A 113356-nucleotide genomic window follows, 5' to 3' on the forward strand; every position below is an offset into this window, starting at 1 on the left:
CGTGGTTCGTGGTTCGTGGTTCGACAAGCTCACCATGAGGGAGAGGGATGATGCAACGCTAATCGCAAAGATTGCAGCGCGAAGCGTGTAGAACTTGACTCCCTTTCATCCACACTCTCCCTCATGGTGAGCTTGTCGAACCACGAACCACGTATATGCAGATCACCAATCACAGCCTAGGGCGAATACCATTCAAAATAATACTCAAAACCGCCTGCGCCGTCTGTTCGCGGAAACCAGGACGGCCAACCTGATTGCCCATAATGGCACGGACCTGCACGTCGAAATCCGCATAGTGCTGGGTGGTGGCCCAGATCATGAAAATAAGGTGATAGGGATCAACCGGTGCAAGCTTGCCCTCGCCCACCCAGCGGCGGATAACTGCCGCCTTGTCATCCACCAGCGGCTTCAGATGCTTGGTCAGGAATTCGCTGATAGCCGGTGCGCCATGCAGCACTTCATTGGCAAAAAGCCGTGATGCCTCCGGATGGCTTTCCGACATGCGGATTTTCACCGTGATGTATTTGCGCAATTGCTCGATTGGATCGCCCTCGGGATCAATCTCTGCAAGCGGTGCGAGCCATTCCTCCAGCGTCTCCTCCAGCAGCGTCACATAGATATTCTGCTTGCGCGGAAAATAGTAGAGCAGGTTCGGCTTGGACATGCCTGCCTTGTCGGCGATCTGATCGATGGTGGTGCCGCGAAAACCATAGGTGGAAAAAACATCAAGGGCAGCGTCAAGGATGAGACGGCGGTTGATTTCCTGAATCCGCGTTGTCTTTTCCGGCACTTCGCTGGTCTTTTTCTTCGTTGCCCTTGCCATGCTCCTCACCCCTTCTTGGTACTGGACACGACGGCTTTTTCGTCGCATCCCGGAACCACCCTTATTTCCCATAAAGCGCTTGACCGGCTTCCTATGCTCTTCTAGCCTGCATTTTGACCAACTAGTCAAGTTTTTGATTGCACCACAGGTTCAATCATTCGGGAACACAAAACAAGCGGCAATGTCCGCAAATCAGGAGGCGTACGTCACATGTCGAAATCGGCATTGGGATTGGGCACCAACAATCTCGAGGCGTTCTGGATGCCGTTTTCGGCAAACAGGCAATTCAAGCAAAATCCGCGTCTTCTGGTCAGTGCCAAGGACATGCATTTCAAGTCCGCCGATGGCCGCGAAATCCTTGATGGAACCGCCGGCCTGTGGTGCTGCAATGCCGGTCACTCGCGCCCGAAGATCGTCGAAGCTGTGCAGAAGCAGGTTGCCGAACTCGACTATGCGCCCGCCTTCCAGATGGGCCATCCCAAAGTCTTCGAACTGGCGGCACGTCTCGCCGCCATGCTGCCCTCGCCAATTGATCATGTATTCTTCACCAATTCGGGTTCGGAATCGGTCGATACAGCGCTCAAGATCGCGCTTGCCTATCACCGGGCCAAAGGCAATGGCACCAAGACCAAACTGATCGGCCGCGAGCGTGGCTATCATGGCGTCGGTTTCGGCGGCATTTCCGTTGGCGGCATTTCCGGCAACCGCAAGGCGTTTGGCAATGCACTTGGCGGGGTCGATCACATCCGTCACACGCATGATCTGGCGCGCAATGCCTTTACCCGCGGCGAACCTGAATATGGCGCGGAATTTGCCGATGATCTGGAAAAGGTCATCGCTCTGCATGACGCCTCGAACATTGCCGCCGTTATTGTTGAGCCGGTCGCAGGATCGACAGGCGTTCTCATCCCGCCAAAAGGCTATCTGAAACGCCTGCGCGATATCTGCACCAAGAATGATATCCTGCTGATCTTTGATGAAGTCATTACGGGTTTTGGCCGTCTTGGTACGCCTTTTGCCGTTGACTATTTCGGCGTGGTTCCTGATCTCATCACCACAGCCAAAGGCATCACCAGCGGCGTGATTCCAATGGGCGCAGTTTTTGCTTCCAAGCAAATCTACGATGCCTTCATGACTGCCCCTGAGAACACCATCGAGCTGTTCCATGGCTATACCTATTCCGGCCACCCGGTCGCCTGTGCGGCGGCACTGGCAACACTCGACACCTATGAGGAAGAGGGTCTGCTCACCCGCGCAGCCGAGCTTTCGGATTACTGGGCTGACGCACTGCATGCCCTCAAAGGCCTGCCGCACGTCATCGATATCCGCAATCTTGGTCTGATCGGCGCGATTGAACTGGAACCTATCCCCGGTGCGCCGACGAAACGCGCCTTCCAGGCGTTCCTCGACGCCTATGAGAAGGGCGTTCTTATCCGCACAACAGGCGATATCATTGCGCTGTCGCCACCGCTGATCATCACCAAAGGCCAGATCGAACATCTCTTCGATACATTGGCCGATGTCCTCAAGAACCTCGCATAATCGAAAGGCTCTCACATGGCGCTCACTGGAAATCTGAGGATCAACGGCGACCGTCTCTGGGACAGCCTGATGGAAATGGCAAAGATCGGACCGGGTCTGCGCGGCGGTAACAACCGCCAGACTCTGACCGATGAGGATGCCGAGGGCCGACGTCTGTTCCAGAGCTGGTGCGAAAAGGCTGGCCTGACCATGGGCGTCGACACCATGGGCAATATGTTCTTCCATCGCGAGGGTACGGACCCGGATGCCCTGCCCGTTTATGTCGGCAGCCATCTTGATACTCAACCGACCGGCGGCAAATATGACGGCGTTCTCGGTGTGCTTGGGGGGCTGGAACTGATCCGCACCCTCAATGATCTCAATATCAAAACCAAACATCCCATCGTCGTGGTCAACTGGACCAATGAGGAAGGCACGCGCTTTGCTCCGGCCATGCTGGCATCTGGTGTCTTTGCCGGTATCCACACTCAGGACTGGGCCTATGCGCGCGAAGATGCCAAGGGCAAGACATTCGGCGACGAGCTGGAGCGTATTGGCTGGAAGGGCGATGAAGATGTCGGCACGCGCAAGATGCACGCATTGTTCGAATTGCATATCGAGCAGGGCCCTATTCTCGAAATCGAAGGCAAGGATATTGGCGTTGTCACCCATGGACAGGGATTGTGGTGGCTACAGATTACGTTGACCGGCAAAGACAGCCATACGGGCTCAACACCCATGCCCATGCGCAGGAATGCCGGGCTCGGCATGGCGCGCATCACCGAACTCGTCCACACCATCGCCATGGCCCATCAGCCAAGCGCTGTCGGTGCCATTGGCCATTGCGATGTCTATCCCAATTCGCGCAATGTCATTCCCGGCAAGGTGGTTTTCACCGTCGATTTTCGCTCGCCGGATATCGGGACATTAAACGCGATGAAGGCCGAGCTTGAGGAAAAGGCGCCGAAGATCGCCAGGGAGCTGGGGCTGGAAATTGAAATCGAAGAAGCTGGGCATTTTGATCCCGTTACCTTCGACGAGGGCTGTGTGACCGCTGTGCGCAATGCAGCCGAGCGTCTTGGTTATAGCCATCGCAACATCATTTCCGGTGCCGGGCATGATGCCTGCTGGGTCAACCGGGTTGCGCCGACGGCGATGGTCATGTGCCCCTGCGTTGGCGGACTTAGCCATAATGAAGATGAAGAAATTTCCAAGGAATGGGCGGCCGCCGGTGCGGATGTCCTTCTGCATGCTGTTCTGGAAACGGCGGTGATTGAAACCTGACCGGATAACCGTTCATACAGAGCAACATGTTCGACAAAAGACCAATAAGGGGAACGAACACATGGCTACGAAAGTGATCAAAGGCGGGACAATCATTGCCGCCGACCGCACCTACAGGGCGGATGTGCTGATTGATGGCGATATCATCGCCCAGATCGGCTCTGATCTTTCCGGCGATGAGATTATTGATGCGACGGGCTGCTATCTGATGCCGGGTGGTATTGATCCGCATACCCATCTCGAAATGCCTTTCATGGGCACGCATTCCTCCGACGATTTCGATACCGGTACCGCAGCGGCGCTGGCGGGCGGAACGACAATGGTCGTCGATTTCGTTCTCCCCGGTTCGGACGGCTTGCTTGCAGCCTTGCAGGACTGGTTCCAGAAAGCGGGCAAGGCGCGCACCGACTATTCCTTCCACATGGCCATCACCGGCTGGAACAAACAGATTTTTGACGAGATGCCAAAGGTGGTTGAGCGCGGCATCAATACGTTCAAGCACTTCATGGCCTATAAGGGCGCGCTGATGGTGGATGATGACGAAATGTTCGCCTCGTTCACGCGCTGTGCCGAAATCGGTGCCATGCCACTGGTTCATGCGGAAAATGGCGATGTGGTCGCCCATCTCCAGCAGAAGCTTCTGTCCGAAGGCAATAATGGGCCGGAGGCTCATGGCTATTCCCGCCCGCCGGAGATCGAGGGCGAAGCCGCCAACCGCGCCATCATGATTGCCGATCAGGCGGGTGTACCGCTCTATATCGTGCATGTGTCCTGCGAGCAGGCACATGAAGCGATCCGCCGCGCACGCCAGAAAGGCATGCGCGTATATGGCGAACCGCTGGTGCAGCATCTGACGCTTGACGAAGGCGAGTACAAGAATAAGGACTGGGACTATGCGGCGCGGCGCGTGATGTCGCCGCCGTTTCGCGATAAAAGCCATCAGGACGGATTGTGGGCCGGTCTCGCCTCCGGCAGCCTGCAAGTGGTGGCAACGGATCACTGTGCCTTCACAACAGAACAGAAACGCTTTGGTGTCGGCGATTTTACCAAGATTCCGAACGGTACAGGCGGCCTTGAAGACCGCATGCCTGTTCTTTGGACAAAAGGCGTTCGCACCGGCCGCCTGACGCCCAACGAATTCGTGGCTGTCACGTCCACAAACATTGCCCGCATTCTCAACATTTACCCGCGCAAGGGTGCAATCCTGCAGGGCTCGGACGCTGATATCGTCATCTGGGACCCCGAGGCATCGAAGGTCATTTCTGCCAAGACGCAGAAATCCGCCATCGACTACAATGTATTTGAAGGCATCGAGGTAACAGGCCTGCCACGCATCACCCTGTCACGCGGTCAGATTGCCTATAAAGATGGCGAAGTACTCGCTCCCACGGGCAGCGGACGTTTTGTCGAACGCGAGGCCAATGCGCCCGCCAATCGCGCACTTTCCACCTGGAAGGAACTCACGGCACCGCGTAAGGTTGAGCGTGATCCGAAGAACATACCGGCGGGTGTCTGATGGGGTTGATATGAATGCAATGCCTCAAGTAGCCCTCAAAAATGTGATTGATGTCAAAGACCTGTCGTTGGTCTTCCAGACCAATGACGGGCCTGTTAACGCCCTGTCGAACATCAATCTTGCAGTGAATGGCGGCGAATTCGTTTCCTTCATCGGACCATCCGGTTGCGGCAAGACAACCCTTTTGCGCGTTATTGCCGATCTGGAGCAGCCAACCTCGGGTGCGATCTCCGTCAATGGCATGACGCCTTCCGAGGCACGTCAGAAACGCGCTTATGGTTATGTATTTCAGGCTGCAGCGCTTTATCCATGGCGCACTATTGGCGGCAATATTTCGCTGCCACTGGAGGTCATGGGTGTTCCCAAGGCCGAGCGGGCAGCCCGCATCGCCAAAAACCTTGAACTGGTCAATCTCTCCGGTTTTGAAAAGAAGTTTCCGTGGCAACTATCAGGCGGCATGCAGCAGCGTGCCTCCATCGCAAGGGCGCTTTCCTTCGATCCTGATATGCTGCTGATGGATGAACCATTTGGCGCACTTGATGAGATTGTCCGCGATCACCTCAATGAGCAGTTGTTAAAGCTCTGGGCCAAGACACAGAAGACCGTAATTTTCGTCACTCATTCCATTCCTGAAGCGGTGTTTCTCTCAACGAAGATTGTTGTGATGAGCCCGCGTCCGGGCCGAATTCACGAGATTATCGACTGCAATCTCGGCACTGAACGCACGCTCGATATTCGCGAGACACCGGCGTTTCTTGAGATTGCACACCGGGTTCGTGAAGGCCTGCGCCATGGCCATTCCTATGATGGAGAATGACATGGGCAGTTGGCATTATCGTGGTGCGTGGTTGGATAAGCTCACGATGAGGGAGATGGGTGATGAAAGGGAGTCAAGGTCTGCAACGTTGGCGACTATCATTGCAGCCAACACGCGCCCTTATGGTGAGCTTGTCGAACCACGCACTGTGGTAATGCCATGGTCTGGTACATCATGAGTAACCGGGGCAGATGATGACCACGATCCGCGCCGCCAAATTGCGTGACATGTCCGACTGTGCGGCAATCGTCAATGCATGGATTGATACAACCGAATGGATGCCGCGGGTGCATCCCGAAGAGGACGTCGCCGAATATTATCAGGATATTGTTTTTGCAAAGTACGAAATATTTGTCGCCGACGATGATGGTGCAATTGCCGGAATGGTAGCCCTCTCACCAGACAATATCGTCAACGCGCTTTACGTTCACCGGGACCATCGCAGCAAAGGAATCGGCAAGGCGCTGCTTGACCACGCCAAACAGGAAGCAACCGGACCGATAGAACTCTGGACCTTTGTGGAAAATCGCGGCGCACAAGCCTTCTATCTCAGGGAAGGATTTAGCGAGATCCGGCGTACCGATGGCGACAATGAGGAGCATTTGCCGGATATTCTCTATCGATGGCAGCGCCCGGTTGGAGGGCTGCATCCATGAACTTTATCCGCAACAGCGTGATACCTGTCGGAACGGTGCTCATCGCCATTCTCGTGCTCTGGTATGTCTTCGCGGTCATTCTCAATGCGCCGTTCGAGCGCGATCAGGCAGCCCGCGCCAATACCGAGATTTCGACCCGCCAGCTGATTGCCAATACGATGGCGCAGGAGCGCCCGGTCCTGCCTGCTCCACATCAGGTCGCCGAGGAAATCCGCAAGACTGTGTTCGATATCAGTCCGACATCGAAACGCAGCCTCGTCTACCACGTCGGCGTAACTCTCTCGTCGACCCTGCTGGGTTTTGGGCTTGGAACGCTGCTCGGTATCCTGCTTGCCATTGCGATTGTCCATTCGCGCACGCTGGACAAGAGTCTGATGCCATGGATCATCACATCGCAGACAGTACCGATCCTTGCCATAGCGCCGATGATTATTGTGGTGCTGAATGCCGTGAATATCACCGGGCTTCTGCCCAAGGCGATGATCTCCACATACCTGTCGTTCTTTCCCGTAGCAGTGGGCATGGTCAAAGGCTTACGCTCGCCCGAGATCATGCATCTCGACCTGATGCGCACCTATAATGCTTCAAAAGCGCAGGTGTTCTGGAAACTGCGCTGGCCCGCATCCATGCCCTATCTCTTTACCTCGATGAAGATTGCCGTGGCCATCAGCCTTGTTGGTGCCATCGTCGGCGAACTGCCGACTGGAGCAGTCGCAGGGATCGGTGCTCGGCTGCTGGCTGGTTCCTATTACGGCCAGACGGTGCAGATCTGGGCCGCACTGATTGCGGCAGCGCTGATGGCTGCCATTCTCGTCAGCCTGATTGGGCTGGTAGCCACGCTCGTCAACCGGCGCATGGGAGTACGTCCATGAGGATTTCCCGTTCACCGCTGGCCATTTCCGCTTTCCTGCTTGCCGTTGGCGGATTGCTGATATCGTCGGGTGGCGATGTTCAGGATACGCTTGCCTATTCGACACCGGTTATCCTGTTTGTCGCGGCGGCGGTAGCGCTTTTCACAAGCGTGTCGGCTTCATCGCTGATTGCGCTGCTTGTGCTCGTCCATATCGTTCCCTTCTGTCTTATCGAACTGCTCCACTCGATGGGACCGGAAGGTCCCTCGATTGGCTATTGGTGCATGGTGGCGTCGGCCTGGCTGTTGGCATGGTTCAGCGTGCAGAATCTCGCTGGCCTGAAACTGGCCCGGCCAGACGCACAGCGCGTTGTCAATCTTGCCTTGCCCGTTCTCTTCGGCGCGTGGCTGCTGATCCTCTGGGAGATCATTGTCAGGGGTTTCGGCGTACCAAGCATCCTGTTGCCGCCGCCATCCATGATCGCCGCGCGCATCTCGAACTCTGTACCCACACTCTGGGCGGATTTCCAGCAGACTTATCTGAAAGCTGCCATCGCCGGTTATGCTATCGGATGCGGCAGCGGGTTCCTTGCGGCTATCCTCGTTGACCGGGTGCCATTCCTGCGCAAGGGCCTGCTGCCCATCGGCAATCTTGTCGCTGCTCTTCCTGTTGTTGGCATAGCGCCAATCATGGTGATGTGGTTCGGGTCCTATTGGGAATCCAAGGCCGCCGTCGTCGTCATCATGACCTTCTTCCCGATGCTGGTGAACACGGTGGCCGGACTTGCAGCATCCGGCGCGATGGAACGTGACCTGATGCAGACCTATGGTTCAAGCTATGCGCAGAGGCTGCTCAAACTCCGCCTGCCCGCCGCCATGCCCTTCATTTTCAACGCCCTGAAGATCAATTCAACACTGGCATTGATCGGCGCCATCGTTGCGGAATTCTTTGGCTCTCCCATTGTCGGCATGGGCTTTCGCATCTCGGCAGAAGTCGGACGCATGAATGTCGATATGGTCTGGGCGGAAATTTTTGTGGCAGCGCTTGCGGGTTCCCTGTCTTACGGGCTTATTACCCTTATCGAGCGGGCCGTTACTTTCTGGCATCCTTCCTACAGAACTTAAAAACAAGAAAAGAGGAGAACTGAAACATGAAGAAGATGATTGCACTGTCGATGGGTCTGGCAACGCTGCTGATGGCGGGCTCTGCGCTTGCAGCCGACAAGCTGACCTTACAGCTGAAATGGGTCACGCAAGGCCAGTTTGCCGGCTATTACGTCGCCAAGGACAAGGGCTTCTACAAGGAAGCTGATCTTGATGTCGAGATCAAGCCGGGTGGTCCTGATGTTGCCCCGCCGCAGGTGATCGCCGGTGGCGGCGCCGATGTGGTTGTTGACTGGATGCCTTCGGCACTGGCAACCCGCGAGAAGGGCCTGCCCCTTGTTAATATCGCCCAGCCGTTCAAGCGGTCCGGCATGATGCTGACCTGTCGCAAGGAAACCGGCATTACCAAGCCTGAGGACTTCAAGGGCAAGACCCTTGGCGTCTGGTTCGGTGGCAATGAATATCCGTTCCTGTCGTGGATGAACCATCTTGGTCTCAAGACCGATGGCGGGCCAAATGGCGTGACGGTTCTCAAACAGGGCTTCAACGTCGATCCGCTGATCCAGAAACAGGCCGACTGCATTTCCACCATGACCTACAATGAATATTGGCAGGTGATTGATGCGGGCATTCCGGCTGATCAGCTCGTCACCTTCAAATATGAGGACGAGAAGGTCGCAACGCTGGAAGACGGGCTCTACGTCTTGCAGAAGAGCCTTGATGATCCGAAGATGGTCGAGAAGCTTGCCCGCTTCGTCAAAGCTTCGATGAAGGGCTGGGACTATGCCCGCCAGCATCCGGATGAAGCCGCCAATATCGTGCTTGAGAATGATGCGAGTGGCGCGCAGACCGAAAAGCACCAGAAGCGCATGGTGGCCGAGATCAACAAGCTGACGGAAGGCTCCACCGGCGTTCTCGATGTGGCAGCAGCCGAGCGCACCGTCGAGACGCTGCTCGGTGGTGGTTCCGACCCTGTTATCACCAAGAAGCCGGAAGGCGCATGGACAACAAAGGTCACCGACGCCGCAAAGTAAGGCGAAGGGGAGAAACGAAAAAGGCGGGGAGCAATCCCCGCCTTTTTCCTATCTGGACAAACCGTTCTATTCGGCTGGCAAGGGCGGCTGCGACACCACTTCCAGCAATTCGCGCTCGAGCCTTGCTTCCTCTTCCGCCTTGGGTTTGGAGAAACCGGCAAGCAGCAGATAGGCAACCGGCGTCAGGAACAGCGTTGAGGCCGTGGCAAGACCCAGACCACCGACAATAACCCAGCCAAGGGCAATACGCGCCTCAGCCCCGGCGCCGCTGGCAAGAACCAGTGGAACACCGCCAAGAATGGCGCAGAGCATGGTCATGACAACGGGGCGCAGACGGATATTGGCTGCTTCCTCAATGGCCTGGCGCACATTCCGCCCCTGATCACGCAGATGATTGGCGAATTCCACAATCAGAATACCGTTTTTGGCCATAATACCGACAAGCAGCACCAGCCCGATCTGGCTATAAACGTTCATGCTGGTGCCGGTGAGGATCATGGCAAAGACTGCACAGGCGAGACCGAGAGGAACCGTGGCCATGACGATAACGGCACTGATGAAACTTTCGAACTGGGCGGCCAGCACGAGCAGGATGATCAGGATAGCAAAACCGAAGGTGACGAACATGCTGGCGGAGTTTTCACCCAATGTCGCAGCCTCGGCGAGAGGAATAATGCGATAACCCGGCGGCAGCATGGGCGCGGCCACTTCCTGAACGACCTTATAGGCATCCCCCAAAGCGAACTCCGGGCTGAGGGCTGCCGTGATGGCAACGGAGCGCATCTGCTGCTCACGCGTCAGCGCGGGCGGCACAGCGACTTCCGTCAGCTTGGCGATGGTCGACATCGGCACGAAACGCCCATCGCTGGTACGCATGAATACATTTTCGAGGTCGGTCGGATCATTGATCGGGTTGGTGGTGGAAACCAGCTTCACGTCGAAACTGCGATCCTCGATATAGACAGAGCCGATCTTGTAGCCATCCAGCACCGATTGCAGGGCCTCGGCGAGCCCGGTGATATCAATCCCAAGATCGGAAGCCCGTTCGCGATCAATGGAAACGGAAAGCTGCGGCTGCGTTGGTTCATTGGTCAGGCGCGGCCGGTCGAAACGCCGGTCCTTTTCCAGTGCCGAGACAATCTTGGCTGCGGTCGAACCGAGGTCAGCATAGTTTGTACCGACGATGGCAAACTGCAAGCCGTTGCCCGCACCGCGAATACCGAGCGAATTGGGTTGAGCGGCAAAGACCTGAATACCCGGAATATTGCGCACGCGCTTGGACACATCGGTCAGAATTTCCTGCTGGCTGCGGTGACGCTCCTTCCATGTGGCAAGACTGAGCACCATGAAGCCGCGATTGGTATTGCCGTTCTGTCCGGCGATGGAAAAGGTGTTCTGGATTTCGCCGGAATCGCGCATCGGCTGGATCAAGGTCTCGATCTGGCGCATCTGATCGTTCAGATATTCGAGGCTGACACCCTGCGGTGCAGTGATACGCAGGAAGGCGGAGGCGCGGTCTTCGGTCGGCGTCAGTTCCTGTTTGAGCAGCGAAAACGCACCAAAAGCCGCTCCGGCAAACAAAAGCGATGCCAGAACGACAAGCCATGGAGCGGCCAGACAGCCATGCAGAATGCGCCTGTAGGCTTCGAGGAAAAACCCGCCAACACGCCTGACAAGGCCCGGAGAATGATTGATATCCTCATGTTTCGCTTCACTTGCCGAGAGCAGGCGCGATGCCAGCATCGGGCAGAGCGTGAGGGCGACAACGGCAGAGAGCAGCACGCAGATCGCCAGCACGAAACCAAACTCACGGAAGAGGCCGCCGGTTTGGCCCGGCAGAAAGGAGAGCGGCACAAACACTGCGGCAAGCGTCACGGTCGTTGCGATAACGGCGAAAAACACTTCCTGTGTTCCAAGCACTGCCGCCGCCCGCGGCCCCATGCCCTGATTGCGGCGCCGGACAATATTTTCAAGCACGACAATAGCGTCATCGACCACGAGACCGGTCGCCAATACCAATGCGAGCAATGTCAGAATGTTGATGGAGAAGCCCGCCAGATACACGGCCGAGATGGTTCCGATCAGCGCCACCGGCATAGAGACGGCGGGGATCAGCGTTGCGCGGATGTCCCACAGGAACAGGTAAATGATCAGGATGATGATGAAGACAGAAGCGCCAAGCGCGATTTCCACTTCATGCACGGCGCCGTTGATGAACTCCGCATCATCACTGGTCACGCGGATATCGACGCCCTGTGGCAGAGTTTTATGCAACTGGGCAACGGCTTCGCGAATGCCCTTGGATATATCGAGTGTATTGGACTGTGCCTGCCGGATAATGCCAAGACCAATGCCCGTCTTGCCATTAGCGCGCAATGTCGATGTGCCAATGTCAGGGCCAAGCGTCACCGTCGCGATATCCCTGATCTTGGTGCGGTCCTTGATGATGATGTTTTCGAAATCCTCAGGCGTGACGATCGGGGCCGTGGCGCGGACAACAATGCTCTGCGCATTGCTGTTGATCTGGCCGGCTGGTGTATCGAAAGCCATGGTGTCGAGCGCAGTGCGCACATTGGCGACGGTCAGACCGAGACTTGCGAGCTTGCCCTGATCAATATCAATCCGGAAAATCTTGCTGCGATTGCCATTGACCTGCACATCGGCAACGCCGGGAACCGATGCAAGCACATCTTCGATCTGGTCTTCGACCAGCACCGTCATGTCCTCGACCGCCATAGTGTCCGATGTTACCGCAAGCCGCATCACCGCATCCGCATTGGCATCGGCCTTGACGATCTGCGGCGGGTCCGCCTGCTCAGGCAACGTGTTGGTGATGCGGCTGATGGCATCGCGCATATCAGCTGCGGCCACGTTGAGATCAACACCATCATTGAACTCTACCGTTACACGGCTGGTGCCGAAGGATGAGCTTGAGGAAATGGATTTAACGCCTGATACACGCGACACGGCGCTCTCAATGGCCGCTGTCAGTTCACGGTCAACGGTTTCGGCAGCCGCTGCCTCAAAGGTCGTCGTTACCGTTACAACAGGGCGATCCACATCCGGCAGTTCGCGTATATCAACACCGTAGAAGGCGGCAAGCCCGGCCACCACGATCAATACGTTCAGGACCAGCGCCAGTACCGGACGACGGATAAAAAGAGCAGTGAAATTGGAGTCGGATTGTCCGTGCGAATTGCTCACGCCACACCTCAGCCCTGTTCGCCGACAGAAGCAAGAGGCCGAGCGTCTGTCTGATTGGCAGGCTGCCCCTTGATCTGGACAGTCCCGCCCTGACGAACGGATTGCACGCCTTCAGCGACGATAAGGTCGCCAGGCTTGATCTCGGCGTTCACAAGAACATAGGCTGTATTGCGCTGCATGATGCGCACGGAAACGCGCTGCGCCTTGTTATCGACGATCTTCCAGACATAGGCACCATCCGTGCCCCACTGGATCGCCAGCGGATCGACCGTCGGATAGGTTTCACCGGCAAAGCCCATAGTCACCTGAAAGGCCATGCCTTCGCGCAGCGCATCATTCGGATTGGTGATCTTGGCCTGTACCTGCAGGGTACGGCTGTCAGGATCAACGCGATTGTCGATGGAACTGATGGTTCCGTTGAAAGTCTCACCCGGACGGGCAACGGAGGTAGCCGTAACGGCAGCCCCAACCTTGACCGCAGGGGCGAAACGTTCAGGCACCCAGAAATCAACAAGCACATCGCTGCGATCGGCAATCGTGGCGATCTGCGTTGTTGTCGTGATGTAGTTGCCGGCGCTCACAGGCAGAATACCGACAATACCGCTGATTGGTGCCTTGATGGCACGCCGGTCCAGCGCAAGTTCCGCCTCACGCACATCAAGACCGGCATTATCGACGGCCAGACCAGCATCGGACACCTGCACAGCGGAGACCGTGTTGGTGGTGCTGAGATTTTCAGCGCGCTTCAGCTTTGTCTGCGCGTCCTTCAACATGGTGCGTGCCTTGTCGGCGGCAATGGCCTCGGCCTCTGCATCGAGGCGGGCAATCACATCACCTGCCTCGACCTTGGTCCCGGACGTGACAAGAATTTCGTTCATGCGGCCAGCGGCAAATGGTGTGACGGAAACCGAACTTTTTGCCTTGCCGGTGCCAATGGCAGACAGCTTGTCATTGATCTTGGCTTCTTCAGCAGCACGCACAACCACAATCGGCGCCGCCTGTCCGCTCCGGCCTTGTCCAGCTGACGTGGCGGGCTTGTCTGTGGTCAGAACCTTGTCAACGCCCGCTTTTTTGAAGAGATTGGATGCACCTGGAAAAAAGTATAGCCACCCACCGCCAGCAATGGCGAGGACCACAACAACCAGTACAAGCTGTTTCCAGACTTTCATACATCACTCCAAAAAGACCGGTTCCGCATGAGGCAGAGCCAGCACCACCATGTTTATGATTATATCCCAAAGCGCATCCCGGCGCGAAAGGCTGATTACAACGGAGAATAAAGCGCTTTGATGTCGCCGTTAATGACAAAAGTGTGAGGTTACAAAGATTTAATGCAAGGACCGCATATCATCTGGCTGCGGAATTTAGCCGGATATGACCGGTTCTGCTTGATGACCGGTTTCTGCCGTGCAACATGGCGGGCGGAAATTCCGGAAGGAGAGCATTCAATGGCGACCAAGACCGACATTGCACGGCGCGTGTTCAACCACACATGGAAACTCGATCCCATTGTCCGCAGCCTGCTGGATACGGATTTCTACAAACTGCTGATGTTACAGATGATCTGGGGCGTTTATCCGAAAGTGGATGCGACGTTTACCCTGATCAACCGGACCACCCGTGTCCGGCTGGGAGATGAGATTGACGAGGAAGAGCTGCGCGAGCAGCTGGACCATGCGCGCACGATCCGTTTCTCCAAAAAGGAGATGATCTGGCTTGGCGGTAATACGTTCTACGGCAAGAAACAGATCTTTGAGCCTGATTTCCTTGAATGGCTGACAAATTTCCAACTGCCGGAATATGAGCTGACCAAGCGCGACGGTCAGTATGAACTGAATTTCCACGGTCCTTGGATGTACACGACCATGTGGGAAATTCCGGCGCTGACCATCATCAATGAGCTGCGCTCACGGGCGGCGATGAAGAAAATGGGGCGTTTCGAGCTTGATGTGCTCTATGCCCGTGCCAAGGCCAAGATGTGGACCAAGGTGGAGCGCCTGCGCTCCCTGCCCGACATCCGGATTTCCGATTTCGGCACGCGGCGGCGCCATTCTTTCCTGTGGCAGCGCTGGTGCGTCGAAGCGCTGAAAGAGGGTATCGGCGATGCTTTTACCGGCACCAGCAACGTGCTTTTGGCCATGGACAACGATCTGGAAGCACTTGGCACCAATGCGCATGAACTGCCGATGGTTCTGGCTGCCCTCAGCCGCACGGAAGAGGAATTGCTGAAATCGCCCTATAAGGTGCTGCAGGACTGGAACCGCTATTATGGCGGCAATCTGCTGATCGTGCTGCCTGACGCGTTTGGAACAGCAGCCTTTTTGCGCGATGCACCCGACTGGGTCGCAGATTGGACAGGGTTTCGCCCCGACAGCGCTCCACCCATTGAGGGCGGCGAGAAAATACTCTCGTGGTGGCGCTCAAGGGGTAAAGACCCACGCGGCAAGCTTCTGGTGTTTTCCGATGGGCTCGATGTGGAGACGATCGAAGAAACCTATCACCACTTCAAGGGCAAAGTGCGCATGAGTTTTGGTTGGGGCACCAATTTGACCAATGATTTTGAGGATTGCGCCCCGCGTTTCAACGATCAGCTCAACGCGATCTCATTGGTCTGCAAGGTCAGCGAGGCCAATGGCCGCCCGGCGGTCAAGCTTTCCGACAATCCGAAAAAAGCAACCGGCGACAAGGCCGAGATCAAGCGCTATCTGGAATTGTTCGGGGCGGTGGACCGGGTGGAACAGGCGGTGAAGGTTTAAGCAGTGACGCTTGTATTACGGTGGTTCGTGGTTCGTGGTTCGTGGTTCGACAAGCTCACCATGAGGGAGAGTGAGGATGCAACGATAATCTCCAACGTTGCTGAATTGCGTTCCCCTCATCCTGAGCCTGTCGAAGGGCCTCATGGTGAGCTTGTCGAACCACGAACCATGCCAATGCAATCCTATTCAGCCATTAAAAGGAAAACCCGCTGGCAAGCCAGCGGGGTTCCAAAATTCAGTCAATCACCCGGTTGTCTACTGCAACATAACCGTCCGCAGCTCGTGCTCCTGTGCGCCAACAAGAATATTGTCACGTTCATCGGAAAGCACAATCGGATCGCCATTGGCAGCAAAGAGCGCCCAGAGTTCAACACCCGGTGTCATCGGCGGCAAAGCGGGGAAACTGGTGGCGAGATCGTCGGTCTTCACTTTGCGCATATAGGCGACCTGTCCGGCGCCAAGACGCGAAAATTCCAGTTCACTCAGGAAATTCTTCGAAACAGTGTTTTGCATATCAGCCTCCATATTCGGACAGTCCTTCCAAAGGCCCTGTCCCGCTAGAGCTACACCGCTGCGCCATGCGTCCACTTGGACGCATAAAGGACGCAGCGGCCCCTTAGTGGCGCATAATCCTTTCCAAAAATCGAAGTGATTTTTGGCGTTATGCGCTAGTCCTGTACCGCAATGTTGATGCGTTTGACCAATCGTTCGGGTTCTGGACGGTCGAGATCGATCGACAGAAGCCCATTCTTCAAAGTGGCCGCGCTGACGCGCATTCCATCGGCAAGAACGAATATGCGCTGGAACTGGCGCGCTGCGATGCCACGATGCAAATATTCCCGTTCGCTTTCATCGGCCTGCCTGCCGCGAATGACCAACTGGTTATCTTCAGTGGTCACTTCAAGATCGTCATTGGAAAAGCCAGCGACCGCAAGCGTGATCCGAAGCTGTTCCCGGCCATTATCGGCCTGGATGCGTTCGATATTGTAAGGCGGGTAGCCGTCACCGGATTTGGCGATACGCTCCAGCGTCTTTTCCATCGTGTCGAAACCAAGCAGCAAAGGGCTTGAAAACGGTGTCATTCGTGTCATCTGTGCAGTCCTCAGAAAAGCGACCTAAAAGAGAAACCCGGAGATGGCATTTCCCTTCTGTCCTTTGATATGGTTGATCCGGATGCAGACTTCAAGAGAATGAAAGCAAGAGATGACGCGGAAAATAATAATCGATACCGATCCGGGCCAGGATGATGCGCTGGCAATCCTTCTGGCGCTGGCAAGCCCGGAACTTGATGTTCTTGGAATTACGGCAGTTGCGGGTAATGTGCCGCTGAAACTCACGCAAACCAATGCCCGTAAAATCTGCGAACTGGCCGGACGCCCCGATGTAAAGGTTTTTGCCGGAGCAGACAGACCGTTGATGCGGGCACTGGTTACTGCCGAGAACGTGCATGGAAAGACTGGCCTTGACGGCCCTGACCTGCCCGAACCGACCATGCCTCTGCAACAGCAGCATGCGGTTGATTTCATCATCGAAACTTTGCTCAAGGAAGAAAGCGGCAGCGTGACCCTGTGCCCGCTCGGTCCTCTCACCAATATAGCGCAGGCGCTGATCCGTGCGCCCGAGATTGCCCCGCGGATTCGCGAGATCGTGCTGATGGGCGGCGGCTTCTTCGAGGGCGGCAACATCACTCCGACGGCCGAATTCAACATCTATGTGGACCCGCAGGCCGCGCAGGTGGTGCTTGCGTCAGGTGTACCAGTTGTCATGTTGCCGCTTGACGTGACGCACAAGGCATTGACCACGGCCAAGCGTATTGACCGGTTTCGGGCCATGGGCACCCAATCAGGCACGGCCTGCGTTGCGCTGCTGGAGTTCTTTGAACGTTTCGATGAAGAAAAATATGGCAGCGATGGCGGCCCACTACACGACCCGAACGTGATTGCCTATCTCCTGAAGCCAGAGCTTTACAAGGGAAGGCATTGCAACGTCAGCGTTGAAATCGCTTCGGAACTCACGCTCGGCATGACCGTCGCCGATTGGTGGGGCGTGACCGACAGACCGAAAAACGCCTTTTACATACGAGATGTGAATGATGACGGTTTCTTCGATCTGCTGGTTGAACGCATCGCCCGTCTCCCCTGAGCCCAATAGGTCCGGCGGCGCGTGTAGCCGGACCTATCCTCTTGTTTCATCACAAAAAGTTGAGTCGGCGTAAACCTTCGTTCAGCAATTCAGGCGCATAATCACCCCATGACAGAAGGCCCGAGATGATGGGCTCAAGCGTATGGGATCGACATGCTGACACGGCGAACGTTCTTTTACGGATTTGCGGCGGCCCTTACCGCGCCACAGCTTGCATTGGCGCAATCCGGGAAGCGGCCCTTTGTTCTCAATCCTGAATATATGCCGCAGATCGTCGACTACCCGGGATATGAAGAGATCGGGACAGTCGTGATCGACCCGCGCAACCGCTTTCTCTATCTGATTGAAGACGAATATTCAGCATTACGTTACGGCATCGGCGTTGGCCGCGCCGGGCGCGCGTTTTCAGGAACGGCGGAAGTCGGACGAAAAGCCAAATGGCCGCGCTGGCAGCCGACTGACAATATGATCAAACGCCAGCCAGAAAAATATGCCCGTTATGCTGATGGCGTGGCTGGTGGTGGAAGCAATCCGCTTGGGGCTCGTGCGCTCTATCTTTATCGCAACGGCCGCGACACCTATTACCGTATCCATGGCACAACGGAGCCTTCGTCAATTGGTAAAGCCGTTTCGAACGGCTGTATCCGCATGATCAACGAGCATGTAATGGATCTTTACGAACGGGTTCCCTTGGGGACACCCGTCGTCGTGCTCTGATCAATCGGACAGCGCATGCGCCTCACTATTGCGTGTCGGGCACCCGGCGCCAGCTATAGGTGCCTGCCTTGGTGTGTGAGCCACGGCCAGGCTGATAATAAACCGGCGTATCGTGCAGATTGTGATCCGCAAGCCGTGTCAGCGTGACCGCATGGGTGACTTTCAACGTATCAAACCCGGTGCGCAGCATATAGGCAACCTGATCGATCAGCACATCGCCAACTGCACGCAACTCACCCTGAAACTGATGACGGTCCTTCAGCACTTCGGCCTTCGAATAGGAACGGCCGTCGTTGAAGGCGGGAAATTGCAGCGCAATGACCGGGATAGAGCCGAGCAGTGGCAAAAGTGGGTCGATGCTCTCCCCCGGTGCAACGGAAACTCCGATACGCCGATTGGTTGCGTTGCGCACGCCTTCGTCAAGGCCAAGCCAGACGGCCAATGGAAGGATCACCGCCGGTGCGTCTCCAGCCTCTTCCAATGTTTCTGCCGTGATGTAGGGGTCTTCGCGAAATCCTTCGCGGCCCCATAGCTGGCTCTCGGGCTTTTCGGAAATGTCGGTCATAGATTCGAATCCGTCAGGGAAATATTGCTCAACTGGTCGGTCAGGCCAGTCAGATGGATACCGCACTCGGTTTTATCAGAGCCTGCCCAGCGGCCAGCACGATCATCCTCGCCTTCTTTTACCGGGGAGGTGCAGGGCATGCAGCCAATAGACCGGTAGCCTTCTGCGATAAGCGGATGCGGCGGCAAGTGGTTAACAGCCATATAGGCCTTCAGATCAGCCGAAGTCCAGCGCGCCAGCGGATTGATACGCACACGCGCACCAACAGATTCGAATACCGGCAAAGCGGTGCGCGTCGAGGCCTGAAACTGCTTGCGGCCGGTCATCCAGGCGCGATAAGGCGCGACGGCACGAGCCATCGGTTCGACCTTGCGGATATAGCAGCAGCGATCCTTGTTGGTCATGGACAGCGCACCGAAGGGGTCTTCATCCTTCAGGCTCTGCTTCAACGGGTGAATGTCCTGCACGTCGGTCAGACCAAGATCATGCACCAATTGATCCCGGTAGCGTAGGGTGGCCGGAAAATGCTTGCCGGTTTCGAGGAAAAGTACGGGCAAGGCAGGGTTCACCTGCGCAATCATATGCAACAGCACCGAGGATTCGGCACCAAATGAAGAAACCACCGCAATCTCGTCATTGAAGAGCTGCTTGATAGAAAGTTCGATAACAGCTGAGGGTTCGAGATTGCCATAGCGGCCTTCAAGCGCAAGCGCTTCGTCCGCTACGGTGATCTCATTGGCTTCATGCAGCATTTGCAGCCTCACTATAAAGCGCTTCCTTGAAGGGAGCAGCGCCCAGACGCCGGTAGGCAGCAAGGAAAGTTTCCTCCTTGTCCGTCCGCACTTCGAGATAGCGATCAACGATTGTCTCGATCGCATCGACGATCTCTTCGGAGGAAAAACCGCGACCGGTAATATCACCGATGGTGCAGACTTCATCGCCCGAGCCGCCGAGCGAAATCTGGTAGAGTTCCTCGCCCTTCTTCTCGACGCCGAGAATGCCGATATGGCCGACGTGATGATGTCCGCAAGCATTGATGCAGCCGGAAATTTTCAGCTTGAGTTCACCAATATCCGCCTGACGTGACGGATCGGCAAAACGTTCAGATATGCGCTGGGCAACAGGGATCGACCGGGCTGTCGCCAGAGCGCAGTAATCCAGACCGGGGCAAGAGATAATATCGGTGATCAGCCCTGCATTGGCGGTGGCAAGCCCATCGGTCAAAAGCAGATCATAGACAATACGCAGATCGGCAATTGCCACATGCGGCAGGATAAGGTTCTGCTCATGGCTGACCCGGATTTCATCCTGCGAGAACTGTTCGGCAATATCGGCCACCAGATCCATCTGGGCATCGGTGGCATCGCCCGGAATGCCACCAATCGGCTTCAGGGAAATGGTTACGACACCATAGTCAGGGTTCTTGTGCGGCGTTACGTTCTGGTCAACCCACGCCGCGAAAGCATGATCTGCCTTGCGGGCGGCAGCCAGTGCGGACCAGCCTTCCGGACGCTGCGGCAGATGCGGCGGACGGAAATAGCTGTCGATGGCATCGACATCCGTCTGCGGCAGCTTCAGGTCACTGTTTTTGAGCGCCAGCCATTCGGTCTCAACCTGACGGGTCAGCTCTTCCGTGCCGGTTTCATGCACGAGGATCTTGATGCGCGCCTTGTACTTGTTGTCGCGGCGGCCATTGAGATTGTACACGCGCATGATTGCGGTGGTGTAGGTCAGCAGGTCTTCGACGGGCAGGAAGTCGCGAATCTTCTTGGCAACCATCGGTGTGCGGCCCTGACCGCCGCCGACATAGACAGCAAAGCCAATCTCGCCCGCTTCGTTGCGCTTCAGATGCAGACCAATATCATGCACCTGAATGGCCGCGCGGTCGCGCTCGGCCCCGGTAACGGCGATCTTGAACTTGCGCGGCAGATACGAAAACTCCGGATGCATTGATGACCACTGGCGCAGAATTTCCGCATAGGGGCGCGGGTCGGCTACCTCGTCGGCAGCGGCGCCAGCAAAATGATCGGCCGTGACGTTGCGAATGCAATTACCTGAGGTCTGCAAGGCGTGCATTTCAACTTCCGCAAGCTCATCCAGCACCTTGGGCATGTCTTTGAGCGCAGGCCAATTATACTGGAGGTTCTGGCGCGTGGTAAAATGGCCATAGCCGCGATCATAGGTGCGGGCGATATGGGCAAGCTTGCGCATCTGGCGCGCCGACAATGTGCCATAGGGAATAGCAACGCGCAGCATATAGGCATGCAATTGCAGATAGACGCCGTTCATCAGCCGCAGCGGACGGAACTGGTCCTCGGTCAGTTCGCCAGCAAGACGGCGCTCTACCTGATCCTTGAACTGTTCAACGCGGGCTGAAACAAACGCGTGATCAAACTCATCGTAACGATACATTCTGCGGGCCTTCGATTACAGGTTAAGCGGCGTTAGCCGCAGGCTTATCAGCCTGTTTGCCAAGATCAAGACGGACGGTGGGACCGAGCTGACGAATGCGCTCGCGCAGCCGCACCGGATAAAGATGTTCGCCGCGCTCTTCCACATCGATAACATTGACGTCGATGACAAGGTTGGACTTGATCGCCGCCTTTCCAGCTTCTTCAAGTGCTGCCGCCGCTTCCGCGTGACGTGCCACGAGGGCACCATCGATATGATCGAGCCATTCGCCATTGGCGCCAAGCCAAACGGCTTCGCCATCGGTCAGACGGTTTGCAGTGAGAACTTTTACACTCATGATCATCATCCTTCGCGGTTAAGCCGCATTGGTTTGAAGGTGGCGTTTGGCCACCGAAGAGGCTGGTATCTGAACAACAAGCGGTTCAGCCTTGTCGATTGCGGCACCGGCGACCGCATCACCGATGACCACCATGACAGGGCCATCAAGATCAGGGCGCTGTTCCAGCGCCGGCAAATCATGCAGCGTACCGTGGAACATGCGGCGATCCGCACGACCGGCATTTTCAATAACAGCCACACCGGTGTCGGCATGCAGGCCAGCGCTCATCAGCCGTTCAGCAACCGATGCAGCAACACTACGGCCCATATAGACGGCAATGGTCGCACCCGAAATGGCAAGGCGCGCCCAATCGGGCAACACTTCACCAGCCATGTCATGACCCGTGGTGAACACAAGGGAGGATGCGACACCACGCAGGGTCAGAGGCAATTGCATATCGGCAGCGGCGGCAAAGGCCGATGTGATGCCGGGAACGATTTCGAACGGAATACCAGCGGAACGCAGCGCTGCCATTTCCTCACCCGCACGGCCATAAACCAGTGGATCACCGGATTTCAGCCGGACAACACGCTTGCCATCGCGGCCAAGCGAAACGAGGAGTTCATTGATCTCACTCTGGCTCTTTGTATGGCAACCCTTGCGCTTGCCAACCGAAAGCCTCACAGCATCGCGGCGACCCATGGAGACAACAGCCTCGGGCACCAGCGCGTCATAGACGATGACATCGGCTTCCATGAGAACACGGTGGGCGCGCAGTGTAAGCAAATCCTCAGCGCCGGGCCCTGCACCGACCAGCCAGACATAACCTTTCGGCTCGTCCTGATTGTCGAGAAGCAATCCGGCCGCCTGACGGGCGCCATCAAGATCATTGTTGTAGACTTTTCCAGCAACATCCCCGGAGAAGAATGAGCGCCAGAACACGCGGCGCGACAAGCCCTTCTTCACCAGCTTCTCGACGGCAGGACGATAGGCATTGGCAAGACGGGCAAGATCACCCAGACGGGGCGAAAAAGCTGCATCAATCCGGGCACGAATAAGCTGGGTGAGGACGGGGCCTGTGCCTTCCGAACCAATGGCAATGGCAATGGGTGCGCGATTGACGATGGCCGGGGTGAAGAAATCGCAAAGCTCAGGACGATCCACCACATTAACGGGAACACGCTGACGGCGCGCCTCAGCAGCAATGGCGCTGTCCTGCGCTTCATCGCCAGTGGCAACAAAGACCAGTTTTGCTCCAGTAAGATGTTCGGGAGCAAAATTTTCCACGACGTGATCATAACGCCCGGAACGGATGAAATCGGCAAGTTCGCGTTCAGGATTGGCAGCAATGATGCGGATCGCGGCATTGGTCTGCACCAGAAGCCGGGCCTTGTTCAACGCTTCCTCGCCATCGCCAACAACCACAACCACTTCATTCCGCACGCGGAAGAAGGCAGGAAAGACAGAAAGCTGGTTGGCATGAGCAGACATGAGCAGATAATCCCAATGATTACCGGGATTATCGTTGATCCGACCACTCTTTATAAGGAACGAAAGTGCGCCGAATCGAACAGCGGAGCATGGAATTTCTGAAAATCCGGGAACAAGCGGATTTCCGTTCTACATCACACGGAAAAATGCACGCCCGGCTTTTGCAAAAGTTGCAAAACGGGGCATGCTGCGATAGGCGATCTCGGATCAAAACGCGCCGATCCAATACACGACTACTTTTATCGTGTTAGTGGGGAAATGCAAGCGCTTTTTCTACTCGCCGCTTCGGAGATTACCAAATGACCGGGATTGAGCGCGGCCACGAACCAATACATTAGACCATGAAAACAGCAGGAACATGCACCGGCCAGCGCCAAGGCAGGATGGCAACAAGATCAAACCGCAGCGAGAGTTTGGCATAATCGGGCTGGCGGGCAAGCCAAAGATCGGCTGTGGATTCGATGCGCCGCATGGCCGTAACGGACACGGCTTCCATTGCCTGTTCGAGTGTCGTCCGTGCCTTCACTTCGACAATGAGAATGAGATTTCCACGACGGGCAATAAGGTCGATTTCGCCGAGCTTTGTCCGGTAGCGGCGCTCGACGATACGAAAGCCTTTCAGCATCAAAGCAAGGGCGGCGAAATATTCGGCTGAGTGGCCACGCCTATACGCTTTGTGCCGCCTGCCCGCTCTGTTCATTTCATTGCGAGCAGTCGTTGATAGAGTTCACCCTTGGGACGGCCCGTCATGCGCGAGGCCTCGCCAGCTGCCTTTGACGGCGACATTTCCAAGACGAGCGCACGCAGCAGTGCGTCGATATCATCATCAGAACGGGCAATGTTCTGATCGCCTTCCGGAGGCCCGACTACAAGGACCACCTCGCCGCGAATTCGATCCTCGCCATCAAATTCCGCTGCAAGCTCGGCCAGCGGCAAGGTAACGATGGTTTCATAGGTCTTGGTAAGTTCGCGGCAGAGCGATGCCTGCCGTTTTGGCCCGAACACTTCAACCATATCAGCCAGTGTCGTGGCCACACGGTTTGGTGATTCAAAGAACACCAGCGCTGCATCCAGAGTCTTCAAAGTTTCAAGTTTTGACCGGCGTTGCCCCTGTTTCGATGACAGAAAACCAGCGAAATAGAAACTGTCCGTAAAAAGCCCCGAAGCCGTCAGCGCCGCCAAAACCGACGAGGCGCCCGGAATGGGAACAACGCGAATACCGGCGGCCTTGGCCTCAGGCACAAGTCGCCCGCCGGGATCGGAAACAAGCGGCGTTCCCGCGTCCGAAACGAGAGCAACACTTTTCCCCGCGAGCAAGGCCTCGATCAGTTTCGGCCCAGCTTCAGCAGCATTGTGCTCGTGATAGGCATAGGGGCGGCGGGAAATGCCGTAGCGCTCCAGCAGCACACGGCTGACGCGCGTATCCTCGCAGGCGATCACATCCGCTGCTGCAAGGGTTTCAATGCCGCGCAGGGTCATGTCACCAAGATTACCAATGGGTGTCGCGACGATGTAGAGCGCGGGTTCGAGCGGGCGGGCGCGGAACGAACTGTTGCCGATCTGATAGTTTCGTTCGCTGGCTTCCCCGTCAGACACTTTACACCCTCACGCAGCCAGATCGGCGATAACCGCATTCAGCACAATCGCCCCCTCGGGCGTTGTGCGGATACGGCTATTGCCGATATATTCAATAAGGCCCTGTTCAGCCAAGGAAATCACACGCTTTTCCTTGACGCTATGGCCTGTCAATCGCTCGTAGCGGGCAAGATCAATGCCCTCTACCAGCCGCAGGCCCATCAACAGGAATTCATCACCTTCCTGCTCGCCGGTTAGCAGTTCTTCTTCCACGACACCATGGCCGTCATTCTCAACCTTGCTCATCCATGTTTCCGGATGACGCTCGGTGATCGTCACGGCGCGCTTGCCATTCTCGATAAAGCGGCCATGGGCGCCCGGGCCGACGCCAACATATTCGCCGTAACGCCAATAGACGAGATTGTGCTGGGATTCGGCACCGGGTGCCGCGTGGTTGGATATCTCATAGGCGGGCAGACCGCGCTGTGCCGTCACATCCTGCGTTTCCGCATAAAGCGCCGCCGCATGATCACCATCCGGCGTAATCAGTTTGCCGGCTTTCCATAGCTGGTAGAAAGCTGTGCCCTCCTCAATCGTCAGCTGATAGAGCGACAGATGATCGGCGGCATAGGAAATGGCGCGGTTGAGTTCTTCGCGCCAGGCCTCGATGGTCTGATCAGGCCGGGCATAGATCAGATCGAAGGACAGACGCGGGAAAATATCACGTGCAAGGCCTATCGCCACCAAAGCCTCATCAACATTGTGCATGCGTCCAAGTCGGCGCAGATCGGGGTCATTCAACGCCTGCACGCCCAGCGAGACGCGGTTGACACCTGCTGCACGATAACCGCGAAAGCGATTGGCCTCGACGCTGGTTGGATTGGCTTCCAGCGTGATCTCGATATTATCTGGAACAGTCCAGTTCTTGGCGATTTCGTTGAGAACCGATCCAACAGTTTCCGGCTCCATCAAAGACGGCGTGCCGCCACCAAGGAAAATGCTGGAAATTGTGCGCGGACCGGTACGCTGGCGCATTGTCGCCATTTCACGGGCGAAGGCCGCGGTGAATCGCTGCTGATCCACCGGCTGGTGGCGTACATGCGAATTGAAGTCGCAATAGGGGCACTTGGCCATGCAGAAGGGCCAATGGACATAGACGCCAAAGCCCCCTTCATTTTCCTGGCCACGCACCGGATTTGCCATTACGCACCCAGACAATCGCGGGCAAAATGCTGGAAGGCGCGGGCGCGGTGCGATAGCGCATCGGCTTCGCCGGGCTTCCAGCCGTGTTTCTGCTCGGCAGTCATTTCGCCAAAGGTGGCGTCATAGCCTTGCGGCTTGAACACCGGATCGAAACCGAAACCGGCTGTACCACGCGGCGGCCAGACAATCTCGCCTTCCACTTCACCGCGATAGTAATTGGCTTCGCCGTCAGGCCATGCAAGGCAGATAACCGAAACAAAGCGCCCGCCGCGGTCCTGAGGGTCGGTGACACCCTTTTCCTGCAGGGCGGATTCAACCTTCTGCATCCCATGGGCGAAATCGCGCTTACCATCTGGCAGTTCGGCCCAATTGGCGGTGTAGACGCCGGGGTCGCCGTCCAGCGCATCAACACAAAGGCCTGAGTCATCGGAAAGAGCAACAAGCCCCGTCGCCTTGGCCGCCGCAAACGCCTTGATATAGGCATTTTCTTCAAAGGTCGTACCGGTTTCATCCGGCTCCGGCAGGCCAAGATCACCGGCAGATACCACTTCGAAACCGAAGGGGCCGAGCAGGTCTATCATTTCCTGAATCTTGCCCTTGTTATGACTGGCAACGAGCAGCTTGCCTTTTTCGAGTGTTCTCATTTCAGGTTCCATAAAGCCGGTTCGGCAAATTCAATCGAGTTTCCGCAAGGATCGCGGAAATAAAGGGAACGGGCACCATTCGGCCAGTCAAATTCACTTTCGATGGCAACGCCATTGGCCTCAAGATGGGACTTCCATTGGGAAATTTCATCCCGCGTTGCGCGAAAACAGACATGACCCGGACCCTTGGCGCCATGGGCGGGGATAGGCAGTCCGCCTTTGGGTCTTTCCAGCAGTTTTTGCGCATCAAACAGGATCAGCACACCTGCACCGCAACGAAAGAATATCGATTCATTGCCCGCGCGCAGAATGACATCCAATCCAAGCACGTCCGTATAAAACCGTGCAGCCACCTCGATATTGGTCACATAAAGTGCAGTTTCCAGAATACCCGATGGCTGCATGGTGTTTTCCGCTTAAGCGACCGCCATTTTCTGCAGGGAAACCAGACGGGTAATGCCGTTGCGGGCAAGATCCATCAAGGCCAGCAGTTCTTCCTGCGAGAATGGCTCGCCTTCCGCCGTTCCCTGCACTTCCACAATACCACCCTTGCCGGTCATGACGAAGTTGGCATCGGTCTGTGCTGTCGAATCCTCGGCATAATCGAGATCGATCACAGGTGTTCCGTCGGAAATACCGCAGGAAATGGCTGCAACATGATCCTTCAGCACTTTTTCGACCTTGAGCATCTGGCGGGTTTCCATCCAGCGCAGGCATTCATGCAAGGCTACCCAACCGCCGGTGATTGCGGCGGTGCGCGTACCGCCATCGGCCTGAATGACATCGCAATCGACGGTAATCTGCACTTCACCCAATGCCTGCAGGTCCACCACAGCACGCAGCGAACGGGCGATAAGCCGCTGAATTTCCAAAGTACGGCCACCCTGCTTGCCTGATGAGGCTTCGCGGCGCATACGGTCGCCGGTGGAGCGTGGCAACATGCCATATTCAGCTGTTACCCAGCCTTTGCCGGTGTTACGCATCCAACCCGGAACCTTTTCCTCAAGGCTGGCGGTACACAGAACGTGGGTATCACCAAACTTGACCAGGCACGAGCCTTCAGCATGTTTGGAAACGCCGCGCTCGAAAGAAATGGCGCGCATTTCGTCTGGGGCTCGTTTGGAAGGACGCATGGAATGACCTCTTGAAAATATGTTTGTCCGGCCTTTTAGAGCAACGGAGACTTAAATGGAACCATGCAGCAAAAGCTTTGATGATTGGGCCGACAATGCCTATATTCTCTGACAGGAAACAAGGGCCTCACACAGAATGAACAAGGCAGTCACTCCCGAACCATTGCAATCGCTCGACCAGCGGTCACGGGATATCTTTCGGCGCATTGTCGAGAGTTATCTTGGCGATGGCGAACCGGTTGGGTCGCGCAATCTTTCGCGAATACTGCCGGTTGCGCTTTCGCCTGCGACAATCCGCAATGTGATGAGCGATCTGGAGCATCTTGGCCTTGTCTATGCGCCGCATATCTCGGCTGGACGTCTGCCGACGCAGCTCGGCCTGCGATTCTTTGTCGATGCCTTTATGGAAGTTGGCGACCTTTCTTCCGATGAGCGTAATTCCATCGAGGCACAGGTTCGGGCGGGCGGTGATGCCCAATCAACCGAGAATGTACTGACGCAAGCCAGCCAGCTCCTTTCAGGCATGTCGCGCGGTGCGGGACTTGTTCTGGCAACGAAAGCGGAAGGCGCACTCAAGCACATCGAATTCGTGCGGCTCGAGCCAACAAAGGCGCTGGCAGTGCTGGTTACGCAGAGCGGCGATATCGAAAACCGGGTGATTGATTTGCCGCCGGGCGTCACCCCCTCGCAATTGATTGAGGCGTCGAATTTCCTCAATGCCCATATTCAAGGCCGCACGATCACCGAAGCGCGTGCCGAGATCGCGCGCCTGAAGGACGAGACCCAGCAGGCGCTCGATGCGTTGTCACAGCATCTGGTCGAAGAAGGGCTTGCCGTTTGGGGCGGAGCGGGAGGCGGACAGCCACCACGTCTGATCGTGCGCGGACGCGGCAATCTGCTCGATTCAATCAATGCCGAGGCTGACCTCGACCGGCTGCGTCATCTCTTTGATGACCTCGAAACCAAGGAAGGCACGATACAGCTGCTTGATCTGGCGGAAGCAGGCTCGGGGGTGCGTATTTTCATCGGCTCGGAGAACAAGCTGTTCTCGCTTTCGGGCTCATCGCTGGTCATCGCCCCCTATCGCGACTCGGAACAACGGGTTATCGGCGCACTCGGCGTTATCGGTCCAACCCGGCTTAACTATGCGCGGATTGTTCCCATGGTGGATTATACGGCACAACTGGTCTCAAGATTGTTGCGCTAGCCACGGTTGTACCATTGTGCTGCGTGAACTTGCCCTACTCAGGGCATTTGCACTTGATTTTCATGGCCTAAACCTCGATATCCAGCGCAGATTGGATTTATGAACGGACAGGATAGATGACTGAAGAAAAGAAACATCATGACGCACCCGATCTCGATCAGCGCGATCTGAAGAATCCGCGCGACCGTGATGCGCTGAAGCGTGCCGCCGATGATTTTCTGAAATCACGCAAGGCGGAAGAATACGCCATGGCGCAGGAAGAGGAAGACGAGGCGCAAGCCATCAGCAGCGCCGAACTCGACGCATTGCGCGCTGAAAATGGCGATCTGAAGGACCAGTTGCTGCGGCTGGCCGCTGACATGGAAAACCTGCGCAAGCGTACGGCACGCGACGTGCATGACGCACGTTCCTATTCCGTTGCCAATTTCGCTCGCGACATGCTGTCGGTCTCCGACAATCTGAAGCGCACGCTTGAAGCCATTCCGGCCGACGCACTGGCCAATGGCGATGCGGGTTTCAAAACCCTCGCCGAGGGCGTGGAAATCACAGAGCGTTCGATGATGTCGGCGCTGGAACGCCATGGCGTAAAGAAGATCGAACCGCAGGGCCAGCGTTTCGACCCGAATTTCCATCAGGCCATGTATGAAATCCCCAACACCGACGTGCCGCACAACACAGTGCTGCAGGTGGCGCAAAGCGGGTTTGTCATTGGCGACCGCATGTTGCGTCCGGCGCTGGTCGGCGTTTCCAAGGGCGGTCCCAAGCAAGCTGCAGGCGAAGGTCAGGCGGAGCCGGGCCCGATCAATCCACAGGCTGAAAAAGACGCATAATCAAAGCGCCTTTATGCGAAAAAGGGCCAGATACCGGTAACGGTGTCTGGCCTTTTTCATTTCGCTATTTACGGTCCGTATTGGCCGTGTTCTACCTCTGATAAAAGGGGGAACGGTCGATGACATTGATCCAGATATTCAATTATGCGGGCGTTTTTGTCTTTGCTGCCACGGGCGGTCTTGCCGCCTCACGCCGCCAGCTTGATATCATCGCCTTTGTGTTTCTTGCTGCGGTAACAGGCATTGGCGGCGGCACTCTGCGCGATCTCATTCTCGGGGTTCCAGTCTTTTGGGTGAGGGAGCCCGGCTATATCCTCGTCTGCGCCGCAGCCGCTGTCCTTGTCTATTTCTCCGCCAATCTGCTGGAATCGCGTTACCGGCTTTTGCTCTGGCTTGATGCGCTGGGACTTGCCGCCTACAGCGTGATGGGTGCAGCCAAGGGCTTGGCACTTGGATTTGATCCGGCAATTGCCGTTGTCACCGGTATTCTAACGGCCACATTTGGCGGCGTGTTGCGCGATATTGTATCGGGGGAACCATCTGTGCTGATGCGGCGTGAAATTTACGTAACGGCAGCCCTTGCCGGATCGGCCGCCTATACGATCCTGCTTGGACTTTCGGCAGGGCCAGAAATTTCGGCGCTGCTCGCCGCCCTCACCGCTTTCACGGTGCGCGGCGGCGCGCTGTATTTTGGCTGGACGCTACCCAACTACCACAAGCCGGGCCGCACGCCTGAAGAACTCAAGCGTGACGGCATTGTGCGGTCAGAGTAATCCGGCCTGCTGCGCAGCAATCTTCAGATTTTGCGCCGGGCGCGGGCCAATCTGCTGGATAACAAGACCGGCTGTCAGCGAACCCAGTTTTGCGCAATCGGTCAATGACCGGCCATTGGTATAGCCGAACAGAAAGCCCGATGCGTAGAGATCGCCGGCACCCGTCGTATCGACCAGTTCGGCAATCTCGATAGCGGGAACCGCGACAGTTTCATCCTTCGAAACAACAACCGAGCCCTTTTCGGAACGCGTGATGGCGGCCAGTTTGCAATCCTTGCGGATGGCATTGAGACCCTTTTCGAAGTCGTCGGTCTGATACAGCGATTTGAGTTCCGCCTCGTTGGCGAAGACGATATCAACCGTGCCTGAGCGCATCAGATCGAGGAATTCCTCGCGATAACGATCAACGCAGAACGGATCTGATAGCGTCATTGATACTTCGCGCTTGTGCTCATGAGCAATCTTTGCCGAGAGGCGGATGGCTTCCTTGGCCCGGGGCGGGTCCCACAGATAACCTTCGAAATAAGTCACTTTGGCTTCTGATACTTTTGAACTTTCCACATCTTCCGGCCCAAGCTCGACGCAGGCACCAAGATAGGTGTTCATGGAACGCTCGCCATCGGGCGTTACGAAAATCATGGACCGGGCCGTGGGCGGCGGTGCTTTCAGAACGCGCGTGTCGAAAGCGACGCCCTGCGCACGGATGTCATGGGTAAAGATATGGCCGAGCGGGTCATCGGCAACCTTGCCGAAATAGGCAGCACGGCCACCGAGGCTGGCAACGCCTGCCGCCGTATTGCCCGCGCTTCCGCCTGACGCTTCGATCGCCGGCCCCATGCGCTCATACAGAAATTCCGCACGGTCGGCATCGATCAGATTCATCGCATTTTTGATGATACCGTTCTTGACGATAAAATCATCATCCGTGCGGGCTATGATATCGACAATGGCATTGCCGATGCAAAGCACGTCATAACTCGACATGAAAACTCCAGGATTGATTCAATTGCAGTTCTTGGCCTCTCACGGTCCGATTCTGACATTTGCATGGTTCGCCTGATGTCAAATTCGTTCCATTCATTTGCCAAGTCCTAGCGGGAACGATAGGCGTTGACTACCCCCAATAAGTGTCACCGCCTTGTCTGCGCCGAAGTCGTTCCCTATGTCGGAAGTTCCCGAGTGGCCAAAAAGGATGATGGCACAATGATCTTTGAAAGCGCACGCGCCGCCGCAAGCCATCTGTTTCGGCCGGAATTTCGATCCGTGCTGTGGAAATCACTCGGGATGACCATTCTGCTGCTCATCGGAGCGTGGTTTGGACTGCGGGAATTGTTTGAAGTGCTGGCTCTGCCGTTTTTCGATCAGTGGATGCCAGATATGCCATCCTGGGCCGGTTGGTTTGGTTTTATTGCAGCAATTCTTGCCAGTATTGCCCTTGCGCTCGGGCTGGCCCTGCTGATTGCTCCGGTTTCAGCCATTGTTGCCGGGCTGTTTCTCGACGACGTGGCGGAAGTTGTGGAAAAGTCAGATTATCCGCTCGATCCAAGAGGCCGCCCGCTGCCGGTGCTGCGCTCCTTCGTGCTTTCGCTGAAGTTTATGGGCGTCGTTATCATCGGGAATATCATCGCTCTGCTGATGCTTTTGATCCCCGGCGTCAACATCATCGCGTTCTTCATGGTCAATGGCTATCTGCTCGGTCGCGAATTCTTCGAATTTGCCGCCATGCGGTTTCGCCCGGAAATGGAAGCCAAGGCGCTGCGGTCAAAACATTCGATAACAGTGTTTCTGGCCGGACTTGTGATTGCCGCCTTCATGGCCATCCCAATCCTTAATCTGCTGACACCACTGTTTGCAGCCGCCATGATGGTGCATCTGCACAAGGCAGTGGCCCAATCGGAACCGCCTGCCGCATTGCGCTAGAAGACTTGGGGCGGCAGAGGCACCAGCGGCGCCGGCATTTCCGATGTTTTTTCGGCTGATTTGCAGATATCGGCGATGACACAGGCGCTGCATTCGGGTTTACGGGCTTTGCAGACGTAGCGGCCATGCAGAATCAGCCAGTGATGGGCGTGATAAAGATATTCCGCCGGGATGATTTTCATCAGCCTGGCTTCCACCTGATCCGGCGTCTTGCCGGGCGCGAGGCCAAGCCGGTTGCCGATGCGGAATATATGCGTATCAACGGCCATCGTTGCCTGCCCGAACGCCATGCTGAGCACGACATTGGCCGTCTTGCGGCCAACGCCGGGAAGCTTGACCAGTTCGTCGCGATCATCAGGCACCTGACTGCCATAATCCCGGATCAGGGCTTCCGAGAGCGCGATGACATTCTTCGCCTTGTTGCGCCAAAGGCCGATGGTGCGGATATATTCGCCCAGTTTTTCCACGCCAAGATCCAGCATTTTTTCCGGCGTATCAGCCACCTTGAACAGCGCGCGTGTTGCCTTGTTGACCCCGACATCGGTTGCCTGAGCGGAAAGCGCAACCGCGACAAGCAGTGTGAAGGCGTTGACATGTTCAAGCTCGCCCTTGGGCTCCGGGCGCTGGATGGAGAACCGGCGAAAAATCTCATGAATCTCATCAGCCGTATAGCGCGTACCCGCGACAAGGCGCGGCTTCTTTGCCGGTTTTCCGGCAATTGCACTCACGTCAATCTGATCAACTTTGCTCTTGGGATTTTCCATGACCCTTCTATACTCAAGCGTCATGAGCCAAACAATGAACCCAATTGACGCTGCTATGCGCAATGAAGAGGAAATTTTCCGCGCCCTTCTTGTGCCGCACCGTTCGCTTGGACAAAAAGGGTTTCTCATTGTCATGGCTGCCATCGGCGGCTCCAGTTTTCTGACCGGACTGTTCTTCCTTTCGCTTGGCGCATGGCCTGTTTTCGGCTTCTTCGGGCTTGATGTGCTTTTGGTCTACCTTGCCTTCCGCATGAATTATTCGGCAGCGAAAGCCCATGAAGAGGTCAGCGTTTCGCGCATAACATTGCAGATCAAACAGGTGGCGCCGTCAGGACGCACGAAGCTGCACGAGTTCAACCCCTTCTGGACGCGGTTCAGTGTGGCTCGTCATGAGGAAATCGGCATTACGTCCATGCGCGTCGAGGGGCAGGGAAAGGCCGTCACGATCGGCTCATTTCTCAATCCCGATGACCGGGAAAGCTTCGCATCCGCCTTTACCAGAGCATTGGCCACGGCCAAGGGCCGGTAGTTTTCATAATGTGCAAGAATCGGGTGGCAGATCAGGCACCTGCGTGGTCATATGACACTCAACAGAGCCCTTTATGTCCATCCTATTTGCATGAAGTGCTTCAGATGAATTGAAAGCCTGAACCGGCCTTGGCGATGTAACGCACCCGGTAGAGGCCTGAATGAGGTAAAGATCATGAAACCCCATGCCGTACTTCAAAATGACATCACGCCGACAGGCAATGACTATGCCATCGTCAGCCATATCATTGAGCGAATCAGCGAGGATTATCGCGATCAGCCGTCGCTTGAAACGCTGGCCAAGGATGCGGGTCTATCGCCCACGGCGCTGCAAAAGCTTTTTACCCGCTGGGCAGGATTGTCACCAAAGGGCTTTTTGCAGGCTGTGACCATTGACCATGCCCGGCGCCTGCTTGACGAAGGAATGCCCCTGCTTGAAACGGCCTATGAAACAGGCCTTTCCGGCCCAAGCCGGCTGCATGATCTGTTTGTCACCCATGAAGGCATGTCACCCGGCGATTATAAGACGCGCGGCGCGGGCCTCATCGTCCGCTATGGTTTCCATATCTCGCCATTCGGCCGGGCACTGGTCATGGTGACGGATCGTGGCCTCGCTGGTCTGGCCTTTGCCGATCAGGGCCAGGAGCGCGAAGCATTAGGCGACATGACATCGCGCTGGCCTAATGCGACCTATGTGGAGGACCTCAACGCAACATCGCCCTATGCGGCGCGGGTATTTGATCCGGCTGAATGGCGCTCCGACAGGCCGCTGAAGGTTGTCATGATCGGGACGGACTTCCAGCTTCGCGTCTGGGAAGCCCTGTTGAAGGTTCCCATGGGCAGGGCCTGCGCCTATTCGGATATTGCTCAGGACATCGGCTCCCCCAAGGCTTCCCGTGCGGTTGGCGCAGCTGTTGGTGCCAACCCGCTCTCCTTTGTGGTTCCGTGTCACCGCGCCGTTGGCAAATCGGGCGCTCTGACCGGCTACCACTGGGGCCTCACCCGCAAACGCGCCATTCTGGGCTGGGAAGCCGGACAGATGGGCGACCCTGACCAGCTCGATATGGCGCGCTCCGGCTGATCGCCGCATCCTCCCACCAACGAAAGGCCCGGCAGAAATGCCGGGCTTTTCATTTGTGAAGAAACTTTCGAGCAGGTCTTGACCTTCCAGTTACTGGAAAGATTACCTTTGCATCACTACCTCATTACCCATGTCGAAAGTTCTATCATGAAACATGACCATTCCACCCATCACAATCATGCCCATGGCACCCACGGGCATAGCTGTTGCAGCACGCATAAGGATGAGGCAGATGTCGTCCGTGATCCGGTATGCGGCATGCTTGTGGACCCTACTGCGGGCAAGCCCACGGCTGAGCATGCGGGCCGCGTGTTTCATTTCTGCTCAGCGGGCTGCCATAGCAAATTCGTTGCCCATCCCGAATCGTATTTGACTGCAGTTGATCCAGTCTGCGGCATGACTGTCGACAGGGCGACGGCCCGGCATTTTCTGCGGCACGACAATGAAAAATACTATTTCTGCTCGGCCAGCTGCATGGCAAAGTTTGAAAAGGCACCTGAAGATTATCTCGGTGATCGGCCAGCGCCAAAGCCTATGCCCGCAGGCACGCAATATACCTGCCCGATGCATCCGGAAATCATCAAGGATGGTCCCGGCGCGTGCCCGCTTTGCGGCATGGCTCTGGAGCCGATGGGTATTCCAACGGGCGATGAGGGCCCCAACCCTGAACTCGTTGATTTCACCCGCCGGTTCTGGATCAGCGCGTTGTGTTCCGTACCACTGCTGTTGATCACCATGGGCCCGATGCTTGGCCTGCCGTTCCGCGAATGGATTGGCGAAAGCCGGGCAGGATGGCTGGAATTTGTATTGGCTACCCCGGTTGTCCTGTGGGCAGCCATACCCTTCTTTGAGCGGGCATGGGCTTCCTTCGTCAATCGCAGCCCGAATATGTGGACGCTGATCGCAATCGGTGTCGGCGCTGCCTATGCTTTCAGTGTCGTAGCAACATTGTTCCCCGACATTTTTCCGCACGCATTCCGTATGCATGGCGGTGCTGTGCCGGTTTATTTCGAAGCCGCCGCCGTTATCGTTACACTGGTATTCCTCGGGCAAATTCTCGAGCTGAAAGCGCGTGAACGTACAGGCTCGGCGATCCGCGCCCTGCTTGATCTTGCACCAAAAACAGCACGCCGCGTGGCTGCCGACGGCACGGAAAATGATGTTCCGCTGGATGAGGTGGTGGCCGGAGATCGGTTGCGGGTGCGTCCAGGCGAAAGCGTTCCAGTGGATGGCATCGTTCTGGAAGGCCGTTCTTCCATAGACGAGTCCATGCTCACGGGCGAACCGCTCCCCATCGAAAAAACTGAAAACGATACGGTAACGGGCGGCACGCTCAACCGCAACGGCACGCTGCTGATCAAGGCGGAAAAGGTGGGCGCCGATACGGTCCTGTCGCAGATCGTCGGCATGGTTGCGACCGCCCAGCGCTCACGCGCACCTATTCAGGGACTGGCGGACCGGGTGGCCAGTTATTTTGTACAGGCGGTGGTCCTCGTCGCCATTGTTTCGTTTATTGCATGGGCATGGTTCGGGCCCGAACCCGGTATGATCTATGGCCTTGTAGCTGCTGTCTCGGTGCTGATTATCGCCTGTCCCTGTGCGCTCGGTCTTGCGACCCCAATGTCGATCATGACCGCCACGGGACGAGGTGCGCAGGCCGGTGTTTTGATCAAGGATGCGGAAGCGCTGGAGCGTTTTGCCGGCGTCGATACGCTGATCGTGGACAAAACAGGCACTCTGACCGAAGGCAAACCGAAACTCACCGATATCGTTTCGGCTGGTTCACTGCCTGACGACCAATTGCTCGTCCTTGCGGCGACACTCGAAACGGGTTCGGAACACCCGCTCGCCGAAGCCATTGTCGAGGGTGCGAAGACACGCAATCTCGCTTTGCTCAAGGCGGAGCAATTTGAGGCGATCACGGGTAAGGGCGTTTCCGGTACTGTTGATAAACGGGCTGTCGCCTTGGGCAACAAAGCGATGATGCAGGATATCGGCGCTGATATCGCTTCTTTGAGCGGCAAGGCGGATATATTGCGCGCAGGCGGTAAAAGCGTTCTTTTTATTGCCGTCGATGGCAAGGCTGCCGGTATCATTGCCGTGGCCGACCCGATCAAGTCCACGACGGCGGAAGCCATACGCCTTCTGCATGAGGCTGGCCTCAAGATCATCATGGCCACCGGTGACAACCGCATAACAGCACAGTCGGTTGCTTCACAGCTCGGCATTGACGAGGTGCGCGCGGACATGCTGCCCGAAAGCAAAAAACAAGTCGTGGATGAGTTGCGGGCAAAGGGTGCAAAGATTGCCATGGCCGGTGACGGCGTCAACGATGCGCCTGCGCTCGCAGCAGCCGATGTCGGCATTGCCATGGGCACCGGTGCGGATGTAGCCATGGAAAGCGCCGGTATCACGCTGGTGAAGGGTGATCTTAACGGCATAGTCCGCGCCCGTCATCTTGCCGACGCAACGATCAGCAATATCAAGCAGAACCTGTTCTTCGCCTTCGTCTATAATGTGCTTGGTGTGCCGGTTGCGGCCGGTGTTCTCTATCCCGTTTTTGGGGCAATGCTTTCGCCCATGCTGGCGGCAGCGGCAATGAGCCTTTCTTCCGTATCGGTGATTGCCAATGCATTGCGGCTGCGCACGCTGAAACTGTGAGGTTTTCATGAATATCGGCAATGCATCGGAAAAATCAGGACTGCCGCCCAAGACCATTCGCTATTATGAGGATATCGGGCTGCTCAAGCCTGACAGATCAGACAATGGCTATCGGGACTATTCTATGTCAGATGTACACAAGCTGCGCTTTCTGCAACGCTCACGCGGTCTTGGATTTTCCGTGGAAGAATGCCGTCAGCTTCTGGCGCTTTACGAAGACAAGGAGCGCGCGAGTTCCGATGTCAAAACCATAGCGAAAACGAAACTCAAGGAGATCGACCGCAAGATCACCGAACTGCGCGAGCTGCAACATACACTGCAACATCTGGTCGCCCATTGCCATGGCGACCAGCGGCCCGACTGTCCCATTCTGAAGAGTATTTCCGGTACCGGTGACGATTAGGCGATAGTGGAAACCACGTCCGCCGAGATGCGCAACTCGCGCAAGGGACGCACAACAGCCGTCGTTTCACTGTAGATCGGGTGTGCCTTATAGGCCGCCAAGGCTTCGGCGCTTTCGAATTCGCCATAGACAACGATATCGATCTCGCCGGAGATTGGATCGGTCTTGGTGTTCTTCATGACCTCAAAAACGATGGAATGCGGAATTTCTCCAAGCCGTTTCAAACGGGTGTGGATTGTGTCGACATCTTCGGGATTGCGGGCACTGAAGAATACAATATGGCGGATCACGGTCGTTATTCCTGCTTGATCGAACTGGCGCGGACTTTTAATGCACCTGATCATAGCGTCAATAGATGTGCTGTCGCAGTTTGACCGGCAACCTTGCCAGCTGGCACAATTTCTGCGCTGGTAGCTGCAAACACGCGGCATCCTGCCCTTGGCATTTTTGGTGAGGTTGGGGTAAACGTTCTGGCGTTTAACATGTCACCCGACGATCTGAAAACACCAATCTGAGGCGTATATGGCCGACTACGGTCAACAGACACGACCCGATCCTGATAAGCTGCTTGAGCTTGCCACGCGTGAAACGCGCGGCAAGCTGACCGTTTTTCTGGGGGCTGCTCCCGGCGTGGGCAAAACCTATGCGATGCTTTTGCGCGCGCGCCGCCTGAAAGAGGATGGCGTTGATATCGTCATCGGCCTTGCTGAAACCCATGGCCGCACCGAAACCGCCGAGCTTCTTGACGGGTTGGAAGTGTTGCCACGCAAGCAGATCGGTTATCGCGGCCGCTCGCTGGAAGAGTTCGATCTGGATGCGGCACTGGCACGTAAGCCAAAAGTGCTGGTGCTTGACGAACTTGCCCACACAAATGCACCGGGCAGCCGCCATCCCAAGCGCCATCAGGACATTGAAGAATTGATCTGGCAGGGGATCGATGTCTGGACAGCAATGAATGTCCAGCATCTGGAAAGCCTGTCTGATCTGGTAACGAAGATTACCGGCGTGATTGTGCGCGAGACCGTGCCTGACGTGGTGCTGAAACGCGCCGATGAGGTGCTGCTCGTCGACCTGCCACCAGCGGAACTCATTGCCCGCCTGAAAGAGGGCAAGGTGTACCTGCCCGGCAATGCCGAGCGCGCTGCCGTGGGCTTTTTCAAGCCAGCCAATCTAACGGCATTGCGCGAGCTTGCGCTGCGCCGCACTGCCGACCGCGTTGATGACCAGATGATCGATCTGTTGCGGCAGAACGCCATTGAAGGCCCATGGGCTACCGGCGAGCGGCTGCTGGTCTGTGTCGGGCCTGACAGCCTGTCCGACAAGGTTGTGCGCACTGCGAGCCGCCTCGCCTCGGGCCTCAATGCCCGCTGGCTGGTGGTTTCGCTGACCAAGACCAGCGACGCCGGCATGGATATAGGCGCAAACCAACGGCTCGACGAACTGCTTGATCTGGCGGAAAGACTTGGTGCGGAAACACGGCGGGTGATCGCGCGGGATTTTGTCGACGAAATCTTCCGTATCGCGCGGCGTGAAAACGTCACACAAGTCGTATTGGGCCGCCCCAAGGGCAAGCGCTTTGCCAATCCATTCCGCCGGTCACTTCCCGATGAAATCATGAAACGCTTCACCGATGTGGGCGTGCATATCGTAACCGGCGACGAGCAGGATAAACCCTACGTGCCGCCTGCGCCGCAAAAACGCTCAAGACGCGAGCTTGCGGAATCCATCGCCATTCCTGTTGTGGCAACCGCTGCAACGACACTTCTGGGGCTTGGCGCCAGCGAAATTGTCCATCCGCAAAACCTTTCGATGCTCTATCTGGTTGCGGTCATCCTTTCGGCCATGTCGAGCGGACGTTTCGCCGCCATCATTGCGGCTGGCCTGTCATTCATCCTTTACAACTACTTTTTTATTGACCCGATCCACAATCTCAGCATCGCCAAGCCGCATCAGCTGTTTTCGCTCATTATCTTCCTTGGTGTGGCGCTGATGATCGGCGATCTCGCCGGACGTTTGCGTGATCAGGTGGCCCGGTCACGCAATCAGGCCAAGAATACGCAGGCACTCTACGAATTTTCCCGCAAGCTTTCCGGCACCGCCCGGCTTGACGATGTGCTTGTGGCTGCCGCCATGCACCTCCATTCAACCTTTGGCACAGGCGTTGTTATCCTGCTGCCGGAAGAGGGTGATCTCTCGCTGCAAACCGCGTGGCCGCCGGACCTGACACTTGATAATACGGATATGACCGCCGTCCGCTGGGCATTCGAAAAGAATGAACGGTCCGGTCATGACACGGGCACACTGCCGCAAATCCATTGGCAATTCCTGCCCATCCTCACATCGCACGGTGTCGCGGGGGTTCTTGGCCTTTCCATGCTGGAGCATCCGGCATCGCTGACCGAAAACGAGGATCGCATGTTGACCGCGATCCTGGATCAGACGGCAATTGCCATTGATCGCGCATTGCTGGTGCGGGAAAACGCCAAGACTGCGGCGCTGCAGGAGAGCGAGCAACTGCATGCTGCGCTGTTCTCTTCCCTTTCACACGATCTGAAAACGCCGCTGGCTTCAATCACAGGCGCGGTCACCACGCTGCGGGAGCTTGGCGGCCGCATCAAACCGGAAGGTCGTGACGATCTTCTGCTTTCCATCGAAGAAGAAGCGGGGCGTTTGACGCGCTTTGTTTCCAACCTCTTTGACATGACGCGGATCGAGGCTGGCACGCTCAAGGTCAAGAGCAGCCCCGTCGACGCAGCCGATGTCATCGTTTCCTCGGTGGAGCGCATGAAGAAGCTCAAACCCGGCGTTGCGATTGACATCAGCATTGCTCCTGACCTTGCAACGGCGAGTGGCGACTCTTCCCTGCTCGGGCAGGTGCTGTTCAATCTGCTCGACAATGCCGCCAAATATGGTGGTGAGGGCGCGATTTCGGTTTATGCAAAGCAAGATGCAACAGATGTGGTGATCAATGTCACTGATCAGGGAAAAGGCATTCCGGCAAAGGATATTGATCGCATCTTCGAGAAGTTCTACCGGCGCGTAAAAGGCGATGGAAGAGCTGCGGGCACCGGGCTTGGCCTCTCCATTTGCCGGGGCTTTGTCGAAGCCATGGGTGGTACAATTAAAGCCGAAAGTCCTGCCATCCGGAAGCGTGGAACGCGCTTTATTATCCGGCTTCCTATATTTGACGAGACCAGGAACGAGGATACGGCTGCATGAACGAGAACCGCATTCTTGTGGTCGATGATGAACCGCAAATTCAGCGCTTTCTGCATCCCGCACTGACGGCATCCGGTTACGATGTCATCACCGCGACAACGGGCGCAGAGGCAGAGCGCATGATTGCGACAAGCGCGCCCGATCTCGTCATTCTCGATCTTGGTCTTCCTGACAAGGACGGCAAGGAAGTCATCAAAACTGTACGGGCCTTTTCCGAAGTACCGATTATCGTTCTGTCGGCGCGTGACCGCGAAGTGGAAAAGATTGCAGCACTCGACCTCGGCGCCAATGACTATGTCGAAAAGCCCTTCGGCATTGGTGAATTACTGGCGCGGGTGCGTACCGCCCTGCGTCAGAAAGTGGCCGGGACCAGCGTTCCCTCGCGCTTTGAGTGGAATGGCCTTGCTGTTGATATGGCGAAGCGGGTGGTCACGCTCAAGGGCGAGGAACTTCATCTGACGCGCAAGGAATATCAGCTTCTTGTGCATCTTGTTCTCCACCCCGGTCTTGTTGTGACGCATCGCCAGCTTCTGGCGTCCGTATGGGGCGCTGCTCATGTGGAAGACGTGCATTATCTCCGGGTTTTCGTCGGCCAGCTCAGAGCCAAGATTGAGGAAGATCCCAACCATCCGCAGTTTATCAGGACAGAGGCTGGCGTCGGCTACAGGTTCATCGCCGAGTAAGGCGTTTCACTGCCTCCCAAACTTCCTGTCGACAATTGCTGGCAGCTTTGACAAGCTTCCGTCAATCCATCGACAACAGATTCGGGAAACGCCTCCATGACCTCATTCAGCGCGACGGTTCTATGGAACCGTGCTTCAGATGCCGTTTTTACTGATAATAAGTATAGCCGTGCCCATGTCTGGCAATTTGACGGCGGGGCGGAAGTGCCCGCTTCATCATCGCCGCATATTGTGCGCCTTCCCTATTCGGCGGCGGAGAATGTCGATCCTGAAGAAGCCTTTGTTGCCTCCCTCTCCAGCTGCCATATGTTGTTCTTCCTGTCAGGTGCCGCAAAGGGCGGTTTCATTGTCGATGAATATCGCGACGAAGCGTCAGGGGAACTTGGCAAGAATGAAAATGGCAAGCTCTTTGTCAGCAAGGTCGTGCTGAAACCACATGTGACTTATGCTGGGTCTGCGCCGGATCGAGCCACAGAAGAGCATTTGCATCACGAAGCGCATGAGCAATGTTTCATCGCCAACTCCGTGCGAACCGATATCAGCATCGATCTGGGATAAGGGAGGAATATTATGTCAGAACTGAAAATCAGCGATGCCGTCAACACGACCTGCCCATGGTCGGGCGATCCCATCAAGGAAGATAGCCTGACCCTCTACAAGGGTGCCGTAGTGGGGTTTTGCAATACCGGCTGCCGCGATAAATTCGAGAAGGCGGTCAACCATTTTGAAGAAGCGCTTGTTCATAACAGGCACGAAAGCATTTAAATCAGAAGGCCCACCGGCAAAATCCGTTGACAAATTCAGTCGGCGCATATACTTAAGTGTATGCTTAACCAACAGACACCACTTGATCTCATGTTTCAGGCGCTGGCAGACCCATCCCGGCGCTTCATGGTCGAACGGCTGAGCCGTGGCCCGGCCTCCGTCAGTGAACTGGCCAAACCGTTGACCATGTCCCTGCCCGCCGTCGTGCAGCATTTGCAGGTGCTTGAAAACAGTGGCCTGATCCGTACGGAAAAGGTCGGCCGCGTGCGCACCTGCCATATTGAATGGACAGCCATGCGAACGGCAGAACAATGGATGGACGAGCGGCGCAAATCTTGGGAGCGCCGGCTTGACCGGCTCGGCGACTTTCTCGCCAGCGATGACAATCAATAACCCGGAGCAGAAGTATGACCAACCGATCGGTAAAACACGATACATTCGTTATCGAGCGCAGCTATGCGGCGGCCCCGGCGCGGGTATTTTTTGCCCTTAGCGATAAGACAGCCAAGAGCAAATGGTTTGCCGGGCCGGATGAGAGTGCCGGGAGATTCGAGATGGATTTTCGGATTGGCGGGCATGAAATCAATCGCGGCGGACCAAAGGGCGGCCCTGTTTATACATATGATGCGGTCTATCAGGACATCGTGCCCGACCAGCGCATCATCTATACCTATGATATGTATGTCGATGACAAGCGCATTTCTGTCTCGGTTGCAACGATGGAACTGAAACCCGAGGGAACCGGCACAAAGCTTGTCCTTACCGAACAGGGTGCCTTTCTCGATGGGCTTGACGATCCGGCTATGCGCAGACGCGGGACGGAAGAGCTGCTTGATGCTCTTGGCGCCTCGCTGAAGGGCGCGCCAGTCAACGCGTGAGACGCGCCCTTAAAGCGGATCACCGGAGCCGGTGACAATTGTCTCCACCGGCTCTTCTTTTATCCGTCCCTGACGCTTCAGCTGCTGTTCGCGGAAGAAGATGAACAGACCCGATGCGACGATGAATCCCGAGCCTATGAGCATGGGCAGTCGCGGCACGTCGCCAAAGACCAGCCAGCCGAACACAATGGCCCAGAACAAAAGCGTATATTGCAGCGGCGCAACCGTGGCGGCATCGGCCATCTTGAGCGCGCGATTAACCAGCATATGGGCCAACATGGCCACAACGCCGAGAATGCCCAACAGAACCAGATCGCGCGGGCTGACCGGCTTCCAGTCGAAATAAAGCGATGCCGCGCCAGCAAGACCCGCACCGACAATCTGCCAGAACACCAGCGTCGTGTCGGGCGTACCCCGCAGCGACCGTCCCAGCAACAGCATCAGCGCAAAGGTCATGCTGCCCAAAATCGATATAATGGCTTGCGGCGTCAGCGCCTGCGAAGACGGCTCCAATGCGATGACAACACCAATGAAACCAACGACGATTGCGCTCCACCGCCGCCAGCCAACCGGCTCTTTCAGCACAAGGGGTGAAATCGCCGCAACGTAAATCGGAGCTGCCAGCCAATAGGTCATCACATCTGCCAGCGGCAAATAGACCACGGCAAAATAGAACGCAAAAATCTCGGCCGTTGACGCCGCAACACGCGCAAATTGCAGGAATGGCTTGTCGACCTGCATGATTTTCTTCGGCCCTGAGAACCAGAGGAAGGGCGCAAGAACGATCAATGCCGCGACACTGCGAACAAACACCACCTGCCCGACTGAATAGGTCGATACCAGCCATTTGCCCATCACGTCATTCAGGGCAAACATCAGCATGCCGAGCAGCATCAAAAGCACGCCGGTGCGCGCCAGAGATGGTTCGGACGTTGCAGAAAAGGCACCGGAGCGGGCGGACATGGAAGTTTCCTCGATACTGGTCTTTTTCAGACTGCTTTGATCGATTTTATCAAGCTAATCCAGTCGAAAACAGCAATCGCGGCGCAAGGGCGCAAAATAGTTCTCCATTATGGCATTCCGGTCGCGCTTTGCCCGAAAGCTGCCCCTCTGGAATAAACCCGGTTTCGGGAATATAAATCTGCGAGACTGATATTTTAGCTCAAAGAAAGAATACGCTCATGCCCCGGGTTTCGCAGCTGTTCTTCAAGACCGCAACTGTCTTCTTTCTGATCGGTATTATCCTAGGGCTTCAAATGGGCATGTCGGGCGACCATGCGGCGTTCCCTGCCCATGCGCACCTCAACCTGCTCGGCTGGGTCACCAGTGCCATATTCGGCATTTATTACGCGCTCAATCCCGCCAGGGCCGAGGGTCGATTGCCGATGATCCAGTTCGCCATCTTCACGATAGGCGTCATCATCATGATTCCGGCGCTGTATTTTCTCAATCTTGGCAATACGGCAATGGTGCCGCTTGTTGGTATCGGCTCGTTTATCGTCCTTGCCGGTGTCGCGTTGTTCGCAGCCGTGGTTTTTTCCAACGAGGCATGATTCGCAGATCGCTGCCTATTCGCGCAGCGCACTCAGTCCAGCTATGAGAATTAGAACCTTCTGAAGGATTTGGTGGAGCCAAGCGGGATCGAACCGCTGACCTCTTGCATGCCATGCAAGCGCTCTCCCAGCTGAGCTATGGCCCCATTCCATTAGCCGGTTTCGGCTAAGCCGGATAAATCCGGCTGGACAGTCGAACGGTCGGGAACCGTTCCGAGGCGGGTACATAAAGCCCGCCGCAGAGAAGATCAAGGTCTATTCGCCGGATATTTCCGTTATTTTTCGGAAGCGCGAAAGACCTTGATAGAAATCAATTTTCGTCGTCTTCGCCGATACCGCCGCCGAGGATGTCGGTCACGTCATCATCTTCGTCTTCTTCGTCTTCGGCAAGGAATGTGTCATCGTCGTCGGCATCATCGACATCAACGTCGACATCATCGCCCAGATCCGGCACATCGGTATCGGAATCGCCATCGGCTTCTTCAAGCGAAACAAATTCCGGCTTCTCGAGGATAACGTCCACTTCTTCAGTCTCGACTTCTTCCTCTTCTTCGCGTGCAGAAGGAACAGTCGAATCAAAATAGCTCAGCGGATAGCTCTTGCCCGTATAAGGCGAGACAATCGGATCGCGGTTCAGATCGTAGAATTTCTGACCTGTTTCAGGGTCAACTCGCTTGGTACCAAGTTTTGGATTTACCACGTTATGCCTCGTCTTCTGGCTGCGCCTGCATTCGGTATGCCACCGACCAACCGTTTATGCCAGCGCTCATCAAATGGATTTCTGGTCCCATAAACGCAATTCAGCGCATTTGTCAATTCAGCGCATTTGTCAAAGCCAAAAACGATGAGTGATTGCCATTGAGCCAATCTGTGCATTTGCGAGATGACCGAACCGGCAAGCTGTGTTACGAACGCCAGCGCCCATCGGCTCGACCTGAAACACCAATTTTCCTTGTGATCGATCTTACTCATGTCCCATTCCGCACTGCCCAAGCCCGCCACCGCCCGCCGCTCCAATGCCCTTACCGGTGATATCCGGATTCCCGGGGACAAATCGATATCGCATCGGTCCTTCATGTTTGGCGGCCTTGCCTCGGGCGAAACCCGCATCACCGGACTGCTCGAAGGCGAGGATGTGATCAACACCGGCCGCGCCATGCAGGCCATGGGTGCAAAAATTGTCAAGGAAGGCAATGTCTGGATCATCAAGGGCACCGGCAATGGCTGCCTCTTGCAACCGGAAGCACCGCTTGATTTCGGCAATGCCGGTACAGGCGCACGTCTCACCATGGGGCTTGTTGGCACCTACGCGATGGAAACCACATTTATCGGCGACGCATCCCTGTCGAAGCGTCCGATGGGCCGCGTGCTCAACCCGTTGCGGGAAATGGGCGTTCAGGTGACTGCATCGGAAGGCGACCGTATGCCGCTGACGCTGCGTGGTCCGAAAGTAGCCGCCCCCATCACGTACCGCGTGCCCATGGCCTCGGCGCAGGTCAAATCCGCTGTGCTTCTGGCCGGTCTCAATGCGCCCGGAATCACAACGGTCATTGAGCCCGTGATGACACGCGACCATACGGAAAAGATGCTGCAGGGCTTTGGCGCCAACCTTACCGTCGAAACCGACAGAGACAATGTGCGCCATATTCGCATTGAGGGTCAGGGCAAACTGACGGGCCAGACCATTGATGTGCCCGGCGATCCATCATCGACGGCGTTTCCGCTCGTGGCAGCATTGCTTGTTCCCGGCTCCGATATCATCATTCGCAATGTCCTGATGAATCCCACCCGCACCGGACTTATCCTGACCTTGCAGGAAATGGGCGCAAGCATTGAAATCCTCAATGCACGGCTTGCTGGCGGCGAGGATGTGGCTGACCTGCGGGTGCGCGCTTCCGAACTCAAGGGTATTGACGTTCCCGCGGATCGCGCGCCCTCGATGATCGATGAATATCCTGTGCTCGCCGTGGCTGCGTCTTTCGCCACGGGAGAGACCGTGATGAACGGGCTCGAAGAATTGCGGGTCAAGGAATCGGACCGCCTGTCAGCGGTTGCCAACGGCCTCAAGGCCAATGGCGTCGATTGCATGGAAGGTCCTGAAACCCTGAGTGTTCGTGGGCGCCCTGACGGTAAAGGCATCGGCGGCGGTACAGTTGAAACCCATCTTGATCATCGCATTGCCATGAGCTTCCTTGTCATGGGCCTTGTGGCGGAAAAGCCCGTCACCGTCGATGATTCAACCATGATTGCCACCAGCTTTCCGGAATTCATGGGCATGATGACCGGCATGGGGGCGGAGATTTCAGAGCAGGGAACGCCAGCCTGATACGCATATGAGCGCATTTTTTTCCGCATTGACGGTATACTTTCTCTATTTGATGTCGAGCGTACCGTTCATCGTCTGGGCGGGGCGAAGCGCCTATGCGGGCACAATTTCCAGTGGATCATCGCGGCCATGGCCCGGCATTTTGAGCACGATCATGCGGGTCGTTCTTCCTTTGCTGCTGATCTTCCTCTATGCGTGGAACGTCTCCGACGGTTCACGGTCAGGCTTGCCCGAGGTCGAAACTGCAGGAACAAGCGATTGGACGCCCTATCAGTTTTTGCTTCTGCCGCCCGCGTTCGGTTCAATCGCCGGTTATGGTATAGGCTTCCTCATGGGCGCAAAGGCCGGAAAAAGAGTGTTATGATCGAACCTGCTGTCCATATGCAGAGTGTATCGAAAACGGTCTTGCCGCAGGCAGGGGGCGTCTGATGTATTTTATCCTGACGTCTCTGGTCATTGTCAGTGTTTCCTACGCTATTGAGCGATTTGCGCTGAAAGTCCGCTTCGGACTGTTCGCCCTCCTGTTCTGGCTCTTTATTTTCCAGTTTGCATTGATCTTCGCCATTGATGCATTGCTGCAGAATTTATCAGCCTATCTGCCGGACTGGCTTTCCTCGATGGTGACAACGGTGGGTGGCTTTGCCTTTGTGTCAATCGGCATTACGCCCCTGATAACGCTGGTCCTTGCTGCTGCCTATTCGCTGTTCGCACTGGGTAACTGGCTGTTTGACCGCGATGAAAAGGATGATGTCGATGTACCATCCCGGTTCACCATTGCCATTGATGGTCCGGCTGCATCCGGCAAGGGAACACTGGCGCGGCGGATCGCCGACTATTACGGCTATCACCATCTCGACACAGGTCTGACCTACCGGGCTGTTGCCAAGGCATTGCTCGACCAGGACATGGCGCTTGATGACGAATTCCTCGCCGAAAAGGCAGCGCGCACGGTTGACCTGTCCAAACTTGACCGGACGGCGCTATCGACACATGACGTCGGTGAAGCCGCATCGAAGGTCGCGGTCATGCCGGCTGTGCGCCGGGCACTTGTCGCGTCACAGCAGGCTTTTGCCCAGCGCTCACCCGGCACTGTGCTTGACGGGCGCGATATCGGCACCGTTGTATGCCCCGACGCGCCGGTCAAACTCTATATTACCGCCTCACCGGAAGCACGGGCCAAGCGACGCTTTGAAGAGATCAAATCGACGGGCGGGGGTGCCGAGTATGAGGAAATTCTTGCTGATCTCACCCGCCGTGATGCGCGCGATATGGGCCGCACGGACTCGCCGCTCAAGCCCGCTTCCGACGCGCACTTGCTTGATACGACAGAAATGGATATAGAGACCGCGTTTCTTGCTGCCAAAAAGCTGATTGATCAGGCTTTGGTGGGAAACAAGCATTAAACAAGCATTTGCTACCGATCCACGCACCGGATTGCCCCTGTAAGGGCGGGTTGGCACGCAAATGAACCGTAACACGAACCACCGGTGCTGTGTCCGATGACTATTTCCGGACATATCAGGAGTATTTATGTCTCAAGCCAATCCAACGCGCGAAGATTTCGAAGCTCTTCTCGCCGAGTCCTTTGCCACCAATGACCTTGCTGAAGGTTATGTCGTCAAGGGCCGCATCGTCGCCATCGAAAAAGACATGGCGATCATTGACGCCGGCCTCAAAGTTGAAGGCCGCGTACCGCTCAAGGAATTCGGCGCGAAAGCCAAAGACGGCTCGCTGAAGCCAGGCGATATCGTTGAAGTTTACGTCGAGCGTATCGAAAACGCCCTCGGCGAAGCCGTTCTGTCGCGTGAAAAAGCACGCCGCGAAGAGAGCTGGGTCCGTCTTGAAGAGAAGTTCAACCGCGGCGAACGCGTCGATGGTGTTATCTTCAATCAGGTCAAGGGTGGCTTCACCGTCGATCTCGACGGCGCCGTAGCCTTCCTGCCGCGCTCGCAGGTCGACATCCGTCCGATCCGCGACGTTACCCCGCTGATGCACAATCCACAGCCCTTCGAAATCCTCAAGATGGACAAGCGCCGCGGCAACATCGTTGTTTCGCGTCGTACCGTTCTTGAAGAGAGCCGTGCTGAACAGCGCTCTGAAATCGTCCAGAACCTTGAAGAAGGTCAGGTCGTTGAAGGCGTCGTCAAGAACATCACCGATTACGGTGCGTTCGTTGATCTGGGCGGTATCGATGGTCTGCTGCACGTCACTGACATGGCATGGCGCCGCGTCAACCATCCTTCGGAAATCCTGAACATCGGCCAGACGGTCAAGGTTCAGATCATCCGTATCAACCAGGAAACACATCGTATTTCGCTCGGCATGAAGCAGCTCGAAAGCGATCCTTGGGATGGTATCGGTGCGAAGTACCCGATCGGCAAAAAGATCACCGGTACGGTTACGAACATCACCGACTACGGTGCATTCGTCGAAATCGAGCCAGGCATCGAAGGCCTTATCCACGTTTCCGAAATGTCCTGGACAAAGAAGAACGTGCATCCGGGCAAGCTGCTCTCGACCACGCAGGAAGTCGAAGTCGTTGTTCTCGAAGTGGACCCGGTCAAGCGCCGCATCTCCCTCGGTCTCAAGCAGACACTCGACAACCCATGGACAACCTTCGCAGACAAGTTCCCTGTCGGCACGATCGTCGAAGGCGAAGTCAAGAACAAGACCGAATTCGGCCTGTTCATTGGCCTCGACGGCGATGTGGACGGCATGGTTCACCTCTCCGACCTCGACTGGAACCGTCCAGGCGAACAGGTCATCGAAGAGTACAACAAGGGTGACGTGGTCAAGGCGCAGGTTCTCGATGTTGACGTCGAGAAGGAACGCATCTCGCTCGGCATCAAGCAGCTCACAGGCGACAAGGTCGGTGAAGCAGCAACGTCAGGTGAACTGCGCAAGAACGCTGTTGTAACTGTCGAAGTAACCGGCATCACCGATGGCGGCCTCGAAGTTCGTCTGGTTGATCACGATCTCGACTCGTTCATCCGTCGTGCGGATCTTTCCCGCGATCGTGACGAACAGCGTCCAGAGCGTTTCACCGTTGGCCAGAAGGTTGACGCCCGCGTCATCGCCTTCGACAAGAAGACCCGCAAGCTGCAGGTTTCCATCAAGGCGCTTGAAATCGCTGAAGAGAAGGAAGCAGTCGCACAGTACGGCTCGTCCGACTCCGGCGCTTCACTCGGCGACATCCTCGGTGCCGCTCTGAAGAAGCAGGAAAAGAACTAAGCTTTTCCCAGCGTTTCAGACTGAAACAGAAACCCGCCGGTCTCGCGACCGGCGGGTTTTTCTTTGTGCGTTGTCAAATCGTATCGAACTGGATGAGGATGAATACGATCTGGCAGATGAGCGCGAGACCAAGAAGTAACAGTTGCGTTCTCTGCTCGCGCACATAAATGGCAGCTCCACAGACGATGATGAGAAACAGATTGCGGAATGGGTACTCCGGTCCGAGTGAATGAAAATGCTCCCGCCCTTTCATGGCGGTGTCGGCAAAATCAACCACAAAAATCGCCATCAATATGCCAAAGAACCACGCACGCCGTGACATGAAGTAGTTCTCATAACCGGAATAGCCTTCCATGCTATCGGGGAACAGCAAGCTGCAGGCCAGAAAGTGCAGGCTGGCGTAGAAAATGACAAATAGATAAGCCTCAAACTTCCACACTAATGTTTGGTGCAGATAAAATTCAAACCACCAGAAATGCACAACCGTCAGAAATGCGAAGAATACCCAGCCAAGATGAACCGCGTAAATATTTTTGCGCAGGGGATGCTGGATGATACGGGCGACACCGGTCAACAGACGCGAGATACTCAGCCCCAGAATAATTCCTATAATCACACGTACGTGGGTAAATACTTCCGGGCTCGGTATATTGCTATCCATTACATATCCCCCATTCTGGTCCAATCAAATTGGCATGAGGTTTATGCTAGCCAAGTCTTATACCGATGCAAATCTTCATCTGCTTTATTCAGTTGAGAATTGTACTTTCATGGTCTGCGGGGTTGCTGTCCCTTTCGAAAGATAGGGAAGGACGTCCGCAAGCGGCAAGCGGTGGGACACCAGCCTTGCCATCATTCCATTATCACGCTGCAGGATCGCCAGTGCTTCAGGAATATTCCGGTTCAGCGAATGGGAGCCGACCAGACTGATCTGGCGGCGGAAAATCTCGAATGGTGCAATTTGAATGCGTGCATCCGGAGCGCTGACCCCGAAGACCAGTGCAGTCCCACCATCAGCGGTATAAGCGATCATATCCTCCACCACCTGCGCAATACCTGTGGCGTCAGCAACAAAATCAAAACTCTTCTTCAGATGTGCAAGATCGGATGAGCCGGAGCGCAGAGGCGTCAGGCCAAGGGACTGGGCGAATGTCAGGCGACTTTCGTTGATATCTGCAACGCTGACATCTTCAACGCCCTGCGCCTTCAACGATAGAGCCATGAGAAGCCCGATCGGTCCGGCGCCGAACACAAGGGCATTTTCGGCACTCGAAGCGCGCGCATTGCCGAGACCATTGAGCACACAGGCCAGAGGCTCCGCCAGCGCAGCCATATGGAAAGGCAGGTTGCCCGTTGCATGGAGATGGCCGGTTTTAACGGTGCTGTATTCGGCGAACCCGCCATTGCGTGACACGCCATAGGCTTCCAGTGTCTCGCATAGATTGGTCAGCCCCTTGCGGCAGGAGCGGCATTTACCACAGGGTATATTGGGGTCGATAGCAACCCGGTCGCCCGGTCGCCAGTCTGTGACGTCCTCGGCAACAGCTTCGACAATGCCCGCATATTCATGTCCCGGCACCAACGGAAAGGCACCGTTGCCATAACGTCCATAAAGGACATCGATATCCGTATGGCAGAGACCGGATGCCATGACACGCACAAGGGCGTGCCCCGGCTCAAGCTCCGGTTCCCTGAGATCGGCCAATCCCGCGACGCCCCAGCCCGTGAAATGAATGGCTTTCATGGCAAACCCACTCTGTCCTGTTGAAATTTCAGATACTGGCGAATGGTCCGCGCATTGTCTGCGCGGACCATAATTATGAGGCTATTTGATATAACCGGCGCGCGTCATGATCTGTTCGACCTGCCGCTGCCCCGCGTCCAGAGCCTGATCGACGGTCTGCGTTCCGGCAAGCGCTGATGATATGAGCTGTCCGATGGTTGTGCCGAAAGCCTGAAACTCGGGGATGGCTACGAACTGGACACCCGTATAGGGCACAGGGTCTTTTGTCGGCTTTGTCGGGTCAGCGGCCATGATGGATTTCAGAACTGTAGCGGCAAAAGGCGCCGCCTTCTGATACTCCGGATTATCGTAGGTGGATTTGCGCGTTCCCGGCGGAACGGCAACCCAGCCCTCACTGGCGGCAACCCGTTTGACATATTCCTTCGACGTCGCCCATTTGATAAAGGACTTTGCCGCATCCACCTTTTTCGAGGTGGCAGGAATGGCGAGGGTCCACGCCCATGACCAGCCCGCACCATTGGGCGAAACCTGAACCGGTGCCCGCGTGAATGCGACCTTATCGGCTACCTTGCTCTGCTTGGGATCATAAACACGGCCCGCAGCGGATGTTGCATCGATCCACATGGCGCAATGACCGGTGGCAAAGAGCGCCTGATTTTCATTGAAACCATTGGATGTGGCACCGGGCGGGCCATAATGCTGCATCAAATCGACATAGGTGGTAACTGCCTGTTTCCATGGTTCGGAATTGATCTGCGGCTTCCAGTCCATGTCGAACCAGCGTCCACCATAGGTGTTGATCATGGTTCCAAGGAACGCCATGTTCTCACCCCAACCAGCCTTGCCACGCAGGCAAATACCATATTGCTCTTTCGACTTGTCGGTGAGTTTGGCGGCAAATTGCCTGATCTGGTCATAGGTGGGCTGATCCGGCATGGTCAGACCCGCCGCATCGAAAAGATCCTTGCGATAAAGCGTAAAGGAACTCTCCGTGTAGAACGGAACCGCATAGAGTTTGCCGTCTACAGTCAGGCCTTTTTTGATCGGATCGAGTAGATCGGCGTAGTCATAATCATCACCAAGATCATCCACCGCCGTGAGCCAACCTGATTTGCCCCAGATCGGCTCTTCATATCCACCGATGGTCAGAATATCGAACTGGCCGCTCTTGGTGGCGATATCTGTCGTCACACGCTGACGCAGCACGTTTTCTTCCAGAACCACCCAGTTGAGCTTATTGCCGGTTGCCTTCTCCCATTCGGGCGACAATTTCTGCATCACGATCATATCGGCATTGTTGACGGTCGCGATGGTCAATTCTTCTGCAAACGCAGTGCTGGCAAGAACGCCGGTGGCGGCGGTCATGAGCAGCAGATGCGTTGCCCTCCTCAAGGTAACGCTCATTCTTTTCCTCCTCCAAGGTTAAGTTCACGAACTTTACGCACGTAAACTTAAAATAAGTCATACCAAAATATTTGTAGGCATGTATACAAAAATCTGTATGGAATAATTCCACCGTCTCCAAGCGTTTGGCATGGGCGCGGGCCCGCTACACGCCGGTGGTTGGGAACATACTCCATCACGGACGCCATGAGAGTAAAAGTTGAGATGATCCAGAATTGGTATGGTTTAATTGAAAACTTGACGCATGTGATTAGCCCTGTAAATTTTTGATTGGCATGATTTGCTGCCGATACCAGAATACAATCGAAAAGGCCGACGGGATTGTCTCAGGACATTTTCTTCACAAGCACGACGATGTCTCCTAGAACAAGCGAACCGGTCGTGAAAAGGGAATGCGCGCGGTGAAAAAGACGATCAAGACCATGGAAGATTTTTCCGCGTTTGTGGGCCTGTCCCGACCGACCGTGTCGAAATACTTCAACGACCCAAACTCCGTGCGTAAGAAAACCCGCGAAATCATTGAGGCCGCGGTCAAGCAATCGGGTTTCCGGCCAAATATTTTTGCGGTCAACCTCAATCGCCGCCGCACCAATATTCTCGGTATCATTATCCCGAATTCGACGGACCCATTCTATACCGCACTCACCCGCAGGATCGAAGGGATTGCCGAGCAGGCAGGCTATCTTGCTTTTGTTCTGAGTTCCGACGGCAAGCCGGAACTTGAAGAGCGCGCTATCGAAACATTCAAATCAATGAATGTGGCCGGGTCCATCATCGCACCACTCGGCGTACAGTCCCATCAGGAAAAACTGCTGAAACTTGGCGAGTCCATTCCCATGATCTATGTGGACTCCCCGCTCGATACAGTTTCGCCCTTTGTCGGCACGAATAATCGGCAAAGTTTTCAGCTCATTGTCGACTATCTGACGCGATCCGGCGATGCGCCGTGCTATTTCGGCATGCCGCCCGTCAACAGCAACGCGTTTGAGCGGCGCGAAGCCTATAGTGAAGCCATGGAGCGCCTCAAGCTTGAACCTCGGATCATCGAAGTGGAGCAGACAGCCGATTGGGATTTTGAAAAGTCTGCCTTCGACGCAACAATCCAGATTCTGCGCAATGGCGGCTTTCCAACCAAAACTGTGCTCTGTGCCAATGATCGTGTTGCATTCGGCGTTATTGCCGCGGCTTTTCAAGTGGGGGTCAAGGTTGGACGCGGCGATGATTGCGACCTGCGTGTGGCCGGTCACGACGATCAACCGCTGTCGCGCTATATGTGCCCGCCTCTAACGACTGTGGCGCAAAACTACAACGAGATCGGCAGGCTTGCGGCGGCGCTGCTGTTTCACAAGCTCGGCGAGCATCAGGATGCGAAGTTCGAATTGCCTGCCAATGAGCGGATATTGCTGAACGCGGAGATCATGCTGCGGATGTCCGCCTGATTCAAAACTTGTCGCGCGTAAAGATTTATTTGTTGACATGGAAATAATACGGCTTATCTCTTTGTCGAGCGTATTGACGATTCATGCGCGAGACAACAGGCAGATACCGATATGGCGCTTGACATGCCCCCTTCTTCCCTGGCTCCGGAAAGCCTTGGCCCGACCATCACCATTGGTGAAATCCTCGTCGAGATCATGGCCACCACAACAGGCAATGGCTTTCTCGATGCACAGCCGCTGATTGGGCCTTTTCCCAGTGGTGCGCCGGCTATCTTTATCGATCAGGTGGCCAAATTGGGGGCTCAGGCAGGTATCATTGCCACCGTTGGCAAGGATGATTTCGGCCAGTTGAATATTGAACGTTTGCGCAAGGATGGCGCCGACGTCTCGGCCATTACCATCAGCCCCGATTATCCGACAGGGAGCGCCTTTGTGCGCTATGCAAACGATGGAACACGGGATTTCGTTTATAATATCGCCCGCAGTGCTGCCGGTGAAATCAGCCTAACGGATGCCGCCAAAGCTCTGATTGCGCGCGCCGGCCATCTGCATGTCATGGGTTCGGCCCTGTCGATCCCGGCCGTATGGCCCATCGTCGAATACGCCCTGCACGACATCAAGCAGCGTGGCGGAACACTCTCGCTTGATCCCAATATGCGCAAGGAACTGGCCGCTGGCAGAGAAACGGGACGCCAGTTCGCCGCTCTTCTACAGGCAACAGACCTGCTTCTGCCATCCGGAGATGAACTCTTTGTCGCCAGCCCGGCTGCATCTGAAAATGAAGCCATCGACGCGCTTCTTTCGTCAGGTATTTCCGAGATTGTCCTGAAGCGGGGACAGGACGGTTCCACGCTCTATACAAAAACTGGCCCTGTTCATCGTCCGGCTTTCCTTGTCGATGAAATCGATCCGACCGGCGCTGGCGATTGCTTTGGCGCCACCTACCTTACATGCCGTCGTCTTGGCCACTCAGCCGTACAGGCGCTCGACTATGCCAATGCGGCCGGAGCGCGCAACGTTACCCATCGCGGCCCCATGGAAGGCACATCGACTTTTCATGAACTTGACCAGTTCATGGCTTCGACACCAAGGAAATAAACATGTTCAAGTCCCTCTCCCAATTGGCCAGCGCACACCGGAACGGCGAAAATGCGGGGATCACATCCGTCTGCTCCGCCCATCCACTTGTCATCAGGGCGGCCCTGCGGCGAGGCAAGCAGCATGGGCAGATCGTGCTCATCGAGGCGACGTGCAATCAGGTCAACCAGTATGGCGGCTATACCGGGATGACACCCGTTGATTTTGTTGTCTTCGTCGAAGCGATTGCGCGGGAAGAAGGCTTTGACCGGAACAGGCTGATTTTTGGCGGCGACCACCTCGGCCCTAATCCATGGCGCAAGCTCCCGGCCGATGAGGCAATGGCGAAAGCCGTGACCATGGTCATCGACTATGTGCAGGCGGGTTTCACCAAAATTCATCTGGATGCCAGTATGGGTTGCGCGGGAGAGCCCGCAGCGCTTGATGATGAAGTAACCGCCCAGCGCGCGGCGCAGCTTGCCAAAGCAGCTGAACAGGCAGCCCAGAACAGCGGCTTTGCCTTGCCGAATTACATTATCGGCACCGAAGTGCCTGTTCCCGGCGGCGCGGATCATGAATTGACCGAGGTCACGCCTACCAGCTCCGAGGCAGCGCGGCACACAATTGCCGTTCACCGGGCACGGTTTGCCAGCGAAGGGCTGCAGGATGCCTTTGACCGGGTTATCGGCATTGTCGTTCAGCCCGGCGTTGAATTTGGCAATGAGAATGTTGTCGAGTACAGGCCGGATCGGGCGATAATGCTGACGAAGCTGCTGGATAGCGAGCCGCAATTCATCTTCGAAGCCCATTCCACTGACTATCAGACGGTACAATCGCTTTCGGCGCTTGTGCGCGACGGATTTCCGATCCTCAAAGTCGGCCCCGGCCTGACTTTTGCGCTGCGTGAAGCGCTTTACGGGCTCGACCTGATCGCGTCAGAGCTTGATCCATCCTATGGCGAACGCCCGCTTGCCCACGCCATGGAACGCCTGATGCTGGAAAAGCCCGATCATTGGGCCTCGCACTATCATGGGGCGAAGGGTGCGCTGCATGTTCAGCGCCATTACAGCTATAGCGACCGTATTCGCTACTACTGGAGCGAACCGGAAGCGGTGGCAGCGGTTAACACCTTGATGGCTGCTCTACGTGGCCGAGACATCCCGGAAACACTGCTGCGACAATTCCTGCCTGCTCTCAATGTAAAACCGGCAGATCGCAACAATCCGGAAGCAATCCTGATTGCCGCTATTGACCGCGTGCTTGCGGATTATTCCGCCGCCTGCGGCTGGTAAAGCGCGGCAACGCGCCGCGAGAGTTGATATCGATCAACTCTTTGCCTTCGGAGCAAAAGGCTTTAAACAGCAGGGGAATATAGGACGATTTCCATAGGAGAGCCTGATGACAATCACGAAGCCAAAACTTGTCACGATTTTCGGAGGCTCGGGTTTTGTCGGTCGTCACATCGTGCGGGCGCTGACCAAGCGCGGTTATCGCGTTCGTGTCGCCGTTCGCCGTCCTGACCTTGCCTTCCACCTCCAGCCTCTGGGCGGCGTCGGTCAGATTCAGGCGGTTCAGGCCAATCTGCGTTACCGCTGGTCCATCGACCGTGCCGTTGCCGGTTCCGACCACGTCATCAATCTTGTCGGTATTGCCTATGAAAGCGGCGCCCAGCGTTTCAGCACTGTGCATGAGTTCGGCTCCCGCGCCGTGGCGGAGGCTGCGCGTGCGGCGGGTATTCCGCTGACACATATGTCCGCGCTTGGCGCGGATGCGCACTCCTCTTCGCTTTATGCCAGCACAAAGGGTCGTGCAGAGGCTGCCGTCCGTGAAACATTGCCCGATGCGGTGATCATCCGCCCCTCCGTTGTGTTCGGACCTGAGGATGATTTCTTCAACCGGTTTGCCGCCATGGCGCGAATCTCGCCATTCCTGCCACTGATTGGCGGCGGTAAGACCAAATTCCAGCCTGTCTATGTCGGCGATCTGGCAGAGGTCTTCGCCCGCTCTGTCGACGGCTCGCTGAAATCAGGACAGGTCTATGAACTGGGCGGTGCAGAAGTGCTGACATTCCGCCAGTGCCTTGAAGAGACCCTGCGCGTCATCGGGCGCAAGCGTATATTCATTTCAATCCCATGGTGGGTCGCCAAAATTCAGGGCACCGTTCTTGGCATGTTGCCAAAGCCGCTTCTGACTAAGGATCAGGTGGTGCTGCTGCAGAAAGACTCCATTGTCTCTGAAGCGGCAAAAACCGAGAAACGCACGCTTGAAGGGCTCGGCATCCAGCCGCAGACAATCGAGACGATCCTGCCGTCCTATCTCTGGCGCTTCCGTGTGCAGGGCCAGTATTCGAGCCAGAAACCTGCCTGATTTCAATATCGTAATCTAAAATGAAAACCCCGGCAGTGCCGGGGTTTTTTGTTGTTACTTCATCAGGATGAGAGCAATAAGACCAATCGTACCAACAATCACCCGCCAATAGGCAAACAATGCAAAGCCATGGCGCGAGACGTAATCCAGAAGATAACGCACAACAAACACGCCCGAGATAAAGGCGGCAATGAAGCCGATAACGATGAGAGACGCGTCATTGAACGTCAGCACATCGCGGTTCTTGTAAAGATCATAGGCAAAGGCGCCCGCCATGGTCGGCATGGCCAGGAAGAACGAAAACTCGGCGGCTGAGCGCTTGTCCGCGCCAAGCAGGAGCGCGCCGACAATGGTCGAGCCTGAACGGGATGTTCCGGGGATCATGGCCAGGCACTGGATAAAACCGATCTTCAGACACAAGGACAGCGGATAATCCATCACATTGGTATAGCGGGGTTTCAGATCCAGCCGGTCAACCCAAAGCAGGATAATACCGCCGATGATCAACATGACGCAGATCAGCATGGGCGATTCAAACAGCACTGTTTTGATGAAACCATGCGCAAAGATACCGATCACGACAGCGGGCAGAAATGCGAGCAGTACACCGGCAACGAAGCGCCGCGTGCGTGCATCACTGGGGAAATCCTTGGCAATTTTCAGAAGACGACCGAAATAAACGGTCAGAATGGCAAGAATGGCGCCGAGTTGAATCAGAACCTCAAAAGTCTTGCCGTTTGACTCAAAGCCGAGGAAGTGACCGGCGAGCAGCAGATGGCCCGTGGAGGAAACAGGTATAAACTCTGTTAACCCTTCCAGCAATCCGAGAAAAAGGGCTTCGACAATTGTCTGTGATTCCATGATTATAACTTTCCATGGTGATCCCGGTCCGGATGATCACGTGCTGTTTGCTTGTCTCATGCCGCGGTTACGCCTATAGGTTTGGCATAGACTCAAGGCAGACGAGCAATACGCTGCCCACTGTTAAAATGCCAGTTCGAAAGATTTATGAAACACCTGCCATGTTGACGCTTTTTCATCATCCGATGTCCACCGGTTCGCGCTATGCCCGGCTTATCCTCAACGAATATGATATTGAAGTTGAGCTGATCGAGGAAAACAGCTGGTCGAGGCGCAAGGAATTTCTGGCGCTCAACCCTGCTGGAACGCTGCCTGTTCTTCTGGCGGAAGGCGACGTTCCCGTTGCCGGCGCAACGGTAATTTCAGAATATATTGACGAAACGCGCGGCGCGTTAAAACGCAGCCGCCGCCTGTTTCCCGAGGATTCGCTCAACCGCGCGGAAGTGCGCCGTCTGGTGGACTGGTTTCTCATAAAATTTGAGAATGAAGTCACCCGCCACATGGCGCGTGAGCGCATTTTCAAACTGCACATGACCGCCGAACAGGGCGGCGGCGCACCTGATTCCACCGCTATTCGTGCCGCACGGGCAAACATTACCCAGCACATGAAATATATTGACTGGCTGACCGCCACGCGGAACTGGCTGGCGGGGCCGACACCAAGCTATGCGGATATGGCAGCCGCAGCCTCCATCTCCATCCTTGACTATCTCGGCGAAATCAAATGGGCCGAATACAAGGCGGCGCGGGATTGGTACACGCGGATGAAATCGCGCCCCTCCTTCCGGCCGCTGCTGTCTGATCGCGTGCGCGGCCTGCCACCATCATCGCATTATGGCGATCTGGATTTCTGATGCTGCCCGCGGATGCAAAAGCCGCGACACGTTCAGGGCCAAAAGCGCAGCCACAGCGGCTGAAACAATTCATAGTTGAAGAGGCCAAGGCAGCGGGCTTTGATCTGGTTGCGATAACACGGCCCGATGCCATTCCTCTGGCCGAGGAACGGTTACGCCAATATCTCGAAAAAGGCCGCCACGCCAGCATGACATGGATGGCGGAAACGGCGGAACGCCGCTCAAGCCCTGAAAATCTCTGGCCGGATGTGCGCTCGGTCATTGTTCTGGCGATGAATTACGGTCCGGATAACAACCCGCTTGAAATCCTAAGCAAGAAAGACAAGGCGGCGATCTCCGTCTATGCACAAAACCGGGACTATCACGATATCATCAAGGGTAAGCTGAAGGGCGTCGCCAGCCGCCTCGCATCGCGTATGGCGGGCGAGAGCGTCAAAGTGTTTGTCGATACCGCCCCGGTGATGGAAAAGCCGCTCGCGGAAGCTGCGGGGTTGGGCTGGCAGGGCAAGCACACCAATCTCGTCAGCCGGACCCATGGCTCCTGGCTGTTTCTTGGCACGATTTTTACCACAGCAGAACTCGAAGCTGACACGCGAGAGGCCGATCATTGCGGCTCCTGCCGGGCCTGTCTGGATGCTTGTCCCACCAACGCTTTTCCCGCCCCCTATCAGCTTGATGCGCGGCGTTGCATCTCGTACCTGACCATCGAGCACAAGGAGCCCATCGCCCTGGAATTCCGCAAGGCGATGGGCAACCGCATCTATGGCTGCGACGATTGCCTTGCGGTCTGTCCATGGAACAAATTTGCCGAGACTGCGCGGGAAGCAAAACTGCAGGCACGGGATGATCTGAAGGCGCCTGATCTCGCAACATTCCTGACGTTGGATGACGCAACCTTTCGCGGCCTGTTTTCCGGTTCGCCGATCAAACGCATCGGCAGAGACCGCTTTATGCGCAATGTGCTGATTGCCTGTGGCAATTCGGGACAAGCGAATCTGAGCGCGCTCATCGAACGGCACCTCGACGATCCTGCGCCGGTGGTGCGGGGCGCTGCCATATGGGCATTGGGGGAGCTTGTCGATGCTCAGCATTTTGCTACTCTGCAAATACGCTATGCTGCACAGGAAACTGATGCTGATGTACTGACTGAATGGCGCAATGCAGGAAAGAAACAATGATGCGGATTTTTCTCTTCGGGGCCGGTTATTCAGCCCGCGCTTTCGCCCGGATGATGGCCGATAAAGCAGACTTCATTGGCGGAACCACGCGCGACAGCGACAAATTTGCGGCACTCAAACGGGAGGGTATTACGCCGTTCCTGTTTCAGGGCACCCATGCATCACAGGAAATCATCAGTGCGCTTGAGGACGTGACCCACATCGTCATCTCCACCTCGCCCGGACAAACAGGTGACCCCGTTTACGCACAGTTCGGCGACACAATCCGCTCCGCCATGCCGAAACTGAAATGGATCGGATATCTTTCCACCGTCGGCGTTTACGGTGATTATGGTGGCGCCTGGGTTGATGAAACCACACCATGCCATCCGGTTTCGGCGCGTTCGGTCGAGCGGGTCGATGCCGAGCAGGACTGGCAGAAACTGGCCGATGAACACAAGGTGCCACTGGCAATCCTCAGGCTCGGTGGCATTTATGGGCCGGGCCGCAATGCATTCGTCAATCTTGCCAATGGCACCGCACGCCGCCTGAACAAGGCGGGGCAGGTATTCAACCGCATTCATGTCGACGATATCGCCGGAGCCCTGCGCTTTCTGGCAGAGCGTAACGAGGCTGGTGTGTTCAATGTGACCGATGACGAGCCAGCGCCCCCGCAGGATGTCGTTGCCTATGCCGCGGAGTTGATGGGTGTTGAAGCGCCCGCTGAATCTCAGTTCGAAACGGCAGAGCTTACACCCATGGCGCGCTCGTTCTATGGTGAGAACAAGCGCGTTTCCAATGCACGCCTCAAGAAACTTGGCTTTGCCTTTCGCTATCCTGATTACGGAACAGCTTTTTCCATGATGTGGCGCGACGGAAGCTGGCGCTAGAAGCTAGTAACGACGCTGATGCCGGTTCCTTCGAACCGGTCCATGGCCATCAATGCCGCAGGCGCTTCATCAAGGGCAATGCGCTTGCCGATAAGCTTTTGCGGGGCGAGCTTACCGTGCTCAAGCATATCCATCAGCGCCTTGTAACGGAATGCCTGCATGCCGTGGCTGCCGAGAATTTCCAGCTCATAGGCGATGACCTTATCCATGGGTATCGGCGCGCGGGCGTGATCACCCAGCATCAACCCAACCTGCACATGACGGCCGCGGCGACGCAGATTGGCAATGGAATTGAAACAGGTCGAGGGATGCCCCAGTGCATCGATTGACACATGTGCCCCGCCTTTGGTGATCTCCTTGACGGCACCGACGATATCTTTCTGCTCTGAGCCATTGACCGTTGCTACGGCACCAAGCTCCCGGGCAAAAGCGAGTTTTTCTTCGGTCAAATCCACCGCGATGACATTCGCACCCATGGCAGTCGCGATCATGATGGCGGATAGGCCGACGCCGCCACAACCATGCACCGCAACCCACTCGCCGGGCTTGACCTTGGCCTGATCGACGACAGCCCGGAATGACGTGACAAACCGGCAGCCAAGGCTGGCGGCTGTGGCAAAATCCAATGTTTCGGGTAAACCAACCAGATTTGTATCGGCGAAATCCACCGCGACATATTCGGCAAAAGAGCCCCAAGCGGTAAAGCCCGGCTGGAACTGTTGCTCGCAGACCTGATGATTGCCGGAATTGCACTCGAAACAATGGCCGCATCCGCCGACGAAAGGCACAGTAACCCGGTCGCCAATTTTCCACTGGGTGACATGCTTGCCAATGGCCTGAACTGTTCCGGCAAGCTCATGTCCGGGCACATGCGGCAGCTGGATATCGGGATCGTGCCCCATCCAGCCATGCCAGTCACTACGGCATAGGCCCGTTGCCTCGACCTTGATAACCACACCCGTGGGTGCCGGTGCCGGATCGGCCACATTCTGTATCGACGGAGCCTGGCCAAATTGTTCGAAGACTACTGCTTTCATGGGATGCGCTTTCGTTCGAACCAAATGAGGGCGAATCAGGATCAAGGCTATATCTCGGTAGCATATTGCGACTTTCACGCGAATCTGGCCATCATAAAGCCCGGAATCCCGATGCTAACTCACGGGAATCGCCCCTAGCTGGTGGACAGTGGCCATGAAATCAAAAACTCTGATGCGTCTTGCACTTACAGCGCTCCTGTCTTTTTCCGGAGTGGCGAATGTATTTGCTGAGGATGGACCGGCCAAACAGCTGTTTGGCGGTGTCGCGCTGCCATCGCTTGGTTCGCCGCAATCGACAGGTTTTTACGCCAAGGGTTGTCTTGCCGGGGGTGTCGCCCTGCCCGTTGACGGTCCGACCTGGCAGGTGATGCGGCTGTCACGAAATCGCAATTGGGGTCATCCCCGTATGATTGCCCTTCTGGAGCGATTATCACGCGATGCCGCCGCCAAGGATGGCTGGCCGGGACTGCTGGTGGGGGATATTTCGCAGCCGCGCGGCGGCCCGATGCTGACTGGCCACGCCTCGCATCAGGTCGGCCTTGATGCGGATATCTGGCTCACCCCCATGCCCAAAGCTCGCTTCAACAATGATCAACGCGAAAAAGTCGAAGCCAAATCCATGCTGAAGGGCGACACACTGTATGTCGACCCCGACAAGTGGACGCCTGCGCATGCGGCTCTTCTGAAACGTGCCGCAAGCTATGCCGAGGTAGAGCGCATCTTCGTTCACCCGGGCATCAAGAAAAAACTCTGCGAGACGGTGCAGGGCGATCGCAGCTGGATGGCAAAAATCCGCCCCTACTGGGGTCATTTCTACCACTTCCATGTCCGCATCAAATGCCAGCCCGGCTCACCCAATTGCAAGCCGCAGGAACCAATCGGCACATCCGATGGTTGTGACAAGTCGCTGGCCTGGTGGTTCACCGATGAGCCATGGCGCAAGGCGCCCCCATCGACCAAGCCAGTCAAGCCGAAGGTGATGATGCTGTCAGACCTGCCGAAGCTTTGTGCGCAGATACTGGATGCACCCGGCCCGCAGTCGCGAGATCAGGTTACCTATGGTCTGGGCGCAAAGGCCAATTCCGAGAGCGATGTCCCGGCTGATGTGCCGGATGAACCCGTCGCGGTTCCCCGTCCAAAGGCACGCGTGAAGACAAACTAAGCCATTGGGCGTTCCAAAGGGTGCTGCTCTACCACTCAAAGTGGCAAGGCAGCACCGTTTCAGGTCTTTTTTGCCTTCGGTCTTTTCAGGCGAGCATGAATTGAGTATAGGGTTTCAATCGATTTAAGACCAAGGTCCAGAGCAGTTCCTTCATGAAGCAGCCTTTCCGCCTCGCGCTGATCGCCCATGACCAGAAAAAGGATGACATGGTGGCTTTCGCGCGCGCCTATGAGGCTCAGCTTGCGCCCTGCACCATTGTCGCAACAGGAACAACCGGTGGTCTGATCAAGGACGCCTGCCCGTCACTGCAAATCACCCGCGTCAAAAGCGGCCCGCTTGGCGGCGACCAGCAGATTGGCGCACTGATCGCCGAGGGACTGATTGACGGGCTGATTTTCTTTGTCGATCCGCTGTCGCCCATGCCGCATGATGTGGATGTGAAGGCGTTGATGCGGCTTGGCATTGTCTATGACATTCCTATGGCCTTGAACCGGGCCACCGCCGAGGTTCTTGTGCAAAAGAAGGGTTTGCTGCGCGCTGATTGATGGTTAAGCATGGCGCAGCACGATTGAGATTGGGGACGGAATTTATGGTTACTTCAGCAGACACCGATTGCATCATGAAATTCCCGATTCTGGTGGGGGATATCGGTGGCACCAATGCGCGCTTCGCCATTCTTGTCGATGCCTATGCGGAACCAAAAGAGTTTCCCATCATCCAGACGGCAGACTTCGAAACCATCGACGAAGCCATCCAGACCGGCATTCTCGACCACACATCCATTCAACCGCGCTCCGCAGTGCTTGCCATTGCCGGTCCCGTGGAAGGTGACGAGATCGACCTGACCAACTGCGCCTGGGTCGTCAAACCCCGCAAGATGATGGAAACGCTCGGTCTTTCCGACATTACCGTTCTTAATGATTTCGAGGCGCAGGCGCTCGCTGTGGTCTCGCTAGAGCCAAAGCATCTGGAAAAACTCGGTGGTGGTGACGGTGATCCGCATGGCAGCCGCGCGGTTCTCGGACCCGGCACCGGCCTTGGCGTTGCGGGCATGGTTCGCTCACGCAACAGCTGGGTTCCCGTTCCCGGCGAAGGTGGCCATGTGGATATGGGCCCGCGCACGGCGCGCGACCTCGAACTGTTCCCGCATATTGAGCACATTGAAGGGCGCATTTCCGGCGAACAGCTTTTGTGCGGGCGCGGGCTGCAAAACATCTATCGCGCCATCTGCAAGGTTGCAGGCACGCAAGCCAAATTGCAGACACCAGCCGATATCACAGCTGCGGGCCTTTCCGGTGAATCAGCAGAAGCCAAGGAAACCCTGTCGCTGTTCGTGACCTATCTTGGTCGTCTTGCCGGTGATTTCGCGCTGACATTCATGGCGCGCGGCGGTGTTTATCTTGCGGGCGGCATTGTCCAGAAGATCGTCGCGCCACTCAAAGATCCGGCTTTCCGCGAAGCCTTTGAAGACAAGGCGCCACACCGCCAGATCTTAAGCGAGACACCTGTTTACATCATTACCCACCCTCTCGCGGCGCTCAGTGGATTGTCGGCGTTCTCACGCACGCCCAGCCGGTTTGGCATAGCCACCGAGGGACGGCGCTGGCGCAAAGATTAGACTTTAGGCGTATGCGTGAGGGCAACACTCGCCGTGTCCCGTTCATGATGATGGTCAAAACCGATAGGCAAGCCGGATCAATAACGCTATAGGGTCAGCTTGAAGAAGGGCGCGACTGCATTAAACCGTTGCCCGAAAGCTTGATACGAACGAGTTGCCGTCCGTCATGAATGATCAGACCAAGAAGAAGAAAATCGATCCGAACGAGGCGCGCCGCGTCATCGGACGTGTTTTGAATGAAAATCTTCGAGACCACAGATCATCCTATGCCATCGCGCTTGTCGCAATGCTGGCGGTCGCGTGTACAACGGCATTTGTGGCCTATATCTTCAAGGACGTCATCAACAAGATTTACTATGAGAGACGCGAGGACCTGATCATTCCGATCAGCCTTGGTATTCTCGTTGCCTTTGTCATCCGCGGCATTGCGGCCTACACGCAATCGGTGATGATGGCGAAGATCGGCAACAATATTATCGCGCGATATCAGCATCGCATCTTCGATCACCTGATGAAACTCGGTCTTGATTTCTATCACGATACGCGCTCGGCGCAGCTCGCGGCCCGGATCAATCAGAACGTGTCCGGTGTCCGTGAACTCATGGATATTACAGTGACGACGATCGGCAAGGATCTCCCGACCCTCATTGCCCTGATCAGCACGATGGTGATTCTTGATCCGCTTCTGTCACTCTTTGCCTTGCTGATCGGACCACCTGTCATTTTGACCGTGCGCTATCTGGCAAAGCGTTTGCGCAGCATCCATCGCGAATCCGTACAGGTGAATTCACATCTTCTCGGTGCCATGCAGGAGGCAACGCAGGGCATTGCCATCGTCAAGGCATTCACGATGGAAGACCAGTTGCGCAACAAGATCAGCCTGCTGATCAAGCGTGCCGAAGAGCGTGCCAACAAGATTGCGCGGGTTTCGGAGCGGACGACCCCTATTACCGAGCTGATAGCTGGTATCGCAATCGGATCAATGATCATCTACACCGGCTATCGCGCGGTCATCAACATGGAACCGCCCGGTGCCATGTTTGGCTTTATGACAGCCGTCCTGCTTGCCTATGATCCTGTACGGCGTCTGGCGCGGGTTCAGGTGGGCCTTGAGCGATCGCTGGTCAATGCGCGCATGTTCTTTGAAATACTCGACATCGAGCCGCGTCAGGCTGACAGCATCGGCGCCGTGCCGATTACCGTACCAACGGGCGAAGTGCAGTTCGACAATGTACGCTTCAGCTATGGCAATGAGATACCAGTGCTGCACGGCATCAGTTTCACAGCTGAAGCGGGCAAGACCACTGCTATTGTCGGCGCATCTGGTGCAGGCAAATCGACCCTGATCGGCCTTGTACAGCGTTTTTATGACATCGATAGCGGCCGTATTCTGATTGACGGACAGGACATTGCCTATGTCAGCAAGAAGTCTCTGCGCCAGTCCATCGCCTATGTATCGCAGCAGCCTTATTTGTTCGAAGGTACCATTGCCGACAATATCCGCTATGGCCGCCCTGATGCGACCGATGAAGAGGTGATCGAAGCGGCAAAGCTTGCCAATGCCGACGAGTTCATCCGCCAGCAGCCGCAAAGCTATGGCACCGAAGTAGGCGAGAACGGCGCGACCCTTTCCGGTGGCCAGCGCCAGCGTCTTTCCATTGCCCGCGCCATCGTGCGCAACGCCTCCATTCTTCTGCTTGATGAAGCCACCTCGGCTCTCGACAATGAATCGGAAAAGCGCGTCCAGCAAGCACTTGAACATGTGATGCAGGGGCGGACGACGATTGTCATCGCGCATCGCCTGTCGACCATCGTCAATGCGGATCATATCGTCGTTATGGAGGCCGGACGTGTTGTCGAGGAAGGCGTACACGAGACCTTGCTTGGCGTGCCCAACGGCATCTATGCACGTTTCTATCAGTTGCAAGGCAAGGAAGAGTCGCCCATCATTGATGACAGCAAAGAACGGGCAACCCCAGTAACAGGAACAGCCGAATGACTGAGACATCCGCCATGAAGCTTGCCGTTGTCGGTGCCGGCGGCCGCATGGGACAAACCTTGATCCGTGCGATTCAAGCCATTGACGGTGCTGTTCTTGCGGGTGCTATCGAGCGTCCCGGCTCTCCCCATATCGGCCAGGACGCTGGTGAACTTGCCGGTGTCGGTCATCTCGGCATTCCCGTTACCGATGACGCGCTCTCCGTCTTCGTCGGCGTCGAAGGCGTGCTTGATTTTACCGCGCCTGCGGCAACGGTTGCCTTTGCCGAACTCGCCGCACAGGCGCGTATCGTGCATGTGATCGGTACAACCGGCTGCTCGCCGGAGGATGATGCAAAAATCCGTGCCGCCGCGCGTCATGCAGTTGTCGTCAAGTCAGGCAATATGAGCCTTGGCGTCAATCTCCTCGGCGTGCTGGTCAAACAAGCGGCAAAAGCACTTGGGTCCGACGATTTTGATATCGAAATTCTTGAAATGCATCACAAGCACAAGGTCGATGCGCCATCAGGCACCGCATTGCTGCTCGGCGAGGCCGCTGTAGCCGGGCGCAACATTTCGCTGGCCGATCATAGCGTTCGCGTGCGCGACGGGCATACCGGCCCGCGCGAAGAGGGCGCTATCGGCTTCGCATCCTTGCGCGGCGGCTCGGTTGTCGGGGACCATTCGGTTATTCTGGCGGGGCCGGGCGAGCGGATCACCCTCTCCCACCATGCGGAAGACCGCACAATATTTGCCCGTGGTGCCGTCAAGGCGGCGCTCTGGGGCAAGGGCCGCAAGCCGGGCCTCTATTCCATGCTCGATGTGCTTGGCCTCAACACCTGATATCCCGAACCGATTTCCCGTCCAACAGGAGTATTGCAATGTCCGGAACCCTCGTCCTTGTCCGTCATGGCCAGAGCGAATGGAATTTGAAGAATCTGTTTACCGGCTGGCGTGATCCGGGACTGACCGAGCTTGGCCACAGTGAAGCCAAGGCCGCCGGTCAGCGCCTGAAGGCCAAGGGTCTGCATTTCGACATCGCCTACACATCTGTGCTGTCCCGCGCTCAGGTAACGCTGCAGCACATTCTTGACGAGGTTGGTCAGCCAACCCTTCAGACGATCCGTGATCAGGCTTTGAACGAACGCGATTACGGCGACCTTTCCGGCCTCAACAAAGACGATGCCCGCGCCAAGTGGGGCGAGGATCAGGTGCATATCTGGCGCCGGTCCTATGACGTTCCACCTCCCGGCGGCGAGAGCCTGCGCGATACGGGCGCCCGCGTGTGGCCTTACTATCTGCACGAGGTACAGCCGCATGTGCTGCGCGGTGAGACCGTTCTCGTGGCTGCCCACGGCAATTCGCTGCGCGCGCTCATCATGGCGCTGGACGGTCTGACCAGCGAAGAGATCATCGCACAGGAACTGGCAACCGGCGTTCCTGTCATTTACCAGCTGAATGCCGATTCGACCGTTGCTTCAAAGGAAATCCTGACCGCTTGAAGTCGGGGGCTCTGCTTTGTTTTAATGCAGACCCGCGCTGGAACACCGGTGCGGGTCTGTTGTTTGTGCTGATCTTTTCGGCATTGTCAGGCAGTCTCTGCCAGAACAATCGCGGGCAAATGATAATAGCATGACAAATACCCGACAAATGGATTGACAGAGTTCCGCCCGCCCCTTACATGAGACCCCGCTGCCCAGATGGCGGAATTGGTAGACGCGCACGGTTCAGGTCCGTGTGCCGCAAGGCGTGGAGGTTCGAGTCCTCTTCTGGGCACCATTTCCCAATTTCCTGATGTCGCCAGACGTTTATGGAAATACGCAAAAAGCCCGCTTCTGCGGGCTTTTTTGTTTTCTGTTGCAGTTGTTTAATCATTGATTTCAGGAAGCATGGCTGCAGTCGGCTTATGGCGCCGTCGTCCCGCCAAGAACTTTAGGCATGACCCTATCGAATTCCGATTTGTCCGGTTTATCCGGCATGATCACCCCGTTCTTCAAGAGATAATAATCGGACAGGAATTCCGCCTGCTGTTCCATGCCCAGAGCGAAATAATCGCCGGTCGTAAAAACCTCGGAATAGTCGTAGTTCCGCTTGAGCGCCGCTCTGACGATAACGTTCAATCCGCGTTGATGCTGCCAAACATGCCCCATTTCGTGAATGAAGGTTGATTTGTTGTCCAATGGCGCTGCTGAGAAGTCTGTAAAGTATTTGGCACCGCCTATGCCGGGGAAATAAATATTGCCGTTGGGTGCGTGCGCCCGATCTGATGGCATGAAAAACTTCCACTTTTCATCGAATATCAGCACTTTCGTATAGTCGATCTGCGATCCATATATGCTTCTGGCCAGATCGGTTTCACCGGGTGTCAGTTTCCGTCCAGCCATTGCACTCTCCCTCGCAAGTAAAACGGATTTGTCGTCTAAGCTATTTTTTCGGGCGATTATCGGGCAGGCAAACGGCGGGCGCCGTGGCTCCGTCCATCGCTTTTACATATTCATCGAACGTTGGAACAAGCTTCAGCTCCGTTGCAAGCTTGACGCATTGCGCCTTGTCTTCAGTCGCCTGCATGCAACTGTCGAGGCGTTTGTCATTCTCGCCTCCCCGTTCCTCTGCAATGCCGGATACAAGATCTGCCGCGGTAAGCCCGTCATCCTGTGTTAGGTTCTTCCAGTCCGCCATGGCAAGCGCCAGCAGATGATCAACACGCTGCTCTTCCAGAGATGCAGTTTCAGACGGAGAAATGCTTTTTGGCGGAACAAGGTCCCGAAACATGACAAGCTGTGTGAGCAGGGTCAGGGCTTCGGCTTGTCCGGTGCGTGCCACGGGCCAAAGAACCTTCCACGCCCCTGCACAATCCTGACGGTCCATCGCGGCGACGGCTTCGGTCTCGATCTGCTTCCAGTCCGATTGCTCAGCGGCCCTGGCTGGAGCGCAGGCGAACAGCGCTACGCAAATCAACGGCAAAGCCCGGCGGATAAGGCGTTGAGGTTCAAGAAAATTGATAGGTGTCATTTTCTCTTCCTGAATGTGATACCCGTCCACTTTACCATCTCCCTACTCTTTGTGACAGTTACCGGGCAGTTGGCATATGCCAGTGCCCGAAATATGTCCGTGCGCATCCATGTTCTGAAAACAGGAGCCCCTCATTTCGAATACGTTTTTCAAGCTGCCCTCAACATGCGATACTCCGACCTGAAGGGTTTCAGCGGAGTATCGGCGCATGATCCGGGTTATCATCATTCTCGCACTGCTCGTTCTCGTCCTGTTTTTAATCTACAGTATCGTCGGCAGTATCCGTAAGAAGCAGATCGACTGGACCGGGATTGGTGTTGCGATTGCCTTGATTGCCCTTGCTCTTTATCTGCGCGGGATGACCGGCATAGGCGGTGTCGGTTTCTGACAGTTCGGCCCTTTATGGTCACCTTGACATATTGCAACCTCACATCAGGCGAATTAATATATTAGTCTACTCAGGAGACTTTCATGGATACGCTTATTTCCCCACGCCATCTGCGCCTTCACACGACTGATAATGTGGTGGTGGCGGTGGATGCCTTTCAGGCAGGCCAGCATGTGGAGAATGTGACTGTCAAAGACCGGGTTCCGCGTGGTCACAAGCTGGCATCAAAACCAATCGCCATGGGTGAACCGGTGCGCAAATTCGGCCAGATCATCGGCTCGGCATCAAAAACCATCGAGCCAGGTGAATGGGTGCATGAGCACAATCTCGATTTCAGCAGCTTTGCGCGTCAGCCCGATAGCAGCCACGAAACCCATTCCAGCGGCATATTGCCGGTTGGGCAACAGGCGACCTTTCAGGGGTTTCGCCGCGCCAGCGGGCGGGCGGGAACGCGCAACTATATCGGCGTGCTGACGTCGGTCAATTGCTCCGCATCTGTCGCCCGCTTTATCGCTGAAGCCGTGCAGCGCTCCGGAATCCTTGATGAATATCCGATGATCGATGGAATCATTCCGCTGGTGCATGGCGGCGGCTGCGCGCTTGATGTGAAGGGCGAAGGTTATGAGGTGCTCAAGCGTACCCAATGGGGCTATGCCACCAACCCGAATATCGCTGCCGTGCTGATGGTCGGCCTTGGCTGCGAAGGGTTCCAGATTGGGCGCTGGAAGGAAGCCTATAATATTGTCGAGAGTGATATATTCCGTAGCCTGACCATTCAGGAAGTCGGTGGCACCCGCAAGACGATGGAAGCGGGCATTGCCGCCGTGCGCGATATGCTGCCGACAGCGGCCAATGTGAAGCGCGAGACCATTCCTGCTTCAGAGCTGATGCTGGCCTTGCAATGCGGCGGCTCTGACGGCTATTCCGGCATCACCGCCAATCCGGCGCTGGGTGCTGCGGTGGACCTTCTGGTCAAGCAGGGCGGCACGGCCATTCTCTCCGAAACGCCGGAGATTTATGGCGCTGAACATCTGCTGATTGAACGCGCCTCCAACCCGGAAGCGGTGACGCGCCTGCAATCCATCATCGCGTGGTGGGAAGACTATACCGCACGCAACAAGATGGAGATGAACAACAACCCGTCACCCGGCAACAAGGCGGGCGGTCTGACGACCATTCTCGAAAAATCCCTCGGTGCTGTTGCCAAATCCGGCACCACGCCGCTTGAAGCTGTTTATGGCTATGCGGAGCCCGTAACAGCGCATGGGCTCGTTTTCATGGATACACCCGGCTATGACCCCGTATCGGCCACCGGGCAGGTTGCGGGCGGTGCCAACATTCTCTGCTTCACCACGGGCCGCGGCTCGGCCTATGGCTGCAAGCCGACGCCTTCGATCAAGCTTGCCACCAACACACCCATGTATACGCAGATGATCGAGGACATGGATATCAATTGCGGCGACGTGCTTGACGGTGTGTCGATTGAAGATAAGGGACGCGAAATCTTTGAGCAGGTTTTGCGCGTAGCCTCGGGCGAGCGCAGCAAATCCGAACTGCTTGGTTATGGCGACGCGGAATTCGTGCCATGGCAGATCGGCGCGACGATGTGATCCACGCTTTGGTACAAAGAAAAACGGGAGCCATCGGCTCCCGTTTTCTATGGAATGTGAGTCAGGCAGCTGACTGTTGCTGCTTGGCTCTGGCGACAATCTGTGTCGGATTGACGAAGCGCAGCGCAATCAGCAGCCAGACCAGCGTTGTCACCATATAGACCACGGCCATGGCATCAATGGATTGGACAGCGCGCACGCCCGACGCAAACACCGAATAGTAGAGCGCCACAACCAGCGTCTGGCTCGTCGGACCTGCCGTCAGGAACGTCAATTCAAACATCGCCACTGTACGCACGAGAACCAGCAGCAGCGAGGCCAGAATACCGGGCAGTAGCATCGGCATCAGCACATGCAGAAACAGGCGGAATGTGCCTGCACCAAAGACGCGTGCTGCCGCTTCGACTTTCGGGTCGATCTGCTCGATGAACGGGATCATGACAAGGATAACGAAGGGAACCGTTGGCACGAGATTGGCAAGAACCACGCCCCAGAACGTACCGCCGACACCAGCCTGATAAAGAACCGTTGCCAGCGGAATACCAAAGGTGATGGGTGGCACCAGCAAGGGCAGCAGGAACAAAAGCATGATCAGCTTCTTGCCGGGAAATTCACGCCGCGCCAATGCATAAGCGGCCGTAACGCCAAGAAGCCCCGAGAGGGCCACCACCGTGAACACGATCTGGAATGTGACGACGAGAACGTCGCTAAGCTGAAATTCCGCCCAGGCGGTAAAATACCATTTTGTTGTCCAACCGGCGGGCAACCATGTACCGAGCCAGCGGGTACCGAAGGAGGAAATGATCACGGTTGCGATCATCGCCAACAAATTGATGATGAAGAAGGCGACAATCGCCCAGACGGCGGTAATCCAGAGCTTTGCGCCAATGGTTGTATCACGGATCATGGTCAGCCCTTTCCGCCTGCGGTCGAGCCGCGATAGAAGAGATTGCGGATGGCAAGAATGGCCACCACGATGGCAAGCTGCACCGTTGCCATGATCATCGCGATGGCCGAGGCCATGGAATAATCATACTGCTCAAACGCCGCCTGATAGGCCGCAATGGAGATGACGCGGGTCGGGCCTGCCGGAGCGCCAAGCAGAACTGCCGACGGAAACACGGCAAAAGCCTGCACGAAGGATAGACAGAAGGCGATGGCCAGTCCCGGTACAAGCAAGGGCAGCAGGACGAAACGAAAGCGCTGCCAGCTCTTTGCACCATGGGTTGCCGCTGCCTGCTCCAATGCCGGATCAATGCCGGTGACATAGGACAGGGTCAGAAGAAACGTGAACGGAAAACCGGTAATGATCAGCGAGGAAAACACACCCCAGTAATTGTTGGTGAGTTTTAAAGGCCGGTCGATCATACCGAACAGCATCAGCGTGCGACTGAACCAGCCCTGCGGGCCGAGATAATTCAAAAGCCCCTCCGCCACCAGCACCGTGCCGAGCGTAACGGGCAGGACGAGAATGGTCGTGAGCAGTCGCTGGCGGGTCATCAGACGCACTCTGAAAGCGATGGGCAAAGCCAAAGCAATACTGATCACCGTGACGGGCACTGCCAGCCACAGCGTGGTCAGGATCGTGTCGTAGAGGAAAGGATCAGAGAAGAATTTCTGGTAATTGGCAAAGGCCCCGCCTTCCTTTGGCGTGAAGGAAAGAACCAGCCCGTAAATGAATGGATAGACAAAGACGGCCAGCAGAAAAAGGACTGCAGGCAGCACAAGGATCGTAACACCGTCAATGCCACGTAAAGCGAGACGCTGGCGCAGGGACAGACGATCATAAACAGGGGGAGATGAGACAGCCATGGCGCTCCTCACGCTCCAAAGACCAGCGCACGCGCCGGATCGATTGCCAGCCAGATTGCGCTGCCAAGCGCTGCCGTCTGGGGCGCATGGAACACCAGCTCCAGCCCTTCAGCGGTGCGGGCCGTGCCAACAAATTCGCGTCCGCGATATTCGATGGTTTCGACCACAGCTTCCACCGTATTGTCCGAGCGTTGGCCTGCCTCCACATCATCGGCACGGGCGGCAACAATAGCGGTGTCCCCGACTTTCAATGTATCACGCGCGGTTCCGCTCAAGGTCGCATTGCCCACCGCCACGCCGACCCGCGCATTATCAACGGAAACAACCTTGCCGGTCAGCCGGTTGCGATAGCCCATGAACTCCGCCACATCGAGATGGTCAGGACGTTCATAGAGATCGCTCGGCGCACCGACCTGCCGGATTTCACCATCGCGCAGAACGACGATACGATCCGCCAGAGATAATGCCTCATCCTGATCGTGGGTGACATAGATTGTGGTTGCCCCGAGCTGGTTGTGGATGCGGCGGATTTCGGCGCGCATTTCCAGACGCAGCTTGGCATCAAGATTGGATAGAGGTTCGTCCATCAGCACCAGAGGCGGTTCGATAACGATGGCACGCGCAATGGCCACACGCTGCTGCTGGCCACCGGAAAGCTGGCCCGGCAATTTATGCCCCTGCCCCTGCAGGCGCACCAGATTGAGCGCTTCCTCGACCCGCTTCTCCAGTTCGGCCTTGGCGACACTGCGCATTTTCAATCCGAAGCCGATGTTCTGGCGCACGGTCATATGGGGAAACAGCGCATAATTCTGGAACACCATGCCGAAACCGCGATCCTCTGGCTTCAGCGTATCAATACGCTTGTCGTCAATGAAAATGCCCCCGCCCGTCGTGGCAAGCAGACCGGCAATGCAGTTAAGCGCGGTGGACTTGCCGCAGCCTGATGGACCCAGCAAGGCAATAAATTCGCCCTTGCGGATCGAAAGCGAAACGTCCTTCAACGCATTATGCGCACCAAAGGCGCGGCTCATACGGTCAAGACGGATTTCCTGGAATGGCGAAGACGCCAGCAGCATGGGATACCTCATAATCATGCACCATCCGGGTTGCCCCGGATGGTGACATTGCTTGCATCAATCAGGGCTTCTTACCGGCGACTTCTTCGTCCCAGCGGCGGAACGCGACGACCATGGCGGATGGATCAAGCGGAACCTCGATTGGATTGTTGGCGATCCAATCGGCATATTCCTTGCGGCCAAATTCGGCCAGAGCATCCTGACTTTCCTTCGGCGCCATGGAGAGCGGCACGTCCTTGACCGCAGGACCCGGGTAGAAATACCCCTGATCGTAGGTATAGGCCTGTTGTTCCGGCGTGAGCAGGAAGCTCATCAGGTCGAGAAGCACGGCAAGTTTTTCATCTGATATGCCCTTTGGCACGCACATATAATGCGCATCGGCAACCCAGTGGAAACCTTTCAGCGGGGCGACGGCAGCTTCCTTCGGCACGACACCGAGCACGCGTGGGTTAATATCCCAGCCCGTGGTGGAAACGGTCATATCGCGCGTGCCTTCACCAAGCTCCTTCATCAGAGCGCCGGTGCCGGTCGGATAATATTCGATGTATTTGTGCAGTTCTTTCAGGTACGCCCACGTCTTGTCCCAGCCCTTGACCGGATCATGCGGGTCGCTGTCGCCAAGCAGATAGGGCAGACCCATCAGGAAAGTGCGGCCCGGACCTGAATTGGCAGGACGGGCATAGAGGAATTTGTTCGGGTTTTCCTTGGCCCAGGCCAGAAGCTCTTCGGCTGTTGTCGGAACCTTCTTTACCCGGTCTGGCATATATTCAAGCAGCGGGCCTGATGGGTAATAGGTGACGACAACGCCGTGGTCCTTGCCGAGCGCCAGCATGCGGTGCGCCGGTTCCTGATAAATTGCCTTCAGATCCGGCAATGAAGCCGAATGGTCAGGCAGAAGCTTGACCCACAGGCCCTGATCCAGACCAGCGGACAAGGCGTCAGTTCCGGTTAGAACCAGATCGATATCGAGCCGGTTGGCCGCCTGCTGCGCCTTCAGCTTTCCCGGAAGTTCGGGTGCGGGCGCTTTGGTGAAAGTGATCTTGGAAACGAGATTGGGCTTGGCAGCCGCATAGTTCTCGATGGCCTTCTGCGTCAGGGCAAGATTGCCCGCCACATCGGCTACGTTGAGAGCGACTGGAGATGTCGGCAATGCCAGTTTCGTCTGAGCAAAGAGGCGCGTGGCCTGTAGCGTCGCCAGTGCTGCCATGCCACCAATGGCTTGTCTGCGCGTGATGCGGATCATTGTCTTCCTCCCAATTGTTCCCGGTTTATTGATCGGCGGCTATCTCCCAGCCGCTCATTTGTAACTTAATATATTAATCTATCAGTTTCAGATAGCAAGCGCTTTCACCCCACGGGTTTAAAGGTTGGCAACCGTTTGGGCCGCCCCCTGTTCCAGCAGTTTTGTCAGCGCATTGCCAATCACCTCGCGAAATTCCGGGTTTGCCGAAAGATCACTGCCGAATATCTGCTCCATTCCGAGATAGGCTTCCAGAAGCGCAGAGGCCGATGTCTTTCCTGCCGTGCGCGCCTTGAATTCACTGGCAAGGGGATCGCGAACATCGATAGCCTTGCCGTTTTCATCTGTCCCGGTGGCGTAGCGCATCCAGCCGGCAATGCCCAATGCCATCAGGTCAAACGGTGCGTTCTGTTCCAGACGGACACGAATCGTATTGAGCAGACGCTGCGGCAGCTTTTGCGAGCCATCCATGGCGATCTGCCAGGTCCTGTGCCGCAAGGCTGTGTTTTGGAACCGTTCACGCAGCTGCATCTTGTAAGCCTCAAGATCAAAACCGGGCAATTTTGGCAGTGTCGGGGTGATTTCCTTGTCCATCATCCGCTCGATGAGCGCAGCAAAACCATCACCAGCCATGGCGTCGGAAACGGTTTCATGCCCTGCGAGATAACCAAGATAGGCCAATGTCGAATGGCTACCATTCAGGAGGCGCAGCTTCATCAGTTCGAATGCATCAACATCTTCAACGAAGGTAACGCCTGCCTTTTCCCATGCCGGACGACCTGTAGGAAAATGATCTTCCACCACCCATTGCGTGAACGGTTCCGTCATGATCGGCCAGCGATCGGCAAGCCCGGTGGCGTCAGTGACGGCAGTGCGATCCGCATCGGTCGTTGCAGGCACAATCCGGTCCACCATCGTCGATGGAAAGGCTACGTTGTCCCGGATGAACGCACCCAGTTCAGCGCTCCGCAATTCGGCAAAGCGCGTGACCACCCGTTTCAGGGTCTGCCCATTCGCAGGCAGATTATCGCAGGATAGAAGTGTGAAAGGTTCGGTGCCATTGGCACGCCGCCGGGCCAATGCCTCGACGATAAAGCCGATGGCCGAGCGCGGTGTGGCAGGATTGGCAAGATCATGCGTGATATCGGGGTGGCTTTCATCCAGCGATGCGGAAGCGGGCGCATAACAGTAGCCCTTCTCCGTGATGGTGAGGGAGACAATCCTGATCGCGGGATCGCTCATGGCCACGAGCAAAGCTTCAGGGCTATCAGGCGCAACCAGCACATCTTTGATGCTGCCGATGATCCGGTAGCTGCTACCGCTGCCGTCTCTGACTGCAACAGTATAAAGCCCGTCCTGAGGGCCAAGCGCGTCCCGCGTGTCGGCGCTGCGCAAAGAGGCACCCAGAATGCCCCAACTGAGATCACCTTGTGAAAGCACGCTGTCCGTATAGACAGCCTGATGCGCGCGATGAAAGGCACCGATACCGAGGTGTACAATGCCCGTTTTAACCCGGCTGCGGTCGTATCCAGGTATTGCCACACTTGCTGCCAGCTTTGGCAGATTGGCAGTGGAAAGATATGTCTGGTGGGTATCGGCCATTTGATGCCTGCAATCCTGTCTGTTCTGTTTCAGAGACGGTAGGCCTGCTTGGCCAGCCGGTAGCTCAGATCATGGGCGACCTCATGCGCCTCATCCTCATCAAGCCGGTGGTCGGCAACGAGCCGCGCCAGATAAGCGCAATCGACACGGCGGGCCATGTCATGGCGGGCGGGAATAGAGAGATAGGCGCGCGTATCATCATTGAAGCCGACCGTATTGTAGAATCCGGCCGTCTCCGTCGTCAGTTCGCGAAAGCGGCGCATACCCTCCGGGCTGTCATAGAACCACCATGCGGGTCCAAGCCGCAAGGCGGGATAATGCCCGGCCAATGGCGCCAGTTCGCGGCTATAGCTGGTTTCATCCAGTGTAAAGAGAATAAGTGTCAGACGCGGATCATTGCCAAAGGCATCAAGCAGTGGCTTCAGTTCCTCGACATAGCCGGTTGAGCGCGGAATGTCGGCACCCTTGTCAGGGCCGAAACCGGCAAATACCTGCGCATTGTGGTTGCGGAAGGAACCGGGATGAATCTGCATGACCAGACCGTCATCAATACTCATCCGCGCCATTTCCGTCAGCATCTGAGCCCGGAAAAGATCCGCGTCGGCGCTGGAAACCTTTGCTTTAAGCACCCGCTCGAAGAGAGCCGTTGCATCAGCCAGGGAAAGGTCGGCCGTGCGGGCATTGGGATGGCCGTGATCGCTTGAGGTGGCTCCGCGTGCTTTGAAATAGGCGCGGCGGTTGCGATGGGCTTCAAGATAGCCTTGGTAATCAAGGGATGTACCAGCAAGGGCAACGAGCTTTTCGACGTTCTTGAGAAAGCCCGGACGCGACGCGTCAATGACCGCATCGGGCCGGTAGGCGGGAACCACGCGCCCCTGCCAACCGGATTTCAGGATCGTGTCATGGGCAGCCAGATCATCAGTGGCGGCGTCGGTTGTGGAGATCACCTCAATGCCGAACTGTTTGTACAGCGCGCGCGGGCGCATGGATGGATCATCAAGTCTTTCGGCAATACGGTCATAGAGCTGATCCGCATTGGCTTCGGTCAGCCGCTCCTCAATACCGAAAACCGCTTCCATGGCATGCTCAAACCACAGGCGCGACGGCGTGCCGCGAAACAGGTACCAATGCCTGGCAAAGAGCCGCCATATTTTGCGCGCGTCGGTTTCGACAGGTCCGCCGTCGTGACGCGGCACACCGAGGTCCTCCAGTCTGATACCTTGAGAATAGAGCATGCGGAAAATATAATGATCAGGCTTGACGAACAGGCTGGCCGGATCAGGAAATGCCTCGTCATGCGCATACCACAGCGGGTCCGTATGGCCGTGCGGCGAAATGATAGGCAGATGTTCGACTTCGGTAAAAAGACGCCGGGCAATGATGCGGGCATCGGCCTCTATAGGAAAAAGTCGGTCTGGATGGAGAGGCATTGTATGTCCTTGCTATTATCTACGGGCCAAGCGGATACAAGATGAGACACGTACCAGCAGCGACGCCGTGAAATTGCCCGTCTCCGGGCGCTGTTCGTTTCGCATCCACTGTCCTGTTTGCCTTGTGAACATTCGGCTTTTGCGATCTTGGCGAAGAGTAAATAATAATATATTAGTATGTCAACTGGATCGATGTGCTCTGAAATCGTTTGCTTTGCGGCTGGAGACACTATGATTTCGCGCGGAATTCTACCATTCATTGCGGTAGATTCATTCGTGACACAGGAAATGGAGCGCTGGAATGACAGCACAGAACCGGGGAGAAAAGAGTTTGGCCGTGGCGACACTGGCTGAACCTGACACCTCAGCACGGGACAATGCAGCCCGCTTTGCCAAGACAGGCGCTCGCGGCGCACCGGCCGGGCGGATGACAACTGCTACGGCGATCTATCGCGAACTGCATGCCGCCATCGTCTCGATGCAGATGACACCCGGAACCGCGCTCAATGAAAAAGTGCTAACGGAACGTTTTGGTGTCAGCCGCACCCCCGTGCGTGAGGCACTGATCCGGCTGGTGGAAGACGGGCTTGTCGATGTCTTTCCGCAATCGGGAACCTTTGTCGCCCGCATACCCGTTGCGCTCATTCCGGAAGCTGTGGTCATTCGTCAGGCGCTCGAAGGCGCGACCGTCGAGCGCGCCGCTGCGGTTGCCACGGCGAAAGACATTGAATGGCTGGACGAAATTCTTGCGCGTCAGCAGTTTTTTGCCGACCGGCAGAATATGAGCGCATTTCATGAGGCCGATGAAGCCTTTCATGAGGCCATAGCGGGTATTTCGGGTCATCCCGGCATCTGGCACTATCTGAAGCCGGTGAAAGTGCAGATCGACCGGGCCCGCAGAATGACATTGCCTGCGCTTGGCCGCATGGAACATGTGCTGGCCGAACACCAGATCATCCGCAATGCCATCGAGAATCATGACGTACCGGCTGCCTGCGCGGCCATGAAACAGCATTTGAATGCCGTCATTCCCGATATTGATGAATTGAGAAAAAGCCATCCGGGTTCATTCGTCTGAGCCCGGCGATTACAGAAAATGACGGAGGACTGAATGCGTCAGGCATGGAGATGGTTTGGCCCAAAAGCCGGTGTAACACTGGATAATGTGCGCCAAGCCGGAGCGACCGATATTGTATCGGCGCTGCACGAGGTACCGATCGGTCAGGCCTGGACCGAGAAGCAGGTGCATGAACGCAAGTCCCTCATCGAAACAACGCCCGCCGGGCGTATTCCGCTCACATGGTCAGTGGTCGAGAGCATTCCGATTCCCGATGCGGTCAAACGCTTGGGCGGTGCGGCAAGGCAGGAAATCGCCGCATGGATCGCCAGCATGGAAGCCCTTGCCGCCAATGATATCCGCGTTATCTGCTACAATTTCATGCCTGTGGTTGATTGGTGCCGCACGGACCTCGATTACGTGACGCCGACGGGTTCAACCGCGATGCGGTTCGATCACAATACGTTCGCGGTGTTCGATCTGCATATCCTGCAGCGCAAGAATGCTGAAGCTGCCTATTCACAGGCGGACAGGGACATTGCCGCCGCGCTTTATGCCGAGATGAGCGGGCAGGAGATTGCGGACCTTACCCGCAATATCGCCAGCGCGCTGCCGGGCTCGACCACCGAACCCCTGACCGTTCCGGCCTTCCGCGACAAGCTTGAAGCCTATGCGGGTATTGACGCCAACAAACTGCGCCAGCATCTGATCGAATTTCTTGAAGCGGTTGCGCCTGTTGCCGACGACCTTGGCGTCAAGTTGACCCTGCATCCGGATGATCCGCCCCGTCCGCTTTTTGGCCTGCCGCGCATTGCGTCGACGGAAGCCGATTATGCTGCTTTGTTCGATGCGGTTCCGTCCGCAGCCAATGGCATGTGTTTCTGTACGGGAAGCCTCGGCGTCAGGGCTGATAACGACCTGCCAAAGATTGCCCGGCGCTTTGCCTCGCGCATCCACTTTTCGCATCTGCGCGCGACCACCCGCGAAGGCGATGGCCGCAGCTTCCACGAAGCAGCGCATCTGGAAGGCGATGTGGATATGGTGGCCGTGTTGAAAGAACTGATCACCGAAGATCGCAAGCGCAGTCCATCGGACAGTATCATCTTCCGCTCCGACCACGGTCATCGCATGCTTGATGATCTCAACAAAGAAGTTACACCGGGCTATCCGGCCATTGGCCGCCTGCGGGGTCTGGCTGAATTGCGCGGCATCATTCACGCTCTGGAGGCTGCCCCGTCTCTCTGACCGTCTCCGAGACCCAGCTGGTTTGAAGAGCCCCGGCATTGTCGTGCCGGGGCTTTTTCATTTTTACCGTTAATTTTGATTAACGCTTTTGCGCCCAAAACGGCGGTTTTGGAGTCTTCGCTTAGTTTTTCGTTCAGTATTAATCACATTGTCGCCATATTTCGTCACGAACGAACACAACAGGCCAGTTGTTCCAAGCATCACCAATCACGTTTTGAGTCATAATAAGACAAATTTTTTGAATGACTTGGCTCATCTTGCAGGATTTGCTCAGGGATATTTCCTTATCGAGCCACCTCGAGGCCACATTTACCCAAAATAGAAGGGACCACTCATTCACGTGACGATCTACTTGCCCAGGATCATTCTCAAGCGTGTGTCTTCAGTCTGGCAATTCCTGCCACGGGCCGTTTAAAGTGCGAATTTCAATATGGTCTCCATTGCAAGTATCCGTAAGGTACTTTCTGCAACCATGCTTCTTTTGATGTTTGGTATCGTTTCAGCAAATGCCGGTTCCGCCTGTGGTGGCGCTTCCTGGTATGCCCTTCATTCCAAGACCGCCTCCGGCGAGAGAATGAATCCCTCCGCTCTCACAGCTGCTCATCGCACTTTGCCTTTCGGCTCCAAGGTGAAAGTCACCAACCAGCGCAACGGCAAGTCGATCGTCGTGCGCATCAATGATCGTGGTCCGTTCATCAAAGGCCGCGTTATCGATCTGTCCAAGGGCGCTGCAAACCGTCTCGGTTTTGTTGGTGCCGGCCATACCAATATCTGCATGGCCAAGCTCTAATATCGCTTTCTGTACCCGTGCCTGACAGGTCCGGGTACAGACGTCCACAATATCTTGATCGCGGTTCAGGATTGACCTTGACCATTGAACGTGACATCGCCATGTCAACACTCCTAATCCTGTCGGGGGACGTTCCATGGCACTGAAAGTTGCGGTCCAGATGGACCATATCAATTCAATCCGGATCGCAGGCGATACAAGCTTTGCATTGTGCCTTGAGGCACAGGCGCGCGGCCACACGCTCTATCACTACACGCCCGATAGGCTGAGCATGCGCGATGGCGTCGTTCGCGCCCGCGTTGAAGAGCTGAAGGTTCGCGACATCGAAGGTGATCACTTCACTCTCGGCGAACAGATTTCGCGCGATCTGTCGGAAATGGATGTGGTGCTGCTGCGGCAGGACCCGCCTTTCGACATGAACTATATTACGACAACGCATCTGCTTGAGCGCATTCACCCGAAAACGCTTGTCGTCAATGATCCGGCCTGGGTGCGCAACAGCCCGGAAAAAATCTTCGTCACGGAATTTCCTGACCTTATGCCGGATACGTTGATCACCAAAGATCCGCAGGAAATCATGAATTTCCGCAAGGAGTTCGGCGATATCATCCTCAAGCCGCTTTATGGCAATGGCGGTGCCGGCGTGTTCCATCTTGCTGATGGCGACCGCAATCTGACATCGCTTCTGGAAATGTTCGGCCAGATGTTCCGCGAGCCAATCATTGCCCAACGTTACCTCAAGGATGTGCGCGCTGGTGATAAGCGCATCATCCTGATCGACGGTGAACCTGTCGGCGCGATCAACCGTGTGCCTTCCGAAAGTGATGCCCGCTCCAACATGCATGTGGGCGGTCGCGCAGAAAAGACCGAGCTGACCGAGCGCGAACGTGAGATTTGCGCGCGCATCGGCCCCTCTTTGCGTGAACGCGGCTTCATCCTCGTCGGTATCGATGTCATCGGTGACTACATGACCGAGATCAACGTCACGTCGCCCACCGGCGTGCGCGAAGTGAAGCGCTTTGGCGGCGCCGATATTGCAGCGCTGTTCTGGGACGCGGTGGAGGCCAAGCGGCGCTAACTGCGCCGTTCACGTTCCATCGCTTCAAGAATATCGACAAAGGCGCGCACGCGCGCCGGCCGGAACTTTGCCGGTGGATAAACCGCATGAATTCCGCCGGATGGTAGTGACCATTCCGGCAATACCCGCACCAACCGGCCACCGGCAATATCATCAGCCACCTGATAGTCGGGCATAACGGCAAGCCCGATGCCCGCCAGCACGCAGACATAGCTGGCTTCGGTGCCATTGGCAGTCACAACGGGCTTGCCTGATATAGTCACGGTTTTGTCCGCGCTTGAAAACAACCAGCGCAGCGGCTCCTTCAACGCGCCATTGGCGATCCATTTGGCGTCTTCCAGAGCTTCCGGATGATTGGCAGAACGCATTCGTGCGGCATAGGCGGGCGAACAGACGAGATGCTGTTCGAAGGTGCCGATGCGCCGGGCCTGCGCGCTGGAATCCTCCAGCCAGCCGACACGGATCGACAGGTCCAGTTCGTTATCGACCAGATCGAATTTGACGTCGGTGAATTTCAGATCGACCTTCATCTGCGGATAACGCTCAATATATAGCGCCACGGCTGGCGCCACGATTTTCGCGCCATAATCCAGCGGCGCAGTCAGCATGAGTGTTCCCGCGGGTGTACCCGTCTCGGATGAAACCTCATCAATCGCATTCTCCGCTTCGCGCAGGACAATAATACAACGTTCATAGAACCGGCGTCCTGCCTCGGTCGCCCGCAATCGCCGCGTGGTGCGGATAAGAAGCGCCGTGCCCAGTTCCTCCTCCAGCTTCGACAATTGATGACTGACAACGGCTTTGGCAACGCCAAGCCGGTCTGCGGCAGCGGTAAAGGAACCCATATCGACAACAGTGACAAAATAGATGAAGCGATTGAAACTGACCGAAGGCATGGTTGCGCTCTATTATCTGATTTAATCAGACAGTTTGTCTCTTTGATCAGGATTTTTCAAGAAACCTTTCCGTGTCAGTGTTCGGCCTCTCACCGAGAAACCGATTAAGGAATGAAACTGTGCGAACCCTTCTGACAAGACGCGATACGATGAAATCCATTCTGGCTGCCGGTGTTGTGGCCGCTCTTCAGCCGCTCGGCACCTTAGCTGCAAGAGCCGCTGCGAAACTGGAATGGACTTATTTTCAGGCGGATGAGAATGGTTTTCGCCGCACGCCCGTGCTGTTGACCGGTGAAAAGGAAGCGATATTGCTTGATGGTGGGTTTACACTGTCCGATGGACGTGTTGTTGCCGATGCCATCAAGGCCACCGGCAAGACGTTGACGACGATTTATGTCAGCTGTAGCGATCCTGACTACTATTTTGGTCTGCGTCCCATCGTTGATGCTTTCCCGAAGGCAAAGGTGATTGCTGCCAGCGCGACGGTCGAAGCTATCAAGGGTAATGTGCAGGGCAAGCTTGATGTCTGGGGCCCGCAACTCAAGGACAATGGCCCGAAAGTATTGGCAGATGTGGTCATCCCGGAAGCATCAGATGTGGCTTCGCTTGAGCTTGAGGGCAACACGATAGAAGTGATAACTGTCAAAGACCTGAAAGACCGTCGCTATCTCTGGGTGCCAAGCCTTGAAGCGGTCTTTGGCGGCGTTCTGGTATCATCCGGTGTCCATGTCTGGGTTGCGGATGAACCGACAACGGATGACCGGAAGAAGTGGATTGCGGCACTTGATGAAATCACTGCCCGTAAGCCCAAGATTGTTGTGCCATCCCATCAGGCTACCAATGCGCCGCAGGGTGTTGATGCGGTGAAATTCACCCGCGACTATCTCGAAACATTCAATACCGAAGCTGAAAAAGCCAAGACAAGCGGCGAACTGATCTCGGCAATGAAAACGCATTACCCTGACCTTCTCGATGTCTCGTCGCTCGAGCTTGGTGCCAAGGTTGCCAAGGGCGAGATGAAGTGGGGCTGATTGCCCCTATCCTCAACTGATAAAGCAACGCCAGCCTGATCGTTGGCGCTGCTTTGCTCGCGTTCCCCTAACGTTCTTGTCATGCCGCGCAAATTGTGATGAGGTGCCATTATTGGCACTATTCATTTTTTGACGCGATATTTTCAAGGAACGATTGATGGTCACCCGCGTGCGTACCGTCGCATTTCAGGGCATTGAGGCCCAACCTGTCGATGTGCAGGTCATGATCTCTCCCGGTAAAATGGGCATCCACATTGTCGGCCTGCCAGATAAGGCGGTGGCTGAAAGCCGTGAGCGCGTGCAGGCGGCGCTGCATGCTTCAGGGCTTTCCCTGCCGCCGAAGAAAGTGACTGTCAATCTCGCTCCGGCAGACCTGCCGAAGGAGGGTAGCCATTACGACCTGCCGATCGCCGTGGGTTTGATGGCGGGGCTTGGCGCCATGCCAGCCGATGCGCTGCAATCCTACGTCGTGCTTGGCGAGTTGTCGCTTGATGGAACGATCACGCATGTGGCAGGCGTCCTGCCCGCAGCAATCTCCGCCAACCGGCAGGATCGTGGTTTGATCTGTCCCGCTCCCTGCGGTCCTGAAGCGGCGTGGGCAGGCGAGGACATCGATATTCTGGCGCCGCGCAGCCTCATCAGCCTTGCCAACCATTTTCGCGGCCATCAGGTGCTGTCGCGCCCTGAACCCGCCATGCACGCCAATGCGCCAGATTTGCCCGATCTGGCTGATATCCGAGGTCAGGAAAGTGCCCGGCGCGCGCTGGAGATTGCCGCCGCAGGCGGTCATAACCTCCTCATGATTGGTCCTCCCGGTTCAGGCAAGTCCATGCTGGCGCAGCGGCTTCCCTCCATCCTGCCGCCACTCCTGCCGCGCGAGCTTCTCGAGGTCTCCATGATTGCCTCGGTTGCCGGTGAATTGCTGGGTGGTAAACTGACGGATCGACGCCCCTTTCGCGCGCCGCACCATTCCGCCTCCATGGCTGCTATGGTGGGCGGCGGTATTCGTGCCAGGCCGGGCGAAGTCTCTCTGGCACATCGCGGCGTGCTGTTTCTCGATGAGTTTCCGGAATTCACACCGCAGGTGCTCGACTCCCTGCGACAACCGCTTGAAACGGGTGATTGCATGATCGCCCGCGCCAATCACCGTATTTCCTATCCGGCACAGATCCAGCTTGTGGCAGCCATGAACCCCTGCCGCTGCGGGATGGCAGGCGAACCGGGGCACCGCTGTGCCAGAGGACCGCGCTGCCAGCAGGACTATCAGGCGCGTGTTTCCGGGCCGCTGCTTGATCGCATTGATCTTCGTATTGATGTTCCCGCCGTCAGTGCGTCCGATCTCATCCATCGCCCAGCCTCCGAAAGCAGCGCATCCGTTGCTGTGCGGGTCGCCCATGCCCGAGACATCCAGAAGCGGCGTTACGAGGCATTGGGAATTCCTGCCGTGACAGTGAATGCTCATTGCCCTGTCGCGCTGATCGAAGACGTCGCCAAGCCTGATGGAGCGGGGCTAGCGCTGTTACGGCAAGCGGCGGAGCAGATGCGCTTTTCCGCACGCGGCTATCACAGGGTCCTTAAAGTTGCGCGAACGCTGGCCGATCTGGAAGGCGCGGAGGCTGTCGGGCGTATTCACGTGGCGGAAGCGATTTCATACCGCATGGCACAGGACACGGCCAATCAAGCCGCCTGAATCCGCAAAAAGAAAATGCCGGACTTTTCGATCCGGCATATCCTGAATACTTTAGCCTCGATTTAGCGGACCGAGCCCACAAGAATGTTGCTTGGCGCTTCGATGCTGACCCAGCGGCCCGTGTTGTTCGTGGCCTGACGCTTGAGGTAGGTATATTCGGTTTCCGACCAGTTCTTGACACCATCTGCAAGATTATCGAGGACGAAATCGCCGGTGTCGGTGCGTACAGTCAGAACCGCATGACCTTCGCCATCAGGCTTGCGCACCACGGTGATCAGAAGATCCGCCGGTGAAATGCCTGCCTGCATCAGTTCGCGGCGCTTTTCCAGAACATAGTCTTCACAATCACCAACATTGCCAACCTTGTCAGGATAGCCCCAATATTCCTCGACACCGTAAATTTCCATATCCGTCAAAGGCTTGACAGTCTGGTTCACATGGCTGTTGACGTTGACGATCAGTTCCCAGAAATCACGGGTCATCTTGGCTGGAGCAACGTTGCGGCTGCGCACAGAGCACTCGTCCGGCAGGCGCTTGCAGAACTCATAATGACCGATTGGCTGGGATGTCAGGCCGCCGGTCTGCATGAAAGGTTCGGCTGCGGAAGCGGTATTTGCGACGAGCACACCAGCGAAAAATGCCGCTGCGAACCCCATCGACTTCAAAATCTTTACCGCTCCGAACATGCTTTACTCCGAACCCAACCAGCCTTCGTTAACAAAACGTTAATGTCGGGAGGGGATATGAGTCAATCACAATGGCGCCACGATCCCGCCATTGTTAATATATGGTTAAAATTTGAACTTCCTAGATTTTGACGAAAATTTGAAGGTTGTACGCTGCGATCACTTGCAACCAGCAGGAGATTAAGGTGTTGCGTCCGGCCTGTGTAAAATTCACAGCCTTATCAGCAATCATTTGAATTCATTGAGTTTTATTGAATAATTTGAAGGTCATAACGAGCAGATGCCGGAAGAACCAGTCTTCCGGCAATTCTGTTTTATGTCCCAAAACTGTGTTCAGCCGCGAACGCGTTTACCGATCGGCGTCACGTTACTCTTGCGATTGGCCTGAGCGTGATCGTTAACAAATTTGACAATACGTGGTGCAATTTCAGCACGGAACCGCGATCCATTGAATACGCCGTAGTGGCCAACCTTGCCCTGCAGATGGTGCATGCGCATGTGATCAGGGATATTTACACATAGGGTTTGGGCGGCTTTGGTCTGGCCGACACCGGAAATGTCATCATTCTCACCCTCAACCGTCAGAAGGGCAACGGTGCGGATTGCCGAAGGGTCAACCAGCTTGCCGCGATGGGTCATCTCGCCCTTGGGCAGCGACTGCTTGACAAAAACCGTATCGACCGTCTGCAGATAGAATTCTGCAGTCAGATCCATCACGGCCAGATATTCGTCATAGAATTCGCGGTGCTTGTCAGCGGAATCGCCATCTTCCTTGACAAGATGCATGAAGAATTCCTTGTGCGCCGTGATATGGCGGTCAAGATTCATGCTCATGAAGCCGGAAAGTTGCAGAAAGCCGGGATAAACATCACGCATGAAGCCCGCATGCGGCCATGGCACCGACATGATGACATTGTCGCGGAACCAGTTAATGCCCTTTTCCTCGGCCAGAATATTGACCGCTGTCGGGTTCTTGCGTGTGTCGATTGGGCCGCCCATCAGCGTCATGCTTGATGGGGCAAACCTGTCGCCATCAGCTTCCATGATGGATACTGCTGCAAGAACCGGGACGGATGGCTGACAGACGGCCACCACATGGGTGTCTTCTCCCAGCGCGTGGAACATTTTGATGACGTAATCAATGTAGTCATCCAGATCAAAACGGCCTGCGCTCAGCGGCACGGAGCGCGCGTCAACCCAATCGGTAATGTAGACTTCCGCATGGGGCAACAGGGCCTCGACAGTCCCGCGCAGCAGCGTTGCGTAGTGACCGGACATGGGCGCAACAACGAGAATCTTTGGATCGGCTGCACGCTTGGATGACAGTGCGCGCTTGAAGTGGATCACATTGCAGAATGGTTTCGACCAGACGATCTTTTCGCGGATTTCGACCTCTTCACCATCCACGATAGTCATCGGGAGGTTGAAAGCAGGCTTGGCATAGGCGCGTGTCGTGCGCTCAAACAATTCGCAGCCAGCCGTGATGGAACGGCCGATAATTGTTTGCGATAAAGGATTGAGCGGATTGTCGTAGAACAGCTTGGTTGCGTCCGCCAAGGCCCGGTACGGCTGCAGGGCGGCATGATTGAGTTCATAAAGCTGGTAGAACATTCCACTGTCCGATCATATCAACACAACGGCGATCTCAAAAACATGATCATCAAAGATGAATATGTTCTTGACGGGAGGATAACCCTAGCCGGTTTAATTGATATTGCAATGCAACAAAAGGATTAGTGGGGAGAAAGATGTTCACAAATGTCTGTGCAGGCGCAACATAAATTGCGCACTGCACAGGTAAAGGGTCAGGCACCTTCGACAATGACCATCTCGCCTTCGGCATATTGCTGCCGGATGGCCTTGGCCGCCTGATATTCCGGTGAATTGTAGCAGTCTAGCGCGTGCTGCACCGACGGAAACTCGATCACGACATTTCGGGCGCGCACAGTACCCTCAAGCTGATGATATGTGCCGCCGCGTGCCAGAAAATTCGCGCCGTAACGCTCAAAGGCCGGTTTCGCTGTCGCAATGTAACCCTTGTAGCCTTCCGCATCCTTCACATCGATGCGCGCTATCCAATATCCCTTGGCCATGATTCCTCCCAAACTTACACGGGCGGTTCGCCCGAACTCCGGCAGATTTGATCAGACACCCGCCATTTCGGCAAGGATCGCTTCAGCCGCAGCCTTCGGATCGGCGGCGCTGACGATTGGACGAGCAACAACGAGATGGCTTGCCCCGGCACGCAGGGCATCCGACGGCGTCATGACGCGTTTCTGATCACCAATATCGGCGCCCTTTGGCCGGATACCGGGGGTGACAACAGTAAGATCGGGACCGACGATCTTGCGCACAGCGGAGGCTTCCGCAGCGGAGCAGACTATGCCGCCCATTCCCGCATGCAGCGCCTGTTCTGCCCGGATAAGCACCAGTGTGTGCGGATCATGTTCATAACCGGCATCAATCATGTCCTGCTGGTCCATGGAGGTGAGCACGGTGACGCCAAGCAGGCACAGCTCCGATCCGCGCGCTGCTTCCACAGCGGCCTTCATTGCCTTGGGATAGGCATGGAGTGTCAGCATGGAAACGCCCATCTTGACGATGTTCTCAACGCCCTTTGCGACCGTGTTGTCGATATCGAGGAGCTTCATGTCCAAGAAGACTTTTTTGCCTGACTGGACAAGCTCCGTTGCAAAACCAAGGCCGCCGGCAAAGGCCAGTTGATAGCCGATTTTATAGAAGGATACCGTATCCCCGAGGGTGCTGACGATATCACCCGCCGCCTTCAGGTCAGGCACATCAAGGCCTACGATGAGGCGATCGCGCAAAGCCGCTTCCATCATGACAAACCACCTTTTCCGTTGATCGCCATCCCATGACACACCAATGCGCGATAGGGAAGCTCAGAACGGCAAAAGTACAGATAAAAGCGGCCTGTTAACGGGTTTTTGCCAGCCTTGCGTGGTCAATCAGCGACTGGCAGGTTCGCTCCATGGCTCTGGTGGTCCGGCTATCGTGGAAGGAGCCGTCTGCTGTAAAGGCCTCATGGGCATGGGCGACGGAACATTGCTCGCTGATAATCTGCGTTCCTACGTTCATCAGAACCGACCGCAAATGATAGAGGCCACGGATACCGGCGAAATTGCCGTCGGATGACGAGCAGAGCGCAACAATCTTGCCCGCATACGGCTTGAGGGGCTTTTCACCATCTCTGGAAATGCGGCTGACCCAATCAATGGTGTTTTTCAGAAGTGGTGGAATGGAGGAGTTATATTCAGGCGAGGCAATCAGGATGCCGTCATGGGCTGCAAACAGCCGCCCGAGCCTCATGGCGTTTTCCGGGATGCCTTTTTCAGACTCCAAATCCTGATCCATGATGGGGAGCGGATAGTCGATCAGGGCAATGCGTGTCACATCAGCACCAAGAGCCGCCAATGTCTTCGTCGCAACATCAGCAACCTGGCCGCTGAAAGCACCGGTACGATTCGAACCTGCGAAAACAAGAATCTTCGGCAGCATATGGTTCCCTTCAGGGTCAGACGATGAAAGCAGGCTATCAGGCGTGGCGGTAAATCCACAGGCGGGCGGGCGGCACATTGCGGATGATGAAATCGAGGTGCTCGATCTTGTAATTACCGCGACCGGCAGGAACCGGCGACATCGGGCCGTAAGTGATCTGGACAATCGGGCGGCCATGCGGAACCCGGCGCAGCAGGTCCTCGATAATCTTTACACGATCACCAACCGGGAAATTCAAAAGCGGCACTGCCGAGACGACCGAATCAAACATCTGGCCCTTGTGCTCGCCAAGTGTCTTGTCGAGGTTGAAAGCATCACCCTCAATAATATTCACGCCGGGGAAATCTTCGCGCAGATGTTCGGCAAAATCTGCGGAATATTCAACGCAGAAGAGGTTTTCAGCTGTAACACCGCGATTGAGGATCGCGCGCGTGATCACGCCAGTGCCCGGCCCAAGCTCCAGAACAGGCAGACCGGAATGGGGATTAACGACACTGGCCATACGGCGCGCAGTGATGGAACTTGTCGGGAGAATTGAACCAACTGCCTTCGGACCATGCATCCAGCCCTTGAAAAAGCGGATTTCCTCGCCGAATCGTTCAGCGAGTTTCTTTCCCAGTGGTCGTGTCATTGCCATCCCTCCCGTCGCAGATTGACAGATTTATGACGCAACTCGTGGCGGAAGCAAGGCCGATTGCCTCACTTTGGCAACAAATTTACTCGCTCAGTCCTTCAAAGAATTCCTTCATGCGAGCAAAGAAGCCCGATGATTGCGGGCTATTGTCCTGCGACGACACACGCTCAAACTCTTCCAGCAATTCGCGCTGGCGCTTGTTAAGGTTTTGCGGCGTTTCGATCGCGATCTGGATATAGAGATCGCCCATGGCGGGCTGGCGTAAAACCGGCATGCCCTTGCCTTTAAGGCGGAACTGCTTGGCGTTCTGCGTGCCTTCGGGGATTTTGACCCGTGTCTGCGTGCCGTCAAGCGTCACCACTTCAAACTGGCCGCCAAGCGCAGCGGTGGTCATGGATATGGGCACCTTGCAGTAAAGGTCTGACCCATCCCGCTGGAAGAACTCATGCGGTTTCAGCGACAGGAAAATATAAAGATCGCCAGAGGGTCCACCACGGACACCCGCCTCACCTTCGCCAGTCAGACGAATGCGTGTACCGTCTTCGATACCCGCCGGAATGTTGACCGAAAGCGAACGCTCTTCGGTGATTCGGCCCTGACCCGAGCACTTCGTGCAGGGATCTTTGATGGTCTGACCGCGGCCATGGCAGGTCGGGCAGGTGCGCTCGATGGAAAAGAAGCCCTGCGCTGCCCGGACGCGGCCGGAACCACCACAGGTATTGCAGGTGACGGGTGACGTGCCCGGCTTGGCGCCGCTGCCGGAACATTCATCACAGGTAATGGAGGTTGGTACGCGAATCTGGGCTGTCTTGCCCGCATAGGCCTCTTCAAGCGTGATTTCCATATTGTAGCGAAGGTCGGCGCCACGTTCGCGACCACCGGACCGGCGCTGGCGGCCACCGCCCATCATCTCGCCAAAAATGTCTTCGAAAATATCGGCAAAACCACCGGCGCCGCCAAAGCCGCCGCCTCCACCGCCCATGCCACCATTTTCAAACGCCGCGTGACCGAACCGGTCATAGGCCGCGCGCTTGTTGGGGTCTTTCAGCGTTTCGTAAGCTTCGCCGATTTCCTTGAATTTGTGCTCGGCCTTTTCATCGCCCGGATTCTTGTCGGGGTGATATTGCATCGCCAGTTTACGGAAAGCGCTCTTGAGCTCCTTCTCATCAGCGCCTCTCGCTACGCCGAGGGTTTCGTAATAGTCAGCCTTCATCCAAACACTCGTTCCATGAAATCATACAGCCTCACGCAGAAGCTTGTTTTAGAGCGGTATTTAGGTGCTCAACGCCCGGAATGCCATAGCCTTCTTGGATTGATTCGCTCCAAGTGCCGCATATTTGCGCATTATTGCGTTTGTGTGGCAATCCTTCCACGGTTTTTATGCACTTATGAAATACAAAATGCCTGATCATCCCCTCTTGAAGGGTGTTGCGCGTGATTGGTGGTTCTGCAGCCAACCAGATTGTACTTCCCCGTTGCCACACCCGCTTTCGCGTCTGGCCATTGAAAAAGTGGGAAAGACGGGCGGTCCATTGGGAGCGCTGAAGTCTTTGGTTGGTGTTGCGGTGAGTATGCTCCCCGGAGCTTTTCCTATTGGCTAAATGGAACGTGTTCCATTTAATCAGAAAAGCACCTGGACCACCCACCCCGGCGATTTGTGTTCCCGTTCTTCACCGGTTTCCTGGCTGTCAGGCTCAGTACCGGCATAAGAGCGGAACCTCTCCGGTCTGCGGGACTACCACCCGTAAACAGAAGCGCCGGTCCTTTCCTGACTTCGAATAGTTTCCGGAAGCATTCCCGCCGGAAAGGACCCCATCAGAATAAGCGAGGTTGGAGAAACGTGGATAAGTTGGTGGTGTTTTTTTTGGGAATGGTGGTTTGGTAAGGGTGATTGCATCTGCCAATGTTGCAGGTGCTGAACACAGTTTCTTGTTGCATCAACATCGTGCGTGGTTCGACAGGCTCACCATGAGGGAGATGAGTGGGTTGCTGGGTGCTATACCTGCGACGTTCGAGATTGGCGTTGCAGCCGACGCTCTCCCTCATGGTGAGCCTGTCGAACCACGCACGATGTTGATGCAAACTTTTGAAAATCAACCGGGAATATGGCGATGCGCGCGATCCAATTTCGACCGGCCCGAAAACATGGATAAAACAAAAAGCCCGGCGCGAGGCCGGGCTTTTCATCAGATTATATTCTGCAGATTATGCAGACTTCTTCTTGCCGTTTTCGTCGATTTCTTCGAAATCGGCGTCGACAACATCGTCATGTTCCTTGGCCGTGGCTTCGGTTGCTTCGCCTTCGCCCTCGGCAGCCTGTGCAGCTTCGTACATGGCCTGACCAAGTTTCATTGAAACTTCGGCCAGAGTCTGTGTCTTTGCCTTGATGGCTTCGGCATCATCGCCTTCGGTAGCAGCCTTCAATTCGGTCAGAGCCGTTTCGATGGACTGCTTGTCCTCGGCAGAAACCTTGTCACCATAATCCTTCAACGACTTTTCAGTCGAGTGGATCAGAGCTTCGGCCTGATTCTTGGATTCGACAGCATCACGGCGCTTCTTGTCGGTTTCCGCATTGGCTTCGGCATCCTTGACCATCTTTTCGATGTCGGCATCGGAAAGACCACCGGAAGCCTGAATACGGATCTGGTGTTCCTTGCCCGTGCCCTTATCCTTGGCCGAAACATTGACGATACCGTTGGCATCAATGTCGAAACCGACTTCGATCTGCGGGATACCGCGTGGTGCCGGAGGAATGCCAACAAGATCGAACTGGCCAAGTGCCTTGTTATCGGCAGCCATTTCGCGCTCGCCCTGGAAGACGCGGATCGTCACGGCGGACTGATTGTCCTCAGCCGTGGAGAAGGTCTGCGACTTCTTCGTCGGGATCGTCGTGTTACGGTCGATAAGACGCGTGAAGACACCACCGAGTGTTTCAATGCCGAGGGACAATGGCGTCACGTCGAGCAGGAGAACATCCTTGACGTCGCCCTGAAGAACGCCCGCCTGAATAGCTGCGCCCATGGCAACAACTTCATCAGGGTTCACGCCCTTATGGGGTTCCTTGCCAAAGAAAGCCTTTACGACTTCCTGAATCTTCGGCATGCGGGTCATACCGCCGACGAGAACCACTTCATCGATTTCACCGGCCTTGAGGCCCGCATCCTTGAGCGCTGCCTTGCAGGGCTCGACGGTACGCTGAACCAGATCGTCAACCAGGCTTTCGAACTTGGCGCGCGACAGCTTCATCGTCAGGTGCTTCGGACCGGAAGCATCAGCGGTGATGAATGGCAGGTTGATTTCGGTCTGCTGGGCCGAGGAAAGCTCGATCTTGGCCTTTTCCGCAGCTTCCTTGAGGCGCTGCAGGGCAAGCTTGTCGTTCTTCAGGTCGATACCCTGTTCCTTCTTGAACTCGGCTGCGAAATATTCGACCAGACGCATGTCGAAATCTTCACCGCCAAGGAACGTATCGCCATTGGTCGACTTCACTTCGAAAACGCCGTCGCCAATTTCCAGAACCGAGACGTCGAACGTGCCGCCGCCCAGATCGTATACGGCAATGGTCTTGCCTTCCTTCTTGTCGAGGCCATAGGCCAAGGCAGCAGCGGTCGGCTCGTTGATGATGCGCAGGACTTCAAGACCGGCAATCTTGCCCGCATCCTTTGTGGCCTGACGCTGGGCATCGTTGAAGTAAGCAGGAACGGTGATAACAGCCTTCTCGACCTTTTCGCCAAGATAAGCTTCCGCCGTTTCCTTCATCTTCTGCAGAATCATCGCGGAAATCTGCGAAGGCGAATATTTCTGCTTGTGAACTTCTACCCATGCGTCGCCATTGTCGCCTTTGACAATTTCGTAAGGCACAAGCTTCTTGTCCTTTTCAACGGTCGGGTCGTCAAAACGGCGACCGATCAGACGCTTGACCGCAAAGACAGTTCCTTCCGGATTGGTGACGGCCTGACGCTTGGCCGGCTGGCCAGCAAGGCGCTCATCGCTATCCGTAAAAGCGATGATCGAAGGTGTTGTACGCGCACCTTCCGCATTCTCGATGACCTTCGCGTTCTTTCCGTCCATGACGGAGACGCAGGAATTGGTCGTACCCAAATCGATACCGATAACTTTAGCCATTCTACTTCTCTCCATTCAGCAGGCTGCCGGGACCTCTGCCGAGCATTCCATTCAGCAGCCCCTAGGGGGGTTAAACAATGCAAGACGACTACGGCGAGCCATACTTACGTGTTGTTGGCTATATAAGAAGGCTGAAATTACCATGCAAGTCAGAAGCTGCGGCATTTACACGCCTAATTGCCTTAAAAGACTCGGCAAACCGGCTTTTTAGCGCCATATATCGCCTATGACCGATAGTACCCTTCACTTCAACCTTCCCGAACACCGGCGCAGCCAGCTGATCAATACGCTGCACACATGGCTGCTTCTCGCCGGAAGCCTGGCATTGCTCGTTGTCTGCGCTTTTACGCTGGCGGGTCCTGTGGGCATTATCTACGCCTTTGTTTTCGGCGCAATAAGCCTTGTCGCCATCAGGCGCATTAGTCCTCAAATGGTGCTGAAAATGTATAAAGCAAGGGCGGTAACGCGAGCCGAGTTCCCGCAAGGTCTTGCCATTGTGGAAGAATTGTCGCGCCGCGCCGGTTTGCCTGATGTGCCGGAACTGCATGTCATACCGTCACGGATGATGAATGCCTTTGCGGTCGGGAGGAAAGACAATTCCGTGGTTGCCGTCACCGATCAACTGATTCGGGTGCTGACCGCCCGGGAACTCACCGGCGTGCTGGCCCATGAAATCAGTCATATCCGCAATGAAGACCTCAAGGTCATGGCACTTGCCGATACGGTCTCGCGCTTTACCTCGCTGATGTCGACAATCGGCATTGTATCGCTCCTGTTCAATATCACCTTTCTGGCAAGTGGCGCGCACGCACAAATTCCCTGGCTTGGCGTTCTGATTCTGCTTGTTGCGCCAACGGTGGGCGGTCTTTTGCAGATGGCGCTATCGCGCACCCGCGAATTTGACGCTGATCTTGGCGCCGCACTTCTGACTGGCGATCCCGATGGGCTGGCACAGGCGCTGGTGAAGCTGGAAAAAGCCCAGGGCAAAGTCTGGGAAAATCTCATCCTGCCGGGCGGGCGCATTCCCGACCCGTCGATCCTGCGCACGCACCCGCTGACAGATACCCGCGTGGAGAGGCTGAAGGCGTTGAAAGATGCATCGGGCGTTGTCGCGCGCGGCGAGGCGCTGCCTGACGATATTCTGCTGACGCTTGCCGTCAAACCGCAGGACCGTATCCGCACCTCGCCTGTGCCGCAGATCAGCGGTCAGCATGGTCGCTGGAATTCCAGCAATCTGGAAATCCTGTCGCTGCTCAACACCCAGTCCGGCAAACCGGTGGTATCTGGCCCCGAAGCGGAATGTGAGGCTTGCCCCAGAAGCCTCAATACACCGGATGCCGACCCGCGCGTGCATGTAGCGCGAGGCGGCGTCTATTGGTAGGGCTAGACGGCCTCCCAATTACCGGTTTCCCCGGCGCGATAGATTGCATCGATCAGCTTCTGATTGAGAACTGAACTCTCGAGCGAAAACACACCAGCATCCTCGCCCTTGGCCGCACGGGCAAACGCCTCGATCTGCAGGCGATAATGGTTCACATCACCGAAAGTCCATTCGGTAGCGCCGGTGTGGTTCTGATTGTGCAGGGTGATTCGGGCGTGATCATATTTGCCCGTGTTGAACGGTCCATGCACCTCGATAAACCCTTCATCGCCATGGAAAACCATCAACTGCCGCGCGGCAAGCTGGGTGGCTATATAAAAAGACAGTTCGAAACCATTGAAATCGGCACGCACGCTGGCATAGCAGTCAGTGCCGAAATCCACATCGCGCTCCACATTGGCCGAAACCCTGACCGGCTCCTTGCCGGTCACAAAGCGCGTGACCACGGTCGGATAGACACCGATATCGGGCAGAGCACCGCCGCCAAGCGACAGCTGGTTGCGCATATTGCCCGCATCTTTGTTGAAATAGGTGAAAGCCCCTTGCACCTGATGCAACCGGCCAATGGCACCTTCGGCGATGAGATCGCGCACTTTCAGCCATTGCGGATGGTAGGTCACCATGAAAGCCTCGGCAATCAGCACACCATGGGTGTCACGCGCGCGCTGCAAAGCCGCGATTTCGCCTGAATGCAGCGAGATCGGCTTTTCGCAGAGCACATGCTTGCCAGCTTCCGCCGCTTTTACCGACCATTCCACATGCTGCGATGTCGGGAGCGGGATATAGACGCCATCAATATCGGGCGAAGCGAGCATCGCCTCGTAGGAACCAAAGGCGTGCGGTGCGCCGAATCGCTCGGCCACGGCCCGTGCCTTGGAAAGATCACGGCTGGCGACACCTGAGAGGACCGAGTTCTCCGCATCACATATGGCTGGAATAACAGCCGTAACCCCGATTTTTGCTGTCGACAGAATACCCCAACGGAACATGATGACTTCTCTCCTCTTTGCCGGAGGGCAACCTAGACAAGGCAAGACGGAATGGAAAGAAGCGCAGGCTCAGACTTTGAAGAAATCGATAAAAGCCCGCAAGGCGGGCCGCATCTGGCGGCGGCTGGGGTAATAGAGATAGACCCCGGGGAATGGCGCGCACCAATCATCAAGCACGCGCTGCAACCGGCCATCGGCAATGGCTTCCGGCGCCATATATTCCAGCAGGAAAGCCACCCCTGCTCCATCAAGCGCTGCCTGAATGACCAGATGGTCATCGCCGAGAATCAATGGCCCGCCCATTTCCATGACGATTTCCTCGCCATCCTTCTCGAATTCCCAGCGATAAATCTGCCCGCTGGCGAAGCGACGCCGGATACACTGATGATTGGCAAGATCGTGCGGATGCAGCGGAACCGGGCATTTTTCGAAATAGTCTGGCGAAGCGACGATGCTGGCCTTGATAGGATCACTCATCCGCACGGCGATCATGTCCGGTTCCAGACTTTCGCCGAGCCGCATGCCCGCATCGACGCCTGCGGCAACAATATCGTTGAACGGTTCTTCCACCCGCACTTCCAGAGTAACCCCCGGATAGGCTGCGGCGAATGCTGCCAGGCGTGGTGCCAGCAACCAATGGGCGGCAAAGGGCGGCACGCTCAAGCGCAAAGTCCCGGCTATGCGGTTGTTGGCTTCCTTTGCTGCGTCGAGCGCTAGATCGATTTCGGCCAGTGCCGGGCGAAGCCGCCGCAAAAGCAGCGCACCTTCTTCCGTCACTTTAACACTGCGGGTGGTTCGCGCCAGAAGCCTGACGCCAAGGTTCTGTTCCAGCGTTGAGATTGCATGGCTGACCGCTGATGGTGCGATGCCAAGCTCTTTAGCCGCACCACGAAAGCCACCACAGGCGGCAACTGTGGCAAAAACAGCGAGTTGAGGCAGATAAGAACGATCCATTGATCTATTATATAGAACAAGCTGTAAGAACTTAAGGCAATTATCGAACACTGATCCACAGCCTAAATTGCCTCCACCACATCAAAAGGAGATCAGTGATGGAAAAGCGCAAACTTGGAACGGAACTTAACGTGTCGGCAGTTGGCCTTGGTTGCATGGGCATGACCTTTGCCTATGGTGGACAGGATGAGGCCGATGCGATCCGCACGCTGCACCGCGCAGTGGATCTCGGTGTAACCTTTTTCGACACAGCCGAAGTCTATGGTCCCTTCGACAATGAAATCCTTGTCGGCAAGGCTTTGAAGGACCGTCGCGACAAGGTCGTCATCGCCACCAAATTCGGTTTCAAGATTTCTGATGAAGGGGTTGGCCCATCACGCATGATCGGCGTCAACAGCCATCCAGAACATCTCAAGGCCGTTGCCGAAGCGTCGTTGGGGCGGCTTGGCATCGAACAGATCGATCTGTTCTACCAGCACCGTGTCGATCCGAATGTGCCGATCGAAGATACAGTTGGCGCCATGGCCGAACTGGTCCAGCAAGGCAAGGTAAAAGCGCTTGGCCTGTCCGAAGCCAGCGCCGCCACGATCCGCCGCGCCCACAAGGTGCATCCGATTGCTGCTGTTCAGAGTGAATATTCCCTGTGGAGCCGTGAGCCTGAAGATGACGTGTTTGCGGTTTGCCGTGAGCTTGGCATTGGCTTTGTCCCCTATAGCCCGCTGGGTCGTGGACTTCTTACCGGCACGATCAACAAGCCGGATGAGCTGGGTGCAGATGATTGGCGCAAGACTTTGCCGCGCTTTCAGGCTGAAAACATGGATGCCAATGCATCTCTGATCGCCACATTGAGGGGCCTTGCAGAGGACAAGGGCATTACACCGGCACAGCTGGCCCTCGCCTGGGTGCTGCATCAGGGTGATTTCATTGTGCCAATCCCCGGTGCCCGCAAGATCAAGCATCTGGAAGAGAATGCGGCGGCAGCCGATATTTCCCTCTCGCCAGCTGACTTGAAAAAGATTGGTGATGCATTGTCACCAACGCAGGTTGCCGGCAACCGCTACACCGATGCGGCTCTGGCACTCGTCAACGGCTGACACAGACAACAGGGCGCTGGGCAATCAGCGCCCATATTTCCAGCAATACTCTGGCGCGATTGTTTTCAATAAAATACCTTTAGTTGAGACTAGAACTCATATTATAAATGCGCATGCTTGACAGACGGTACGGTGTAAGGCCTATTTCACGCCGTTGCCGGGATGAAAAATGCCCATGGCGGCAGTGCAATGTGCATGCAATTTATTTGTTCTAACACGCCAAACCACCCCTGTTCGTTCATCGATGGTCAGGCCTTCTGAAGCTGGAATATAATGGAAAAAGCAACAAAAAAGTCGATCAGACGCTGGGCTATCGGTTTGGTTCTCTTGGCGATTCTCGCCTATTTCGTTCCCTATCTGGTGATCTTTTATCTGATCTGCGGAATTTATGACTTGTCGCGTAACAAGAATATCGATCTGCAGATGGTCGAACAATATTTCATGGGCAATGGACTGTTCACCTGGATTTTGTCGCCATTGAATATCGTTCTCGACATCCTGTCGCTGCCCTATATCAACAAGGGCGTCTACAAGCTGGAAGACCTGCCAACGGCCTATCAGGCGGAAGTGCAGCGCCTGATCACAGCGACGCAGAAGGAAAACCTTGTCGGTAAGTTGCAGGAGCGCGCCGAAAAGCAGGCCCGCAGCATGTTCTTTTTCAAATGGTACGGAAAAGACCAGCCAAGTTTTGCCAATGTGCCGTCCTTCTATGAAAAGTACAATTTCGTGAAGACCATCGGCGTGTCGGTGTTCAACAAGAAGAATTCGACTTCGAAGCACTTTGGCCCGATCCGCGCCACCATCCGCGTGCTTTACAACATCAATGATATGAATGATCGCACGGCTTATATCTGGTGCGGCGACACGACGAGCTACTGGAAAGACGACAAGCTGTTCATTTTCGATGACACGCTGATGCACCAGTCCGTCAACCAGACCGACCAGACCCGCTACTGCCTGTTTGTCGACATCCTGCGGCCGTCCTATCTGCCCGGGCTTTATGCTGCCGTTGTTTCGTTCATGGGTCTCATACTCAAGGGCAGCAACTCGATCTTCTATAAAAACTGGAAAGTCATCCAGAAATAGATTTTGGTTTGAGCCAAATGAAAAGGGGCGCATTGCGCCCCTTTTTTGTTGATCAATTTGCAAACTACTGTGCGTGGTGTTCAGTTGGTGGTTCGTGGTTCGACAAGCTCACCATGAGGGAGAGGGGTGGATGCAACGCTAATCGCAAAGATTGCAGCTCACAAAGGCTGCAGAATAAAGCTCCCTTCATCCCCACTTTCCCTCATGGTGAGCTTGTCGAACCACGAACTGAACACCACGTACAACAAACCAGCAGCGATTTACCCGCGCAAAACACCGCCCGTCTGTTTGCTGACGCTTTCAACAATCCGCTTGGTCAGCGCATCGAGATCCTCGTCATTGAGCGTGCGTTCCTGTGGCTGGATCGCGACTTCAATGGCAACGGACTTCTTGTCAGCACCCAAGGACGGTCCCTCGAACAGATCAAACACCTGAACGCCTGTGATGAGCTTCTTGTCGCCGGCAAGCGCCGCACGAACGATAGAGGCCGCATCCACGGACCTGTCGACAACGAATGCAAAATCACGGCGCACCGTCTGGAAATCTGACAATGCCAGCGGCGGCTTGGTGCGTGTTGCCTTCTGCTTGGGTTCGGGGATAGCATCCACATAGATTTCGAACCCGCATAGCGCGCCCGAGACATCAAGCGTTTCCAGTGTCTTCGGGTGGAATTCACCGAACGTGCCAAGAACGACCTTTGGCCCGAGCTTGATCGTGCCTGAACGGCCGGGATGATACCAAGCGGGGCCACCGCTTTCGATCTGCAGCTTATCGACAGGGGCACCGCAAGCTTCAAGCACGGCAAGGGCATCGGCCTTGGCATCGAACACACCAACAGCCGAGGCATTGCCGGACCAATGACGGCCGGAACCATCCAGCTTTGCCGTGCCACGGCGTATACCCGCAGCAACGCGGCGCTGGGTTTCCGGCGTGTTGCCCTCATAGGTGCCAGAGACCTCGAACAGAGCGAGGTCATTGAAGCCACGGTCGGCATTGCGCTGGGCAGCAGCCAGAAGGCTCGGCAGCAGCGAAGGCCGCATATCGGACATGTCTGCCGCAATCGGGTTGGCAAGCTTCAACGCTGGCTGACCACCGCCGAACAGCTTTGCCTGTTCCTCCGAAATGAATGACCACGTAACAGCTTCCATCATCCCGCGCGAGGCGAGCGCCCGCCTGGCATTGCGGGTACGGATTTGCAGGATCGTCAGGATCTTGCCATTGACTGTCGTATGGCTTTGCAGTGGCTGTGGTTCAATACGGTTGACGCCATGAATACGCATGACTTCTTCCACAAGATCAGCCTTGCCATCCACATCCGGACGCCACGATGGAACCAGCACATCGACCACTTCGCCGGTACCCTGGGGCTGAAAGCCGAGACGGGTGAGAATATCGAGGCTTGTCTGTGTTGGCACTTCGATGCCGGTGAGACGCTTCACTTCCGCCGCCGGGAACGTAACCGACTTTGGCGTGAAGCCCTTATACCCGACAACCTCAGCTGCTGACGGCGTACCGCCGCACAGTTCAAGGATCATATGTGTTGCTAGCTCGAGGCCGGGCACCATGAATTCCGGATCAACACCGCGTTCGAACCGGTAGCGCGCATCGGTGATGACACCGAGATTACGGCCTGTACGGGCAATATTCATCGCATCCCAAAGGGCGGATTCAACCACAACATTGGTTGTGTTCTCGTCACAGCCGGAATGTTCGCCACCGAGCACACCCGCAAGCGACTCCACACCTTCCGCATCAGCGATAACGCCGATTTCAGGGTTCAGCGCATATTCCTTGCCGTTAAGACCAAGGATCGTCTCGCCTTCATGCGCCCAGCGCACGGTGAGATTGCCTTTGACCTTGTCGGCATCGAACACATGCAGCGGACGGCCGCGATCGAACGTCATGTAGTTGGTGATATCAACAAGCGCATTGATCGGGCGCAGACCAATGGCAATCAGCCGTTGCTGCAACCATTTCGGGCTCGGGCCATTCTTGACACCTTTGACGGTGCGCAGGGCAAAACCTTCGCACATCGGCGCACGATCACCGAAATCGAGCGTCACACTGACCGAAGCAGCGCCAGTGCCTTTGACAGGCTCCACGGCACCACTCTTGAGCTTGCCAAGACCCGCCGCCGCCAGATCCCGGGCAATGCCATAAATGCTGGTGCAATCGGGACGGTTCGGGGTCAGATTGATCTCGATGATCGGGTCATCAAGACCGGCATAGGCAGCGAAGCTGGTACCGACAGGCGCATCAGCAGGCAGATCGATAATGCCATTGTGCTCATCAGACATTTGCAGCTCGCGTTCCGAGCACATCATGCCGTGGCTTTCCACGCCGCGAATCTTGCCGACAGACAGTGTGACATCGATACCCGGAACATAGGCACCCGGCGCAGCAAACGCACCAATCAGCCCCGCACGCGCATTGGGCGCACCGCAGACAACCTGCAACGGCTTGCCGTCGCCCGTATCAACGGTCAGCACCTGCAGCTTATCCGCATCCGGATGCCGCGCAGCTGTCAACACTTTGGCGATGACAAAAGGCTTCAGTGCCGCCTTGTCATCCAGCGATTCCACTTCAAGACCAATCATGGTCAGAGTATCGACAATCTCACTGAGGGAAGCCTCGGTTTCGAGATGATCTTTTAGCCAGGAGAGGGTGAATTTCATGATTTCACTCGTTTCTCGATTTCAACGTCTGAGGATTTCGACAAGGCGAAACCGCTCGCATAAAAGTTCCATGTCGGGCGAAAACCCGCCATTGCGTTTGAAGTAGTTCTCATGATCCCGCCGCCACTCGGCAAGCGTGGCAGAACCTTCGCCCTCATCGCGCGCAAAAGCCTCGTCGACATCCTCAAAACGGCGATAGGTGATCTCTACCGTTTCAATGACAGCCGCTGGATTGCCTGCGCCATCCAGCACAACATCCCGGCGGCCAACCACCGGCTTTGTCTCGGCACTCTCGTCGTATTCACGCAGTGATGCACAAGTCGCGATCTTCCTGCCCGACAGCACAAGAGCCAGCAATTCATCAGCAAGCTCCGGAGAATCCCCGAAGGCAAATGTCTGGGCATCCCTGTATTGTTCAGGAAGCTCGATCATGTGCTCAGACCACCGAACAATGTCGGCATGTCGAGTGGACGGAAGCCATAATGCTGCAGCCAGCGCACATCGGCGTCGAAGAAGTCACGCAGATCCGGCATGCCATATTTGAGCATGGCGATACGATCAATGCCCATGCCCCAGGCAAAGCCCTGATATTCATCAGGATCAAGCCCGGCGTGGCGCAGGACATTCGGATGAACCATGCCGCAACCAAGGATTTCCATCCAGTCGGTACCCTGACCAAACTTCACTTCATTGCCCGAGCGGTCGCACTGGATATCGACTTCCAGTGACGGCTCAGTGAACGGGAAGAAGGACGGGCGGAAGCGCATCTGCAACGAGGGAACCTCGAAGAAGGATTTGCAGAACTCCTCCAGAACCCATTTCATGTTGGCGACATTGGCCGTCTTGTCGATGACAAGCCCTTCCACCTGATGGAACATCGGTGAGTGCGTTGCATCGGAATCCATACGATAGGTCTTGCCGGGAATGACAATGCGAATCGGCGGCTTCTGCTTTTCCATGGTGCGGATCTGCACGGGGCTTGTATGGGTGCGCAAAAGCTTGCGCTCGCCATTTTCGTCCGGGTTGAAGAAAAACGTATCGTGCATCTCCCGTGCCGGATGTCCTTCTGGGAAATTCAGCGCGGTGAAATTGTAATAGTCGGTCTCGACATCAGGGCCTTCAGCAATTGAAAAACCCATATCAGCAAAGATCGCCGTGATTTCATCAACCACCTGACTGATCGGATGGATGCGCCCGCGCTCAGCCGGTGCTGTGCGCACGGGCAGGGTGACATCCAGCTTTTCCTTTTCAAGGCGTTCGGTAATCGCTGCGTCTTTCAGCGTTCCTTTGCGGCTGGCAAGAGCCTCGGTGACGCGATTCTTCAAACCGTTGATTGCAGGTCCCTGCGTCTGCCGTTCTTCCGGCGACATGGAACCCAGCGATTTCAACTTCTCCGAAATCGAGCCCTTCTTGCCAAGTGCGGCGACACGGACGGCCTCGATGGCCGCTTCGTCATTGGCTGCCTCAATCTGCGCGACCAGCGCGCTTTCCAGTTGTACCAGATCGTCCATGCTTCTCACCTGTTTCGCGTCTCGAGCGATTATGCGATCAATTCAATGCAGAAAATTGAAAAACCCGCGCCAGCCGAGCCAGCGCGGGTTTCCCAAGTCTATATTCCGAATGTGCTTTGGGAGCGGCGGCTGGCTTAGTGGACAGCGCCTTCAAAAGCATTCGGTGTGGTGTTCTTGAGGTATTCGAGTGCCTTCTTGGCAGATGCCACGAGTGCGCCGAATGCTGCTGGCTCGTGGATCGCGAGATCCGACAGAACCTTGCGGTCAACCTCGATACCGGACTTGCTCAGACCGTCGATGAAACGGCTGTATGTCAGGCCATGCTCACGAACAGCAGCGTTGATACGCTGGGTCCACAGAGCGCGGAATGTACGCTTCTTGTTCTTGCGGTCGCGGTAAGCGTACTGCTTTGAACGATCGACGGCAGCTTTTGCAGTCTTGATGGTATTCTTGCGGCGGCCGCGGAAACCCTCAGCCTGCTTCAGAACTTTTTTATGCTTGGCGTGGGACGTAACGCCCCGTTTTACACGTGCCATGATATGATCTCCTTAAAACGTCGCTGTCGGCTTAAAGGCCGTTGGGCAAGAACTTCTTCACGATTTTCGCATCGGCATCGGCGAGAACCATTGTGCCACGTGCGTCACGAATGAATTTGTTCGAACGTTTGATCATGCCATGGCGTTTGCCAGCGGCGGCGGCTTTGATTTTGCCAGTTCCGGTGATTTTGAACCGTTTCTTGGCAGCCGATTTGGTCTTCATTTTGGGCATTTTGCTACTCCTATTTCTAGGGTTCCCTGTCACTCCAATGGAGCCGGACCCTTCTGATTTCACTTCAGACCGACCAAAGTCTGAAAGCATGCAAAACCGCCACGGCATGCCCTGCCGGGCGGTTTGAACGCGGCCTTATATCCAGAAGCCGGAAAAAGCGCAACTGTTGAATCACCCGAGACTTCTGAAAAATTCAATACAACCGGAAGAGAATAGGCAAAATATTGGCTGATTGCAGATATTCGACGAACTCGAGCAAAGGATAGGAAATGAAAAAGACCAGCCCATCGGCCAATGTCTTGTAGAGCATGGAGGACTTTACGCTCAGAACCTCTGCTTCCCGGTACAGTCTGATATTGGGGAAGAACCGCGGCACTTCACGCTTATAGGCAAGATAAGTCTCGCCGAAAACACTCTCCAGATATCCCTCTTCGGCAACAATGACGAAGTAAAAAGCGATATAACAGAGGACCGCCAGCAGAAATGCCACGGTCAGGCTGCCGGTCATCATGCCAATGCCGAAAGCGCCGAGTGTGCTGAACACATAGAGCGGGTTGCGACTCATGGAGTACGGCCCGAGACGAACGATCTCCGAACTCTTGCGCCCACCGATATACAACGTACACCACATGCGCCCGAGGATCGCCAGAACGATCACCCCAATGCCGAAATCCTCTATGTATTCGTGCGTCCAGCCATCAGTCCAGGCGGAGCGAACCGTCAGAAGGGCAGCGAGGATCAACAGAATGACGATTGCCAGCGCCAGGCGGCGGCGGCTTTGAAAACGGGCCATGTCTTTTGGAGATGTGAGCGTCATGTCAGCCCTTGGAATCCGGTTCGTTCAAGACAAAAGCCGCCCGAAGGCGGCTCTTGTCAAAAAGTATGTTCAGTTTTAGCGCGGCGCCAGAACCATCATCATCTGACGGCCTTCAAGCCGTGGCTCAGCCTCGACCTTGGAAATATCAACCGTATCTTCCTTGACCCGGTCGAGCAGCCGCATTCCGAGTTCCTGGTGGGCCATTTCACGACCGCGGAACCGCAATGTCACCTTGACCTTATCACCTTCATCGAAGAAGCGCTTGATAGCCTTCATCTTCACATCATAATCATGTGTGTCGATGTTCGGCCGCATCTTGATTTCCTTGATTTCGACCGTCTTCTGCTTCTTGCGCGCCTCGGCAGCCTTCTTCTGTCCCTGGTACTTCAGTTTCCCAAGGTCAACAATCTTACACACCGGCGGCTCGGCATTGGGCACGATCTCGACGAGATCGAGTCCGGCCTCATCGGCCATGGCCAGCGCGGCCTGAATGGTAACGATACCGTGGTTTTCACCTTCGGCATCAATGAGCTGTACCTGGGGTACCCGGATATCACGGTTTGAACGAGGTCCATCTTTCTGGACCACCTGTGCTCTAAAGGGTCGGCGAATGGCAGTAGTCTCCTTGAATTATTTCGGTCCCGCAAATAGCACCGTCGGGCCTCGCCTGCAATGCTTTGTCTGCGGGGCTTAGCTCAATAACATCTTTTCACGGATAAATCATCCGGTTCAGATATAGGAATATTCACATTCTATACAATGAAGATTGCTGTTTGACGGCTTTATTGATCCGCCATTGCATGGCAAAAGCACGCGGCTCACCGAGGAGACTCACAGATGACGGCTCATCAGCCGGAATTCCTTACTGTCAATGAAATCAGGATCGCCCTGCGCCACCGCGAGGGACGTCAGCCGGGTATTGTCTGGCTCGGCGGGTACCGTTCTGACATGCGCGGCAGCAAGGCGGAGTGGCTGGATCAATGGGCGGAGGCCAATGACCATGCATTCCTGCGCCATGACTATTCCGCCCATGGCGAGTCGGGCGGGGAATTTCGTGACGGCACGATATCACTCTGGCTTGAACAGAGCCTTGCGGTGTTCAGGCAGTTTTCATCCGGTCCGCAAATTCTCGTGGGATCGTCCATGGGTGGATGGATCGCTCTGCGTATGATCGAGGAACTGCAAAAGGCTGGCGAGCGTGAGCGTATCGCCGGGCTGGTTCTGATTGCACCTGCCCCCGACTTCACGTCTGAACTGGTCGAGCCGAGCCTGACACAGGATCAGCGTCGCCAGCTTGCCGAGCGTGGCTATATGGAAGAGCCCTCCGAATATTCGCCCGAACCCTATACTTACACCAAAGCCCTGCTTGACGATGGCAAGGCCAATCAGGTTCTCAAAGGTGTTATCCAGACCGATTGCCCTGTCCACATCCTGCAGGGCATGGAGGACAAGGATGTTCCCTATACACACGCTCTGCGGCTGGTTGATCACTTGCCGGTTGACGATGTGACGATTACGCTGGTGCGTGATGGCGATCATCGTCTGTCACGTCCACAGGATCTCGAGCTTCTCACCCGCACCGTGGCATCCATGGTCGAACACTCAAAGCCCCGCCCGCCACTCGGGTAAGTCTCTTCCGAAACAGGTTTCACCCATGCGCTCCTCTGTGATTGCTTCTGCTGTCGTCGCTGCCATCGTTGGTTTTGGCGGAACGCTCGCGCTGATCATCGCGGCTGCAAATGCGCTTGGAGCGACACAGGCAGAGACTGCAAGCTGGGTGACGGCGCTCTGTCTCGCCATGTTTGCCGGCACGGGTTATCTGAGCTGGCGTTACAAAATGCCTATCATCACCGCGTGGTCGACACCGGGTCTGGCGCTGATCGGGGCAAGCACCGGCTTTACCATGCAACAGGGTGTTGGCGCCTTCATTGTCACGGCGATCGCCATCATCATCACGGGATTGGTCAAGCCGGTCTCGGGTCTCGTCTCCAAAATCCCCGCATCGATTGCTTCAGGCATGCTTGCGGGTGTTCTCTTTGCCTTCCTTACCGGCGCAGCGCGAACAATTCCCGTCGATCCGCTGTTTGTATTGCCGCTAATATTGCTCTTCTTCGTTATCCGCCTGTTCAGCCCGGCAATGGCGGTGCTCGCGGTGCTTTTTGGTGGAATTCTATTTGCTTTTGCAAGCGGCCGCGTTGCCACTGTGCCGGATATCGGCCTTTCGACCCTCACGCTCATCATGCCGGTGTTCGATACCACAGCGATCATCGGTATTGCCCTTCCCCTCTACCTTGTCACCATGGCATCGCAGAATTTGCCGGGCTTCGCGGTTCTGCGCGCTGCCGGTTACGAGCCGCCAACATCAGCGGCATTGCAGGTCACAGGATTCATCTCGCTGCTCACCGCGCCGTTCGGTGCGCATACCAGCAATATGGCGGCGATTTCTGCGGCAATCTGCACGGGACCGGACGCCCATCCAGACCCAGCGCAACGCTGGCTGACGGGACCTTTCTACGCACTCTCATATCTGATACTGGCAATTTTCGGCGCTTCACTGGTGGCACTCTTTGCTGTCCTGCCTGCCCCATTGATTGCACTCGTTGCCGGTCTTGCCCTTATCGGCGCCTTTGCCAATGCGCTGACCATTGCTCTCAAGAATGAGACAGAGCGGCTTGCCGCTGTTGTGACCTTTGCGGTGACGGCATCGGGCATTTCGATTGCCGGAATTGGCGCGGCCTTCTGGGCGCTGGTTGCCGGCCTGCTTGTCGTTGCCTTCGATCACGCAAAGAAACATATCTGATTTCAAACCCTTATCGCATTCCCGCTCACGATTTCTTGAAAAGCCGCAATCGGTCTCCCATGTCGTATTCAATCGACCAATCGGGGTCGGGCTTTCGTGAGAAGGAAGAGGTTTTATGAACACTGCTGCTTTGATCCGGCCAGGCTGGACCCCTGCGACCATCGCTTTGATGGTTATTGGTTTCATGCTGTTCTGGCCGCTTGGTTTCGCCATGCTCGCCTATATCCTTTGGGGTAACCGGCTGGATGGCTTCAAGCGTGACGTTAATCGCGCCACCGACGGCTTCTGTGGCGCATTCCGCCGCGGCAATGGCCCATCTTTCGGACGTGGTTCCTTTGGCACAGGCAATGTTGCCTTTGACGAATGGCGTGAGAAAGAACTTGAGCGCCTCGCTGAAGAGCGTCGCAAGCTCGAAGAGATGCGTGCCGAGTTCGAAGACTATGCGAGCGAACTGCGCCGTGCCAAGGACCGGGAAGAGTTTGATCGCTTCATGGCCGAGCGCAATGCCGCGCCGAAAAAGCCGTCATCGCGCAAATCAGTGCCGGGCGTTACCGACGCCGAAGAGGAATAACCACTCTGCGGGCGGTTCCCTCCAGTCCTGCCCGCACCTCACTGCTAAAGCGGCGTCGGAGCCTTCCGGCGCCGCCTCTGTTTTGTCTCACGGCTTTCACCCGAATCAATTAAAGTCCTGCCCATGATCCTGTCTCTGTTCAAAAGCCCGCCGAAAAAATCCGCGACGCTGAAAGTCGAGCGGAGCTACGAGGTTGCCGGTCGTGTTCTGCCCTTGCGCGTGATGGAGAATCCCCGAGCAACACGGCTAACCCTGCGTATCGATGCGGGCGGCAAGGGTTTGCGGATTACTGTGCCTCCGGGAATGCCGGCGCGCGAGGTCGAAAAATTTCTTGCGCGCCATGAGGGCTGGATCGAAACCCGCATTGCCAAAATGCCGGATCAGCCGAAAGTGCGGCCCGGTGTCAAAATCCCGATCCGCGGTGTCCCCCATCTTATCGTGCATGAACCAGGCAAGCGCGGGACAGTCCAGCAGGAAAACGGTGCTGAAGGGCCACGGCTGATCGTTCATGGAGACCGGCCGCATCTCGCCCGCCGTGTAGGCGATTTTCTCAAGCGGGAGGCGCGGCACGATCTCGATATGCTTGTGGCCCGGCATACGGCAACGGTCGGGCGGCGTGCCAAGGTCATTCGGCTTAAAGATACCAAGAGCCGCTGGGGCTCTTGCACGTCAGATGGAACACTCTCTTTTTCATGGCGCATCATGATGGCACCGCCGCCAATCATCGATTATCTCGTTGCCCATGAAGTGGCACACCTGAAAGAGATGAATCACGGGCCAAAATTCTGGAAACTCTGCGGCGAACTCTGCCCCGATACCGAACGGTGCAAGGCTTGGCTCAAACGCAATGGCAGTGCCTTGCAGGCGATTGATTTCAGTTGATGCCCGGCGCTGTCGCACTTGATATCGAAACGGCGTCCCGCATTCTGTGGGATTTCCATCTTATCTATGATCCGCTTGCGCCAGCCGATCTCATTGTCGGATTGGGCAGCTATGATTTGCGTGTTGCAGATCGCTGCGCTGAATTGTTTCATCAGGGATTGGCGCCGAAAATCCTGTTTACCGGCAAGGCTGGCAATTGGACGAACCATCTTTACAAAACGTCAGAGGCTGAAGCCTTCGCTGAGCGCGCCAGAGAAGCTGGCGTTCCCGCCAAAGCCATCATCATTGAGCCAAACGCCACCAATATTGGCGAGAATATCCGGTTTGCCCGGGCGATGGCAGGCGATGCCATGAAGCGGATCATCATTGTGACCAAGCCGCAGACGCAGCGCCGGGCATTTGCAACCGTGAGAGCGCAGTGGCCCGAGGTTCACGCGGACATCACTGCGCCGTTTATCAATTTCGAACAGCAGCCAATTCCTACCTATCCGCGCGACAAACTGATCCATGAAATGGTCGGCGACATCAAACGTATGATCGATTATCCGGCCAAAGGCTTTCAGATTCCGCAATCAATCCCTGTGTCTGTCGCAGATGCCTTCGATTTTCTTGTCAAAGCAGGCTATGACCACCATCTTTAGAGCTGCAGCTTTGCAAAGCGGTGGTTCGTGGTTCGACATAACAACCACGAACCTGCACCACCAACCATAAACCAAGCAAAACACTCGACTCCTG

112 protein-coding genes and 2 tRNA genes are annotated in these 113356 nt (G+C 56.0%); 61 read left to right on the forward strand and 53 right to left on the reverse strand.

Annotated elements, in window-relative coordinates:
* Window positions 1-169: 169 nt before the first annotated feature.
* Window positions 170-823 carry an HTH-type transcriptional regulator RutR gene (rutR, locus tag FHW17_RS02490; protein WP_182509148.1) on the reverse strand — a complete coding sequence of 218 codons (654 nt, stop codon included), beginning with the start codon at window positions 821-823 and terminating at the stop codon, window positions 170-172.
* A 210-nt stretch (window positions 824-1033) separates the two neighbouring features.
* On the opposite strand from rutR, the gene FHW17_RS02495 reads away from it, so the two are divergent.
* The 8 genes from FHW17_RS02495 (at window position 1034) to FHW17_RS02530 (ending at window position 9605) form a co-directional block, all read left to right on the forward strand.
* The gene (locus FHW17_RS02495) at window positions 1034-2365 is read left to right on the forward strand and encodes an aspartate aminotransferase family protein (RefSeq protein ID WP_112522660.1); all 1332 of its coding nucleotides are present in this window, start codon (window positions 1034-1036) and stop codon (window positions 2363-2365) included.
* A gap of 15 nt (window positions 2366-2380) precedes the next feature.
* A complete protein-coding gene (locus FHW17_RS02500) occupies window positions 2381-3628 on the forward strand; it encodes a Zn-dependent hydrolase (RefSeq protein ID WP_182509149.1) in 1248 nt (415 codons plus the stop codon).
* A 61-nt stretch (window positions 3629-3689) separates the two neighbouring features.
* Window positions 3690-5144, forward strand: a complete 1455-nt coding sequence (gene hydA / locus FHW17_RS02505; RefSeq protein ID WP_182509150.1) for a dihydropyrimidinase — start codon at window positions 3690-3692, stop codon at window positions 5142-5144.
* Window positions 5145-5163: 19 nt separating this feature from the next.
* Window positions 5164-5961: an ABC transporter ATP-binding protein gene (locus FHW17_RS02510; protein WP_182509151.1), complete on the forward strand. Its 798-nt coding sequence runs from the start codon at window positions 5164-5166 to the stop codon at window positions 5959-5961.
* 191 nt (window positions 5962-6152) lie between these two features.
* Window positions 6153-6617 carry a GNAT family N-acetyltransferase gene (locus tag FHW17_RS02515; RefSeq protein WP_246706718.1) on the forward strand — a complete coding sequence of 155 codons (465 nt, stop codon included), beginning with the start codon at window positions 6153-6155 and terminating at the stop codon, window positions 6615-6617.
* Window positions 6614-7489 carry an ABC transporter permease subunit gene (locus tag FHW17_RS02520; RefSeq protein WP_112522664.1) on the forward strand — a complete coding sequence of 292 codons (876 nt, stop codon included), beginning with the start codon at window positions 6614-6616 and terminating at the stop codon, window positions 7487-7489. Before FHW17_RS02515 ends, FHW17_RS02520 begins: the two co-directional genes overlap by 4 nt.
* Complete coding sequence (locus tag FHW17_RS02525) at window positions 7486-8592, forward strand: ABC transporter permease (RefSeq protein ID WP_182509152.1); 1107 nt, start codon at window positions 7486-7488, stop codon at window positions 8590-8592. Before FHW17_RS02520 ends, FHW17_RS02525 begins: the two co-directional genes overlap by 4 nt.
* A gap of 26 nt (window positions 8593-8618) precedes the next feature.
* Window positions 8619-9605, forward strand: a complete 987-nt coding sequence (locus FHW17_RS02530; RefSeq protein WP_112522665.1) for an ABC transporter substrate-binding protein — start codon at window positions 8619-8621, stop codon at window positions 9603-9605.
* A gap of 66 nt (window positions 9606-9671) precedes the next feature.
* On the opposite strand, the gene FHW17_RS02535 is transcribed toward FHW17_RS02530, so the two are convergent.
* Both FHW17_RS02535 and FHW17_RS02540 read right to left on the reverse strand, forming a co-directional pair.
* Window positions 9672-12809 (reverse strand): efflux RND transporter permease subunit, encoded by a 3138-nt coding sequence (locus FHW17_RS02535; RefSeq protein WP_112522666.1) that lies wholly within the window; start codon window positions 12807-12809, stop codon window positions 9672-9674.
* Window positions 12810-12817: 8 nt separating this feature from the next.
* Window positions 12818-13978 (reverse strand): efflux RND transporter periplasmic adaptor subunit, encoded by a 1161-nt coding sequence (locus tag FHW17_RS02540; RefSeq protein ID WP_112522667.1) that lies wholly within the window; start codon window positions 13976-13978, stop codon window positions 12818-12820.
* A gap of 279 nt (window positions 13979-14257) precedes the next feature.
* Between FHW17_RS02540 and pncB the strand changes: the two genes are divergently transcribed.
* Window positions 14258-15565 carry a nicotinate phosphoribosyltransferase gene (gene pncB, locus FHW17_RS02545; protein ID WP_182509153.1) on the forward strand — a complete coding sequence of 436 codons (1308 nt, stop codon included), beginning with the start codon at window positions 14258-14260 and terminating at the stop codon, window positions 15563-15565.
* A 255-nt stretch (window positions 15566-15820) separates the two neighbouring features.
* Here pncB and FHW17_RS02550 read toward each other — a convergent pair whose 3' ends face one another.
* Both FHW17_RS02550 and FHW17_RS02555 read right to left on the reverse strand, forming a co-directional pair.
* Window positions 15821-16078, reverse strand: a complete 258-nt coding sequence (locus FHW17_RS02550) for a DUF1150 family protein (RefSeq protein WP_091880169.1) — start codon at window positions 16076-16078, stop codon at window positions 15821-15823.
* A gap of 155 nt (window positions 16079-16233) precedes the next feature.
* A complete protein-coding gene (locus tag FHW17_RS02555) occupies window positions 16234-16656 on the reverse strand; it encodes an Hsp20 family protein (protein ID WP_112522668.1) in 423 nt (140 codons plus the stop codon).
* A 112-nt stretch (window positions 16657-16768) separates the two neighbouring features.
* On the opposite strand from FHW17_RS02555, the gene FHW17_RS02560 reads away from it, so the two are divergent.
* Both FHW17_RS02560 and FHW17_RS02565 read left to right on the forward strand, forming a co-directional pair.
* On the forward strand, window positions 16769-17707 hold the full coding sequence (locus FHW17_RS02560) for a nucleoside hydrolase (RefSeq protein ID WP_182509154.1): 939 nt from the start codon (window positions 16769-16771) through the stop codon (window positions 17705-17707).
* Window positions 17708-17860: 153 nt separating this feature from the next.
* The gene (locus FHW17_RS02565) at window positions 17861-18424 is read left to right on the forward strand and encodes a L,D-transpeptidase (RefSeq protein WP_182509155.1); all 564 of its coding nucleotides are present in this window, start codon (window positions 17861-17863) and stop codon (window positions 18422-18424) included.
* A gap of 25 nt (window positions 18425-18449) precedes the next feature.
* Here FHW17_RS02565 and FHW17_RS02570 read toward each other — a convergent pair whose 3' ends face one another.
* The 11 genes from FHW17_RS02570 to rph form a co-directional block, all read right to left on the reverse strand.
* Window positions 18450-18980, reverse strand: a complete 531-nt coding sequence (locus FHW17_RS02570) for a DUF934 domain-containing protein (protein WP_113095534.1) — start codon at window positions 18978-18980, stop codon at window positions 18450-18452.
* Between the two features lie 5 nt (window positions 18981-18985).
* Window positions 18986-19741, reverse strand: a complete 756-nt coding sequence (locus FHW17_RS02575) for a phosphoadenylyl-sulfate reductase (protein WP_182509156.1) — start codon at window positions 19739-19741, stop codon at window positions 18986-18988.
* Window positions 19731-21401, reverse strand: coding sequence for a nitrite/sulfite reductase (locus tag FHW17_RS02580; protein WP_113095245.1), 1671 nt, complete (start codon window positions 21399-21401; stop codon window positions 19731-19733). The genes FHW17_RS02575 and FHW17_RS02580 overlap by 11 nt, the downstream gene beginning before the upstream one ends.
* Before the next feature lie 22 nt (window positions 21402-21423).
* Window positions 21424-21738 carry a DUF2849 domain-containing protein gene (locus FHW17_RS02585; RefSeq protein ID WP_112523082.1) on the reverse strand — a complete coding sequence of 105 codons (315 nt, stop codon included), beginning with the start codon at window positions 21736-21738 and terminating at the stop codon, window positions 21424-21426.
* Window positions 21739-21756: 18 nt separating this feature from the next.
* Window positions 21757-23211 carry a siroheme synthase CysG gene (gene cysG, locus FHW17_RS02590; RefSeq protein WP_112522673.1) on the reverse strand — a complete coding sequence of 485 codons (1455 nt, stop codon included), beginning with the start codon at window positions 23209-23211 and terminating at the stop codon, window positions 21757-21759.
* A 334-nt stretch (window positions 23212-23545) separates the two neighbouring features.
* The gene (locus tag FHW17_RS02595) at window positions 23546-23911 is read right to left on the reverse strand and encodes a YraN family protein (RefSeq protein WP_182509157.1); all 366 of its coding nucleotides are present in this window, start codon (window positions 23909-23911) and stop codon (window positions 23546-23548) included.
* On the reverse strand, window positions 23908-24807 hold the full coding sequence (rsmI, locus tag FHW17_RS02600) for a 16S rRNA (cytidine(1402)-2'-O)-methyltransferase (RefSeq protein WP_182509158.1): 900 nt from the start codon (window positions 24805-24807) through the stop codon (window positions 23908-23910). Before rsmI ends, FHW17_RS02595 begins: the two co-directional genes overlap by 4 nt.
* A gap of 9 nt (window positions 24808-24816) precedes the next feature.
* The gene (hemW, locus tag FHW17_RS02605; protein WP_182509159.1) at window positions 24817-25989 is read right to left on the reverse strand and encodes a radical SAM family heme chaperone HemW; all 1173 of its coding nucleotides are present in this window, start codon (window positions 25987-25989) and stop codon (window positions 24817-24819) included.
* A complete protein-coding gene (gene rdgB / locus FHW17_RS02610) occupies window positions 25989-26633 on the reverse strand; it encodes an RdgB/HAM1 family non-canonical purine NTP pyrophosphatase (protein ID WP_182509160.1) in 645 nt (214 codons plus the stop codon). Before rdgB ends, hemW begins: the two co-directional genes overlap by 1 nt.
* The gene (locus FHW17_RS02615; protein ID WP_113095249.1) at window positions 26630-27037 is read right to left on the reverse strand and encodes a VOC family protein; all 408 of its coding nucleotides are present in this window, start codon (window positions 27035-27037) and stop codon (window positions 26630-26632) included. The genes rdgB and FHW17_RS02615 overlap by 4 nt, the downstream gene beginning before the upstream one ends.
* A gap of 12 nt (window positions 27038-27049) precedes the next feature.
* Window positions 27050-27766: a ribonuclease PH gene (rph, locus tag FHW17_RS02620; protein WP_112522677.1), complete on the reverse strand. Its 717-nt coding sequence runs from the start codon at window positions 27764-27766 to the stop codon at window positions 27050-27052.
* Window positions 27767-27902: 136 nt separating this feature from the next.
* On the opposite strand from rph, the gene hrcA reads away from it, so the two are divergent.
* The 3 genes from hrcA (at window position 27903) to FHW17_RS02635 (ending at window position 30576) form a co-directional block, all read left to right on the forward strand.
* Window positions 27903-28973 (forward strand): heat-inducible transcriptional repressor HrcA, encoded by a 1071-nt coding sequence (gene hrcA / locus FHW17_RS02625; RefSeq protein ID WP_112522678.1) that lies wholly within the window; start codon window positions 27903-27905, stop codon window positions 28971-28973.
* A 116-nt stretch (window positions 28974-29089) separates the two neighbouring features.
* A complete protein-coding gene (grpE, locus tag FHW17_RS02630; RefSeq protein ID WP_112522679.1) occupies window positions 29090-29803 on the forward strand; it encodes a nucleotide exchange factor GrpE in 714 nt (237 codons plus the stop codon).
* 119 nt (window positions 29804-29922) lie between these two features.
* Window positions 29923-30576, forward strand: coding sequence for a trimeric intracellular cation channel family protein (locus FHW17_RS02635; protein WP_113095251.1), 654 nt, complete (start codon window positions 29923-29925; stop codon window positions 30574-30576).
* On the opposite strand, the gene FHW17_RS02640 is transcribed toward FHW17_RS02635, so the two are convergent.
* Window positions 30568-31560, reverse strand: coding sequence for an adenosine kinase (locus FHW17_RS02640; protein ID WP_091879172.1), 993 nt, complete (start codon window positions 31558-31560; stop codon window positions 30568-30570). The two genes, FHW17_RS02635 and FHW17_RS02640, sit on opposite strands and share 9 nt — an antisense overlap.
* 219 nt (window positions 31561-31779) lie before the next feature.
* Here FHW17_RS02640 and FHW17_RS02645 point away from each other — a divergent pair, with 219 nt between their 5' ends.
* Window positions 31780-32496, forward strand: coding sequence for a sulfate transporter family protein (locus tag FHW17_RS02645; RefSeq protein WP_112523085.1), 717 nt, complete (start codon window positions 31780-31782; stop codon window positions 32494-32496).
* Here the strand turns inward: FHW17_RS02645 and nth are convergent.
* The gene (gene nth, locus FHW17_RS02650; protein WP_112522681.1) at window positions 32493-33260 is read right to left on the reverse strand and encodes an endonuclease III; all 768 of its coding nucleotides are present in this window, start codon (window positions 33258-33260) and stop codon (window positions 32493-32495) included. The two genes, FHW17_RS02645 and nth, sit on opposite strands and share 4 nt — an antisense overlap.
* Window positions 33261-33294: 34 nt before the next feature.
* Between nth and FHW17_RS02655 the strand changes: the two genes are divergently transcribed.
* From FHW17_RS02655 to cueR, 4 genes are all read left to right on the forward strand, one after another.
* On the forward strand, window positions 33295-33789 hold the full coding sequence (locus FHW17_RS02655; protein WP_112522682.1) for a DUF2244 domain-containing protein: 495 nt from the start codon (window positions 33295-33297) through the stop codon (window positions 33787-33789).
* Between the two features lie 174 nt (window positions 33790-33963).
* Window positions 33964-34869 carry a bifunctional helix-turn-helix domain-containing protein/methylated-DNA--[protein]-cysteine S-methyltransferase gene (locus FHW17_RS02660; protein ID WP_112522683.1) on the forward strand — a complete coding sequence of 302 codons (906 nt, stop codon included), beginning with the start codon at window positions 33964-33966 and terminating at the stop codon, window positions 34867-34869.
* A 147-nt stretch (window positions 34870-35016) separates the two neighbouring features.
* A complete protein-coding gene (locus FHW17_RS02665) occupies window positions 35017-37530 on the forward strand; it encodes a heavy metal translocating P-type ATPase (protein WP_112522684.1) in 2514 nt (837 codons plus the stop codon).
* Between the two features lie 7 nt (window positions 37531-37537).
* The gene (gene cueR, locus FHW17_RS02670) at window positions 37538-37933 is read left to right on the forward strand and encodes a Cu(I)-responsive transcriptional regulator (protein WP_112522685.1); all 396 of its coding nucleotides are present in this window, start codon (window positions 37538-37540) and stop codon (window positions 37931-37933) included.
* On the opposite strand, the gene FHW17_RS02675 is transcribed toward cueR, so the two are convergent.
* Entirely contained in the window at window positions 37930-38223 is a 294-nt protein-coding gene (locus FHW17_RS02675; protein ID WP_091879180.1) for a Dabb family protein, read from the reverse strand. The genes cueR and FHW17_RS02675 overlap by 4 nt on opposite strands.
* A gap of 93 nt (window positions 38224-38316) precedes the next feature.
* Between FHW17_RS02675 and FHW17_RS02680 the strand changes: the two genes are divergently transcribed.
* The 7 genes from FHW17_RS02680 (at window position 38317) to FHW17_RS02710 (ending at window position 43478) form a co-directional block, all read left to right on the forward strand.
* Window positions 38317-38448, forward strand: a complete 132-nt coding sequence (locus FHW17_RS02680) for a potassium-transporting ATPase subunit C (protein ID WP_112522686.1) — start codon at window positions 38317-38319, stop codon at window positions 38446-38448.
* 7 nt (window positions 38449-38455) lie between these two features.
* Entirely contained in the window at window positions 38456-41152 is a 2697-nt protein-coding gene (locus tag FHW17_RS02685; RefSeq protein WP_112522687.1) for a sensor histidine kinase KdpD, read from the forward strand.
* Entirely contained in the window at window positions 41149-41835 is a 687-nt protein-coding gene (locus FHW17_RS02690; RefSeq protein ID WP_091879183.1) for a response regulator, read from the forward strand. Before FHW17_RS02685 ends, FHW17_RS02690 begins: the two co-directional genes overlap by 4 nt.
* A 96-nt stretch (window positions 41836-41931) precedes the next feature.
* On the forward strand, window positions 41932-42393 hold the full coding sequence (locus FHW17_RS02695; RefSeq protein ID WP_112522688.1) for an OsmC family protein: 462 nt from the start codon (window positions 41932-41934) through the stop codon (window positions 42391-42393).
* Window positions 42394-42405: 12 nt separating this feature from the next.
* A complete protein-coding gene (locus FHW17_RS02700) occupies window positions 42406-42600 on the forward strand; it encodes a glutathione S-transferase (RefSeq protein WP_112522689.1) in 195 nt (64 codons plus the stop codon).
* Between the two features lie 60 nt (window positions 42601-42660).
* The gene (locus tag FHW17_RS02705) at window positions 42661-42993 is read left to right on the forward strand and encodes a metalloregulator ArsR/SmtB family transcription factor (protein WP_091879186.1); all 333 of its coding nucleotides are present in this window, start codon (window positions 42661-42663) and stop codon (window positions 42991-42993) included.
* 14 nt (window positions 42994-43007) lie between these two features.
* Window positions 43008-43478 carry an SRPBCC family protein gene (locus tag FHW17_RS02710; RefSeq protein WP_112522690.1) on the forward strand — a complete coding sequence of 157 codons (471 nt, stop codon included), beginning with the start codon at window positions 43008-43010 and terminating at the stop codon, window positions 43476-43478.
* Window positions 43479-43487: 9 nt separating this feature from the next.
* Here FHW17_RS02710 and FHW17_RS02715 read toward each other — a convergent pair whose 3' ends face one another.
* Entirely contained in the window at window positions 43488-44441 is a 954-nt protein-coding gene (locus tag FHW17_RS02715; protein WP_112522691.1) for a DMT family transporter, read from the reverse strand.
* Window positions 44442-44659: 218 nt separating this feature from the next.
* Here FHW17_RS02715 and FHW17_RS02720 point away from each other — a divergent pair, with 218 nt between their 5' ends.
* Window positions 44660-45031 (forward strand): hypothetical protein, encoded by a 372-nt coding sequence (locus tag FHW17_RS02720; protein ID WP_112522692.1) that lies wholly within the window; start codon window positions 44660-44662, stop codon window positions 45029-45031.
* A 70-nt stretch (window positions 45032-45101) separates the two neighbouring features.
* Here FHW17_RS02720 and FHW17_RS02725 read toward each other — a convergent pair.
* Both FHW17_RS02725 and FHW17_RS02730 read right to left on the reverse strand, forming a co-directional pair.
* Window positions 45102-45177 (reverse strand) — tRNA-Ala (locus tag FHW17_RS02725).
* Between the two features lie 164 nt (window positions 45178-45341).
* Complete coding sequence (locus FHW17_RS02730; protein WP_112522693.1) at window positions 45342-45731, reverse strand: TIGR02300 family protein; 390 nt, start codon at window positions 45729-45731, stop codon at window positions 45342-45344.
* A 270-nt stretch (window positions 45732-46001) separates the two neighbouring features.
* Between FHW17_RS02730 and aroA the strand changes: the two genes are divergently transcribed.
* The 4 genes from aroA (at window position 46002) to rpsA (ending at window position 50588) form a co-directional block, all read left to right on the forward strand.
* Window positions 46002-47357, forward strand: a complete 1356-nt coding sequence (aroA, locus tag FHW17_RS02735) for a 3-phosphoshikimate 1-carboxyvinyltransferase (protein WP_182509161.1) — start codon at window positions 46002-46004, stop codon at window positions 47355-47357.
* Window positions 47358-47364: 7 nt separating this feature from the next.
* The gene (locus FHW17_RS02740) at window positions 47365-47721 is read left to right on the forward strand and encodes a hypothetical protein (protein ID WP_091879197.1); all 357 of its coding nucleotides are present in this window, start codon (window positions 47365-47367) and stop codon (window positions 47719-47721) included.
* A gap of 358 nt (window positions 47722-48079) precedes the next feature.
* Window positions 48080-48760 (forward strand): (d)CMP kinase, encoded by a 681-nt coding sequence (gene cmk / locus FHW17_RS02745; protein ID WP_227988219.1) that lies wholly within the window; start codon window positions 48080-48082, stop codon window positions 48758-48760.
* Window positions 48761-48887: 127 nt separating this feature from the next.
* Window positions 48888-50588, forward strand: coding sequence for a 30S ribosomal protein S1 (gene rpsA, locus FHW17_RS02750; RefSeq protein ID WP_091879198.1), 1701 nt, complete (start codon window positions 48888-48890; stop codon window positions 50586-50588).
* Between the two features lie 73 nt (window positions 50589-50661).
* Here rpsA and FHW17_RS02755 read toward each other — a convergent pair whose 3' ends face one another.
* From FHW17_RS02755 to FHW17_RS02765, 3 genes are all read right to left on the reverse strand, one after another.
* Window positions 50662-51249 (reverse strand): hypothetical protein, encoded by a 588-nt coding sequence (locus tag FHW17_RS02755; protein ID WP_113095261.1) that lies wholly within the window; start codon window positions 51247-51249, stop codon window positions 50662-50664.
* An 84-nt stretch (window positions 51250-51333) separates the two neighbouring features.
* Complete coding sequence (locus FHW17_RS02760; protein WP_182509162.1) at window positions 51334-52332, reverse strand: zinc-dependent alcohol dehydrogenase family protein; 999 nt, start codon at window positions 52330-52332, stop codon at window positions 51334-51336.
* Between the two features lie 81 nt (window positions 52333-52413).
* Window positions 52414-53697, reverse strand: a complete 1284-nt coding sequence (locus FHW17_RS02765; protein WP_182509403.1) for a sugar ABC transporter substrate-binding protein — start codon at window positions 53695-53697, stop codon at window positions 52414-52416.
* Between the two features lie 431 nt (window positions 53698-54128).
* Here FHW17_RS02765 and FHW17_RS02770 point away from each other — a divergent pair, with 431 nt between their 5' ends.
* The 4 genes from FHW17_RS02770 (at window position 54129) to FHW17_RS02785 (ending at window position 58619) form a co-directional block, all read left to right on the forward strand.
* Window positions 54129-55175: a LacI family DNA-binding transcriptional regulator gene (locus FHW17_RS02770; protein ID WP_246706719.1), complete on the forward strand. Its 1047-nt coding sequence runs from the start codon at window positions 54129-54131 to the stop codon at window positions 55173-55175.
* A gap of 123 nt (window positions 55176-55298) precedes the next feature.
* Window positions 55299-56273: a sugar kinase gene (locus FHW17_RS02775; RefSeq protein WP_182509163.1), complete on the forward strand. Its 975-nt coding sequence runs from the start codon at window positions 55299-55301 to the stop codon at window positions 56271-56273.
* A 2-nt stretch (window positions 56274-56275) separates the two neighbouring features.
* The gene (locus tag FHW17_RS02780; RefSeq protein WP_182509164.1) at window positions 56276-57544 is read left to right on the forward strand and encodes a D-tagatose-bisphosphate aldolase, class II, non-catalytic subunit; all 1269 of its coding nucleotides are present in this window, start codon (window positions 56276-56278) and stop codon (window positions 57542-57544) included.
* A gap of 106 nt (window positions 57545-57650) precedes the next feature.
* Window positions 57651-58619: a complex I NDUFA9 subunit family protein gene (locus FHW17_RS02785; protein ID WP_182509165.1), complete on the forward strand. Its 969-nt coding sequence runs from the start codon at window positions 57651-57653 to the stop codon at window positions 58617-58619.
* A gap of 54 nt (window positions 58620-58673) precedes the next feature.
* Here the strand turns inward: FHW17_RS02785 and FHW17_RS02790 are convergent, their stop codons facing one another.
* Window positions 58674-59480, reverse strand: coding sequence for an undecaprenyl-diphosphate phosphatase (locus FHW17_RS02790; RefSeq protein ID WP_112522701.1), 807 nt, complete (start codon window positions 59478-59480; stop codon window positions 58674-58676).
* A 161-nt stretch (window positions 59481-59641) separates the two neighbouring features.
* Here FHW17_RS02790 and FHW17_RS02795 point away from each other — a divergent pair, with 161 nt between their 5' ends.
* From FHW17_RS02795 to FHW17_RS02805, 3 genes are read left to right on the forward strand one after another with little or no spacing between them, the layout of a single operon-like run.
* Complete coding sequence (locus FHW17_RS02795) at window positions 59642-60334, forward strand: glutathione S-transferase family protein (RefSeq protein ID WP_112523090.1); 693 nt, start codon at window positions 59642-59644, stop codon at window positions 60332-60334.
* The gene (gene queG / locus FHW17_RS02800) at window positions 60334-61512 is read left to right on the forward strand and encodes a tRNA epoxyqueuosine(34) reductase QueG (protein WP_182509166.1); all 1179 of its coding nucleotides are present in this window, start codon (window positions 60334-60336) and stop codon (window positions 61510-61512) included. Before FHW17_RS02795 ends, queG begins: the two co-directional genes overlap by 1 nt.
* The gene (locus tag FHW17_RS02805) at window positions 61512-62381 is read left to right on the forward strand and encodes an SDR family oxidoreductase (protein WP_112523091.1); all 870 of its coding nucleotides are present in this window, start codon (window positions 61512-61514) and stop codon (window positions 62379-62381) included. Before queG ends, FHW17_RS02805 begins: the two co-directional genes overlap by 1 nt.
* On the opposite strand, the gene FHW17_RS02810 is transcribed toward FHW17_RS02805, so the two are convergent.
* The gene (locus FHW17_RS02810; RefSeq protein WP_182509167.1) at window positions 62378-63418 is read right to left on the reverse strand and encodes a zinc-dependent alcohol dehydrogenase family protein; all 1041 of its coding nucleotides are present in this window, start codon (window positions 63416-63418) and stop codon (window positions 62378-62380) included. The genes FHW17_RS02805 and FHW17_RS02810 overlap by 4 nt on opposite strands.
* Before the next feature lie 172 nt (window positions 63419-63590).
* Here FHW17_RS02810 and mepA point away from each other — a divergent pair, with 172 nt between their 5' ends.
* The 7 genes from mepA (at window position 63591) to FHW17_RS02845 (ending at window position 69954) form a co-directional block, all read left to right on the forward strand.
* Entirely contained in the window at window positions 63591-64580 is a 990-nt protein-coding gene (gene mepA / locus FHW17_RS02815; RefSeq protein ID WP_246706739.1) for a penicillin-insensitive murein endopeptidase, read from the forward strand.
* Between the two features lie 152 nt (window positions 64581-64732).
* Window positions 64733-65125, forward strand: a complete 393-nt coding sequence (locus FHW17_RS02820; protein ID WP_091879218.1) for a methylglyoxal synthase — start codon at window positions 64733-64735, stop codon at window positions 65123-65125.
* Between the two features lie 44 nt (window positions 65126-65169).
* Complete coding sequence (locus tag FHW17_RS02825; protein ID WP_112522705.1) at window positions 65170-66198, forward strand: glucokinase; 1029 nt, start codon at window positions 65170-65172, stop codon at window positions 66196-66198.
* 166 nt (window positions 66199-66364) lie between these two features.
* The gene (locus tag FHW17_RS02830; protein WP_182509168.1) at window positions 66365-68197 is read left to right on the forward strand and encodes an ABC transporter ATP-binding protein; all 1833 of its coding nucleotides are present in this window, start codon (window positions 66365-66367) and stop codon (window positions 68195-68197) included.
* Window positions 68194-69018, forward strand: coding sequence for a 4-hydroxy-tetrahydrodipicolinate reductase (dapB, locus tag FHW17_RS02835; RefSeq protein WP_182509169.1), 825 nt, complete (start codon window positions 68194-68196; stop codon window positions 69016-69018). Before FHW17_RS02830 ends, dapB begins: the two co-directional genes overlap by 4 nt.
* Before the next feature lie 38 nt (window positions 69019-69056).
* Window positions 69057-69677, forward strand: coding sequence for a 2,3-bisphosphoglycerate-dependent phosphoglycerate mutase (locus FHW17_RS02840; protein ID WP_112522708.1), 621 nt, complete (start codon window positions 69057-69059; stop codon window positions 69675-69677).
* A gap of 192 nt (window positions 69678-69869) precedes the next feature.
* Window positions 69870-69954: transfer RNA gene (locus FHW17_RS02845), tRNA-Leu, on the forward strand.
* A gap of 125 nt (window positions 69955-70079) precedes the next feature.
* On the opposite strand, the gene FHW17_RS02850 is transcribed toward FHW17_RS02845, so the two are convergent.
* Together FHW17_RS02850 and FHW17_RS02855 are read right to left on the reverse strand one after the other, a co-directional pair.
* On the reverse strand, window positions 70080-70559 hold the full coding sequence (locus FHW17_RS02850) for a hypothetical protein (protein ID WP_112522710.1): 480 nt from the start codon (window positions 70557-70559) through the stop codon (window positions 70080-70082).
* A gap of 40 nt (window positions 70560-70599) precedes the next feature.
* Window positions 70600-71187 (reverse strand): hypothetical protein, encoded by a 588-nt coding sequence (locus FHW17_RS02855; protein WP_182509170.1) that lies wholly within the window; start codon window positions 71185-71187, stop codon window positions 70600-70602.
* Window positions 71188-71395: 208 nt separating this feature from the next.
* On the opposite strand from FHW17_RS02855, the gene FHW17_RS02860 reads away from it, so the two are divergent.
* Both FHW17_RS02860 and FHW17_RS02865 read left to right on the forward strand, forming a co-directional pair.
* Window positions 71396-71575, forward strand: coding sequence for a hypothetical protein (locus FHW17_RS02860; protein ID WP_112522712.1), 180 nt, complete (start codon window positions 71396-71398; stop codon window positions 71573-71575).
* A gap of 83 nt (window positions 71576-71658) precedes the next feature.
* On the forward strand, window positions 71659-73185 hold the full coding sequence (locus FHW17_RS02865; protein WP_182509171.1) for an altronate dehydratase family protein: 1527 nt from the start codon (window positions 71659-71661) through the stop codon (window positions 73183-73185).
* A 61-nt stretch (window positions 73186-73246) separates the two neighbouring features.
* On the opposite strand, the gene FHW17_RS02870 is transcribed toward FHW17_RS02865, so the two are convergent.
* The 6 genes from FHW17_RS02870 to uxaC all read right to left on the reverse strand — a co-directional run bounded on the left by FHW17_RS02870 (window position 73247) and on the right by uxaC (window position 80345).
* Entirely contained in the window at window positions 73247-74092 is an 846-nt protein-coding gene (locus FHW17_RS02870) for an ABC transporter permease subunit (RefSeq protein ID WP_182509172.1), read from the reverse strand.
* 2 nt (window positions 74093-74094) lie between these two features.
* A complete protein-coding gene (locus tag FHW17_RS02875; protein WP_113095280.1) occupies window positions 74095-74997 on the reverse strand; it encodes a sugar ABC transporter permease in 903 nt (300 codons plus the stop codon).
* Window positions 74998-75005: 8 nt separating this feature from the next.
* Complete coding sequence (locus tag FHW17_RS02880; RefSeq protein ID WP_182509405.1) at window positions 75006-76073, reverse strand: ABC transporter ATP-binding protein; 1068 nt, start codon at window positions 76071-76073, stop codon at window positions 75006-75008.
* Between the two features lie 61 nt (window positions 76074-76134).
* Window positions 76135-77313, reverse strand: a complete 1179-nt coding sequence (locus FHW17_RS02885; protein ID WP_182509406.1) for an extracellular solute-binding protein — start codon at window positions 77311-77313, stop codon at window positions 76135-76137.
* A 120-nt stretch (window positions 77314-77433) separates the two neighbouring features.
* Complete coding sequence (locus tag FHW17_RS02890; RefSeq protein WP_182509173.1) at window positions 77434-78915, reverse strand: mannitol dehydrogenase family protein; 1482 nt, start codon at window positions 78913-78915, stop codon at window positions 77434-77436.
* 29 nt (window positions 78916-78944) lie between these two features.
* The gene (gene uxaC / locus FHW17_RS02895) at window positions 78945-80345 is read right to left on the reverse strand and encodes a glucuronate isomerase (RefSeq protein ID WP_182509174.1); all 1401 of its coding nucleotides are present in this window, start codon (window positions 80343-80345) and stop codon (window positions 78945-78947) included.
* Between the two features lie 301 nt (window positions 80346-80646).
* On the opposite strand from uxaC, the gene FHW17_RS02900 reads away from it, so the two are divergent.
* The 4 genes from FHW17_RS02900 to gshB all read left to right on the forward strand — a co-directional run bounded on the left by FHW17_RS02900 (window position 80647) and on the right by gshB (window position 84515).
* Complete coding sequence (locus tag FHW17_RS02900; RefSeq protein ID WP_091879252.1) at window positions 80647-81423, forward strand: GntR family transcriptional regulator; 777 nt, start codon at window positions 80647-80649, stop codon at window positions 81421-81423.
* Window positions 81424-81456: 33 nt separating this feature from the next.
* On the forward strand, window positions 81457-82647 hold the full coding sequence (gene uxuA / locus FHW17_RS02905; protein WP_182509175.1) for a mannonate dehydratase: 1191 nt from the start codon (window positions 81457-81459) through the stop codon (window positions 82645-82647).
* Between the two features lie 472 nt (window positions 82648-83119).
* Window positions 83120-83437, forward strand: a complete 318-nt coding sequence (locus FHW17_RS02910) for a septal ring lytic transglycosylase RlpA family protein (RefSeq protein WP_175540577.1) — start codon at window positions 83120-83122, stop codon at window positions 83435-83437.
* 136 nt (window positions 83438-83573) lie between these two features.
* Complete coding sequence (gshB, locus tag FHW17_RS02915) at window positions 83574-84515, forward strand: glutathione synthase (RefSeq protein WP_091879257.1); 942 nt, start codon at window positions 83574-83576, stop codon at window positions 84513-84515.
* On the opposite strand, the gene FHW17_RS02920 is transcribed toward gshB, so the two are convergent.
* Window positions 84512-85411, reverse strand: coding sequence for a LysR family transcriptional regulator (locus FHW17_RS02920; RefSeq protein ID WP_113095285.1), 900 nt, complete (start codon window positions 85409-85411; stop codon window positions 84512-84514). The two genes, gshB and FHW17_RS02920, sit on opposite strands and share 4 nt — an antisense overlap.
* Window positions 85412-85560: 149 nt before the next feature.
* On the opposite strand from FHW17_RS02920, the gene FHW17_RS02925 reads away from it, so the two are divergent.
* Both FHW17_RS02925 and FHW17_RS02930 read left to right on the forward strand, forming a co-directional pair.
* Window positions 85561-86442 carry an MBL fold metallo-hydrolase gene (locus FHW17_RS02925; protein ID WP_182509407.1) on the forward strand — a complete coding sequence of 294 codons (882 nt, stop codon included), beginning with the start codon at window positions 85561-85563 and terminating at the stop codon, window positions 86440-86442.
* 157 nt (window positions 86443-86599) lie between these two features.
* Window positions 86600-88132: a YifB family Mg chelatase-like AAA ATPase gene (locus tag FHW17_RS02930; RefSeq protein ID WP_182509176.1), complete on the forward strand. Its 1533-nt coding sequence runs from the start codon at window positions 86600-86602 to the stop codon at window positions 88130-88132.
* 62 nt (window positions 88133-88194) lie between these two features.
* Here FHW17_RS02930 and FHW17_RS02935 read toward each other — a convergent pair whose 3' ends face one another.
* From FHW17_RS02935 to dnaK, 8 genes are all read right to left on the reverse strand, one after another.
* Window positions 88195-88818, reverse strand: a complete 624-nt coding sequence (locus FHW17_RS02935) for a transglutaminase-like cysteine peptidase (RefSeq protein ID WP_112522725.1) — start codon at window positions 88816-88818, stop codon at window positions 88195-88197.
* A gap of 333 nt (window positions 88819-89151) precedes the next feature.
* Window positions 89152-90429: a polyhydroxyalkanoate depolymerase gene (gene phaZ, locus FHW17_RS02940; RefSeq protein WP_182509177.1), complete on the reverse strand. Its 1278-nt coding sequence runs from the start codon at window positions 90427-90429 to the stop codon at window positions 89152-89154.
* A gap of 194 nt (window positions 90430-90623) precedes the next feature.
* Window positions 90624-90911 (reverse strand): DUF1330 domain-containing protein, encoded by a 288-nt coding sequence (locus tag FHW17_RS02945; protein WP_091879266.1) that lies wholly within the window; start codon window positions 90909-90911, stop codon window positions 90624-90626.
* Between the two features lie 51 nt (window positions 90912-90962).
* A complete protein-coding gene (gene pyrF / locus FHW17_RS02950) occupies window positions 90963-91658 on the reverse strand; it encodes an orotidine-5'-phosphate decarboxylase (protein ID WP_182509408.1) in 696 nt (231 codons plus the stop codon).
* A gap of 97 nt (window positions 91659-91755) precedes the next feature.
* The gene (locus FHW17_RS02955) at window positions 91756-92337 is read right to left on the reverse strand and encodes an NAD(P)H-dependent oxidoreductase (RefSeq protein WP_182509178.1); all 582 of its coding nucleotides are present in this window, start codon (window positions 92335-92337) and stop codon (window positions 91756-91758) included.
* A 37-nt stretch (window positions 92338-92374) separates the two neighbouring features.
* Complete coding sequence (gene pmtA / locus FHW17_RS02960; RefSeq protein WP_182509179.1) at window positions 92375-92968, reverse strand: phospholipid N-methyltransferase PmtA; 594 nt, start codon at window positions 92966-92968, stop codon at window positions 92375-92377.
* 85 nt (window positions 92969-93053) lie between these two features.
* Window positions 93054-94184 carry a molecular chaperone DnaJ gene (gene dnaJ, locus FHW17_RS02965; RefSeq protein ID WP_182509180.1) on the reverse strand — a complete coding sequence of 377 codons (1131 nt, stop codon included), beginning with the start codon at window positions 94182-94184 and terminating at the stop codon, window positions 93054-93056.
* Window positions 94185-95176: 992 nt separating this feature from the next.
* Window positions 95177-97093: a molecular chaperone DnaK gene (dnaK, locus tag FHW17_RS02970; RefSeq protein ID WP_112522729.1), complete on the reverse strand. Its 1917-nt coding sequence runs from the start codon at window positions 97091-97093 to the stop codon at window positions 95177-95179.
* Window positions 97094-97319: 226 nt separating this feature from the next.
* Between dnaK and FHW17_RS02975 the strand changes: the two genes are divergently transcribed.
* On the forward strand, window positions 97320-98474 hold the full coding sequence (locus FHW17_RS02975; protein WP_182509181.1) for a zinc metalloprotease HtpX: 1155 nt from the start codon (window positions 97320-97322) through the stop codon (window positions 98472-98474).
* Between the two features lie 2 nt (window positions 98475-98476).
* On the opposite strand, the gene FHW17_RS02980 is transcribed toward FHW17_RS02975, so the two are convergent.
* Window positions 98477-99463, reverse strand: coding sequence for a Gfo/Idh/MocA family oxidoreductase (locus FHW17_RS02980; protein ID WP_182509182.1), 987 nt, complete (start codon window positions 99461-99463; stop codon window positions 98477-98479).
* A gap of 69 nt (window positions 99464-99532) precedes the next feature.
* Window positions 99533-100417 carry a LysR family transcriptional regulator gene (locus FHW17_RS02985; RefSeq protein WP_182509183.1) on the reverse strand — a complete coding sequence of 295 codons (885 nt, stop codon included), beginning with the start codon at window positions 100415-100417 and terminating at the stop codon, window positions 99533-99535.
* Window positions 100418-100515: 98 nt separating this feature from the next.
* Between FHW17_RS02985 and FHW17_RS02990 the strand changes: the two genes are divergently transcribed.
* Together FHW17_RS02990 and FHW17_RS02995 are read left to right on the forward strand one after the other, a co-directional pair.
* Window positions 100516-101511, forward strand: a complete 996-nt coding sequence (locus FHW17_RS02990; protein ID WP_112522733.1) for an aldo/keto reductase — start codon at window positions 100516-100518, stop codon at window positions 101509-101511.
* A gap of 273 nt (window positions 101512-101784) precedes the next feature.
* The gene (locus FHW17_RS02995; protein WP_091879288.1) at window positions 101785-102597 is read left to right on the forward strand and encodes an aspartyl/asparaginyl beta-hydroxylase domain-containing protein; all 813 of its coding nucleotides are present in this window, start codon (window positions 101785-101787) and stop codon (window positions 102595-102597) included.
* 260 nt (window positions 102598-102857) lie between these two features.
* Here FHW17_RS02995 and pheT read toward each other — a convergent pair whose 3' ends face one another.
* From pheT to infC, 7 genes are all read right to left on the reverse strand, one after another.
* Window positions 102858-105272: a phenylalanine--tRNA ligase subunit beta gene (gene pheT / locus FHW17_RS03000; protein ID WP_182509184.1), complete on the reverse strand. Its 2415-nt coding sequence runs from the start codon at window positions 105270-105272 to the stop codon at window positions 102858-102860.
* A gap of 21 nt (window positions 105273-105293) precedes the next feature.
* Entirely contained in the window at window positions 105294-105704 is a 411-nt protein-coding gene (locus FHW17_RS03005) for an ASCH domain-containing protein (protein WP_112522735.1), read from the reverse strand.
* Window positions 105701-106783 (reverse strand): phenylalanine--tRNA ligase subunit alpha, encoded by a 1083-nt coding sequence (gene pheS / locus FHW17_RS03010; RefSeq protein ID WP_112522736.1) that lies wholly within the window; start codon window positions 106781-106783, stop codon window positions 105701-105703. Before pheS ends, FHW17_RS03005 begins: the two co-directional genes overlap by 4 nt.
* Before the next feature lie 134 nt (window positions 106784-106917).
* Window positions 106918-107319, reverse strand: coding sequence for a 50S ribosomal protein L20 (rplT, locus tag FHW17_RS03015; protein WP_091879294.1), 402 nt, complete (start codon window positions 107317-107319; stop codon window positions 106918-106920).
* 31 nt (window positions 107320-107350) lie between these two features.
* Window positions 107351-107551 (reverse strand): 50S ribosomal protein L35, encoded by a 201-nt coding sequence (gene rpmI, locus FHW17_RS03020; RefSeq protein ID WP_008127399.1) that lies wholly within the window; start codon window positions 107549-107551, stop codon window positions 107351-107353.
* Window positions 107552-107744: 193 nt separating this feature from the next.
* Window positions 107745-108368, reverse strand: coding sequence for an isoprenylcysteine carboxylmethyltransferase family protein (locus tag FHW17_RS03025; protein WP_112522737.1), 624 nt, complete (start codon window positions 108366-108368; stop codon window positions 107745-107747).
* Window positions 108369-108443: 75 nt separating this feature from the next.
* A complete protein-coding gene (gene infC / locus FHW17_RS03030) occupies window positions 108444-108980 on the reverse strand; it encodes a translation initiation factor IF-3 (RefSeq protein WP_105734100.1) in 537 nt (178 codons plus the stop codon).
* Between the two features lie 225 nt (window positions 108981-109205).
* On the opposite strand from infC, the gene FHW17_RS03035 reads away from it, so the two are divergent.
* The 5 genes from FHW17_RS03035 (at window position 109206) to FHW17_RS03055 (ending at window position 113262) form a co-directional block, all read left to right on the forward strand.
* The gene (locus FHW17_RS03035; RefSeq protein ID WP_112522738.1) at window positions 109206-109997 is read left to right on the forward strand and encodes an alpha/beta hydrolase; all 792 of its coding nucleotides are present in this window, start codon (window positions 109206-109208) and stop codon (window positions 109995-109997) included.
* A gap of 25 nt (window positions 109998-110022) precedes the next feature.
* Complete coding sequence (locus tag FHW17_RS03040; protein ID WP_112522739.1) at window positions 110023-111168, forward strand: benzoate/H(+) symporter BenE family transporter; 1146 nt, start codon at window positions 110023-110025, stop codon at window positions 111166-111168.
* Window positions 111169-111283: 115 nt separating this feature from the next.
* Window positions 111284-111739, forward strand: a complete 456-nt coding sequence (locus FHW17_RS03045) for a DUF2852 domain-containing protein (RefSeq protein ID WP_112522740.1) — start codon at window positions 111284-111286, stop codon at window positions 111737-111739.
* 123 nt (window positions 111740-111862) lie between these two features.
* Window positions 111863-112621 carry a M48 family metallopeptidase gene (locus FHW17_RS03050; RefSeq protein WP_112522741.1) on the forward strand — a complete coding sequence of 253 codons (759 nt, stop codon included), beginning with the start codon at window positions 111863-111865 and terminating at the stop codon, window positions 112619-112621.
* Entirely contained in the window at window positions 112621-113262 is a 642-nt protein-coding gene (locus tag FHW17_RS03055) for a YdcF family protein (RefSeq protein ID WP_112522742.1), read from the forward strand. The genes FHW17_RS03050 and FHW17_RS03055 overlap by 1 nt, the downstream gene beginning before the upstream one ends.
* Window positions 113263-113356: the final 94 nt, after the last annotated feature.

Source organism: Phyllobacterium sp. P30BS-XVII (genome assembly GCF_014138335.1).
GTDB lineage: Bacteria > Pseudomonadota > Alphaproteobacteria > Rhizobiales > Rhizobiaceae > Phyllobacterium > Phyllobacterium meliloti.

What these genes read in the sequence shown, in the direction of transcription:
- rutR (WP_182509148.1), bottom strand. Translation starts at nt 823, where the DNA reads ATGGCAAGGGCAACGAAGAAAAAGACCAGCGAAGTGCCGGAAAAGACA.
- FHW17_RS02495 (WP_112522660.1), top strand. Translation starts at nt 1,034, where the DNA reads ATGTCGAAATCGGCATTGGGATTGGGCACCAACAATCTCGAGGCGTTC.
- FHW17_RS02500 (WP_182509149.1), top strand. Translation starts at nt 2,381, where the DNA reads ATGGCGCTCACTGGAAATCTGAGGATCAACGGCGACCGTCTCTGGGAC.
- hydA (WP_182509150.1), top strand. Translation starts at nt 3,690, where the DNA reads ATGGCTACGAAAGTGATCAAAGGCGGGACAATCATTGCCGCCGACCGC.
- FHW17_RS02510 (WP_182509151.1), top strand. Translation starts at nt 5,164, where the DNA reads ATGCCTCAAGTAGCCCTCAAAAATGTGATTGATGTCAAAGACCTGTCG.
- FHW17_RS02515 (WP_246706718.1), top strand. Translation starts at nt 6,153, where the DNA reads ATGATGACCACGATCCGCGCCGCCAAATTGCGTGACATGTCCGACTGT.
- FHW17_RS02520 (WP_112522664.1), top strand. Translation starts at nt 6,614, where the DNA reads ATGAACTTTATCCGCAACAGCGTGATACCTGTCGGAACGGTGCTCATC.
- FHW17_RS02525 (WP_182509152.1), top strand. Translation starts at nt 7,486, where the DNA reads ATGAGGATTTCCCGTTCACCGCTGGCCATTTCCGCTTTCCTGCTTGCC.
- FHW17_RS02530 (WP_112522665.1), top strand. Translation starts at nt 8,619, where the DNA reads ATGAAGAAGATGATTGCACTGTCGATGGGTCTGGCAACGCTGCTGATG.
- FHW17_RS02540 (WP_112522667.1), bottom strand. Translation starts at nt 13,978, where the DNA reads ATGAAAGTCTGGAAACAGCTTGTACTGGTTGTTGTGGTCCTCGCCATT.
- pncB (WP_182509153.1), top strand. Translation starts at nt 14,258, where the DNA reads ATGGCGACCAAGACCGACATTGCACGGCGCGTGTTCAACCACACATGG.
- FHW17_RS02550 (WP_091880169.1), bottom strand. Translation starts at nt 16,078, where the DNA reads ATGCAAAACACTGTTTCGAAGAATTTCCTGAGTGAACTGGAATTTTCG.
- FHW17_RS02555 (WP_112522668.1), bottom strand. Translation starts at nt 16,656, where the DNA reads ATGACACGAATGACACCGTTTTCAAGCCCTTTGCTGCTTGGTTTCGAC.
- FHW17_RS02560 (WP_182509154.1), top strand. Translation starts at nt 16,769, where the DNA reads ATGACGCGGAAAATAATAATCGATACCGATCCGGGCCAGGATGATGCG.
- FHW17_RS02565 (WP_182509155.1), top strand. Translation starts at nt 17,861, where the DNA reads ATGCTGACACGGCGAACGTTCTTTTACGGATTTGCGGCGGCCCTTACC.
- FHW17_RS02575 (WP_182509156.1), bottom strand. Translation starts at nt 19,741, where the DNA reads ATGCTGCATGAAGCCAATGAGATCACCGTAGCGGACGAAGCGCTTGCG.
- FHW17_RS02580 (WP_113095245.1), bottom strand. Translation starts at nt 21,401, where the DNA reads ATGTATCGTTACGATGAGTTTGATCACGCGTTTGTTTCAGCCCGCGTT.
- FHW17_RS02585 (WP_112523082.1), bottom strand. Translation starts at nt 21,738, where the DNA reads ATGAGTGTAAAAGTTCTCACTGCAAACCGTCTGACCGATGGCGAAGCC.
- cysG (WP_112522673.1), bottom strand. Translation starts at nt 23,211, where the DNA reads ATGTCTGCTCATGCCAACCAGCTTTCTGTCTTTCCTGCCTTCTTCCGC.
- FHW17_RS02595 (WP_182509157.1), bottom strand. Translation starts at nt 23,911, where the DNA reads ATGAACAGAGCGGGCAGGCGGCACAAAGCGTATAGGCGTGGCCACTCA.
- hemW (WP_182509159.1), bottom strand. Translation starts at nt 25,989, where the DNA reads ATGGCAAATCCGGTGCGTGGCCAGGAAAATGAAGGGGGCTTTGGCGTC.
- rdgB (WP_182509160.1), bottom strand. Translation starts at nt 26,633, where the DNA reads ATGAGAACACTCGAAAAAGGCAAGCTGCTCGTTGCCAGTCATAACAAG.
- FHW17_RS02615 (WP_113095249.1), bottom strand. Translation starts at nt 27,037, where the DNA reads ATGCAGCCATCGGGTATTCTGGAAACTGCACTTTATGTGACCAATATC.
- rph (WP_112522677.1), bottom strand. Translation starts at nt 27,766, where the DNA reads ATGCGTCCTTCCAAACGAGCCCCAGACGAAATGCGCGCCATTTCTTTC.
- hrcA (WP_112522678.1), top strand. Translation starts at nt 27,903, where the DNA reads ATGAACAAGGCAGTCACTCCCGAACCATTGCAATCGCTCGACCAGCGG.
- grpE (WP_112522679.1), top strand. Translation starts at nt 29,090, where the DNA reads ATGACTGAAGAAAAGAAACATCATGACGCACCCGATCTCGATCAGCGC.
- FHW17_RS02635 (WP_113095251.1), top strand. Translation starts at nt 29,923, where the DNA reads ATGACATTGATCCAGATATTCAATTATGCGGGCGTTTTTGTCTTTGCT.
- FHW17_RS02640 (WP_091879172.1), bottom strand. Translation starts at nt 31,560, where the DNA reads ATGTCGAGTTATGACGTGCTTTGCATCGGCAATGCCATTGTCGATATC.
- FHW17_RS02645 (WP_112523085.1), top strand. Translation starts at nt 31,780, where the DNA reads ATGATCTTTGAAAGCGCACGCGCCGCCGCAAGCCATCTGTTTCGGCCG.
- nth (WP_112522681.1), bottom strand. Translation starts at nt 33,260, where the DNA reads ATGGAAAATCCCAAGAGCAAAGTTGATCAGATTGACGTGAGTGCAATT.
- FHW17_RS02655 (WP_112522682.1), top strand. Translation starts at nt 33,295, where the DNA reads ATGAACCCAATTGACGCTGCTATGCGCAATGAAGAGGAAATTTTCCGC.
- FHW17_RS02660 (WP_112522683.1), top strand. Translation starts at nt 33,964, where the DNA reads ATGAAACCCCATGCCGTACTTCAAAATGACATCACGCCGACAGGCAAT.
- FHW17_RS02665 (WP_112522684.1), top strand. Translation starts at nt 35,017, where the DNA reads ATGAAACATGACCATTCCACCCATCACAATCATGCCCATGGCACCCAC.
- cueR (WP_112522685.1), top strand. Translation starts at nt 37,538, where the DNA reads ATGAATATCGGCAATGCATCGGAAAAATCAGGACTGCCGCCCAAGACC.
- FHW17_RS02685 (WP_112522687.1), top strand. Translation starts at nt 38,456, where the DNA reads ATGGCCGACTACGGTCAACAGACACGACCCGATCCTGATAAGCTGCTT.
- FHW17_RS02690 (WP_091879183.1), top strand. Translation starts at nt 41,149, where the DNA reads ATGAACGAGAACCGCATTCTTGTGGTCGATGATGAACCGCAAATTCAG.
- FHW17_RS02695 (WP_112522688.1), top strand. Translation starts at nt 41,932, where the DNA reads ATGACCTCATTCAGCGCGACGGTTCTATGGAACCGTGCTTCAGATGCC.
- FHW17_RS02700 (WP_112522689.1), top strand. Translation starts at nt 42,406, where the DNA reads ATGTCAGAACTGAAAATCAGCGATGCCGTCAACACGACCTGCCCATGG.
- FHW17_RS02705 (WP_091879186.1), top strand. Translation starts at nt 42,661, where the DNA reads ATGCTTAACCAACAGACACCACTTGATCTCATGTTTCAGGCGCTGGCA.
- FHW17_RS02710 (WP_112522690.1), top strand. Translation starts at nt 43,008, where the DNA reads ATGACCAACCGATCGGTAAAACACGATACATTCGTTATCGAGCGCAGC.
- FHW17_RS02715 (WP_112522691.1), bottom strand. Translation starts at nt 44,441, where the DNA reads ATGTCCGCCCGCTCCGGTGCCTTTTCTGCAACGTCCGAACCATCTCTG.
- FHW17_RS02720 (WP_112522692.1), top strand. Translation starts at nt 44,660, where the DNA reads ATGCCCCGGGTTTCGCAGCTGTTCTTCAAGACCGCAACTGTCTTCTTT.
- aroA (WP_182509161.1), top strand. Translation starts at nt 46,002, where the DNA reads ATGTCCCATTCCGCACTGCCCAAGCCCGCCACCGCCCGCCGCTCCAAT.
- FHW17_RS02740 (WP_091879197.1), top strand. Translation starts at nt 47,365, where the DNA reads ATGAGCGCATTTTTTTCCGCATTGACGGTATACTTTCTCTATTTGATG.
- rpsA (WP_091879198.1), top strand. Translation starts at nt 48,888, where the DNA reads ATGTCTCAAGCCAATCCAACGCGCGAAGATTTCGAAGCTCTTCTCGCC.
- FHW17_RS02755 (WP_113095261.1), bottom strand. Translation starts at nt 51,249, where the DNA reads ATGGATAGCAATATACCGAGCCCGGAAGTATTTACCCACGTACGTGTG.
- FHW17_RS02760 (WP_182509162.1), bottom strand. Translation starts at nt 52,332, where the DNA reads ATGAAAGCCATTCATTTCACGGGCTGGGGCGTCGCGGGATTGGCCGAT.
- FHW17_RS02765 (WP_182509403.1), bottom strand. Translation starts at nt 53,697, where the DNA reads ATGACCGCCGCCACCGGCGTTCTTGCCAGCACTGCGTTTGCAGAAGAA.
- FHW17_RS02770 (WP_246706719.1), top strand. Translation starts at nt 54,129, where the DNA reads ATGCGCGCGGTGAAAAAGACGATCAAGACCATGGAAGATTTTTCCGCG.
- FHW17_RS02775 (WP_182509163.1), top strand. Translation starts at nt 55,299, where the DNA reads ATGCCCCCTTCTTCCCTGGCTCCGGAAAGCCTTGGCCCGACCATCACC.
- FHW17_RS02780 (WP_182509164.1), top strand. Translation starts at nt 56,276, where the DNA reads ATGTTCAAGTCCCTCTCCCAATTGGCCAGCGCACACCGGAACGGCGAA.
- FHW17_RS02785 (WP_182509165.1), top strand. Translation starts at nt 57,651, where the DNA reads ATGACAATCACGAAGCCAAAACTTGTCACGATTTTCGGAGGCTCGGGT.
- FHW17_RS02790 (WP_112522701.1), bottom strand. Translation starts at nt 59,480, where the DNA reads ATGGAATCACAGACAATTGTCGAAGCCCTTTTTCTCGGATTGCTGGAA.
- FHW17_RS02795 (WP_112523090.1), top strand. Translation starts at nt 59,642, where the DNA reads ATGTTGACGCTTTTTCATCATCCGATGTCCACCGGTTCGCGCTATGCC.
- queG (WP_182509166.1), top strand. Translation starts at nt 60,334, where the DNA reads ATGCTGCCCGCGGATGCAAAAGCCGCGACACGTTCAGGGCCAAAAGCG.
- FHW17_RS02805 (WP_112523091.1), top strand. Translation starts at nt 61,512, where the DNA reads ATGCGGATTTTTCTCTTCGGGGCCGGTTATTCAGCCCGCGCTTTCGCC.
- FHW17_RS02810 (WP_182509167.1), bottom strand. Translation starts at nt 63,418, where the DNA reads ATGAAAGCAGTAGTCTTCGAACAATTTGGCCAGGCTCCGTCGATACAG.
- mepA (WP_246706739.1), top strand. Translation starts at nt 63,591, where the DNA reads ATGCGTCTTGCACTTACAGCGCTCCTGTCTTTTTCCGGAGTGGCGAAT.
- FHW17_RS02820 (WP_091879218.1), top strand. Translation starts at nt 64,733, where the DNA reads ATGAAGCAGCCTTTCCGCCTCGCGCTGATCGCCCATGACCAGAAAAAG.
- FHW17_RS02825 (WP_112522705.1), top strand. Translation starts at nt 65,170, where the DNA reads ATGGTTACTTCAGCAGACACCGATTGCATCATGAAATTCCCGATTCTG.
- FHW17_RS02830 (WP_182509168.1), top strand. Translation starts at nt 66,365, where the DNA reads ATGAATGATCAGACCAAGAAGAAGAAAATCGATCCGAACGAGGCGCGC.
- dapB (WP_182509169.1), top strand. Translation starts at nt 68,194, where the DNA reads ATGACTGAGACATCCGCCATGAAGCTTGCCGTTGTCGGTGCCGGCGGC.
- FHW17_RS02840 (WP_112522708.1), top strand. Translation starts at nt 69,057, where the DNA reads ATGTCCGGAACCCTCGTCCTTGTCCGTCATGGCCAGAGCGAATGGAAT.
- FHW17_RS02850 (WP_112522710.1), bottom strand. Translation starts at nt 70,559, where the DNA reads ATGGCTGGACGGAAACTGACACCCGGTGAAACCGATCTGGCCAGAAGC.
- FHW17_RS02855 (WP_182509170.1), bottom strand. Translation starts at nt 71,187, where the DNA reads ATGACACCTATCAATTTTCTTGAACCTCAACGCCTTATCCGCCGGGCT.
- FHW17_RS02860 (WP_112522712.1), top strand. Translation starts at nt 71,396, where the DNA reads ATGATCCGGGTTATCATCATTCTCGCACTGCTCGTTCTCGTCCTGTTT.
- FHW17_RS02865 (WP_182509171.1), top strand. Translation starts at nt 71,659, where the DNA reads ATGGATACGCTTATTTCCCCACGCCATCTGCGCCTTCACACGACTGAT.
- FHW17_RS02870 (WP_182509172.1), bottom strand. Translation starts at nt 74,092, where the DNA reads ATGATCCGTGATACAACCATTGGCGCAAAGCTCTGGATTACCGCCGTC.
- FHW17_RS02875 (WP_113095280.1), bottom strand. Translation starts at nt 74,997, where the DNA reads ATGGCTGTCTCATCTCCCCCTGTTTATGATCGTCTGTCCCTGCGCCAG.
- FHW17_RS02880 (WP_182509405.1), bottom strand. Translation starts at nt 76,073, where the DNA reads ATGCTGCTGGCGTCTTCGCCATTCCAGGAAATCCGTCTTGACCGTATG.
- FHW17_RS02890 (WP_182509173.1), bottom strand. Translation starts at nt 78,915, where the DNA reads ATGGCCGATACCCACCAGACATATCTTTCCACTGCCAATCTGCCAAAG.
- uxaC (WP_182509174.1), bottom strand. Translation starts at nt 80,345, where the DNA reads ATGCCTCTCCATCCAGACCGACTTTTTCCTATAGAGGCCGATGCCCGC.
- FHW17_RS02900 (WP_091879252.1), top strand. Translation starts at nt 80,647, where the DNA reads ATGACAGCACAGAACCGGGGAGAAAAGAGTTTGGCCGTGGCGACACTG.
- uxuA (WP_182509175.1), top strand. Translation starts at nt 81,457, where the DNA reads ATGCGTCAGGCATGGAGATGGTTTGGCCCAAAAGCCGGTGTAACACTG.
- FHW17_RS02910 (WP_175540577.1), top strand. Translation starts at nt 83,120, where the DNA reads ATGCTTCTTTTGATGTTTGGTATCGTTTCAGCAAATGCCGGTTCCGCC.
- gshB (WP_091879257.1), top strand. Translation starts at nt 83,574, where the DNA reads ATGGCACTGAAAGTTGCGGTCCAGATGGACCATATCAATTCAATCCGG.
- FHW17_RS02920 (WP_113095285.1), bottom strand. Translation starts at nt 85,411, where the DNA reads ATGCCTTCGGTCAGTTTCAATCGCTTCATCTATTTTGTCACTGTTGTC.
- FHW17_RS02925 (WP_182509407.1), top strand. Translation starts at nt 85,561, where the DNA reads ATGAAATCCATTCTGGCTGCCGGTGTTGTGGCCGCTCTTCAGCCGCTC.
- FHW17_RS02930 (WP_182509176.1), top strand. Translation starts at nt 86,600, where the DNA reads ATGGTCACCCGCGTGCGTACCGTCGCATTTCAGGGCATTGAGGCCCAA.
- FHW17_RS02935 (WP_112522725.1), bottom strand. Translation starts at nt 88,818, where the DNA reads ATGTTCGGAGCGGTAAAGATTTTGAAGTCGATGGGGTTCGCAGCGGCA.
- phaZ (WP_182509177.1), bottom strand. Translation starts at nt 90,429, where the DNA reads ATGTTCTACCAGCTTTATGAACTCAATCATGCCGCCCTGCAGCCGTAC.
- FHW17_RS02945 (WP_091879266.1), bottom strand. Translation starts at nt 90,911, where the DNA reads ATGGCCAAGGGATATTGGATAGCGCGCATCGATGTGAAGGATGCGGAA.
- pyrF (WP_182509408.1), bottom strand. Translation starts at nt 91,658, where the DNA reads ATGGAAGCGGCTTTGCGCGATCGCCTCATCGTAGGCCTTGATGTGCCT.
- FHW17_RS02955 (WP_182509178.1), bottom strand. Translation starts at nt 92,337, where the DNA reads ATGCTGCCGAAGATTCTTGTTTTCGCAGGTTCGAATCGTACCGGTGCT.
- pmtA (WP_182509179.1), bottom strand. Translation starts at nt 92,968, where the DNA reads ATGACACGACCACTGGGAAAGAAACTCGCTGAACGATTCGGCGAGGAA.
- dnaJ (WP_182509180.1), bottom strand. Translation starts at nt 94,184, where the DNA reads ATGAAGGCTGACTATTACGAAACCCTCGGCGTAGCGAGAGGCGCTGAT.
- dnaK (WP_112522729.1), bottom strand. Translation starts at nt 97,093, where the DNA reads ATGGCTAAAGTTATCGGTATCGATTTGGGTACGACCAATTCCTGCGTC.
- FHW17_RS02975 (WP_182509181.1), top strand. Translation starts at nt 97,320, where the DNA reads ATGACCGATAGTACCCTTCACTTCAACCTTCCCGAACACCGGCGCAGC.
- FHW17_RS02980 (WP_182509182.1), bottom strand. Translation starts at nt 99,463, where the DNA reads ATGTTCCGTTGGGGTATTCTGTCGACAGCAAAAATCGGGGTTACGGCT.
- FHW17_RS02985 (WP_182509183.1), bottom strand. Translation starts at nt 100,417, where the DNA reads ATGGATCGTTCTTATCTGCCTCAACTCGCTGTTTTTGCCACAGTTGCC.
- FHW17_RS02990 (WP_112522733.1), top strand. Translation starts at nt 100,516, where the DNA reads ATGGAAAAGCGCAAACTTGGAACGGAACTTAACGTGTCGGCAGTTGGC.
- FHW17_RS02995 (WP_091879288.1), top strand. Translation starts at nt 101,785, where the DNA reads ATGGAAAAAGCAACAAAAAAGTCGATCAGACGCTGGGCTATCGGTTTG.
- pheT (WP_182509184.1), bottom strand. Translation starts at nt 105,272, where the DNA reads ATGAAATTCACCCTCTCCTGGCTAAAAGATCATCTCGAAACCGAGGCT.
- FHW17_RS03005 (WP_112522735.1), bottom strand. Translation starts at nt 105,704, where the DNA reads ATGATCGAGCTTCCTGAACAATACAGGGATGCCCAGACATTTGCCTTC.
- pheS (WP_112522736.1), bottom strand. Translation starts at nt 106,783, where the DNA reads ATGGACGATCTGGTACAACTGGAAAGCGCGCTGGTCGCGCAGATTGAG.
- rplT (WP_091879294.1), bottom strand. Translation starts at nt 107,319, where the DNA reads ATGGCACGTGTAAAACGGGGCGTTACGTCCCACGCCAAGCATAAAAAA.
- rpmI (WP_008127399.1), bottom strand. Translation starts at nt 107,551, where the DNA reads ATGCCCAAAATGAAGACCAAATCGGCTGCCAAGAAACGGTTCAAAATC.
- FHW17_RS03025 (WP_112522737.1), bottom strand. Translation starts at nt 108,368, where the DNA reads ATGACGCTCACATCTCCAAAAGACATGGCCCGTTTTCAAAGCCGCCGC.
- FHW17_RS03035 (WP_112522738.1), top strand. Translation starts at nt 109,206, where the DNA reads ATGACGGCTCATCAGCCGGAATTCCTTACTGTCAATGAAATCAGGATC.
- FHW17_RS03040 (WP_112522739.1), top strand. Translation starts at nt 110,023, where the DNA reads ATGCGCTCCTCTGTGATTGCTTCTGCTGTCGTCGCTGCCATCGTTGGT.
- FHW17_RS03045 (WP_112522740.1), top strand. Translation starts at nt 111,284, where the DNA reads ATGAACACTGCTGCTTTGATCCGGCCAGGCTGGACCCCTGCGACCATC.
- FHW17_RS03050 (WP_112522741.1), top strand. Translation starts at nt 111,863, where the DNA reads ATGATCCTGTCTCTGTTCAAAAGCCCGCCGAAAAAATCCGCGACGCTG.
- FHW17_RS03055 (WP_112522742.1), top strand. Translation starts at nt 112,621, where the DNA reads ATGCCCGGCGCTGTCGCACTTGATATCGAAACGGCGTCCCGCATTCTG.